Source organism: Chromobacterium subtsugae (assembly GCF_001676875.1).
Lineage (GTDB): Bacteria > Pseudomonadota > Gammaproteobacteria > Burkholderiales > Chromobacteriaceae > Chromobacterium > Chromobacterium subtsugae.
Genome location: NZ_JYKA01000007.1, coordinates 1 through 109,498 on the forward strand (window position 1 = coordinate 1; position 109,498 = coordinate 109,498).

Annotated in this window: 115 protein-coding genes (1 of these 115 cut by a window edge); 65 read left to right on the forward strand and 50 right to left on the reverse strand. The window is 66.6% G+C overall.

Annotated features, from left to right (window positions below):
* The first annotated feature begins 230 nt into the window (after positions 1-230).
* A complete protein-coding gene (locus MY55_RS10980) occupies positions 231-1,547 on the forward strand; it encodes an MFS transporter (RefSeq protein ID WP_157889288.1) in 1,317 nt (438 codons plus the stop codon).
* 84 nt (positions 1,548-1,631) lie between these two features.
* On the opposite strand, the gene hslU is transcribed toward MY55_RS10980, so the two are convergent.
* Together hslU and hslV are read right to left on the reverse strand one after the other, a co-directional pair.
* Entirely contained in the window at positions 1,632-2,978 is a 1,347-nt protein-coding gene (gene hslU, locus MY55_RS10985) for an ATP-dependent protease ATPase subunit HslU (RefSeq protein ID WP_043575148.1), read from the reverse strand.
* A 44-nt stretch (positions 2,979-3,022) separates the two neighbouring features.
* A complete protein-coding gene (gene hslV / locus MY55_RS10990; protein ID WP_011133956.1) occupies positions 3,023-3,574 on the reverse strand; it encodes an ATP-dependent protease subunit HslV in 552 nt (183 codons plus the stop codon).
* 150 nt (positions 3,575-3,724) lie between these two features.
* Between hslV and MY55_RS10995 the strand changes: the two genes are divergently transcribed.
* The 7 genes from MY55_RS10995 (at position 3,725) to MY55_RS11025 (ending at position 10,079) form a co-directional block, all read left to right on the forward strand.
* A complete protein-coding gene (locus MY55_RS10995; protein WP_047248214.1) occupies positions 3,725-4,432 on the forward strand; it encodes an energy transducer TonB in 708 nt (235 codons plus the stop codon).
* Positions 4,429-4,806, forward strand: a complete 378-nt coding sequence (locus MY55_RS11000) for an energy transducer TonB (RefSeq protein WP_052258053.1) — start codon at positions 4,429-4,431, stop codon at positions 4,804-4,806. Before MY55_RS10995 ends, MY55_RS11000 begins: the two co-directional genes overlap by 4 nt.
* Complete coding sequence (locus MY55_RS11005) at positions 4,803-5,480, forward strand: MotA/TolQ/ExbB proton channel family protein (RefSeq protein ID WP_043575144.1); 678 nt, start codon at positions 4,803-4,805, stop codon at positions 5,478-5,480. The genes MY55_RS11000 and MY55_RS11005 overlap by 4 nt, the downstream gene beginning before the upstream one ends.
* Positions 5,467-5,877 carry an ExbD/TolR family protein gene (locus MY55_RS11010; protein WP_043575143.1) on the forward strand — a complete coding sequence of 137 codons (411 nt, stop codon included), beginning with the start codon at positions 5,467-5,469 and terminating at the stop codon, positions 5,875-5,877. Before MY55_RS11005 ends, MY55_RS11010 begins: the two co-directional genes overlap by 14 nt.
* Positions 5,878-6,057: 180 nt before the next feature.
* Entirely contained in the window at positions 6,058-7,905 is a 1,848-nt protein-coding gene (locus MY55_RS11015) for a DUF3857 domain-containing transglutaminase family protein (protein ID WP_065202363.1), read from the forward strand.
* A gap of 195 nt (positions 7,906-8,100) precedes the next feature.
* A complete protein-coding gene (locus MY55_RS11020) occupies positions 8,101-8,661 on the forward strand; it encodes a PAS domain-containing protein (protein WP_043575138.1) in 561 nt (186 codons plus the stop codon).
* Positions 8,658-10,079, forward strand: a complete 1,422-nt coding sequence (locus MY55_RS11025) for a methyl-accepting chemotaxis protein (protein ID WP_043575137.1) — start codon at positions 8,658-8,660, stop codon at positions 10,077-10,079. Before MY55_RS11020 ends, MY55_RS11025 begins: the two co-directional genes overlap by 4 nt.
* Before the next feature lie 66 nt (positions 10,080-10,145).
* On the opposite strand, the gene MY55_RS11030 is transcribed toward MY55_RS11025, so the two are convergent.
* Together MY55_RS11030 and adh are read right to left on the reverse strand one after the other, a co-directional pair.
* Positions 10,146-10,799 carry a methyltransferase domain-containing protein gene (locus tag MY55_RS11030; RefSeq protein WP_052941225.1) on the reverse strand — a complete coding sequence of 218 codons (654 nt, stop codon included), beginning with the start codon at positions 10,797-10,799 and terminating at the stop codon, positions 10,146-10,148.
* A gap of 281 nt (positions 10,800-11,080) precedes the next feature.
* Positions 11,081-12,586: an aldehyde dehydrogenase gene (gene adh / locus MY55_RS11035; RefSeq protein ID WP_043575134.1), complete on the reverse strand. Its 1,506-nt coding sequence runs from the start codon at positions 12,584-12,586 to the stop codon at positions 11,081-11,083.
* A gap of 277 nt (positions 12,587-12,863) precedes the next feature.
* Here adh and MY55_RS11040 point away from each other — a divergent pair, with 277 nt between their 5' ends.
* Positions 12,864-14,726, forward strand: a complete 1,863-nt coding sequence (locus MY55_RS11040; RefSeq protein WP_065202364.1) for a sigma-54-dependent Fis family transcriptional regulator — start codon at positions 12,864-12,866, stop codon at positions 14,724-14,726.
* A gap of 11 nt (positions 14,727-14,737) precedes the next feature.
* On the opposite strand, the gene MY55_RS11045 is transcribed toward MY55_RS11040, so the two are convergent.
* Entirely contained in the window at positions 14,738-15,649 is a 912-nt protein-coding gene (locus MY55_RS11045; protein ID WP_047258276.1) for a LysR family transcriptional regulator, read from the reverse strand.
* A 92-nt stretch (positions 15,650-15,741) separates the two neighbouring features.
* Here MY55_RS11045 and MY55_RS11050 point away from each other — a divergent pair, with 92 nt between their 5' ends.
* The gene (locus tag MY55_RS11050) at positions 15,742-16,548 is read left to right on the forward strand and encodes an NAD(P)H-dependent oxidoreductase (protein ID WP_047238375.1); all 807 of its coding nucleotides are present in this window, start codon (positions 15,742-15,744) and stop codon (positions 16,546-16,548) included.
* A gap of 50 nt (positions 16,549-16,598) precedes the next feature.
* On the opposite strand, the gene MY55_RS11055 is transcribed toward MY55_RS11050, so the two are convergent.
* Positions 16,599-17,303, reverse strand: a complete 705-nt coding sequence (locus MY55_RS11055) for a pseudouridine synthase (protein ID WP_043575125.1) — start codon at positions 17,301-17,303, stop codon at positions 16,599-16,601.
* Positions 17,304-17,403: 100 nt separating this feature from the next.
* Here MY55_RS11055 and MY55_RS11060 point away from each other — a divergent pair, with 100 nt between their 5' ends.
* Entirely contained in the window at positions 17,404-18,387 is a 984-nt protein-coding gene (locus tag MY55_RS11060) for an FUSC family protein (RefSeq protein ID WP_043575122.1), read from the forward strand.
* Here the strand turns inward: MY55_RS11060 and MY55_RS11065 are convergent.
* Positions 18,369-20,273 (reverse strand): GGDEF domain-containing protein, encoded by a 1,905-nt coding sequence (locus tag MY55_RS11065; protein ID WP_080770224.1) that lies wholly within the window; start codon positions 20,271-20,273, stop codon positions 18,369-18,371. The two genes, MY55_RS11060 and MY55_RS11065, sit on opposite strands and share 19 nt — an antisense overlap.
* Before the next feature lie 288 nt (positions 20,274-20,561).
* On the opposite strand from MY55_RS11065, the gene MY55_RS24445 reads away from it, so the two are divergent.
* Entirely contained in the window at positions 20,562-21,125 is a 564-nt protein-coding gene (locus tag MY55_RS24445) for a TetR/AcrR family transcriptional regulator (protein WP_065202365.1), read from the forward strand.
* A 7-nt stretch (positions 21,126-21,132) separates the two neighbouring features.
* On the opposite strand, the gene MY55_RS11075 is transcribed toward MY55_RS24445, so the two are convergent.
* Both MY55_RS11075 and MY55_RS11080 read right to left on the reverse strand, forming a co-directional pair.
* Positions 21,133-21,924 carry a substrate-binding periplasmic protein gene (locus MY55_RS11075; protein ID WP_052878012.1) on the reverse strand — a complete coding sequence of 264 codons (792 nt, stop codon included), beginning with the start codon at positions 21,922-21,924 and terminating at the stop codon, positions 21,133-21,135.
* A gap of 149 nt (positions 21,925-22,073) precedes the next feature.
* Positions 22,074-23,480 carry a DEAD/DEAH box helicase gene (locus tag MY55_RS11080; protein WP_047248209.1) on the reverse strand — a complete coding sequence of 469 codons (1,407 nt, stop codon included), beginning with the start codon at positions 23,478-23,480 and terminating at the stop codon, positions 22,074-22,076.
* Positions 23,481-23,700: 220 nt separating this feature from the next.
* Here MY55_RS11080 and MY55_RS11085 point away from each other — a divergent pair, with 220 nt between their 5' ends.
* The 6 genes from MY55_RS11085 to MY55_RS11110 all read left to right on the forward strand — a co-directional run bounded on the left by MY55_RS11085 (position 23,701) and on the right by MY55_RS11110 (position 27,841).
* Positions 23,701-24,393 carry an MliC family protein gene (locus MY55_RS11085; RefSeq protein ID WP_052258049.1) on the forward strand — a complete coding sequence of 231 codons (693 nt, stop codon included), beginning with the start codon at positions 23,701-23,703 and terminating at the stop codon, positions 24,391-24,393.
* 88 nt (positions 24,394-24,481) lie between these two features.
* Positions 24,482-25,018 (forward strand): YaeQ family protein, encoded by a 537-nt coding sequence (locus MY55_RS11090; protein ID WP_043575115.1) that lies wholly within the window; start codon positions 24,482-24,484, stop codon positions 25,016-25,018.
* A gap of 10 nt (positions 25,019-25,028) precedes the next feature.
* The gene (locus tag MY55_RS11095) at positions 25,029-25,526 is read left to right on the forward strand and encodes a YgjP-like metallopeptidase domain-containing protein (RefSeq protein ID WP_043575114.1); all 498 of its coding nucleotides are present in this window, start codon (positions 25,029-25,031) and stop codon (positions 25,524-25,526) included.
* 110 nt (positions 25,527-25,636) lie between these two features.
* Positions 25,637-26,233: an alpha/beta hydrolase gene (locus MY55_RS11100; RefSeq protein ID WP_043575111.1), complete on the forward strand. Its 597-nt coding sequence runs from the start codon at positions 25,637-25,639 to the stop codon at positions 26,231-26,233.
* Positions 26,234-26,265: 32 nt separating this feature from the next.
* A complete protein-coding gene (locus MY55_RS11105) occupies positions 26,266-27,213 on the forward strand; it encodes a substrate-binding domain-containing protein (protein WP_052941701.1) in 948 nt (315 codons plus the stop codon).
* An 85-nt stretch (positions 27,214-27,298) separates the two neighbouring features.
* Entirely contained in the window at positions 27,299-27,841 is a 543-nt protein-coding gene (locus MY55_RS11110; protein WP_043575109.1) for a DUF2059 domain-containing protein, read from the forward strand.
* A 1-nt stretch (position 27,842) separates the two neighbouring features.
* Here MY55_RS11110 and MY55_RS11115 read toward each other — a convergent pair whose 3' ends face one another.
* Positions 27,843-28,064 (reverse strand): hypothetical protein, encoded by a 222-nt coding sequence (locus tag MY55_RS11115; RefSeq protein ID WP_043575107.1) that lies wholly within the window; start codon positions 28,062-28,064, stop codon positions 27,843-27,845.
* Between the two features lie 44 nt (positions 28,065-28,108).
* Between MY55_RS11115 and MY55_RS11120 the strand changes: the two genes are divergently transcribed.
* The 3 genes from MY55_RS11120 to MY55_RS11130 all read left to right on the forward strand — a co-directional run bounded on the left by MY55_RS11120 (position 28,109) and on the right by MY55_RS11130 (position 30,512).
* A complete protein-coding gene (locus MY55_RS11120; protein WP_152681635.1) occupies positions 28,109-28,993 on the forward strand; it encodes a substrate-binding periplasmic protein in 885 nt (294 codons plus the stop codon).
* Positions 28,994-29,046: 53 nt separating this feature from the next.
* Positions 29,047-29,919, forward strand: coding sequence for an NYN domain-containing protein (locus MY55_RS11125; protein ID WP_047238226.1), 873 nt, complete (start codon positions 29,047-29,049; stop codon positions 29,917-29,919).
* A 65-nt stretch (positions 29,920-29,984) separates the two neighbouring features.
* Complete coding sequence (locus MY55_RS11130) at positions 29,985-30,512, forward strand: GNAT family N-acetyltransferase (RefSeq protein WP_043575218.1); 528 nt, start codon at positions 29,985-29,987, stop codon at positions 30,510-30,512.
* On the opposite strand, the gene MY55_RS11135 is transcribed toward MY55_RS11130, so the two are convergent.
* From MY55_RS11135 to pyrB, 3 genes are all read right to left on the reverse strand, one after another.
* Complete coding sequence (locus MY55_RS11135; RefSeq protein WP_047258277.1) at positions 30,499-31,779, reverse strand: chloride channel protein; 1,281 nt, start codon at positions 31,777-31,779, stop codon at positions 30,499-30,501. The genes MY55_RS11130 and MY55_RS11135 overlap by 14 nt on opposite strands.
* 171 nt (positions 31,780-31,950) lie before the next feature.
* Positions 31,951-32,409 carry an aspartate carbamoyltransferase regulatory subunit gene (pyrI, locus tag MY55_RS11140; protein ID WP_043575102.1) on the reverse strand — a complete coding sequence of 153 codons (459 nt, stop codon included), beginning with the start codon at positions 32,407-32,409 and terminating at the stop codon, positions 31,951-31,953.
* A gap of 22 nt (positions 32,410-32,431) precedes the next feature.
* On the reverse strand, positions 32,432-33,352 hold the full coding sequence (gene pyrB, locus MY55_RS11145) for an aspartate carbamoyltransferase (RefSeq protein ID WP_043575099.1): 921 nt from the start codon (positions 33,350-33,352) through the stop codon (positions 32,432-32,434).
* A 416-nt stretch (positions 33,353-33,768) separates the two neighbouring features.
* On the opposite strand from pyrB, the gene MY55_RS11150 reads away from it, so the two are divergent.
* Positions 33,769-34,983, forward strand: coding sequence for an HD-GYP domain-containing protein (locus MY55_RS11150; RefSeq protein ID WP_043575214.1), 1,215 nt, complete (start codon positions 33,769-33,771; stop codon positions 34,981-34,983).
* 29 nt (positions 34,984-35,012) lie between these two features.
* On the opposite strand, the gene MY55_RS11155 is transcribed toward MY55_RS11150, so the two are convergent.
* Positions 35,013-35,738, reverse strand: coding sequence for a 16S rRNA (uracil(1498)-N(3))-methyltransferase (locus MY55_RS11155; RefSeq protein WP_047238224.1), 726 nt, complete (start codon positions 35,736-35,738; stop codon positions 35,013-35,015).
* A gap of 102 nt (positions 35,739-35,840) precedes the next feature.
* Here MY55_RS11155 and MY55_RS11160 point away from each other — a divergent pair, with 102 nt between their 5' ends.
* Positions 35,841-36,632, forward strand: coding sequence for an inositol monophosphatase family protein (locus MY55_RS11160; RefSeq protein WP_047238223.1), 792 nt, complete (start codon positions 35,841-35,843; stop codon positions 36,630-36,632).
* Positions 36,633-36,773: 141 nt separating this feature from the next.
* Positions 36,774-38,012, forward strand: a complete 1,239-nt coding sequence (locus MY55_RS11165; RefSeq protein WP_065202400.1) for an anion transporter — start codon at positions 36,774-36,776, stop codon at positions 38,010-38,012.
* Positions 38,013-38,131: 119 nt separating this feature from the next.
* Here the strand turns inward: MY55_RS11165 and MY55_RS11170 are convergent, their stop codons facing one another.
* The 3 genes from MY55_RS11170 to MY55_RS11180 form a co-directional block, all read right to left on the reverse strand.
* Entirely contained in the window at positions 38,132-39,466 is a 1,335-nt protein-coding gene (locus MY55_RS11170; RefSeq protein ID WP_230623361.1) for an SGNH/GDSL hydrolase family protein, read from the reverse strand.
* Between the two features lie 242 nt (positions 39,467-39,708).
* Entirely contained in the window at positions 39,709-40,722 is a 1,014-nt protein-coding gene (locus MY55_RS11175; RefSeq protein WP_043575092.1) for a class I SAM-dependent rRNA methyltransferase, read from the reverse strand.
* Between the two features lie 112 nt (positions 40,723-40,834).
* Positions 40,835-42,187 carry an SGNH/GDSL hydrolase family protein gene (locus MY55_RS11180; protein ID WP_230623360.1) on the reverse strand — a complete coding sequence of 451 codons (1,353 nt, stop codon included), beginning with the start codon at positions 42,185-42,187 and terminating at the stop codon, positions 40,835-40,837.
* A gap of 241 nt (positions 42,188-42,428) precedes the next feature.
* Here MY55_RS11180 and MY55_RS11185 point away from each other — a divergent pair, with 241 nt between their 5' ends.
* Complete coding sequence (locus MY55_RS11185; protein WP_043575089.1) at positions 42,429-43,304, forward strand: HD domain-containing phosphohydrolase; 876 nt, start codon at positions 42,429-42,431, stop codon at positions 43,302-43,304.
* A gap of 99 nt (positions 43,305-43,403) precedes the next feature.
* Positions 43,404-44,345, forward strand: coding sequence for an alpha/beta hydrolase (locus MY55_RS11190; protein WP_065202366.1), 942 nt, complete (start codon positions 43,404-43,406; stop codon positions 44,343-44,345).
* Positions 44,346-44,413: 68 nt separating this feature from the next.
* Here the strand turns inward: MY55_RS11190 and gmhA are convergent, their stop codons facing one another.
* Together gmhA and MY55_RS11200 are read right to left on the reverse strand one after the other, a co-directional pair.
* Positions 44,414-44,998 carry a D-sedoheptulose 7-phosphate isomerase gene (gmhA, locus tag MY55_RS11195; RefSeq protein ID WP_043575085.1) on the reverse strand — a complete coding sequence of 195 codons (585 nt, stop codon included), beginning with the start codon at positions 44,996-44,998 and terminating at the stop codon, positions 44,414-44,416.
* A gap of 60 nt (positions 44,999-45,058) precedes the next feature.
* Positions 45,059-45,811: a S24 family peptidase gene (locus tag MY55_RS11200; protein ID WP_065202401.1), complete on the reverse strand. Its 753-nt coding sequence runs from the start codon at positions 45,809-45,811 to the stop codon at positions 45,059-45,061.
* 332 nt (positions 45,812-46,143) lie between these two features.
* Here MY55_RS11200 and MY55_RS11205 point away from each other — a divergent pair, with 332 nt between their 5' ends.
* The 20 genes from MY55_RS11205 (at position 46,144) to MY55_RS23440 (ending at position 62,429) form a co-directional block, all read left to right on the forward strand.
* The gene (locus tag MY55_RS11205) at positions 46,144-46,563 is read left to right on the forward strand and encodes a Mor transcription activator family protein (protein ID WP_043575082.1); all 420 of its coding nucleotides are present in this window, start codon (positions 46,144-46,146) and stop codon (positions 46,561-46,563) included.
* A gap of 26 nt (positions 46,564-46,589) precedes the next feature.
* Positions 46,590-46,994 (forward strand): M15 family metallopeptidase, encoded by a 405-nt coding sequence (locus tag MY55_RS11210; RefSeq protein ID WP_065202367.1) that lies wholly within the window; start codon positions 46,590-46,592, stop codon positions 46,992-46,994.
* Positions 46,995-46,996: 2 nt separating this feature from the next.
* A complete protein-coding gene (locus MY55_RS11215; protein WP_043575077.1) occupies positions 46,997-47,218 on the forward strand; it encodes a hypothetical protein in 222 nt (73 codons plus the stop codon).
* Positions 47,215-47,778: a hypothetical protein gene (locus tag MY55_RS11220; protein ID WP_081284674.1), complete on the forward strand. Its 564-nt coding sequence runs from the start codon at positions 47,215-47,217 to the stop codon at positions 47,776-47,778. The genes MY55_RS11215 and MY55_RS11220 overlap by 4 nt, the downstream gene beginning before the upstream one ends.
* On the forward strand, positions 47,775-47,972 hold the full coding sequence (locus MY55_RS11225; protein WP_043575075.1) for a TraR/DksA family transcriptional regulator: 198 nt from the start codon (positions 47,775-47,777) through the stop codon (positions 47,970-47,972). Before MY55_RS11220 ends, MY55_RS11225 begins: the two co-directional genes overlap by 4 nt.
* 11 nt (positions 47,973-47,983) lie before the next feature.
* On the forward strand, positions 47,984-48,199 hold the full coding sequence (locus MY55_RS11230) for a hypothetical protein (protein ID WP_043575072.1): 216 nt from the start codon (positions 47,984-47,986) through the stop codon (positions 48,197-48,199).
* Positions 48,200-48,274: 75 nt separating this feature from the next.
* Positions 48,275-48,976, forward strand: coding sequence for a DUF1834 family protein (locus tag MY55_RS11235; protein WP_065202368.1), 702 nt, complete (start codon positions 48,275-48,277; stop codon positions 48,974-48,976).
* Positions 48,977-49,051: 75 nt separating this feature from the next.
* Complete coding sequence (locus MY55_RS11240) at positions 49,052-50,497, forward strand: phage tail sheath C-terminal domain-containing protein (protein WP_047248200.1); 1,446 nt, start codon at positions 49,052-49,054, stop codon at positions 50,495-50,497.
* 68 nt (positions 50,498-50,565) lie between these two features.
* Positions 50,566-50,937: a hypothetical protein gene (locus MY55_RS11245; protein ID WP_047248199.1), complete on the forward strand. Its 372-nt coding sequence runs from the start codon at positions 50,566-50,568 to the stop codon at positions 50,935-50,937.
* A 111-nt stretch (positions 50,938-51,048) separates the two neighbouring features.
* Entirely contained in the window at positions 51,049-52,734 is a 1,686-nt protein-coding gene (locus MY55_RS23435; RefSeq protein ID WP_157889289.1) for a hypothetical protein, read from the forward strand.
* Positions 52,734-54,038 carry a DNA circularization protein gene (locus MY55_RS11260; RefSeq protein ID WP_065202370.1) on the forward strand — a complete coding sequence of 435 codons (1,305 nt, stop codon included), beginning with the start codon at positions 52,734-52,736 and terminating at the stop codon, positions 54,036-54,038. Before MY55_RS23435 ends, MY55_RS11260 begins: the two co-directional genes overlap by 1 nt.
* Positions 54,022-55,083, forward strand: coding sequence for a phage baseplate assembly protein (locus MY55_RS11265; RefSeq protein WP_043575058.1), 1,062 nt, complete (start codon positions 54,022-54,024; stop codon positions 55,081-55,083). The genes MY55_RS11260 and MY55_RS11265 overlap by 17 nt, the downstream gene beginning before the upstream one ends.
* A 13-nt stretch (positions 55,084-55,096) precedes the next feature.
* Positions 55,097-55,783 (forward strand): phage baseplate assembly protein V, encoded by a 687-nt coding sequence (locus MY55_RS11270; protein WP_043575056.1) that lies wholly within the window; start codon positions 55,097-55,099, stop codon positions 55,781-55,783.
* A 60-nt stretch (positions 55,784-55,843) separates the two neighbouring features.
* The gene (locus MY55_RS11275) at positions 55,844-56,194 is read left to right on the forward strand and encodes a phage GP46 family protein (RefSeq protein WP_043575054.1); all 351 of its coding nucleotides are present in this window, start codon (positions 55,844-55,846) and stop codon (positions 56,192-56,194) included.
* Complete coding sequence (locus tag MY55_RS11280; RefSeq protein WP_043575051.1) at positions 56,194-57,282, forward strand: baseplate J/gp47 family protein; 1,089 nt, start codon at positions 56,194-56,196, stop codon at positions 57,280-57,282. The genes MY55_RS11275 and MY55_RS11280 overlap by 1 nt, the downstream gene beginning before the upstream one ends.
* The gene (locus tag MY55_RS11285) at positions 57,279-57,857 is read left to right on the forward strand and encodes a YmfQ family protein (RefSeq protein ID WP_043575048.1); all 579 of its coding nucleotides are present in this window, start codon (positions 57,279-57,281) and stop codon (positions 57,855-57,857) included. Before MY55_RS11280 ends, MY55_RS11285 begins: the two co-directional genes overlap by 4 nt.
* A gap of 91 nt (positions 57,858-57,948) precedes the next feature.
* The gene (locus MY55_RS11290; protein ID WP_052258043.1) at positions 57,949-59,115 is read left to right on the forward strand and encodes a tail fiber protein; all 1,167 of its coding nucleotides are present in this window, start codon (positions 57,949-57,951) and stop codon (positions 59,113-59,115) included.
* 11 nt (positions 59,116-59,126) lie between these two features.
* Positions 59,127-59,705, forward strand: coding sequence for a tail fiber assembly protein (locus MY55_RS11295; RefSeq protein WP_047238777.1), 579 nt, complete (start codon positions 59,127-59,129; stop codon positions 59,703-59,705).
* 202 nt (positions 59,706-59,907) lie between these two features.
* Positions 59,908-61,296, forward strand: a complete 1,389-nt coding sequence (locus MY55_RS11300) for a hypothetical protein (RefSeq protein ID WP_065202371.1) — start codon at positions 59,908-59,910, stop codon at positions 61,294-61,296.
* Between the two features lie 128 nt (positions 61,297-61,424).
* Complete coding sequence (locus MY55_RS23440) at positions 61,425-62,429, forward strand: phage tail protein (RefSeq protein WP_052258042.1); 1,005 nt, start codon at positions 61,425-61,427, stop codon at positions 62,427-62,429.
* A 58-nt stretch (positions 62,430-62,487) separates the two neighbouring features.
* Here the strand turns inward: MY55_RS23440 and MY55_RS11310 are convergent, their stop codons facing one another.
* From MY55_RS11310 to MY55_RS11320, 3 genes are read right to left on the reverse strand one after another with little or no spacing between them, the layout of a single operon-like run.
* Positions 62,488-63,375 carry a DMT family transporter gene (locus MY55_RS11310; protein WP_043575189.1) on the reverse strand — a complete coding sequence of 296 codons (888 nt, stop codon included), beginning with the start codon at positions 63,373-63,375 and terminating at the stop codon, positions 62,488-62,490.
* Between the two features lie 2 nt (positions 63,376-63,377).
* Positions 63,378-64,019: an alanyl-tRNA editing protein gene (locus MY55_RS11315; protein WP_043575044.1), complete on the reverse strand. Its 642-nt coding sequence runs from the start codon at positions 64,017-64,019 to the stop codon at positions 63,378-63,380.
* Positions 63,994-64,455 carry a GNAT family N-acetyltransferase gene (locus tag MY55_RS11320; protein ID WP_043575041.1) on the reverse strand — a complete coding sequence of 154 codons (462 nt, stop codon included), beginning with the start codon at positions 64,453-64,455 and terminating at the stop codon, positions 63,994-63,996. The genes MY55_RS11315 and MY55_RS11320 overlap by 26 nt, the downstream gene beginning before the upstream one ends.
* A gap of 196 nt (positions 64,456-64,651) precedes the next feature.
* Here MY55_RS11320 and MY55_RS11325 point away from each other — a divergent pair, with 196 nt between their 5' ends.
* From MY55_RS11325 to MY55_RS24450, 3 genes are all read left to right on the forward strand, one after another.
* A complete protein-coding gene (locus MY55_RS11325; RefSeq protein ID WP_043575039.1) occupies positions 64,652-64,942 on the forward strand; it encodes a superinfection immunity protein in 291 nt (96 codons plus the stop codon).
* Positions 64,943-65,012: 70 nt separating this feature from the next.
* A complete protein-coding gene (locus MY55_RS11330; RefSeq protein WP_043575037.1) occupies positions 65,013-66,206 on the forward strand; it encodes an amino acid aminotransferase in 1,194 nt (397 codons plus the stop codon).
* 174 nt (positions 66,207-66,380) lie between these two features.
* A complete protein-coding gene (locus MY55_RS24450; RefSeq protein WP_269082362.1) occupies positions 66,381-67,049 on the forward strand; it encodes a BPSS1780 family membrane protein in 669 nt (222 codons plus the stop codon).
* A 1,175-nt stretch (positions 67,050-68,224) separates the two neighbouring features.
* On the opposite strand, the gene bla is transcribed toward MY55_RS24450, so the two are convergent.
* Positions 68,225-69,106: a class A beta-lactamase gene (bla, locus tag MY55_RS11345; RefSeq protein ID WP_047243669.1), complete on the reverse strand. Its 882-nt coding sequence runs from the start codon at positions 69,104-69,106 to the stop codon at positions 68,225-68,227.
* Positions 69,107-69,403: 297 nt separating this feature from the next.
* Between bla and MY55_RS11350 the strand changes: the two genes are divergently transcribed.
* On the forward strand, positions 69,404-70,147 hold the full coding sequence (locus tag MY55_RS11350) for a formylglycine-generating enzyme family protein (protein ID WP_065202402.1): 744 nt from the start codon (positions 69,404-69,406) through the stop codon (positions 70,145-70,147).
* A gap of 104 nt (positions 70,148-70,251) precedes the next feature.
* Here the strand turns inward: MY55_RS11350 and hutH are convergent, their stop codons facing one another.
* From hutH to hutC, 5 genes are all read right to left on the reverse strand, one after another.
* Positions 70,252-71,784 (reverse strand): histidine ammonia-lyase, encoded by a 1,533-nt coding sequence (hutH, locus tag MY55_RS11355; protein ID WP_043575027.1) that lies wholly within the window; start codon positions 71,782-71,784, stop codon positions 70,252-70,254.
* 103 nt (positions 71,785-71,887) lie between these two features.
* Entirely contained in the window at positions 71,888-73,558 is a 1,671-nt protein-coding gene (hutU, locus tag MY55_RS11360; protein ID WP_065202373.1) for a urocanate hydratase, read from the reverse strand.
* Between the two features lie 27 nt (positions 73,559-73,585).
* Positions 73,586-74,518, reverse strand: a complete 933-nt coding sequence (hutG, locus tag MY55_RS11365) for a formimidoylglutamase (protein ID WP_043575022.1) — start codon at positions 74,516-74,518, stop codon at positions 73,586-73,588.
* Between the two features lie 13 nt (positions 74,519-74,531).
* The gene (gene hutI / locus MY55_RS11370; RefSeq protein ID WP_043575020.1) at positions 74,532-75,773 is read right to left on the reverse strand and encodes an imidazolonepropionase; all 1,242 of its coding nucleotides are present in this window, start codon (positions 75,771-75,773) and stop codon (positions 74,532-74,534) included.
* Between the two features lie 183 nt (positions 75,774-75,956).
* Positions 75,957-76,673, reverse strand: coding sequence for a histidine utilization repressor (gene hutC, locus MY55_RS11375; protein ID WP_043575018.1), 717 nt, complete (start codon positions 76,671-76,673; stop codon positions 75,957-75,959).
* A 107-nt stretch (positions 76,674-76,780) separates the two neighbouring features.
* Here hutC and MY55_RS11380 point away from each other — a divergent pair, with 107 nt between their 5' ends.
* From MY55_RS11380 to MY55_RS11405, 6 genes are all read left to right on the forward strand, one after another.
* Positions 76,781-77,227 (forward strand): Mpo1 family 2-hydroxy fatty acid dioxygenase, encoded by a 447-nt coding sequence (locus tag MY55_RS11380; RefSeq protein ID WP_043575016.1) that lies wholly within the window; start codon positions 76,781-76,783, stop codon positions 77,225-77,227.
* Positions 77,228-77,294: 67 nt separating this feature from the next.
* Complete coding sequence (locus MY55_RS11385; RefSeq protein WP_081284677.1) at positions 77,295-78,146, forward strand: D-hexose-6-phosphate mutarotase; 852 nt, start codon at positions 77,295-77,297, stop codon at positions 78,144-78,146.
* A gap of 65 nt (positions 78,147-78,211) precedes the next feature.
* Complete coding sequence (locus MY55_RS11390; RefSeq protein ID WP_043575012.1) at positions 78,212-78,757, forward strand: hypothetical protein; 546 nt, start codon at positions 78,212-78,214, stop codon at positions 78,755-78,757.
* A gap of 87 nt (positions 78,758-78,844) precedes the next feature.
* Positions 78,845-79,171: a glutathione binding-like protein gene (locus tag MY55_RS11395; protein ID WP_065202375.1), complete on the forward strand. Its 327-nt coding sequence runs from the start codon at positions 78,845-78,847 to the stop codon at positions 79,169-79,171.
* A 122-nt stretch (positions 79,172-79,293) separates the two neighbouring features.
* A complete protein-coding gene (locus MY55_RS11400; protein ID WP_065202376.1) occupies positions 79,294-79,833 on the forward strand; it encodes a hypothetical protein in 540 nt (179 codons plus the stop codon).
* A gap of 20 nt (positions 79,834-79,853) precedes the next feature.
* Positions 79,854-81,371, forward strand: coding sequence for a DUF2235 domain-containing protein (locus MY55_RS11405; RefSeq protein ID WP_065202377.1), 1,518 nt, complete (start codon positions 79,854-79,856; stop codon positions 81,369-81,371).
* A gap of 68 nt (positions 81,372-81,439) precedes the next feature.
* Here MY55_RS11405 and MY55_RS11410 read toward each other — a convergent pair whose 3' ends face one another.
* From MY55_RS11410 to rarD, 5 genes are all read right to left on the reverse strand, one after another.
* Positions 81,440-83,314 (reverse strand): M3 family metallopeptidase, encoded by a 1,875-nt coding sequence (locus MY55_RS11410; RefSeq protein WP_065202378.1) that lies wholly within the window; start codon positions 83,312-83,314, stop codon positions 81,440-81,442.
* Positions 83,315-83,531: 217 nt separating this feature from the next.
* On the reverse strand, positions 83,532-84,026 hold the full coding sequence (locus MY55_RS11415) for a GNAT family N-acetyltransferase (protein WP_047237415.1): 495 nt from the start codon (positions 84,024-84,026) through the stop codon (positions 83,532-83,534).
* Positions 84,020-84,208, reverse strand: a complete 189-nt coding sequence (locus MY55_RS11420) for a hypothetical protein (RefSeq protein WP_065202379.1) — start codon at positions 84,206-84,208, stop codon at positions 84,020-84,022. Before MY55_RS11420 ends, MY55_RS11415 begins: the two co-directional genes overlap by 7 nt.
* Before the next feature lie 174 nt (positions 84,209-84,382).
* On the reverse strand, positions 84,383-84,679 hold the full coding sequence (locus MY55_RS11425) for a hypothetical protein (RefSeq protein ID WP_047243668.1): 297 nt from the start codon (positions 84,677-84,679) through the stop codon (positions 84,383-84,385).
* Between the two features lie 167 nt (positions 84,680-84,846).
* Entirely contained in the window at positions 84,847-85,758 is a 912-nt protein-coding gene (rarD, locus tag MY55_RS11430) for an EamA family transporter RarD (RefSeq protein ID WP_043574996.1), read from the reverse strand.
* Between the two features lie 369 nt (positions 85,759-86,127).
* Here rarD and MY55_RS11435 point away from each other — a divergent pair, with 369 nt between their 5' ends.
* Together MY55_RS11435 and MY55_RS11440 are read left to right on the forward strand one after the other, a co-directional pair.
* Entirely contained in the window at positions 86,128-89,607 is a 3,480-nt protein-coding gene (locus MY55_RS11435; RefSeq protein ID WP_047243667.1) for an indolepyruvate ferredoxin oxidoreductase family protein, read from the forward strand.
* A gap of 132 nt (positions 89,608-89,739) precedes the next feature.
* A complete protein-coding gene (locus MY55_RS11440; RefSeq protein WP_047237417.1) occupies positions 89,740-90,306 on the forward strand; it encodes a hypothetical protein in 567 nt (188 codons plus the stop codon).
* A 19-nt stretch (positions 90,307-90,325) separates the two neighbouring features.
* On the opposite strand, the gene MY55_RS11445 is transcribed toward MY55_RS11440, so the two are convergent.
* On the reverse strand, positions 90,326-91,240 hold the full coding sequence (locus MY55_RS11445) for a LysR family transcriptional regulator (protein WP_047237418.1): 915 nt from the start codon (positions 91,238-91,240) through the stop codon (positions 90,326-90,328).
* A 94-nt stretch (positions 91,241-91,334) separates the two neighbouring features.
* On the opposite strand from MY55_RS11445, the gene MY55_RS11450 reads away from it, so the two are divergent.
* Complete coding sequence (locus MY55_RS11450) at positions 91,335-91,952, forward strand: short chain dehydrogenase (protein ID WP_047237419.1); 618 nt, start codon at positions 91,335-91,337, stop codon at positions 91,950-91,952.
* A gap of 10 nt (positions 91,953-91,962) precedes the next feature.
* Here MY55_RS11450 and MY55_RS11455 read toward each other — a convergent pair whose 3' ends face one another.
* The 8 genes from MY55_RS11455 to MY55_RS11490 form a co-directional block, all read right to left on the reverse strand.
* Positions 91,963-92,688, reverse strand: a complete 726-nt coding sequence (locus tag MY55_RS11455) for a hypothetical protein (protein ID WP_065202380.1) — start codon at positions 92,686-92,688, stop codon at positions 91,963-91,965.
* A 118-nt stretch (positions 92,689-92,806) separates the two neighbouring features.
* Positions 92,807-93,112, reverse strand: a complete 306-nt coding sequence (locus tag MY55_RS11460; RefSeq protein ID WP_047243662.1) for a mechanosensitive ion channel family protein — start codon at positions 93,110-93,112, stop codon at positions 92,807-92,809.
* Between the two features lie 75 nt (positions 93,113-93,187).
* A complete protein-coding gene (locus MY55_RS11465; protein ID WP_043574980.1) occupies positions 93,188-93,925 on the reverse strand; it encodes an NAD-dependent protein deacylase in 738 nt (245 codons plus the stop codon).
* Between the two features lie 49 nt (positions 93,926-93,974).
* Positions 93,975-94,307 (reverse strand): nucleotide pyrophosphohydrolase, encoded by a 333-nt coding sequence (locus tag MY55_RS11470; RefSeq protein ID WP_043574977.1) that lies wholly within the window; start codon positions 94,305-94,307, stop codon positions 93,975-93,977.
* A 154-nt stretch (positions 94,308-94,461) separates the two neighbouring features.
* The gene (gene gstA, locus MY55_RS11475; RefSeq protein ID WP_047237472.1) at positions 94,462-95,073 is read right to left on the reverse strand and encodes a glutathione transferase GstA; all 612 of its coding nucleotides are present in this window, start codon (positions 95,071-95,073) and stop codon (positions 94,462-94,464) included.
* Positions 95,074-95,176: 103 nt separating this feature from the next.
* Entirely contained in the window at positions 95,177-95,746 is a 570-nt protein-coding gene (locus tag MY55_RS11480) for a DUF4337 domain-containing protein (RefSeq protein ID WP_043574973.1), read from the reverse strand.
* Positions 95,747-95,825: 79 nt separating this feature from the next.
* On the reverse strand, positions 95,826-96,098 hold the full coding sequence (locus tag MY55_RS11485; RefSeq protein WP_043574971.1) for a VF530 family protein: 273 nt from the start codon (positions 96,096-96,098) through the stop codon (positions 95,826-95,828).
* A 60-nt stretch (positions 96,099-96,158) separates the two neighbouring features.
* A complete protein-coding gene (locus MY55_RS11490) occupies positions 96,159-98,429 on the reverse strand; it encodes a TerB family tellurite resistance protein (RefSeq protein ID WP_047243659.1) in 2,271 nt (756 codons plus the stop codon).
* 197 nt (positions 98,430-98,626) lie between these two features.
* Here MY55_RS11490 and MY55_RS11495 point away from each other — a divergent pair, with 197 nt between their 5' ends.
* From MY55_RS11495 to MY55_RS11510, 4 genes are all read left to right on the forward strand, one after another.
* Positions 98,627-99,082 carry a Spy/CpxP family protein refolding chaperone gene (locus MY55_RS11495; RefSeq protein WP_052878006.1) on the forward strand — a complete coding sequence of 152 codons (456 nt, stop codon included), beginning with the start codon at positions 98,627-98,629 and terminating at the stop codon, positions 99,080-99,082.
* Between the two features lie 70 nt (positions 99,083-99,152).
* Positions 99,153-99,575, forward strand: a complete 423-nt coding sequence (locus tag MY55_RS23450; RefSeq protein ID WP_052878005.1) for a hypothetical protein — start codon at positions 99,153-99,155, stop codon at positions 99,573-99,575.
* A 15-nt stretch (positions 99,576-99,590) separates the two neighbouring features.
* On the forward strand, positions 99,591-100,046 hold the full coding sequence (locus MY55_RS24070) for a glycine zipper family protein (protein ID WP_043574969.1): 456 nt from the start codon (positions 99,591-99,593) through the stop codon (positions 100,044-100,046).
* 227 nt (positions 100,047-100,273) lie between these two features.
* A complete protein-coding gene (locus tag MY55_RS11510; RefSeq protein WP_043574967.1) occupies positions 100,274-100,462 on the forward strand; it encodes a hypothetical protein in 189 nt (62 codons plus the stop codon).
* A gap of 168 nt (positions 100,463-100,630) precedes the next feature.
* Here the strand turns inward: MY55_RS11510 and MY55_RS11515 are convergent, their stop codons facing one another.
* The 4 genes from MY55_RS11515 to MY55_RS11530 form a co-directional block, all read right to left on the reverse strand.
* Entirely contained in the window at positions 100,631-101,017 is a 387-nt protein-coding gene (locus tag MY55_RS11515) for a YkgJ family cysteine cluster protein (RefSeq protein WP_043574965.1), read from the reverse strand.
* 107 nt (positions 101,018-101,124) lie between these two features.
* Positions 101,125-101,427 (reverse strand): putative quinol monooxygenase, encoded by a 303-nt coding sequence (locus MY55_RS11520; RefSeq protein ID WP_043574963.1) that lies wholly within the window; start codon positions 101,425-101,427, stop codon positions 101,125-101,127.
* A gap of 102 nt (positions 101,428-101,529) precedes the next feature.
* Positions 101,530-102,549 (reverse strand): hypothetical protein, encoded by a 1,020-nt coding sequence (locus MY55_RS11525; protein WP_047237470.1) that lies wholly within the window; start codon positions 102,547-102,549, stop codon positions 101,530-101,532.
* A gap of 76 nt (positions 102,550-102,625) precedes the next feature.
* On the reverse strand, positions 102,626-103,915 hold the full coding sequence (locus MY55_RS11530; RefSeq protein ID WP_244270677.1) for an alkaline phosphatase family protein: 1,290 nt from the start codon (positions 103,913-103,915) through the stop codon (positions 102,626-102,628).
* An 89-nt stretch (positions 103,916-104,004) separates the two neighbouring features.
* On the opposite strand from MY55_RS11530, the gene MY55_RS11535 reads away from it, so the two are divergent.
* The gene (locus tag MY55_RS11535) at positions 104,005-104,316 is read left to right on the forward strand and encodes a glycine zipper domain-containing protein (RefSeq protein WP_047237469.1); all 312 of its coding nucleotides are present in this window, start codon (positions 104,005-104,007) and stop codon (positions 104,314-104,316) included.
* 29 nt (positions 104,317-104,345) lie between these two features.
* On the opposite strand, the gene MY55_RS11540 is transcribed toward MY55_RS11535, so the two are convergent.
* From MY55_RS11540 to MY55_RS11550, 4 genes are all read right to left on the reverse strand, one after another.
* Positions 104,346-104,744 (reverse strand): MAPEG family protein, encoded by a 399-nt coding sequence (locus MY55_RS11540; RefSeq protein WP_047237468.1) that lies wholly within the window; start codon positions 104,742-104,744, stop codon positions 104,346-104,348.
* A 50-nt stretch (positions 104,745-104,794) separates the two neighbouring features.
* Positions 104,795-105,013, reverse strand: a complete 219-nt coding sequence (locus MY55_RS11545; RefSeq protein ID WP_043574955.1) for a DUF7661 family protein — start codon at positions 105,011-105,013, stop codon at positions 104,795-104,797.
* Between the two features lie 404 nt (positions 105,014-105,417).
* Positions 105,418-106,071: a hypothetical protein gene (locus tag MY55_RS24075; protein WP_208856036.1), complete on the reverse strand. Its 654-nt coding sequence runs from the start codon at positions 106,069-106,071 to the stop codon at positions 105,418-105,420.
* Positions 105,954-107,930 (reverse strand): peptidase U32 family protein, encoded by a 1,977-nt coding sequence (locus tag MY55_RS11550; RefSeq protein WP_047237467.1) that lies wholly within the window; start codon positions 107,928-107,930, stop codon positions 105,954-105,956. The genes MY55_RS24075 and MY55_RS11550 overlap by 118 nt, the downstream gene beginning before the upstream one ends.
* A gap of 209 nt (positions 107,931-108,139) precedes the next feature.
* Here MY55_RS11550 and MY55_RS11555 point away from each other — a divergent pair, with 209 nt between their 5' ends.
* A protein-coding gene (locus MY55_RS11555; RefSeq protein WP_065202381.1) for a methyl-accepting chemotaxis protein crosses the window boundary here: on the forward strand, positions 108,140-109,498 show its 5' portion. 339 nt of this gene lie beyond the right edge of the window; 1,359 of the gene's 1,698 nt are visible here — the first part of the coding sequence; it begins with the start codon at positions 108,140-108,142; its stop codon lies off the right edge, out of view.

Consider the following 109,498-nt stretch of genomic DNA (forward strand, 5'->3'; position numbering starts at 1 on the left):
GCAAGTCATTGATTTTCATTCAAATAGGCAGTTTGCATTTTTATTGAGCCTCCGAAAAATCCGCTGAAAACCCGCCTGCCACCGTGATTGGCTGGATAGATAACTTTGGAAAATCCTCCAAAACCGGCCGAATTTTCATTCTTACCGTCAGAAATCGCGAACGCCTCCTACATTGGCGTGACAATGTCATTTCGTGATAGGATCAAATGCCTTCCCCACCGGAGCGCGCCATGCAGACTTCCCTACGACAACGACTGAATGGCCTGCCTCCCGGTTTCCATCTGCTGATGCTCAGCGACGTCTTGAGCGGGCTGGCGATGGGCGCCGGCTATGTCAGCATCAGCTGGTGGGTGGTATCGATGGGCGGCGCCCGCGACATGGCCTGGTTCAGCACGCTGACCGCGCTGGTGATGCTGGTGGCGCTGCCGCTGACCGCGCCGCTGGGCGACCGCTTCCCGAAAAACCGCGTCATCGCCGGCGGCATCCTGCTGGCCATGCTGTCCGGCCTGGCGCTGGCGGCGATGGCTTGGTTCCACTTCTATAGATTGGCGTGGGTGGTGGCCAGCGAATCGATGGCCATGTTCGCCTGGGCCATCGTAATTCCTTCCATGTTGAGCATCGCCGCCGAGCTGGTGCCGGCAAACCGGCTGTCCGACGCGCTGTCGATGCAGAAAAGCTCGCAATCGGTAGGCAACCTGATCGGCCCGGTCATAGGCGGCAGCCTGATGGCGGTGGCGCCGGCCTGGATGGCGCTGGGCAGCTATACGCTGCTGCTGGCCATCGCCGCCGTCGGCGCCTTGCGCATCCGGTTGCCGGCGCGCAGCTTGGCGGATGTCCGGGCGGAAAGCTTCATCGAACAGATCCGCAGCGGCCTGCGCGTGCGCTGGCGCATTCCGCTGGAGCGCCGCTGGGCGCTGTGGGGCTTGCTGGTGATGACCGCCTACTTCCCGATGGTGGTGACGCTGCTGCCGATCAAGCTGCATCAATTGGGCCTGCCGGCGTTCTGGCTGGGCGCCTGCGAGGCGGCGGTCAGCGGCGGCCTGCTGGTCGGCTCGCTGTGGCTGACGCACCGCCTGCTGCTGCACTGTAGCCGGCCGCGCGCCCGCGCTTTCGCGATGTGGGCGCTCGGCGCGGTATTCCTGGTGGTGGCGTTGACCGATCATCCGCTGGTGATGCTGGCAATGTTCGGCATCGAAGGCGCGCTGCTGTCGATCACCATGCTGATCGGCCAGACCCATCGCACGCTGGCGGTGCCGGAGCCCTATCGCGCGCGGGTGTCGGCGATCAATGTGCTGGTGGCCAAGCTGGGCGGCATGCTGGGGCCGGCGCTGGCCGGCATCCTGCTGGCGCGCTGGTCGCTGGATGAGGTCTATCTGTTCTTCGCCCTGTTCCACCTGCTGACGGTGCCGCCGATGCTGCTGCTGCCCGGCGTCAACCGCTTCCTGAACCTGAGCCATGACGAGGTGAAGGACTGGTACCTGAAACAGCACCCGGAGGCTTTCGAGCCGATGGCGCCGGCGGGCGGCAAGCTGGAACAATCGGCATAAAGCGAAACGGCGGTCCTTTCGGGCCGCCGTTATACCTTATATATAGATTGGCTTCTCTCCACCGGGGAAAGAAGCCAACCCACGTCACAGCACGTAGCGCGCCAGATCTTCGCGCTCGGCCACTTCGCCCAGCTTGCAGTCCACATACGCGCCGTCGATCTTGCGCTCGCCGGACTTGGCGTCGAAAGCCACCTCCTCCAGCAGCTTTTCCATCACCGTGTACAGGCGGCGCGCGCCGATGTTCTCGGTTTTCTCGTTGACCTGCCAGGCGATCTCGGCCAGACGCTGGATGCCGGACTCTTCGAACGCCAGCTCCACGCCCTCGGTAGCCAGCAGCGCCTGGTATTGGCGCGTCAGGCAGGCGTTGGTGCTGGTCAGGATCGCCTTGAAATCGTCCACCGACAGCGACGACAGCTCGACGCGGATCGGCAGCCGGCCCTGCAGCTCCGGAATCAGGTCCGACGGCTTGGACAACTGGAAGGCGCCGGAGGCGATGAACAGGATGTGGTCGGTCTTCACCATTCCGTACTTGGTGGACACGGTGGTGCCCTCCACCAGCGGCAGCAGGTCGCGCTGCACGCCGGCGCGCGACACGTCGGCGCCACCCTGGCCTTCGCCGCGGCTGGTGACCTTGTCGATTTCATCGAGGAACACGATGCCGTTCTGCTCGACGTTCTTCAACGCTTCCGCCTTCAGCTCTTCCTCGTTGACCAGCTTGGCCGCCTCTTCGTCGACCAATTGCTTGAAGGCGTCGGCCACCTTCATCTTGGCGGCCTGCTTCTTGCCCGCGCCCAGGCCCTGGAACATGCCCTGCAGCTGGCTGGCGAAATCCTCCATCCCCGGCGGCGCCATCACGTTCATCTGGGCGATGGGGGCGGCGATTTCCAGTTCGATCTCTTTGTCGTCGAACTTGCCCTCGCGCAGCATCTTGCGGAATTTCTGCCGGGTGGCGCCGTCCTCATGCTTGTCCTCGACCGCCGGTTCGCCGGCGAAGAAGCCGGTTTGCGGCTGATGCACGCGCGGCAGCAGCGCGTCGAGGATACGCTCCTCGGCGGCGTCTTCGGCGCGGACGCGGTTGCGCTTGATGGCGGCGTCGCGGGTTTCCTTGATCGCCACTTCCGCCAGGTCGCGGATGATGGTGTCGACATCGCGGCCGACATAGCCGACCTCGGTGAACTTGGTGGCTTCCACCTTGATGAAGGGCGCGCCGGACAGCTTGGCCAGGCGGCGGGCGATCTCGGTCTTGCCGACGCCGGTGGGGCCTATCATCAGGATGTTCTTCGGGGTGATCTCGCTGCGCAGCGGCTCGGCCACCTGCTGGCGGCGCCAGCGGTTGCGCAAGGCGATGGCCACCGCGCGCTTGGCGGCGTGCTGGCCGATGATGTGCTGGTCCAGCTCGTGGACGATTTCCTGCGGGGTCATTTGCGTCATGACGATCTCCGCCCGGCCGCGCGGGCCGGGCCTTGCATTCGGGGTCAGGCCTCGTCGTCCGGGCCCAGGGTTTCGATCAGGTGGTTGTGGTTGGTGTAGATGCAGATGTCGCCGGCGATCTCCAACGACTTCTTCACCACCACCTCCGGCGCGAGATCGGTATTCTCGAACAGCGCGCGCGCGGCCGACTGCGCGAAGGCGCCGCCGGAACCGATGGCGGCGATGCCCTGCTCCGGCTCCAGCACATCGCCGTTGCCGGTGATGATCAGCGTGTGGTCCTTGTCGGCGACGATCAGCATCGCCTCCAGCCGGCGCAGCATGCGGTCGGTGCGCCAATCCTTGGCCAGTTCCACCGCCGACACCAGCAAGTTGCCCTGATGCTTCTGCAATTTGGCTTCGAAGCGCTCGATCAGGGTGAAGGCGTCGGCGGTGCCGCCGGCGAACCCGGCCAGCACCTTGCCGCCGTGCAGCTTGCGTATCTTGCGCGCCGTCGCCTTGATCACGATGTTGCCCAGGGTCACTTGCCCGTCGCCGCCCAGCGCCACGCGCTCGCCGCGACGGACGGAAACGATGGTGGTTCCGTCAAATTGCTGCATGTTCGGTATTCCAATGGATATCAGGGATGCCGGCATGCGCCGGCTCAGCTCTGAATATGCAGGCGATCGCGGCGATTGCAAGCAGCGTTTGCTCGCGGCGCGGCCGCGCCCTGTTGTATAATGAGAATTATTTGTATTATCATCGATTTCATGAAACCCCTGCCAACCTTGCAACTTTCTGCCATCGGCGCGGTGCTGGGCCTGCATGCGCTGGCGCTGTGCTTGCTCAATGGCCAGCCCGGCCGGGAGCTGCCGGTGACGCCGCCGCGGCTGCTGACATCGATGACGATGCTGGCGCCGGCGGCCGCGCCCAAGGCCGCCGCGCCGTCTCCCGCCGCCCCGCAGAAACCGCAGGTCCAGGCCAAGGCCGCGCCTAGCAAGGCCATCCCGCAGACGCGGCCGCTGCCGGCAGTGAAGCCGCAGAAAACCGACACGCCGCCGCCGGCGCCCGCCAAGGCCATCCAGGTGGCCGCCGCCGCTCCCGCAGCCTCTGCTGCCCCGGCGGCGGAGCCGGCCAAAGCGCCCGGCGGCGGCAAGCCGGACGGCGACAGCCGCCAGCAGCAAATCACCGAGCCGCTGTCCACCGGCGGCTACCTGAACAATCCGCAGCCCGCCTACCCCACCGTCTCCAAAGAAGAAGGCGAGGAAGGCACCGTGCGCCTGCGCGTCCATGTCAGCGTGCAGGGCCTGCCGCAAGAAGTGTCGGTGCAAAGCAGCAGCGGCTTCCCGCGCCTGGACCGCGCCGCGCTGGCCTCGGTCAAGCGCTGGCGCTTCATCCCGGCCAAGCGCGGCGCCGAGCCCATCGCCTACACCTACATCGTGCCGGTCGAGTTTTCCTTGAAGTCCAGCAGGTCATGAGCGCCGCCGCATATCGCCAGGCCGGCGCCGCGCTGGCGGCGGCCATGCTGATGCTGACGAACGCCGCGGCAGAACCTAGTCCCGCCGGCCACGATCAAGCCCGCCGCAAGCAAACCTCCTCCTTGTCCGAGGAAGCGATGGAGGCGATAGCGGCAGGCCAAGCCGGTCTCGCGAAAGTGCGGGTGCTGATCAGCGCCGAAGGCCTGCCGCAGGAGATCGCCCTGATTAGCAGCAGCGGCGTCCCGCAATTGGACGCCGCCGCATTGAAAACCGTCAAAAACTGGCACTTCACCCCAGCCAAACGCGATGGCCAGGCCATTCCTGTCATCGTTATCGTCCCTATCGAATTTTCTTTGAAGCCTGGCAAACCATGAATCTAATGACCGTATTCCACCAAGGCGACGCCGTACTGATTTCGGTGTTCCTGATCCTGATCCTGATGTCGGCGCTCACCTGGTACCTGATCATCGTGCGCGGCGTGCAGACCCTGCAGGCGCGCCGCGCCAACCGCAGCGCCGAGAGCGCGCTGTGGAGCGCGGCCGGCTGGACGCAGGCGGAGCACCAGTTGGCGCACAGCCGCGGACAGGTGGCCAACCTGACCCGCGCCGGCCTCGCCGCGCTCAAGCAGTACCAAAGCCAGGCCGGACGCGCGCTGGGCCAGGCTTGCGGCGTCGACGAATTCCTCACCCGCGCCATCCGCAAGGCGCTGGCGCAGGAAAACGCCCGCCAGGAAGCCGGCCTGACCGTGCTGGCCTCCATCGGCTCCACCGCGCCTTTCATCGGCCTGTTCGGCACCGTCTGGGGCATCTACCACGCGCTGGTCAATATCGGCCAGGCCGGCCAGATGAGCATAGCCGCGGTCGCCGGGCCGATAGGCGAAGCGCTGATCGCCACCGCCGCCGGCCTGGCCGCCGCCATCCCGGCGGTGCTGGCCTACAACGCCCTCACCCGCGCCCAGCGCGTGATGTCGCAGGAACTGGACTATTTCGCCCACGACCTGCACGCCCAGTTGTTGACCCAATCCGGAGAGCAAGATGGCGTTCGGTAGTTTCAACCAGGGCCCGGCCGCGCCGATGGCCGAGCCCAACACCACGCCGCTGGTGGACGTGATGCTGGTGCTGCTGGTGGTGTTCATCATCACCACCCCGCTGCTGACCAACGCGGTCAAGGTGGACCTGCCGCGCGCCCAGGCCGCCCAGCACCAGGACAAGCCGGAACAGATCCGCCTGGCGGTGGACGCCGCCGGCAAGCTGTTCTGGAACGACAAGGCGGTGGCGGAAGCCGACCTGCCGGCCCGCTTCGCCGCCGCCGCCGCCGCCAATCCCGAGGTGGAACTGCACCTGTCGGCCGACAAGGCCGTGCGCTACGAAACCGTGGCCAAGACCCTGGCCGCCGCCCAGAGCAACGGCGTCGGCAAGATAGGCTTCGTCACCGCCGCGCCCTGAGCGCCAGCCCGCTTCCCGCCCCGGGGGGCTGGGCAGCCGCCGCGGAACCCCGCGCCGCCGGCCCACACTAAGCCATATTCCCGCGCCGCTGGCCTGCGCCAGCCGGCCATGGCAAGATTATTGCCTCATCTATCGACCCACCCCGCGCGCCGCGGCGCGCCAGCCAAGAATGGTTTCCCGATGCGTTTTCCCGTTTCCCTGTTGAGCACCACGCTGGTCCTGGCCGGCCCCGCCGCGCTGGCGGCGCGCCAGCCGGCGGAAGAGGCGCCGCTGGCGCTGAAGGCCAGCATCAGCTGCCGCCACAACGCCGACAACAGCCTGGACTGCACCACCCGCAACCAATTCACCATCCTCAAACCCGCCGGCAAGGAGTTTTTGTCGCGGATAGATTTCACCTACCCGGACACCGACAAGCTGGAAGTGCTGGGCGGCGAAGTGCGCCAGCAGGACGGCAAGGTGGTCAAGCTGGAAAAGTCGCAGGTGGAAACCCGCGCCGCGCCCAACCCCTACGCCGGCGTCAGCCGCGACAAGCAAACCTGGCTGGCCTTCCCCGAATTGGCGGTGGGCAGCGTGGTGTCCTACCAGGTCAGGCACCATATCGCCGCGCCGCCGCTCAGCCGCGAGCTGCTGTACCGGCTGGACTTCGATCCCGAGCCGGTGCGCTACGACAGCTATCATTTCGAGCTGGATTCGCCGCGGCCGCTGCTGTGGCGCGCCGAAGCGATGGAAGGCTTTCAGACCGCGGCCAGCGCCGACGGCAAGCGGATCACCGTCGACCAGCGCGGCAGCCGCTACCTGAACCTCACCAATGAATGGAGCAATAGCGCGCTGCGCCGCTGGCCGCGGCTGAGCATCGCCACCAGCGACTCGCCGCAGCAGCATTTCGGCGTCTACGCCGAGCGCTACAACGCCATCCTGGCGGCGCCGTTGCCGCCGGGCGCGGCGGCGGTGGTGTCGCAGCAGCGCGGCAAGCCGGCCGCCCAGCAAGTGGCCGCCTTCATGCAGCACATCAACAGCCATTACCGCTACCTCAACGACCAGCGGCTGGCCGAACGCGGCCTGGTGCCGTTCACGCTGGCCGAAATCGAGCAGCACGGCTACGGCGATTGCAAGGACCTGGCCACCTTGCTGACCGCGATGCTGCGCCGCGCCGGCATCGCCGCCGAACCGGCGCTGGTCTTCCGCGGCAACTTCGCCCAGCAGCCGCTGCTGCCTGGCCTCGGCACCGTCAACCACATGATCGTGCGCGCGCAAGTGGACGGCAAAACCGAGTGGCTGGACGCCACCAACCCCTTCTTCGCCGCCGGCCGCATCATGCCTGACCTGCAGGAGCGCGCGACCTACCTGATGGGCGACGACGGCAAGGTGCGCCAGGACTTCATTCCGCTGCAGGCGGCCACCCTCAGCAGCTCGGTCAAGCGCGTCGAAACCCTGAAACGCGACAGCAGCGCGCGCATCGTCAGCCAAAGCCTGCTGGCCAGCTGGCCCTTGATCGAAATGACGATGCAGGACCGCTACCAGGGCAGCAGCGGCACCGACCAGAACATCTGCCGCGGCCTCGGCAACCAGACGCAGAACTGCAAGGTGGCGCGCGCCGCCACCGGCTTCCTGATTCCGGAGCGTTACCCGATCCAGATAAGCGGCGACGACACCCGCGCGCTGGAGAAGATCTCCGGCCTCTACCTGTACGACCCGCGCCTGGAAAGCCGCTGGAACGACTTCGACAACTACCGCGCCAACGGCAACCAGGCCGACGTCTACCTGGGCGACCCGGAAATCATGGAGCGCTCGCTGGAACTGAAAGGCGCCAAGGCCATCCAGCCGCCGTTCAGCTGCCAGGCGCGCTCGCCCTGGTTCGACCTGGACCTGAAGCAAACCGCCGACGCCAGCGGCGTCCGCTACCAATACCGGCTGAGCAGCAAGGTGCGCTGGCTGAGCCACGACGACATCGTCAGCCCGGAATTCGCCGCGCTCAGCCGCCAGGCCCGCGCCTGCGCCACCCAGGTGCGGCAGATCCTGAAGCTGTAAACCCGGCGCGCGATGTCGGCGCCAAGGGGGATGGTCGCGGCCTCCCCTTTTTTGCCGCCAGCAAGCATTCGATTTAAATAAAATGATTTTAACTTAAACCATTTCGCAATAAATCCTTGCCCTGTCATGCACAGGACATGACAATGCCAATTTGCCGGCAATACTACAAAGAGCATGGTCAAAGAGAAGCAGACAATGGAAAAAACAGCCATCGGCAGAGGCGCCGGCCGGGAAGTGCAGCTCGCGCCGCACGAACTGATCGTCACCAAGACCGACCCCAGCGGCCACATCACCTACGCCAACCGCGTGTTCATGCGGGTGGCCGGCTACGCCGAGCACCAGCTGCTGGGCAAGCCGCACAACCTGATCCGCCATCCCGACATGCCGCGCGGCGCGTACCGGCTGATGTGGCAGACGCTGCAGGCCGGCCACGAATTCTTCGCGCTGGTGAAAAACGCCACCGCGGACGGCAACTACTACTGGGTGCTGGCCAACGTCACGCCCGATTACGACCCGCAAGGCCGCCTGCAGGGCTACTACTCGGTGCGGCGCCCGCCCAGCCGCGCCGCCATCGCCGCCATCGAACCGATCTACGCCGAAATGCGCAAGATAGAAGCCAGCCAGGGCAAGGCCGCCGCGCCAGACGCCTCGCGCGACTGGCTGCTGGCGCTGCTGGCGGAAAAAGGCTGCAGCTACCAGGACTTCATCCTGGGGCTGAACGCCGACGTACTGAAAGCCAAAGGAGTCACCGGATGAGTTCCCCCCGCAAAGCCAGCCCCTTCCTGCGCTCGCATCTGGCCTGGGTGCTGGCGGGCTTCAACGCCCTGGTGGTGCTGTCCATCGTCGACGACTACCTGCTGCCGGCCGGCGCCCAGGCCGCGGTCAGCGTCCTGCTGCTGATCGCCACCATCGCGCTGTCCTGCTGGCTGTGGCAAAAGGGCAGCCGCATCTTCCTCCTGCTCAACGCCCTCACCCGCCAGCTGGGCCTGGCCTGCAGCGGCGAATTGCACCACCGCAGCACCGGCACCCGCGAAATGGGCGAAGTCGGCCAGGTGGCCTGGCAGCTGAATGACTTCCTCGACCTGGTGGAAACCTACTTCAAGGAAATCAACACCTGCTTCCAGGAGATCAGCCAGGGCAACTTCTCGCGCCGGCCGCTCAACCAAGGCCTGCCCGGCATCCTGGCCAGCTCGCTGGAGAACGTGAACAAGACCATCCAGACCATGGCCGACAACGACGGCTTCGTGCGCCGCAACCGGCTGTCGTCGCAACTGGCGGCGCTGAACAACCCCAACCTTCGTCACGACCTGTCCGGCAGCCAGCACGACCTCACCGCCATCAGCCAGGCGATGGACGCGGTGGCCGGCATCACCCGCGACAACGCCGCCGGCGCGCGCGAAAGCCTGGACAGCGCGGCGGAATTGTCCAGCCACCTGGATACCATCGCCGGCAGCGTCAACAGCATGGATCAGGCCAGCCAGCTGCTGGCCCAGGAATGGCAGGGCATAGAAAGCTCGCTGGCCGACATCTCGGCCATCGCCGACCAGACCAATCTGCTGGCGCTGAACGCCGCCATCGAAGCCGCCCGCGCCGGCGAAACCGGCCGCGGCTTCGCGGTGGTGGCCGACGAAGTGCGCAAACTGGCCGAGCGCAGCAAGAGCACCGCCAACCAGGTGCAGAATGTGCTGGAATCGCTGTCCACCCGCATCGCCGACATGCAGGCGCAGGCCAGCGACGCCGGCGGCGTGGCCGGCAATGTGCAGACATCGGTGGAATCGTTCCGCCAGCGCTTTGCCAGCCTGGCCGAGCAATCCGACCGGGTGTTGAAGCAGGTGAGCGAGGTGCAGCAGAAGTCGCAGACCTCGCTGCAGAAAGTGGCGCACGTGATCTACAAGCAAAGCGCTTACCACGCGATCGAGGAAGCCGAGGCCCAAGCCCCGGCGGTGGAGCTGGAGCACTGGATAGACGGCGGCGGCGCCAGCCTGTTCGGCGCCTCCGCCACCCAGGCGCTGCGCCAGCCGCTGGCGCAGCTGCAGCAGCAAGTCGGCGCGGCGCTGGCCGCCGCCAGCCAGAGCGGCCAGCTGGACGAGGCCGGCATCGTCGCGCGGATGCAGGCGATGGAGCAGGCCAGCCAGAAGCTGCAGCAGGGCCTGGACCAGCTGTCCGCGGCCTGAGTCCGTCCCCTCTTCCCCTTGCCAAGCCGGGCCCAGCCCGGCTTTTTCACGTCCGCGCGCGGCGCCTCAATGGCGCTTCGGCAAACGGTATTGCAGCAGCCAGAAATGCTCGCGCCGCAGCAAGGCCATGTCGCTGACGCCATGCCGGCCCAGCAGGATGCGCAATTCGGTTTCGCTGGGAAAGTTCTTCAATAGCCGCAGCTCGCCGCCGTCGGGTCCGGGCCGCATCTGGTAGCCGTTGCCCGCCGCGTCATACTCCACCAGCGGATATTCGCGGCACTGCGCCTCGCTGTCGTCCAACCACAGCACCTCGGCGCCGGCCTGCAAGCCGCCGTGCAGGCCAGCCAGCCAATCGTCGCGGCGCTGCTTGGGCAGCCGCGAAAAACACTGCGCGGCGAAAGCCGCGTCGAAACCGCCGGCGCCGGCCGGCAGCGCGCAGTCCTGCGCCAGGCGAAACTCCACCCGCTCCACGCCCGGCCGTTGGCGCGCCAGCGCCAGCGCGGCAGCGGCCTCGTCCAATGCCAGGTAGCGCCGCGCCCGCGGCGCCAGGTATTGCGTCCAGTAACCGCTGCCGCACGCCCATTCCAGCACCTGGCGGCCGGCGAACTGCTGCGGCAGATAACGCCGCAGCCAGACCAGCTCCAGCGCCCGCTCGGGCTGTTCGTACGCCGCGTCGCCCTCTTCCGCGCCATGGATGCTCATTTCCCGGTCCGACTGCATGCGTGCTCTCCCACGGGCCCAGCCCTTTGCGACCCGAATAGCATACCACCCAGTCCACCCCCTGTATTTGTTATAAATTACGTAAATAAAACATGTATATCATTAAATAAATAATATTTAGCTTATTGCTCTAGGCGAAATCCATAAATCCCGCAATCAAGTCGTCATGGAAAATGCTCCTCTCGGCAGCCTTCATCCCCGCCGCCGCGCTGCCCATGAAAAAACCGCCCGAGATGGGCGGCTTTGCAAAACCGCGGCGCCGGCCCAAGGACCGCGCCGGCTCAGAAAAAGCCCAGCTTGTCCTCGCCGTAGCTGACCAGCAGATTCTTGGTTTGCTGGTAGTGGTCCAGCATCATCTTGTGCGTTTCGCGGCCGATGCCGGACTGCTTGTAGCCGCCGAAGGCCGCATGCGCCGGGTAAGCGTGGTAACAGTTGGTCCAGACGCGGCCAGCCTCGATGTGGCGGCCCATGAAGAAGGCGGTATTGATGTTGCGCGACCAAACGCCGGCGCCCAGTCCGTACAGGGTGTCGTTGGCGATGGCCAGCGCCTCGTCGCGGTCCTTGAAGGTGGTCACCGACACCACCGGGCCGAAGATTTCCTCCTGGAAGATGCGCATCTTGTTGTTGCCGGCGAACACCGTCGGCTGGATGTAGAAGCCGCCGGCCAGCTCGCCGGCCAGTTGCGCGCGCGCGCCGCCGGCCAGCACCTTGGCGCCTTCGTCGCGGCCGATGGCGAGGTAGCTCTGGATCTTGTCCATCTGCTCCTGCGACGCCTGGGCGCCTATCATGGTGGCCGGGTCCAGCGGGTTGCCCTGCTGGATGGCGGCGACGCGTTTCAGCGCCTTTTCCATGAAGCGGTCGTAGATGGATTCATGGATCAGCGCGCGGCTGGGGCAGGTGCACACCTCGCCCTGGTTCAGCGCGAACATCACGAAGCCTTCGATGGCCTTGTCGAAGAAGGCGTCGTCCTGCGCCGCCACGTCGTCGAAGAAAATGTTGGGCGACTTGCCGCCCAGCTCCAGCGTCACCGGAATCAGGTTCTGGCTGGCGTACTGCATGATCAGCCGGCCGGTGCCGGTTTCGCCGGTGAAGGCGATCTTGGCGATGCGCTTGGAGCTGGCCAGCGGCTTGCCGGCTTCCACGCCGAAGCCGTTGACCACATTGAGCACGCCCGGCGGCAGCAGGTCGCCCACCAGTTCCATCAGCACCAGGATGGACAGCGGCGTCTGCTCGGCCGGCTTCAGCACCACGCAGTTGCCGGCCGCCAGCGCCGGCGCCAGCTTCCACGCCGCCATCAGGATGGGGAAGTTCCACGGGATGATCTGGCCCACCACGCCCAGAGGCTCGTGGAAGTGGTAGGACACGGTGTTGGCGTCGATTTCGCCCAGGCTGCCTTCCTGCGCGCGCACGCAGGCGGCGAAGTAGCGGAAATGATCGATGGCCAGAGGAATGTCGGCGGCGCGGGTTTCGCGGATCGGCTTGCCGTTGTCCCAGGTTTCCACCTCGGCCAGCAGGTTCAGATTGGCCTCCATCCGGTCGGCGATCTTGTTCAGGACGATGGCGCGCTCGGTCACCGGCGTATGGCCCCACTTGAAACGGGCGGCGTGGGCGGCATCCAACGCCAGCTCAACGTCTTGCTCGTCCGAGCGCGGAATCTCGCACAAGGTCTTGCCGGTGATCGGGGTGACGTTTTCGAAATAGCGGCCGTTCACCGGCGGCACCCATTGGCCGCCGATGAAATTGGCGTAACGCGTCTTCAATTGAAATCCAGGTTGCAGGCTTGCCATCTTCAGTCTCCTCGTCTGGTGGATGGTGGCTATCCGTTCAGCGGATTGCGCAACAGCGCAAGCGCCGTGCCAGATTTATGATTTCTGCATTGCACCATCGCACCGGCCCTTGCAAGGCGAAGCCGCCGGACTCTCCATTGCGCAACGCAGCAAACCTCTCGCGGAATCAAGGAATTGCCAAGCGCGCGGATGCGGCGATAATCGGCCGTATCGCCAATCAAACTGTCTCGCGCCGCGACACCTGTCGCAGCGTGGCGAGGCAGGCCAGGAGCCGCGCATGAACGCTGTCCGCAGTTTGCCGCTGGACGAGATCCGCCGCCGTTTCTTCACCGGCCAGCCCTTGCCCGGCCAGGCGCTGCCGCCACCCATCCTGCACTCCTGGCAACGCTGCCGCAGCCTGGGTCTGCCGGCCGGCGGCGGCGGCGGCGACAAGCTGAGCCCGATGGAGCTGAACGAAAGGCAGCAGGCGAACCAGGACTGGCTGGCGCCGGCCGCGCCGGCGCTGGCCGGCTTGTACGAACAAGTGGCCAGCCAGCAGCTGGCGCTGGTGGTGGCCGACAGCCACGGCCTGATCCTGGACCAGAGCGGGCATATCGATTTTCTGAACAAGGCCGAGCGGCTGGCGCTGACGCCGGGCATGGACTGGAGCGAGGCCGCGCGCGGCACCAACGCCATCGGCACCGCGCTGGCCGCGATGGACAGCGTGCTGGTGCGCGGCGGCGAGCATTACCTGGAGCGCAACCGGGTGCTGGCCTGCGCCGCCGCGCCCTTGCTCGGCCCGCAGGGACAGTTGCTGGGCGCGCTGGACATCAGCGGCGCCAGCCGCAAGCTGGGGCCGCCGCAAATCCTGGCGCTGCACGCCGCGCGCGGCCAGATCGAGGCGCGCTTGCTGGAGGACGCCGCCCGCCACGGCTGGCTGCTATGCCTGCACGCCGATCCGCGCCTGCTGGACGCGCCCTCCGCCTGCAAGCTGGTTTTCGACGGCGATGGCCGCCTGCTGGCCGCCAACCGCCCGGGTTTGGCGCTGTGCGGTCTGGAAGCCGGCGGCTGGCAGGCGCGCCATTTCGCCGCGCTGTTCGGCCAAAGCCTGGAGCACTGGCTGCAACGCCATGGCCAGGCCATCGGCGCGCTGCGAATCGGCGCGCAACGATTCTCCGCCCGGCTGAAGCCGCCGGCTCCCGCCCAATCGGCCGCGTCTGCCAGCCGTTCGCCTCGGTCCGCGCCGCTGGCGAAAGCAGCGCCCGCCGCCGCCATCGCGCCGCTGGACGGCGCGCCGCCCGAATTGTTCGCCGCCGCGCGCAAGCTGCTGGAGGCCGACATTCCGGTGCTGATCCTGGGAGAAACCGGCACCGGCAAGGACCGGTTGGCGCGCGCGCTGCATGGCGCCGGCAGCCGCCGCGGCCAACCCTTCGTCGCGGTCAACTGCGCCGCCATTCCCGAAGGCCTGATCGAGGCCGAGCTGTTCGGCTATCTGCCCGGCGCCTATACCGGCGCCAACCGCCAGGGCAGCAAGGGCAGGTTGCGCGAGGCCGACGGCGGCGTGCTGTTCCTGGACGAAATCGGCGACATGCCGCTGGCCCTGCAGGCGCGGCTGCTGCGGGTGCTGCAGGAGCGCGAAGTGACGCCGCTGGGCGGCGGGCCGGCGCAACAGCTGGACATCCGGCTGATCTGCGCCACCCACCGCGACCTGCGCGCCAAGGTGGACGAGGGCGCTTTCCGCGCCGACCTGTATTACCGGCTCTGCCACTATCCGCTCAGCCTGCCGCCGCTGCGCGAGCGCGGCGACGTGGCCGCCATCGCGCAGCGCATGCTGGACGAAATGGGCGCGGCGCGGCGCGGCATCGCGCTGGCGCCGGAGTTGGCGCGGGCTTTCCGCGGCTACCGCTGGCCCGGCAATCTGCGCGAATTGGCCAATTTGCTGGCCACCTTGCTGGCGCTGGCCGACGACGGCGCGCAACTGGAAATCCGCCATCTGCCGGCCTTGCTGCGCGCCGATATGGCAAGCCAGGGCCATGCGGTGCCGGACAGCGCCATCGCCGATTTGCTGCGCCGCTGCGGCGGCAACGCCAGCGCGGCGGCGCGCGCGCTGGGCATCAGCCGCGCCACGCTGTACCGCCGCTTGGGCAAAACCGCCAAATAAGCGCGGCTACGCTATGCCGCGGCGGACTCTGCCATCAACTCGGCAAACTGCTGCCGTATCCAGCGCTGGCCCGGATGGCTGTGGTTGCGCGGATGCCAGACCATCGCCACGCCGAAGCCGCTGAGCGGAAACGGACACGCCTCCGTCTGCAGCGGCACCCGGCTGACCGCCACCAGCCGCGCCGGCAGCAAGGCGAGATAATCGGTTTGGAAAACGATTTCCGGCACCAGCAGAAAAGACGCCGCCGACAAAGCCACCCGTCGCGCCAGCGCTTGCTCGGCCAGCGCCGCATCCACCGCGGTGCTGAAATCGCCGCTGCCCAGCGACACCACCACATGCTGATGCTGCAGATAGCTCTCCAAGCTGAGGCCCTGCCGCCAAGCGGGATGCCCCGGCCGGCCGATCAGGACATAGCGGTCTTCAAACAAGGGCTTGGCATGCAAGCCTGGCGGCGCGCCATCCGGGCTGATCAAAGCCAGATCCACCTCGCCGCTCTCGGCCTGGCGCTGCAAGCGGGACGCTTCCAGATGGCGCAGCGCCACCCTGATGCCCGGCGCGCGCAGGCGCAAGCGCTGGATCAGCGGAATCGCCGCCACCGCCTGGGCGTAATCGGTGCAGGCGAGCTGCAAAGTCATGCTGGCGGCGGCTGGATCGAACGCCTGGTGCGCCAGCAGGTTTTCGCGCAGCTGTTGCAGCGAGGCCTGCAAGGGCGCCAGCAACTGCTCCGCCTTGGCGGTGGGACGCATGCCGCGCTGCGTCGGCAGCAACAGCGGATCGCCGAACAGTTCGCGCAAGCGGGCCAGCTGCGCGCTGACGGCTGGTTGGCTCAGATGCAGCCGCGTGGCCGCGCGGGTGACGTTGCGCTCCTCCAGCAGCGCTTCCAGCGTATGCAACAGATTCAAATCCAGGCGCTTGGTATCCATGAAACAGATAGCTCATCAGAAAAGCATCGATTTCACTTATTTATCATGCCGGCACACACTGACGCCATCGAAACCCCATTGAAAGTCCACGCATGCGCCGCACGATATTGCTGGTCTACGCCCAGCCCGAGCCTCGCTCCCTGACCCGCGGCTTCGCCGCCGCCGCCGTGGAAACGCTGACGGCGCAAGGGCATCAAGCGCTGCAGTCCGATCTCTACGCCATGCGCTGGAAAGCGGTGCTGGACGCCGACGATTTTCCGGCGCGGGCCGATCCCGGCCGCCTGTCTTTCATCGACGAATCCGGCCACGCCTACGCCAATGGCGCGCAAACGCCCGATGTCGCCGAAGAGCAGCGCAAACTGCTGGCCGCCGACGCGGTGATCTTCATATTTCCGCTATGGTGGTACGGCGTGCCGGCCATTCTGAAAGGCTGGTTCGAGAGGGTGTACGCCTATGGCTTCGGCTATGGCTACCAGAACCAGGCCAACCGGCTGCGCTACGGCGACGGCGCGCTCAAGGGCAAACGCGCGCTGCTGGCGGCGATGGTAGGCGGCGGCGAACGGGACTACGGTCCGCGCGGCATCAACGGCCCGCTGCAGGAGCTGCTGTTCCCGGTCACCCACGGCTGCCTGTTCTACCCCGGCATGGACGTGCTGCCCACCCACGCGGTCTATGGCGTCAACCATTTGAGCGCAGCAGACCTGCGCCAGCAACTAGACGCGTGGCGCACGCGCTTGGCCGGCTTGTTCGACGAAGCGCCCATCCCGTTCCGCCGCCAGAACGGCGGCGACTATCCGGACGGACACCAGCTGGCCGACCACATCGCGCCGGACAAGGAGGGCATCTGCGCGCACGTGGCCGCGCCGGGGCCGGCGATGACCGGAGCCGCGGCGCAATAAAAAAACGGCGGGGAGACGCGTTCCTCGCCGTTTTTGGCTTTCGGATTCAATCAGAAGCCGAAGGCCGCCAATTCTTCGGCCGTCAGATGCCGCCATTCGCCCGCCGGCAGATCGCCCAAGACAATAGCCCCCAGGCTTTCGCGGTGCAGCGCCTCGACGCGGTTGCTGGCCGCCGCCACCATCCGCTTCACCTGGTGGTACTTGCCTTCGGTGATGGTCAGCAAGATGGTGTGCGCGTCGATCTGGGCTACGCTGTCGGCGGCGAACTCGCGCGCCTCGTCGTTCAGGTACACGCCGCTCTGCAGTTGGGCGATCAGCTCCGGCGTCGCCTCGTGCTTCAGCGTGACGCGGTAAACCTTGGGCACCAGCTTTTTCGGCGAGGAGAGCGCGTGGATGAACTGGCCGTCGTTGGACAGCAGGATCAGGCCGGTGGTGTCCACGTCCAGCCGGCCCACCGCGCTGATGTCCAGATTGGAGAACTGGTCCGGCAGCAGCCGGTAGATGCTGGGGTGGCAGTTGGGCTTGTGCGAGGTTTCGTAATTGGCCGGCTTGTGCAGCAAGAGGTATAGCGGCCCGCGCACCACCGGCCACGGCTCGTCGTCCACCGTCAAGCTGGAAATGTCGGCCAGCTCGAACTGGGCGCGGTAGTTGTCCACCACCTCGCCGTTCACTTCCACCAGGCCGTAGTCGATCAGCTGGCGGCATTCCTTGCGGCCGCCGAAGCCTTGTTGTTGCAACAGTCGATAGAGTTCCATGGCCGGATGGTAGCACGCGCGCCGCGCGCCTGCCCGGCTTGCCTGCGGCGGCGCGCGACGCCATAGTCATCGGGAGCGGATTGAACGAAAGACCCCCGGCATGTCCTACCCGAAATACGCGCTGCACAGCCTGGGATGGGTGCGTTACCAGCGGCGGCGCATCCTGCGCGCGGCGCTGTTCAGCGCGCTGCTGTTCGCGCCGGCGGCGGGGCTGACGCTGGCCGGCCACGGCGGCGGCGTGTTCCTGTTCGCGCTGGCCGCCAACTACAGCGCGCTGTGCATGATGATGGCGCGCCGCTTGCAGCCGCTGTCGCTGCTGGCGATTCCCGGGCTTTACCTCGCCGGCCGGCTATGCGCCGGCCAGCCGGCGGCCATGCTGGCCCTGCTGGCGGCGGGGCTGGCGCTGCAGGCGCTGAGCGCGCGCCGCGGCCTGCACAAGGGCGTGCAGTTCTGGCTGTTCGCGCTGCTGTTGGGAAACATGACGCCGACGGCGGCGCTTCCGCCATGGCAGGAAGCAGCCTGGATGCTGGCCGGCGCCGGCTACGGCGGCGCGCTGGCGCGGCTGGGGCTGCGCGACTGGTTCCGCGTGCTGCCGGCCGCCTCGTCCGCCGACTGTCGCCGCTATGGCTGGCATCTGCTGCCCTGGGGCATTCTCGCCTGGCTGGCCGGCGGCTGGATGCGCAGCGCCCACGCGTGGTGGCTGCCGATCGCCGCCGTCGCCATCCCCGATCCGTCGCCGGACCAGATGCTGTGGCTGGCGCGCGAGCGGGCGATAGGCACGCTTGCCGGCGCGCTGCTCAGCGGCCTGCTGTACTGGTCGCTGCGCGCGCTGGACGCGGCGCCGTTGTGGCACGTGCTGGCGCTGGCGCTGCTGCAGATGGCGATGCTGATCGCGATGCGGCACAGCTTCCGCGTCTTCGTCGCGCTGCTGACCGCGCTGGTGCTGTCGCTGCTGCCGCCGGAACAGCTGGCCAGCGGCGCGCTGGAACGGGTGGAGGACACGCTGCTCGCCGCGCTGCTGTTCGCCGCGCTGGCCTGGTTTCTGCGCCAGCGCCGGCGCGACGCTCAGGACGGCAAGGGCTGAAGCGTCGCCGCGACGCACACCCGGTCGCGCCCCATTTGCTTGGCCTGGTACAAAGCGGCGTCGGCGGCGTGGACCACGCTTTCCGCATCCTCGCCGTGCATCGGGCTGAGCGCCAGGCCGACGGACAAGGTGATGGACAAGACATGTTCCTGCGCCCGGATCGGCATCGCGCGGACCGCGTCGCACAAGCCTTGCGCCTTGGCGTGCGCCGCCTCCAGCGACGCGCCCGGCAGCAAGACGAAGAATTCCTCGCCACCGTAGCGGCAGACGATGTCGCCGCAGCGGAAATGATCGCTGAGATACGCCGCCAGCGCCGTCAGGACCATATCGCCGCAGCGATGGCCGTAGCTGTCGTTGATGCGCTTGAAATGATCGGCATCCACCATCAGCACCGCCACATCGCGGTGCAGCGCCAGCATGTGGGCCAGCACGCGGGGCAGGATTTCGTCCAGATGGCGGCGGTTGAACAGCCCGGTCAACGGATCGCGCAGCGCCTGCTCGCGCAGGCCCTGCTGCAATACCTCGATTTCACCGACATGGCGGCGCAGCGCGGCGTTGGCGTCGTGCAGGCTCTGCTCCAGCCGCTTGCGCTCGCTGATGTCGTTGACGCCATTGATCACGTACCAGATCTTGTCACTCTTCACCGCCGAACAGGAAATCAGCGCCCAGAACTCGCGCCCGTCGGCATCCTTCAGCTTCACCTCGCGGTCCAGCACCTGGCCGGCGGCGCGCAGGTCGCGCGATACCCGCTCCCGCTCCGCCGGGTCGGCGTAGAAATCCTGCACCCGCAGCGAGCGCTCGGGCAGCAGCCGCGCGCCGAACAACTCCTCGGCGCGGGTGTTGGCGTAGATCAGCTGGCCGCCGGACAAGCGGTTCATCGCCAGCGGAAACGGCGCGGCGTCGGCCATCAGCCTGAGCCTGGCCTCGCTTTCCGCCAGCTGGCTGGTCCTCTCCCGCACTTTGGCCTCCAGCGACTGGTTGGCCAGCAGCAAGCGCCGCTCCACCTGCCGCCTCTCCTCCAACAACGCGCCGAACACCAGCAGGGTCGCCGACTGCGCCAGCGCCAGCAAGGCCGCGTTCAGCAGCGGGTAGCCGCCGCCGTCCGACGCCAGCGCGCCATGCCCCAGACGCACGCCAAGCAGCGCGGCCGACGCCACGCCCAGCGCCAGCAGGTGCGCCAGCAGCGGCCGGCCGCGGAAAGCCAGCCACAGCAGCGGCATGATGAACAGGTAAGGCAACATAGCGTAGCGGCCGCCGCCGCCATCCAGCAAGCAGCACACCAGCGCCGCCAAGGCCAGCGTGGCCAGCGCCACCGCCGCGCTCTCGCGCCAGCGCGCCGCGCCGCAAGCCGGTCCCGGCCTGCCCAGCAGCAGCAGGATGGGGGTCAGCGTCAACACCAGCGCCATGTCGCCCAGCCAGATCTGCACGCCCGTGAGCGCCAGCTCCGGCAGGCGCCGGCCATATTCCGGCAGCAACGCGAATACCTGGCCCAGCGCCGCCAGCAGGCAAGCCAGCGCCGCGGCGGCCGGCAACCCGGCCGGCACGTCGGCCAGCTGGAGATGCGGCGGCCGGCGCCGCAGCAGGCCGGCGCCCAGCAAGGCGGCTCCCAGGCCGCTGGCAGCCTGCAACAGGACATCGGCCATCCGCCCGGCTCCATCCCACGCCAGCCACAGACCGGCCAACGCCAGCGCCGGCCAAACCCGGTTTCCCAGACGCGACAACAGCGCCAGCGCCAACGGCAGGCCAGGCTGCAGCCAGGCCGCCGGCGGCCCGGGCGGCAGCAGCCGCGCCAGCGCCAGCGCGAAAACGGCATAGGCCAGCGCGGCGCCGCCTTGGCGCAGCGCCGCGTCCCCCAGATTGCGCATCGAGGCATTGCTTGGCGGCATCTTGGCTCCATCCAGCGCGGATCGTTGAATGTCGTCCGCTTATTATGCATTTCAGATTAGCCGCGCGCCGCGCGCAAATCCATGCGCAAGCCGCGCCATGATGTGAACGTTTTTTGCCGGGACAGGCCGGCGCTCGGGTAAAGGCGCGAGCGGAATGGAATGGGGCAGGATGGATGGGCCGCCTCCGCTGAAAACGGCGGAACCAGGCGGCCGACGCTATCCCGCTGATTCCCTTAGGCAATGTTTATATTATAGTTATCATGCCAAACCGCCCGAGCAGGAGGTCCAATGCGCTATCCCGGCAGCCACAAGCTCCAGACCCGCCGCCGCATCATCGCGATCGCGTCGCTGCGCTTTCGCGCCGAAGGGCTGGCCCATGTCGGCATCGCCAACCTGATGGCCGACCTCGGCCTGACCCATGGCGGCTTCTACGCCCACTTTTCCGGCAAGGACGCGCTGATCGCCGCCGCCTGCTGCGAAGCCCAGGAACAGATGAACCGCCACTGGCGGCAACAACTGGCGGAGGCGGCCGACGGCGCATGCCTGGCGGCGCTGGCGGAACAATACCTGAGCCCGGCCCATCGCGATTTTCCCGACTCCGGCTGCGTGGCGGCGGCGCTGGCCGGCGAGCTGGCGCGCCAGGGGCCGGCGGTGAGGCGGCGCTTCACCGACGGCTTGCTGCCGATGCTGGAAACCCTGGAAGAAGCCCGCCGCCGCGACGGCGCCGGCCCGCCGCCGCTGGCCAGCCTGGCGCTGATGGTGGGCGCGCTGCTGCTGGCGCGCGCGGTCAGCGACGACGAGCTGTCGCAGCGCATGCTGGACGAAGCGCGCGCGGCGCTGGCAGGCGGCTGACGCCGCCTCAGGGCGAGACGGTTCTGGGCAATAGACAGGCTTCGCGCGTTTCCGTCACCAGCCGCTCGAATTCGCCGCTGTCCTGCAGCGCCTTCAGGCCGCGGTTGAAACGCTCCACCAGCTCCTTGCCGCGCGCATGCTTGCGCCAGATCACCACATGCAGCGGCGCCGACCAGAACGATTTGGCCTGCGCCTCCAGCAGGGCGCCCTGCTGCGGCGGAAAATGGTGGGCGATCAGGTATTTGCCCACCTCCAGGTCGATGGGGAACAGGTCGATGCGCCCGGCCAGCAGCTTGCGCAGATTGATCAGGTCGTCCGGCGCGCTGTCCACCGTCAGCAGGCCGCTCTTGGCCTGGGCGTCGAAATCGTCGGAATAGAAATTGCCGACGGTGACGCCCACCCGGACGCCGCGCAAATCGGCCCAGCGGTTCCACTCCAGCCTGCGCTCCTTGCGCTGGAAAAACACCATGCGCGCCGACAGCACCGGCTGCGTGTACAGCAGGTCGCGCTTGCGATCCGGCGTCGGCGCCCAGCCAAAACTGCCGTCCACCTGGCCGTTGCGCGCCGACTGCAGCGTGCGGTTGTTGGGATAATAGCGATAGGTGACATCGACGCCGCCGCGGGCGAAAGCTTCTTTCACCAGCCGCGACAGAATGCCGTCGTACGGCAATTCCTGGCCCATGTACGGCGGCCATTCCTGATTGGACAGGGTGATCTTGAGGCGTGGGGCAGCCTCAACCGGAGCCGCCAGCAGCACGGCCCAGCTCAGGATACCCAGCAGATAGCCGTGGTATCGCATCGTTTTCCCGATTCTTGCAAAGTCAGCAAGCTGCCTTTGTTTTATATGCTGCAGACAGTCTCTTGCTGAGCATAACCGGCAATTCGACGCGCTTCAATGCGAATGGGCCCGGTGCAATTCACACCGGGCCCATCGTCTAAACAGCTTGCTTAGCGGCTCTTCGGCGGGCTGAACAGCGCGGCGCGCGGCGCCGACGACTTAGGCGAGCGGGCGCCGTCCTGGCGCGCCTGGCTTTGGCCCTGACCGCCGCCGCGATGGCCGTGGCCGGCCGGCTTGCTTTCGGTTTGATGGCGCGGCTTGGAAGCCGGGTTGCGCGGCTGCTGGCTGCGTCCCTGGCCGCCTCGGCCCTGGCCTTGACCCTGGCCGCGGCCGCGCGCGCCGCCGCCCATCGGGATCGGCTCCGGCTTGACGTTGAGGTCGGCCTCGAAGCCCGGCACGGTGAAGCGCTCGATCGACATCTTGATCAGCTTCTCGATATCGCGCAGGAAGCTGAACTCGTCGACGCAAACCAGCGACAGCGCTTCGCCCGGCGTGCCGGCGCGGCCGGTGCGGCCGATGCGGTGCACGTAGTCTTCCGGCACGTTGGGCAGCTCGAAGTTGACCACGTGCGGCAACTGATCGATGTCCAGGCCGCGCGCGGCGATATCGGTTGCCACCAGCACCTGCAATTCGCCGCTCTTGAAGTCGGCCAGCGCGCGGGTGCGCGCGTTCTGGCTCTTGTTGCCGTGGATGGCGGCGGCCGTGATGCCGATCTTGTCCAGTTTCTCCGCCAGCCGGTTGGCGCCGTGCTTGGTGCGGGTGAACACCAGCACCTGGAACCAATTGTGCTCGCGGATGAGATGGATCAACAGCTCGGTCTTCTTGTCGCGGTCGACCAGGTGTACCTTCTGGGTCACCAGTTCGTTGGTGGTGTTGCGGCGCGCCACTTCCACCAGCTTGGGATTGTCCAGCAGCTTGTCGGCCAGCGCCTTGATCTCGTCGGAGAAGGTAGCGGAGAACAGCAGGTTCTGCCGCTTGGCCGGCAGCTTGGCCAGCACCTTCTTGATGTCGTGGATGAAGCCCATGTCCAGCATGCGGTCGGCTTCGTCCAGCACCAGGATCTCGACGCCGGACAGGTCGACGGTCTTTTGGCCGACGTGGTCCAGCAGGCGGCCCGGCGTCGCCACCAGGATATCCACCGGCGAGCGCAGCGCCTTGATCTGCGGATTGATGTTGACGCCGCCGAACATCACCAGCGACTTCAACGGCAGGTATTTGCTATAAGTACGCACCGACTCCTCCACCTGCGCGGCCAGTTCGCGGGTGGGCGTCAACACCAGCGCGCGCGGGCGGCCGGCATGGTGGCTGGGCGAACGCATCAGCAGCTGCAGCAGCGGCAGCGTGAAGCCGGCGGTCTTGCCGGTGCCGGTCTGCGCCGCGGCCAGCAGGTCGCCGCCTTGCAGCACTTGCGGAATGGCCTGAGCCTGAATCGGGGTGGGCGTGGTATAACCGGTGTCGGCGACCGCGCGCAGCAAAGGGTCTGCCAGGCCTAGGTCGGCAAAGGTAAGATCGGACATAATATGCTCCTGCGACGGCCTATCGCAGAACTGCGACCAATCCAGGCTGACGGGAAAAGAAGTTGAACTCGGATGAGATAAGGCGCGCGGGACTGGCACACGCGCGAAGCGTCGCAGTGTACAGACATTCGCCGGGGTTGGGAACTGATGGCCTTGGCCCTGCGCACAGGAGCCGGCGCGCCGCCGGCTCGCTCCATGTAGTCGTTTTCGAGGATTGAATATGCCCATAGCCTCGCACAGGCTGATAGGCTTGCTGCTGCTGCTCCCCGCGCTGGCGCTGGCCGGCAAGAACGACCGGCCGCACGCGGCCGGCTCCGGCCACGCCGCCGCGGACGCGGTCAAGCCGGCCGAAGAAAACAGCGACGCGCCGCCGCCGGTCGCCACCGACTTCCACTGCGACAAGCCCGCCAATATGGTGGAAAGCATGGTGTGCCAGGACGACGGCCTGACCCGGCTGGACAACCGCCTGGAAAAGGTCTACGCCCAGGCGATGGGCCAGGCGGAGCAAAGCCGCAACGGCGCGCAGGCCAAGCTGGTCGGCGAACAGAAACGCTGGGTGAAGAGCCTGAAGGACTGCCTGAAGAACGAAGACCCGCACATGTGCCTGGGCGACACCTACATCCTGCGCATCTCGCAGTTGCAGGCGGCCTGGGGCCTGGCGCCGTCGCTGACGCCGCTGCGCTACCTGTGCCGCGGCCAGCCTTCGTCCACCATTCTGGCCACCTTCTACCGCACCCATCCGGCCACCGCCAAGCTGGAGCGCGGCAACACCCTGGTCATCGTGCACCAGGGCTTGAGCGGCAGCGGCGCGCGCTATGTCGGCCAGGGCGTGGAGTTCTGGATCAAGGGCCGCGATGCCAGCGTCAATTGGCGCAGCGAATCGCTGGAGTGCACCAGCCAGCCGACCCCATGAAACATGGCGCCCGGCCCCGGCTGCGGTTAGAATCGACCGCCCGCGCCGCACCCCGCGCCGGGCTTACCGACTTCGCGAAGATTCCGCCATGGCCCTGACCGCCACCATTTACAAAGCTTCCCTGACGCTGTCCGACATGGACCGCGGCTATTACGCCAGCCACCAGCTGACCCTGGCGCAGCATCCCTCGGAAACCCTGGAGCGGATGATGCTGCGCGTCGCCGCCTTCGCGCTCAACGCCAGCGAGACGCTGAGCTTCACCCGCGGCCTCAGCGCCGACGATGAGCCGGAACTGTGGCAGAAGAACTATTCCGACGAAATCGAACTGTGGGTGGAGCTGGGCGAGCCGGACGAAAAACGCCTGAAAAAAGCCTGCAGCCGCGCCGACAAGGTGGTGCTGTACACCTACGGCGGCCGCGCTAGCGAAGTCTGGTGGAGCCAGATCGAAAACAAGCTGTCGCGGCTGGACAAGCTGGAAGTGTTCCGCATCGATTTCGACGCGCTGCAGACGCTGGCCGGCCTCGCCCAGCGCAGCATGCAGCTGAACGTCACCATCCAGGACGGCCAGATGTGGCTGGCCGACGAGCAGCACACCGTGCTGCTGGAACCGCAGCGGCTGAAATAACCGCGCCCCGATGCCAGCGCTCAAATACCTGCTGAACTACCCGCCCGCCCTGGTGCAGCAGGCGCAGGCGCTGCTGGATTCCGGCCAGCTGGGCGCGTGGCTGCAACGCAAATATCCCGACGCCAACGAGGTGCAGACCGACAAGGCGCTGTACCAGTTCGTCGCGGCCATCAAGCAGCGCTACCTGAAAAACGCCCCGCTGCCGGCCAAGGTGCTGTACGACAACCGCCAGCATCCGCTGAAGGGCACGCTGGGCACCAACACCCTGGTGTCGCGGGTGCAGGGCGGCAAACTCAAAAGCAAGAGCGAAATCCGCATCGCCGCGCTGTTCCGCGAGCTGCCGCTGCCTTTCCTGCAGATGATAGCGGTGCACGAGCTGGCCCACCTGAAGGAGCGCGACCACGACCGGGCCTTCTACCAGTTGTGCTGCCACATGCTGCCCGACTACCACCAGCTGGAGTTCGACCTGCGGCTGTGGCTGAACTGGCGCGAGCGCGAAGCGGGATGAGCCGCCGGCCGCTTTTATAATTCAGCAGAATATCAAAACCATTCCATATTATTTTTAATGCAGCCGCGGCCGCGCTACAGTCAGGCCATCCTCTCTAGCGGAAGCCCGCCATGCTCGCCACGCTGCAGCCGTTCGACCTCATCATCCAGCCCGGCTGGAACAACTCCGGCCCGCGCCACTGGCAAAGCCACTGGCAGCGCCGGCTGGGCGCGCGCCGGGTGGACAACGCCGACTGGGCCCAGCCGCAGCTGGAAGACTGGCTGGATGGGCTGGACGCCGCGCTGTCGCGCTGCCGCCGGCCGCCGCTGGTGATCGCCCACAGCCTGGGCTGCGTCACGGTGGCGCACTACGCGCAGCGCCACCCCGGCCGCATCGCCGGCGCGTTGCTGGTGGCGCCGGCCGACGTCGAGCGGCCCTTCGTGCCGGCGGAACTGATGAATTTCGCGCCACTGCCGCGCCGGCCGCTGCCCTTTCCGGCCAGGATAGTCGCCAGCAGCAACGACCCCTTCTGCAAGACCGCGCGCGCCGCCCGGCTGGCCGGCTACTGGCAGGCGCCCATCACCTGGCTGCAGCACGCCGGCCACATCAATGTCGATTCCGGCCACCAGCAATGGGAAGAAGGCTGGCCGCTGCTGCGGCAATTGGCCGAGCGCGCGCTCAGCCGGCTGGAATCGGACACCGCCGCGCCGGAGGCGGCGATGGTCTAGACTGAAGCATTTCCGCCGCCCCTCGCCAAGCCATGCCCGCAGCCCGCTCCACCCTGCTTTGCGGCCTCCTGCTGCTGTGCGGCCCATCTTGCCAGGCCGCCGCGCTCGCCCGGATCGGCATCTCGGTCGGCGCGCTGGACAACCCCTTCTATCAGGCCTTGGCGCGCGGCGCGGTGCAAGCCGCCCACGGCCTGAACGCGGCGGTGCGCGTCACCTCGATGTCTGCGAATTTCACCCTGGAGCAGCAGCAGCGCCAGATGCGGCTGCTGATACAACAGAAAGTCGACCTGATCCTGCTGGGCGCGGTGGACAGCCAGGCGATCGCGCCGCAGGTGCGCCAGGCCCGCGCCGCCGGCATCACGGTGGTGGCGGTGGACGTCGACGCCCCCGGCGTGGACGGCACGGTGAAGTCGGACAACCGCCAGGCCGGCGAGATTACCTGCCGCTATCTGGCGCAGCGGCTGCAGGGCAAGGGCACGCTGTTGATCCAGGGCGGGCCGCCCGTCACTTCGGTCAGCGACCGCATCGCCGGCTGCCACGCGGCGCTGGCCGCCTACCCCGGCATCGCCGTCGACAACGACCGCGCCAACGCCATGGGCTCCAGCCTGGGCGGCCAGCGCGCGATGCAGCGCGATCTGCAGCGGCTGCCGCGCATCGACGCGGTGTTCACCATCAACGACCGCCAGGCGCTGGGCGCCGAGAAGGCGCTGCGCGCCGCCGGCCGCCAGCAGGTGCTGATCGGCTCGGTGGACGGCTCGCCCGACATCGAGCGCGCGCTCCGCCTGCCCGGCCAGATCGTCGCCTCCGCCAGCCAGTCGCCGTATCTGATCGGCCGCGAAGCCGTGCTGCTGGGGCTGCGCCTGCGCCAGGGCGATGCCGGCAAGCGGCTGGTGACAGTGCCGGTCGGCCTGGTCACCCGCGCCAATCTAGCCGGCTATCAGGGCTGGCAAAGCCGCCGCATGCCGCCGGCGCCGCGCTGAGAAACCGGCCAGGCCGCTTTGACCTGAGCGGTGCGGGGTGTCACACTGCCGATCCGACATCTTTCACCAGATCAAAGGATTTGCCATGTTTGCTTCCCGCTCGCTCAAGGCCAGCCTCGCCGCCCTGCTGCTTACCCTGCCGCTGCTGGCGCATGCCGACGCCGCCCAGGATGCCGGAGCCAAGGAACTGGCCGCCACGCTCAACATCAACAACATGCTGCCCGACCTGGCGCAGCGCACCACCGCCAGCGCGCTGCCGCTGCTGCAGGAATACCTGGTCAAGAACAAGATCCAGCTGACCGAAGCCCAGCAGAAAAAGGCGCAGGCCGGCCTGAAGGGCTATGGCGACAACATCCACAAGCTGGCCACCGATTACTTCGGCTCCGCCGCGGTCAAGGCCCAGTTCGAGCAGACCGTGGCGAAGAACTTCAGCGCCCAGTTCAGCGCCGACGAGCTGAAACAGATCAACGCCTTCTACAAGACCCCCGCCGGCCAAAAAATGCTGAAGCAGCAGCCGCAGGTCATCAACAGCATCGCCGGCGACACGCTGAAGAGCGCGGAAAAGGCGCTGCTGCCCAAAATGCAGGCCGCCGCCGAAGCCTACGGCAAGACCCTGACCAAGAAATAAGCTAATCCAGCATCAGGCTGAGCCGGCGCGCGCGCTCCAGCGCGGCGTCGGCGCCCGGCCACTCGTCCTGCCACACCCAGACCTGGCTTTGCCGGTCCAGCATCTCCACCAGCCACAGCCGGCTGCCGCCCTGCAGTTCCACCTGGCGCGCCCGCACCGGCCGGCGGTAATTGAACATCACCATCTCGCCGGTTTTTCCCGACGCCGTCGCTTGCGGTTGCATGATTTTCCCTCGGCCGTCATCCCGTCAGCCAACACGCAAGAGCCGTGCCACCATCCGGCCGCGCCAGCGGCTATAACAGGTGTATCGCCATCCTCGCCCGCCATCACGCCATGCGGCTGCCCCACGCTTGCCACCTCCTGCTCCTGCTGTGTCCGGCCTGGGCGGCGGCTGATGTCCAGACCGTCACCATCCTGACCGACAACGGCTACCCGCCCTATTCCTACGAAGCCGCCGGCCAGGCGCAAGGCATCTACAACGACATTCTGCGCGCCGCCTCCAGCCAGCTGCGCGGCTTCCAGATCGAACTGAAGCCGGTGCCGTGGAAACGCGGACTGGCCGAACTGGAAAACGGCAAGGCGCTGGCGCTGTCGCCGCCCTACTACCGGCCGCGCGAACGGCCGTACATGCAGCCATACTCGGTGCCGATGCTGAGCGAGCAGGTGGTGGCCTATTGCCGGGCGGCGGTCGCGCAGCCGCCGCGCAAACGCTGGCCCGACGACTACCGCGGCCTGCGTTTCGGCAACAACGCCGGCTTCCGCCCCGGCGGCGACGCGTTCTGGGGCATGGTGGGCCAGGGGCAGATCGCGCTGGAGGAGGCGGCCGACGTGCGCACCAATCTGCTCAAGGTCATCCGCGGCCACCTGGATTGCTATCTGAACGACAAGCTGGCGATACAGCTGGAGCTGGCGCGCCTGCAGCAGCAGGGACTCTACGCCCCCGGCGCCTTGCTGCTGACGGCCAATGTGTCCGAAGAGCAAGGCTATGTCGGCTTCACCGACCGCGACCAGGGCCGCTTCCCCTACAAGCAGGAGTTTCTGCGGCAGCTCAACCAGGCGCTCAGCGACATGAAGCGCAGCGGCCAGATCGACCGCATCATCAGCCGCGCGCTGGACGCCGCCCGCGCCCAGAGCGCGCCGCCATCCTTTTGACAGCGCCGGAAAGCCCGGCTTAGCATGTGCTGTCGCCCATCACGAAAGACCCAATGGAAAACCGCAAACTGGCGGTACTGATAGACGCCGACAACGCCCAGTCGGCGCTGATCGCCGAACTGCTGGCCGAAGTGGCCAAGTACGGCACCGCGGTGGTCAAGCGCGCCTACGGCGACTGGACCACCACCCAGCTCAAGGGCTGGAAGGAAGTGCTGCACCAATACGCGATCTCGCCGATCCAGCAGTTCGCCTACACCAAGGGCAAGAACTCCACCGACTCGGCGCTGATCATCGACGCGATGGACCTGCTCTACACCGGCAATTTCGACGGCTTCTGCCTGGTATCCTCCGACAGCGACTTCACCCGCCTGGCCACCCGCCTGCGCGAGGCCGGGCTGATGGTGATCGGCCTGGGCGAGCAATCGAAAACCCCGCGCCCCTTCATCGCCGCCTGCGACAAATTCGTCTTCACCGAAATCCTGCGGCCGCCCGCGCCGGCCAAGGCCAAGCCGGAAGCCCCGGCCGACAAGCCCAAGACCCGCGCCTCGCGTTCGCGCGCCAAGCCAGCCCCTGCGAAAGAGCGCCACCCGCTGCAGGACATGTTCACCTCGGCGATAGAAGCGGTGTCGCGCGACAGCGGCTGGGCCGAACTGTCCGCCGTCGGCTCCTACCTGGCCAAGAACGACCCCTCGTTCGACCCGCGCAACTGGGGCCACAGCCGGCTGTCGCAAATGGTGAAGAAGCTGGACTTCCTGTCGGTGCAGGAGAACCGCAACGGCTCCAAGCTGCACAGCGAGATCCGCCTGCGCCACGACAGCGAGCCCGCGCTGCAGGAAGCGCCGCCCGCCGAGGCCGCCGTGGAAGAATCGGCCGCGCCGGCGCGCAAGAAGCGCAGCCCGCGCAAGAAACCCGCCGTCTCCGGTTGAAAACTGGTAGGTTAATTGCTCAAGCCTTGGATCAAGGCCCCTACGACCTCAAGCAAGGACAGATCATGCAGATTCGTGAAGCCAACCTGGAAGACCTGGCCGCGATACTAGACATTTACAACGAAGTGATCGCCACCACCACCGCCGTCTACAACGACGACCCGCTGACGCCGGGCGAATTCGCGGTGTGGTTCCAGGATCGCGCCGCCGCCGGCTATCCGGTGCTGCTGGCCGAAGACGACGCCGGCCGCGCGCTGGGCTTCTCCAGCTTCGGCGATTTCCGCGCCCGCCCCGGCTACCGCTTCACCGTCGAGCACAGCGTGCACCTGACCGCCGACGCCCGCGGCAAGGGCATCGGCACCGCGCTGGTGCAGGCGCTGCTGCCGCGCGCCCGGGCGCTAGGCAAGCACACCATCCTGGGCGCGGTGGACGCCGACAATGAAGGCTCGATCCGCTTCCACGAGAAACTGGGCTTCGTGCAGGTGGGACGCCTGCCGCAAGTGGGCTTCAAGTTCGGCCGCTGGCTGGACCTGGTCTATCTGCAGCGCTTCATCGACGACGACGCCAGCAGCGGCCCGGCTAGCGGCGCCTGAGCCCGCCCTCGTCCTGGTACAGCGCGCGGCCGCCCAGGCGGCGGCCTAGCCGCGCCGCCACCAGCGCCGCCAGCGTCACCGGCAGCAGCATGTGCCAGGCGGCGGTCAGCTCCATCATCATCAGCACGGCCAATAGCGGCGCCTGCGCGGTGGCCGCCAGGAACGCCGCCATGCCCACCAGCACCGCCCCTCCCGCCGGCAGCCAGCCCGGCAGCACCAGATTCAGCAACTGGCCGGCCAGCGCCCCGCCGGCCGCCCCGGCGAACAGCATGGGCGTGAAAATGCCGCCGACGGCGCCGGAGCCGCTGGTGGCGGCGGTGGCGCACAGCTTGCACAACAGCAGCACCAAAACCAGCTGCCAAGCCGATTCGGCCTGCAGCAGCCAGGACACCGTGCTGTAGCCGTTGCCCCACATCTGCGGCCAAAACCAGGCCAGCGCCCCCACCACCGCGCCGCCCAGCGCCATCCGCAGCGGCAGGCGCAAGGGCAGCCGGGCGAAGGCCGCCCGGCCCAATTCCATCGACTTGAGAAACAGCGGCGAGCCGGCCCCGAGCGGCAGCGCCAGCAGGCAGTAACCGAACAAGGCCAGGTGATCCGGCGCCGGCAGCGGCGCGGTGCGGTACAGCGGCGCGAGGCCGAACAGGTGGTCTACCGTGAGGCTGGCGGTCAATGCCGCCAGCAGCAGCGCCGGCAGCGCGCGCCAATCCAGCCGCCGCCACACCACTTCCGCGACGAAAACCACCGCCGACAACGGCGCGTGGTAGGCGGCCGCCCAACCGGCGGCGATGCCGCACGCCGCCAACAGGCGCCGCGACGGCAAGGTCATCGGCACCAGCCGGCTCAGCAGCGAACCGCCCTGGGCCGACAGCGCCACCATCGCCCCTTCGCGGCCGATGGAACCGCCGGACGCCACCGTGCACAATGAGGACAGGCTGTTCACCAGCGTGCGGCGCAGGCCCAGCCGGCCATCGCCGACCCGCACCGCCTCCAGGTAGTCGCCGCTGGCGGAGCCGCGCAGCAGATGCCTCCCCTGCTCCAGCACCACGCCGGCCAGCAGGCCGCCCAAGACCGGCGCCAGCGCCCGCTGCCATGGCGGCAACTGGCGGGCGATGCCGACCAGGCTGCCGCTCTGGCCGGACAGCAGATTTTCGATGGCGTGCAGAACGCCCTGGAAACACAACACCAGCAGCGCGCCCAGCACGCCGCAACAGGCGGCCAGCAGCAGATTGAGGACGGCGGGATGGCGCTTGAGCAAGGAGGAAGGCATGGTCGGGGGTTTAGCGCGGAGCGGCGGCGGTGCATATCAGCCAAGCCTAGCAGAGGCCGGCTTCGCGGAAAATGAAAAGCGCCGCAGTCTCCTGCGGCGCCTCTCCGTTTTACTGCCACTGTCGAACGCAGTGTTTTTCTTGATTATCTCTATTCTCACCCTTTGTACGACTCAGCGCACCTCTGCAACAATATCCCTACTGAACACCTTTTCGCAATACTTGCACTTCATTTTTGTGTCATGTGCCAGGGTTTTTACGTAGAAAAAGCTCGTCACTGGCTCATTATGCGAAATGCAATTGGAATTAGGGCAGGAGAAAATGCCCTCCACTGCGTCAGGCAGTGTCAATTTATGCTTTTTTACCACTTCGAAGTTGTCGATGACGTTCACTGTCGCCTTTGGTGCGAACAGCGCCAGCTCATTGGCCTGTTCCTCGGTCAGCGCCACGTTCTCCACCTTGATGATGTCCTTGCTGCCCATGTGGCGGCTGACCAGGTTGAGGCCGACGGTGACGCGCTCGCCGGTTTCGGTGAGCTTGAACAGGCGCAGGATCTTCACGCCCTGGCCGGCCGGAATGTGATCGATCACGGTGCCTTGCTTCAACGCTTCTACGGTGCGGGTGTATTGCATGATCTTGTCCTTCCTTGCCTGATTACACGGTTTCGTTCAGTACCAGCGACAACAGGGCCTGGCGCGCGAACACGCCGTTCTTGGCCTGCTCGAAATAGTAGGCGTGCGGCGTGGCGTCCACATCCACTGCGATTTCATCCACCCGCGGCAGCGGGTGCAGCACCTTCATGCCGGGGCGGGCGTTTTTCAGCATGTCGGCGCGCAGCGCGAACTTGCCGCTGATCTTCTTGAATTCGGCTTCGTCGAAGCGCTCGCGCTGCACCCGGGTCATGTACAGGATGTCCACTTCCGGAATCACCGCTTCCAGGCTGTCCACCACCGTGTATTCGATGCCGCGCTCATCCAGCTCCTCGCAGATGTAGTCCGGCATCGCCAGCGCTTCCGGCGCCACGAAATAGAAGCGCGCGCCGAACAGCGACAGCGCCTGCGCCAGCGAGTGCACGGTGCGGCCGTATTTGAGGTCGCCGGCGAAAGCCACCGACAAGCCCTCCAGCCGGCCCTGGGTTTCGCGGATGGTGAACAGGTCGAGCAGCGTCTGCGTCGGGTGCTGGTTGGAGCCGTCGCCGCCGTTGATCACCGGCACCGCCGAGAACTCGCTGGCCAGCCGCGCCGCGCCTTCCTTGGGGTGGCGCATCACCACCGCGTCGGTGTAGGAGCTGATGATCTTGATCGAATCGGCCAGCGTCTCTCCCTTCTTGGCGCTGGTATTGCCGCCATCGGCGAAGCCGATGATATTGCCGCCCAGCCGCTGCACCGCGGTCTCGAACGACAGCCGGGTGCGGGTGGACGGCTCGAAGAAGCAGCTCGCCACCAGCTTGTCCTGCAGCAGGTCGCCGCGCGGGTTCTGTTTGAGGCGAGCGGCGGTATCCACCACCAGCTCCAGTTCTTCGCGGCTGAAGTCGGGGATGGAGATGATGTGTTTCCGGTACAGTGGATTGGCCATGGTCGCTTTCCTCATGTTGGCAGGCTGGTGACGGACGAAAAAAAAGCCCCTGCGTCAGGGGCTTTTTTTCGGGAATACGGGCGTGTCGGGAACGGCTGCTCCGAACGGCAACGCCGCCACGCCACCCCTGCGGGTGCCGCTGCTGCGATCGCGCTGTCGTGCTGCCTGGCTCATTACCGTGTTCCGAACAAAACTGCGGGAATATATCCCGATCCGCCCCTTGTGGGCAAGCCGGCCGCGATGGACGGCGGCGAAATATCCGTTCCGATCGCGGCGCGGCCGATTTGACCCTGCCTGCGATCGGGCCTTGAAAATCCCGCCATCCCGGCTGATGCTTGAAGAACACCGGCGTGGTTCCACCGCTTCCGGCCTTGGGCCCGATCCATCCCGCCCAACCGGCTTTCCCGAAATACGCGATGATCAAGTGCATAGACGTCAACGACCTCAGGGTCGGCATGTACATCCACGACCTCAACTGCGACTGGATGTCCCACCCGTTTCTGGTCAACCGTTTCAAGGTCGCCCACGAGAGCGAGATCCAGAAAATCGCCGAAGCCGGCATCCATGAAGTCTACATCGACACCCGCAAAGGCATAGACCTGCCATCGGCGCCTTCTGCCGTCGAAGTGCGCAAGCAGCTGGAAAGCGAATTGCGCGCCATCGCCTCGCGCGAGAGCACGGTGGTGCGCAAGGTGGAAAGCGGCGAGGAGTTCGGCCGCGCCCAGGTCATCCACCACGAAGCCAACCAGATCGTCCGCGACATCCTGCAAGACGTCCGCCTGGGCAAACAGGTGGAGCTGGAACAGGTGGAGCCGCAGGTGGAGAGGCTGACCGAATCCATCCTGCGCAACAACGGCGCGCTGCTGTCGCTGTGCCGGATCAAGGACAAGGATAACTACACCTTCCAGCACTCGGTCAGCGTCGGCGCGCTGATGGTCAGCTTCTGCAACGCGCTGAACATGGGCAAGGACGTGATACACCACGCCGGCATCGGCGGCATGCTGCACGATATCGGCAAGATGCGGGTGCCGGACGAAATCCTCAACAAGCCAGGCAAACTGACCGAGCAGGAATTCCAGGTGATGAAGTGCCACGTGGTGGAAAGCCAGAAAATCCTGCACGCCACCCAGGGCATTTCCGAAACCGCGGTGCTGGTGGCCGGCCAGCATCACGAGCGCCACGACGGCAGCGGCTACCCGGCCGGGCTGAAGGGCGATGAAATCTCCCAACTGGGCCAGATGGCGGCCATCGTCGACGTCTACGACGCGCTGACCTCCAACCGCTGCTACCACCAGGGCATGCCGCCCACCGACGCGCTGCGCAAGATCTATGAATGGTCGAAGTTCCACTTCAACCCGGAGCTGGTGCAGGCCTTCATGCGGGTGATAGGCATCTACCCGGTCGGCACCCTGGTGCGGCTGGAAAGCGGCCGGCTGGGCGTGGTGGTGGAGCAGAACGACAGCAGCCTGATCTCGCCCAAGGTGAAGGTGTTCTTCAGCATCAAGAGCAATGCCCACATCCCGCCAGAGGTGGTGGACCTGTCGCGCCGGATGGGCCACGGCGGCGGCGACCGCATCGTCAAGCACGAATCGCCGGAGAAATGGAAGATAGACCCGCTGCGCTTCCTGTAGGGTGCGTCACCCCAACGGGGCGACGCGCCCTAGCTGTAATCCCCCCACACCGCCTGCATCGCCGCCACCGCCGCCAGCGCGGCGGTTTCGGTGCGCAGGATGCGCGGCCCCAGCTTCAGCGGCGTCCAGCCGGCGGCCAGCGCCGCGTCCTCCTCCGGCGCGGAAAACCCGCCCTCCGGCCCGACCATCAGCCAGCTGCGCGCCGGCCGGGCCGACAATTCGGCCAAGCTCTTGTCGCCGCGCGGCGACAGGATCAGCCGGATGTCGGCCTCCTGGCGGGCCTGCAGCCATTCGTTCAGCGTCAGGATGGGCAGTACCTGCGGAATCAGGTTGCGCCCGCTCTGCTCGCAGGCGGAGACGACGATTTCCTGCCAGCGCGCCACCCGCTTGTCGGCGCGCTCGCCGGACAGCTTCACCACCGAGCGGCCGGCGGCGATGGGCTGGAACACCGACACCCCCATCTCCACGCCCTTCTGCAGCGTGAACTCCATCTTGTCGCCGCTGGAAATGCCCTGGGCCAGGCCCAGCCACAACGGCGTTTCACGTGAAACCTCGTCGAAGCGCTCCACCACGCACTGGGCGTCGCGTTTCTGCACCGCGCTGAGGCAGGCCTGGTACTCGCCGCCGCGGCCGTTGAACAAGGTGATGGCGTCGCCGGCGTTCAGCCGCAATACTTGTACATGACGCACCACAGCATCGGGCAGGGACAGCTGCTGGCCGACCTGAAGATCGGCATCGAGATAAAACCTTGGCATCGGATATTGAAAGTCGCTGTTGATACCGGTATTTTGCTAGGTTTGCTCCATTCGGCAAACCGCTTTTGCGCCGCGACGACGCAAACCAGCAGGAGAAACAGGATGCAGGTGCTTGAACAGGTAATGCGACTGGTGCGCGAAGTGGCCGCCCGCGAGGTGATGCCGCGCTTTTTGCACGTTGGCAAAAGCCGCAAGGAAGACGGCACCCTGTTCACCGAAGCCGACCTCGCCTGCCAGGCCGCCCTGCAGCGCGGCCTGCCGGAAATCTTGCCGCATCCGGTGCTGGGCGAGGAAATGGACCGCGAAGAGCAGGACGCGCTATGGGACGGCAACCAGGACGGCCTGTGGGTGGTGGACCCGATAGACGGCACCACCAACTTCGTCAACGGCCTGCCCTATTTCGCCATCTCGGTGGGATTGATGGTGAACGGCAAGAGCGAGCTGGGCGTGATCTACAACCCGGTGTCGGACGAGATGTTCTACGCCCGCCGCGGCCAGGGCGCCTGGATGAACGGCCGCAGCCTGCCGCTGAAGACCATCCACAACTGCATCGGCGACGCCATCGCCAGCGTCGAGGTGAAATACCTGCGCTCCGGCAAGCTGGCCGCCCGCCTGGGCAGCCTGGCGCCGTGCGGCAGCCAGCGCAATATGGGATCCAGCACGCTGGACTGGTGTTTCCTCGCCGCCGGCCGCTACGACCTCTACCTGCACGGCGGCCAACGGCTGTGGGACTACGCCGCCGGCGCGGTGATCCTGGAAGAGGCCGGCGGCCGCATCGCCAGCCTGAACAGCGACGACTACTGGAGCGACGTGATCTGGAAGCGCTCGGTGATCGCCGCCATCACCCCGGAGCTGTTCGGCCAGTGGCACCGCTGGGTGCGGGCCAACCAGTAGCCTCCGCCAAGAACGCATGCCGCGCGCGCCGGCAACGCCGTGCCCGCGCAACCGCCTTCCGGCCGCCATGAAACAGCCATCTCCCTCGTCCCCAAGCTCGGCCCTCTCCCAGACTGGCCGATGCGCGCCGGCGCTTACCACATGACCACGACCATCCTCGCCATCTTTCTCACCGTCTATCTCGGCATGATTCTCGGCGGACTGCCGTTCCTGCAGCTTGACCGCACCGGCGTCGCGCTGCTCGGCGCGATCGCGCTGATCGGCGTCAACGCGCTGAGCCTCGAGCAAGCGGTGGCAGCCATGCATCTGCCCACGCTGATATTGCTGTTCGCCTTCATGGTGATATCGGCGCAGATGCGCCTCGGCGGCTTCTACGACTGGGTGACCCGCAAATTGGCGACCCTGTCGCTCGGCCCCGCCGGACTCTTGGCGGCGCTGACCGTCGTCAGCGCGGCGCTGTCGGCGGTGTTCAGCAACGACATCGTCTGCCTGGCCGTCGCCCCGGTGTTGATCGACGCCTGCCGGCGGCGCCGGCTGGACCCGGTGCCGTTTCTGCTGGCGCTGGCCTGCGCATCCAACATCGGCTCGGCCGCGACGCTGATCGGCAATCCGCAAAACATGCTGATCGGCCAGACGCTGCGCCTGGACTTCGGCGGCTATGTCCTGGCCGCCGCCATTCCGGTGGGATTCGGGCTGCTGGCATGTTGGGGGCTGATCATCCGACAGACCGGCGGCCGCTGGCTGGATGCCGGCCCCGCCGAGGCCGCCGCCGAGCCGCCACGCGAAGACACGCCTTTCGATGGCTGGCAAACCGCGAAAGGCCTCGCCATCGCCGCGACGCTGCTGGCGGCCTTCCTGGCGGCGCCGTGGCCCAAGGAGCACATGGCGCTCATCGGCGCGGGCATCCTGCTGATGAGCCGCCAGCTGCATTCCCGCAAGATGCTGGGGCTGGTCGACTGGGAGCTGCTGGTTCTGTTCATGAGCCTGTTCGTCGTCAACCATGCGCTGCAGCGCACCGGGATCCCCGCGGACGCCGTCGCCGGCCTGGCCGCGCTCGGCGTGCGGCTGGAGCAGCCCGGCCCCTTGTTCGCCGCCACCTTCCTGCTGTCCAACATCGTCTCCAACGTCCCGGCGGTGATGCTGCTGTTGCCGGTCGCCCATCACGAGACGAGCGGCCTGCTGTTGGCGCTGGTCAGCACGCTGTCGGGCAATCTGCTGATTGTGGGCAGCATCGCCAACATCATCGTCGTCGATGCCGCCGCCAGGCGCGGCATCGCCATCGACTGGAAACGCCACGCCCGCGTCGGCGTGCCGATCACCCTGGCCAGCCTGGCCGTCTCCGCCGCCTACCTGGCGCTGCGGTTCCAGCTCGGGCTCTGACCCCGGCCGCGCGGCATTCGAATGCAGAGGGAACCCGCCCTCATCCGCGAAACGGCGGCGACAAAAAACCGCATGCCGGCAAGGCATGCGGTTGGCGGGTGTTTCCCAAACTGGGCGGATCAGCGCTTGCGCGCCTGCGCCGACAGGTTCAGATTCTGCTGGCGCAGGAAGTCGGCCACCATCTGGCCCAACAGCACATGGGTGTGCGTGGTCGGGTGCAGATTGTCCCAGAACACGTAGGCGTCGGCATTCGCGCACTCCGGCCGCGGCGTCTGCGACGAAATGTAGGGCAGGCTGGCGTTGGCCGCCACGTTCAGGCAGGGCTGGGTGGTGTTGCTCACCTGGTACTTGGCCGGATTCGTCAGCAGGTCGTTGAACATGCCGTAAGCGTCGAACAGGCTGAGCTTGAGCGCCGTGCCGTGCTTCTGCTTCAGATTGGCCACCAGCGTCGCCAGCTTGGCGTTGTAGTCCTTCACCTGCTGCGCCAGCTGCGCCGCCTTGCCGCCGGCCGAGCCGGACGGCGTGCGCGACAGGTCGGGCAGCGTCAGCACCACGATGTTGCGGCCGCCGGCGGCGATGATCTTGTCCAGCGCCTTGCCCTGGTCGGCGATCACCTGATCGACGGCGCGGCCGTAGTTGAGCAGGTCGTTGCCGCCGATCAGCATGGTGAACAGCGTGTTTTCCGGACGGTAGCCCGGCGCCTTCTGCATGTACTGGGCCCAGGAGTCCACCTGCTGCAACAGGCCCGGCACCACCAGATGGCTGTCGGCGGCGGAACCGCCTATCGCCCAGTTGTAAAACGGCAGCTTCAGCTGGTCGGCCAGATGCTCGACCCACACCCGGCCGTTGCTGAAGCGGCCGACGTACCAGCTGCTGGCCACCGGCAGCCGCCATTGCGAGGCGCCGTACATGTTCTGGGTGTCGGACAGGCTGTCGCCGAACACCACCATGCGGTTGATCGCGTTGCCTTGGCTCGCGCTGTCCAGCGTCCAGATGGTGTGGTTGTACGACATCACGTTGTTGGCGGCGGCGAACAACGCCAGCGGACGGTTGACGCCCTGCTTGGCCAGCGTCTGCTGGCACACCGAACGCAGCGTGTCCTGGCTGGTATCGCTGTAGAACATGTTCTTCAGCGCGACGAAGCTGCCCGACCACCAGTAGCCGTTGACGCGGTAGTAGTCGCCGCTGGACGGATCGGTGGCCCACACGTAGTCGGTCTGCGGCTGGTTGGCCACCGGACTCTTGCGGTAATAGCAGCGCAGATACGTGTAGGTGGCGCTGCCCGGCTGCGGCTTGGCCTGGCCGGCCGCGGCGCGCGCCTCGCTGCCCGACAACGGTTTGCCGGCGGAGACGACGCCGTCCAGCTCGTCGCTGGGCGGCTGCTCCGCCTGCGCCAGCGCCTGGCCGGAAGCCAGCGCGCCCAACAGCAGGGACAAAATGATGCTTGTTTTCATGTATTCACCCGGTACCTTGTTTTTTTATCAACGGGATAGCTCTCTCGCCGCCTGCGCCGACATGCCGTCCGGGCAGGTGCGGGGCCCCGTGTCAAACATCATACCAAGCAAATATATTTAAAATAAAACGTTAATTTTAAACAAATTAACTGATTTAATCGCAAATTGTCCTGGATCAAACCGAGAAAAAGCCGCCCTGGCATAGGGCGGCTTTTTCAGCTCGCAACAAATGAGAATGCGTCTCAAACGTGCAGCAGGACTATCTTCAGCGGGGGTTTGCCGTCGGCGCTGGGAAAGTCGGCGTCGGGAGCGATCCACTCCGCCGCACGCACCTCGCGGCCGGCTTTCGCCGCGCTGCGCTTCAAGGCTTCCAGCCAGGTTTCGCCATTCACTTCTGCAACATTATTGCAACAAATCAGCGCGCCGCCGGCCGCGGTGGCCAGCAAGGCGGGCTTGAACAGCGCCTGATAGTCGTTGACCAGGTCCACCACGCCGAACGGGCTCTTGGAGTAGCGCGGCGGGTCGAGGAACACCAGGTCGAACTGGCGCGCCTCCAGCTTGGGGAAGGGCGGCATCTTCTTGCCGCGCACCCGCTCCGCCTGGCCCAGGCCCGACAGCTGGCGCAGCGCGGCGAACACGTCGCTGTGCAGGCAGCGCGGCCGGGTGGCCAGCAGGTTCAGCTTGGCGTTGGCGCGGCCGACGCTGAGGCTGGATTCGGCGAAATCGACGTTCAGCACGAAGCTGGCGCCGGCCTTGGCCGCCGCCACGCCGACGCCGCAGGTGTAGGAGAACAGGTTGAGCACGCTCTTGCCTTCAGCCAGCTGCATCACGCGGCGGCGCGCGGCGCGCAGGTCGAGGAATAGCCAGGGGTCCTGGCCCTTGTGGCGCGCCTGGTAATGGAAGGCCACGCCGTTCTCGCGGATGGCGACGTCCTGTTCGGCTACCGCCTGTTCGGCCAGCGGCAGCGCGTTGCGGATGCGGGAATGGGATTCGCTGCGGTCGTTGTAGACCAGCGCCAGCTCCGGCAGCGTTTGCCGGTAGTAAGCGCGGATCTCGGCCAGCTCTTCCTCGCTCAGCGGCTGGTGGAAGCTCTGCACCAGGATCTGCTCGCCGTAGCGGTCTACGGTCAGGCCGGACGCGCCTTCCACGCTGCCGTGGAACAGCCGGTAGCAGTTGGTGTCTTCGGCGGCCAGGCGCTCTATCAATTCGGCGCGCGCCGCGGCGGCGCGGCTGAGGAGTTCGGTCAGGGTGGACATGGGGACTTTCGGTTCGGTTCCAGGCCGGGCCGCGGCATGCGCCGCGGCCGGTAAAACCCGGATTGTAAGCCCTGGCGGGCGGCGCACCAAGCGCGCCGCCCGCTTCATGCCCTTAGCGCAGCGTCTTCAGCGCCGGGAAGGCGCTGCCGGACGCGTTCAGGAAGTCGGCCACCGCATTGCCCAGCAGCAGATGGGTATGGGTGGTCGGATGCAGCGTGTCCCAAAACACGAAGGTGTCGGCATTGCCGCAGTTGGCGCGCGGCGACTGGCTTTGCATGTAGTTCAGCGACGAATCGGTGTTGATGTTGAGGCAGGACTGGGTGGTGTTGCTCACCTGGTACTTGGCCGGATTGGTCAGCAGATCGCCGAACAGCGCGTAGCTGTCGAACACCTGGATATTGACGCCGTACTGCTGGCGCAGCGAAACGGCCAGCGCGTCCAGCTTCTGGTTGTAGTCCAGCACCTGCGCCGCCACCGTGGCGCCGCCGCTCTTCAGCTGGAACACCGGCGCGCGCGACACGTCGGGCAGCTTCAGCAGCAGGATGTTGCGGGCGCCGGAGCCGATCAGATTCGTCAGCGCCTGCTGCTGGCCGGCGATCACCTTGTCCGGCGTGCTGCCGTAGTTGACCAGATCGTTGCCGCCTATCCACATGGTGAACAGCGTGGTGGCCGGATTGTAGTTGGGCGCCTGCTGCATGTACTGCTGCCAGGACTGCACCTGCTGCACCACGCCCGGAATCACCAGCTTCTGCGTGGTCACGCCCGCGCCGCCTATCGCCCAGTTGTACAGCGGCAGCTGCAGCCGCGACGCCAGGTACTCCACCCACACCGGGCCGTTGCTGAAGTGGCCGATGAACCAGCTGTTGCGGTTGGGCAGCGTCCACTGCGAGGCGTTATAGACGTTCTGGTTGTCGGACAGGCTATCGCCGAAGGCGATGATCTTGTTGATGCGGCTGCCCTGCCCGGCCTGGTCATTGCTCCACACCGTGTAGTTGAAGGACATGGCGTTGTCGGCGGCGAACACCATCGCCGGCGCCTGGTTGATGCCCTTCTTGGCCAGCGTGCCCTGGCAGACCGAACGCAGCGCGTCCTGCGTCGCGTCGCTGTAGAACATGTTCTTCCAGTCCAGGATGCTGCTGGACCACCAGTGGCCGTTCAGCCGGTAGTAATCGCCGCTGGAGGGATCCAGCGCCCAGACGTAGTCGGTGGTCGGCTGGGTATTGCCGGCGCCGGTGCGGTAGTAGCAGCGCAGATAGGTGTAGGTGGCCGGACCGGGCACCGCGGCGGCGCTGAGGCGAGCGGCCGCCGGCTTGGCCTTGGGCAGGCCTTGCTTGAGCAGCTCGGCGCGGCTGAGCGGGCCGGACGGCGACAGGATGCGGCCGTAGCGGGCATCCGGCTGAACAGGTTCATTGCCGGCGACAGCCAGCGAAGACAGGGTCAAACCCAGCAGCAACCACGATTTCATGCGTTCTCCTCCGTGTAGGTGTAATGGAACGGCCGCGCGTCCGACTAATGACACGCAGCAGCTACATTAAGAAGAGAATATGAATTTTGTATATGGCGAATCATGACGTTGCGGTAAAAATTAGATTAAACGCTCGATTTATTGTCGCCTTATCGCCAGCGCAGCACGCGGATGCCGCCGCCGCGCGTTTTACCCCCGTATGCCATATTGAAACTGCCCGCCACCCGCTAGTGAGGACGCCATGCAAGCCAGCCGCGAACTGCTGAAAACCCTGTATACGATGGCCATGCTGGTCGAAGCCCGCGACGCCTACACCGGCGGCCACCTGTGGCGCGTGTCGCGCTACAGCCATCTGCTGGCCGAAGACCTGCATCTGCCGCAGCCGGAAGTGGAACGCATCGCGCTGGGCGGTTTCCTGCACGACCTGGGCAAGATAGGCGTGCCGGACGCGGTGCTGAACAAGCCGGACCGGCTCAGCGACGAGGAATACGAGGTGATCAAGACCCATCCGCGCGTCGGCGCCGATCTGCTGCGCGACCACCCGTTGGCCGAACTGGTGATGGACGCGGTGCTATGCCACCACGAAACCCCCGACGGCAACGGCTACCCGCAGCGGCTGGCCGGCAAGGCCATCCCGCTGGTGGCGCGCATCGTAGGCATCACCGACGCCTTCGACGCGATGACCAGCACCCGCCCCTACCGCCAGGGCATGCCGCTGCCAAAAGCGCTGGCCATCCTGGAAGAAAACCTGGGCCGCCAGTTCGACCAGGAATTGGGCAGCCGCTTCATCCAGCTGGGGCGCAGCGGCCGGCTGGACGGGGTGCTGGGCCACAGCGAGCCGGGCATTCCGATGCAGAGCTGCCTGGCCTGCGGCCCCATCATCGCGGTGCCCGGCAGCGCGGCCGATGGCGACGAGATCTTCTGTCCCAGCTGCGCCGGCGGCTACCGGCTGCGCCGCGGCAACGGCCAGCTATCGCTCGCCCCGTCGGGCAACCGCGACCCGGTCAAGGCCCGGCAGCCGCGCGCCGACAGCGGCCTGATAGACAGCCTGCTGCAGGGCAGCGGCCCATTGCGCGCCCGCAGCAAGCCCGGCTTGCTGGACTTGTTGTTCGGTTGACCCCGTGACCTGGAAACAGGTCATCAAAATTGCCGTTTAAATGTCAGTGGTATAGATTGAGGATATCTCGCGCCACGCGACCGCGCGCAGGAGCCGACCATGCACCCCCTCCACCCCAATCTGCAGCCCTGGCTGGCCGAATACAACCTCGCCCTCAAGCAGAAGGCGGACGCGGGCTACAAGGCCACCGCCATCGGCGCGCGCGAAGCGCTGGCCGAATTGACCCGCCAGCAAGTCGCCGCCGGCCCCGCCATCGCCTGGGTCAACGACGATCTGGCCCCGGGCGGCGAATACCGCGTGCCGGTGCGCATCTACCACCCGGAACCGCGCCGGCCGCTGCCGGTGCTGGTTTTCCTGCACGGCGGCGGCCACATGGCCGGCAGCGTCAGCGTCTACGATCCGATCTGCCGCCGGCTGGCGGCCGCCAGCCGCCATATCGTGGTGGCGGCCGAATACCGGCTGGCGCCGGAAAACCCCTACCCGGCCGGCCTGAACGACGCCGCCAGCGTGGTGAAGGGCGTGTGGGATGTGCTGGATGAACGCCGGCTGCCCTATCGCAGGCAGCTGGCGCTGGCCGGCGATTCGGCCGGCGGCGCGCTATGCGCCAGCCTGAGCGGCAAGGCTGCGGCTGACGGCGCCGAGCCGGGCATCGCCCGCCAGGTGTTGATCTACCCTTGCGTCGATTACACGCTGGCCCAGCCATCGGTGGCCGAGAACGGCGACGGCTATTTTCTCACCGCCAATCGCACCGAGTGGTATTTCGACCAGTACTTCCAGCATGACGAGGATCGCCGCCAAGCCTCGCCGCTGTATTGGCCAGCCGCGCCGAATCCGCCCGCCACGCTGCTGATCACCGCCGGACGCGACCCGCTGCGCGACCAGGGCCTGCAATACGGCAACCAGCTGAAAGCCGCCGGCGCCCAGGTCGAGCAGCTGCACCTGGACGACCAGATGCACGCCTTTCTCAACATGGAGGCGCTGGTGCCGGAGGTGTGCCAGCTGGTCTACCGCCGCATCGGTGCCTTTCTCAACGCCGAATGACACACCCGCCCCGGCGACGCTGAAGCGGGTCAGCTTCGACGCGCCGCGCGGCGGCGGGCATCATCGCCTCAATAGTTTTCCGGGAAGAAGTGGCGCTCGGTCAGCTCGATCAGGATGTGCAGCACCTTGATGTGCAGTTCCTGCACCCGGTCGGCGTACTGGCCGCCGGGGGTGTTGACGTAAACGTCGGCCAGCGGCTCCAGCTTGGTGCCGGCGCGGCCGGTGAGGATGATCACCTTGACCCCCAATTCGCGCGCGGTTTCGGCGGCGCGGACGATGTTGCGGCTGTTGCCGCTGGTGCTCAGCCCCAGCAGCACGTCGCCGGCGCGGGCGTGGCTTTCCAGGTAGCGGGCGAAGATCTCGTCGTAACCGTAGTCGTTGCCCACGCAGCTGATGTGGCTGGGGTCGCTGATGGCGATGGCGGCCATGCCGCGGCGGTTATTGCGGTAGCGGCCGGTCAGTTCCTCGGCGAAGTGCATCGCGTCGCACATCGAGCCGCCGTTGCCGCAGGAAAACACCCGGCCGCCCGCTTCCAGCGCGGCGATGATGGCCGCGCCCGCGGCCTCGATGCCGGCCAACGCCTCGGCATTGTCCAGCAGGTTGTCGAGCGCCGACTTGGCCTCGCTGAGGCTGGCGTGGATATGTGATTTCATAGCGGTTGCGGTCTCCAGTATCAGCTTGTCAGTTTACTTCATCGCGCCGGGAGGCGGCGCTCAGGCGATCTGCCTGCCGAACCACACCACCCGGCCGATGACCTCGAATTCCCCGGCGGCGCGCGCCAGGTCCACGGTAAAGGTTTCATACAGCGGATTGGCGCTCTTCACCTGCACCGCGCCGCCCGGCAGCCGCTGCAGCTGCTTGACGAAGATGTCCTCGCCGATGCGGATCACGAACAAACCTTCGCCGGGATGGCGTTCCGCGGTGTTGATCAGGATGGTGTCGCGGTCTTCCAGCACGCCGCTCATGCTGTCGCCCTTGACGCTGATCACCGCCAGGTCGCGCGGCGAGGCGTTCAGGTGGTTTTTCACCCAATAGCGGCGAAACGCCATATAGAACAGCGGCTGTTCGTCGCAGGCGGCGGTTCCAAAGCCGGCCGACGCCCTCAGGTTATAACGCGGGATGAAACAGAACTCCTCGCGCACGCCGTCCGGAACGAAATGCTCGTCCTCCGACCCGCGCATCGGTTCCAAACGCGCGGCCTCGACCGCGATCTCTTCCGCCGCCGCGCCGGCAGCGGCATCGGCCTGGGCCGGCTCCTCGCCATGGAGCAGCCACTCCAGCCGGCAGCCGCTGCTGCTGGCGATCTTCTGCGCCGTGGCCAGCCGCGGCACGCCGCCCTTGTACCACATATTGGTGAACGAACCCTTGTTGATGCCCATGCGGGCCGCCCAGGCATAAGGCTTTTCCGCACCGATCAGCAGTTCCAGCCGTTGCCGGAAGTCGGGCTGCTGCAAGGAATTTTCCATATAGAACTCCATCAGAACTCGATCATGGCCAAAGCCATCCGTCAGAGTACTATTTCATGAACACCCCGTCGACTGCGACTGACACCGATAGTGACATTCCATCGCTTGCTCAGTTCTAAAATACAGCTTAAAATGGCAACCATACTGCATAACAAGTTACACAAATTTAATAAAGTCTTTGTTTAGAACCATGATGGACAGGGTGATTACTACGGTTCCAAAACAGATTCTACAACCGGAGGGACGCAGCGCATGCCGGCCTCTGCTCGAATTATAACTCTTTTAGAACTTCATGTCTGCCAAGGCCATTTGGGACCCAAGGAGTATCCGCGATGAACGCTACTGCGCACTTTCCCGCTCTTCCCGCCACCATGCAACTGGTCGCCCAGCTGATAGGCATGCCGCGCACCCTGCAATTGGTGCAGGCGCTGGGCGGCACCACCCTGCCGTTTTCCAAGAACCAGAGCCGCGCCGGCCAGTTGCGCTTCGCCGCGCTGGTGGACGTGATCGGCCAGGACGCCGCGGAACTGCTGACCCGCCACTTCGGCGGCGACATCCTCTACATCCCGCGCTGCAGCCAGGCGCTGCGCCAGGCGCGCAACCAGCAGCTGATCCGCGACTTCGACGCGCTGCTGATCGACGGCCTGGGCGCCAACGAAGCCGTCGGCCTGCTGGCGATGCGCTACCGCCTCAGCGACCGCATGATCTGGCGCGTGCTGAAAACCCCGCCGGCCCCGCACGAGGTGCACTGATTATCCACCGGCAAAGGAGTCCCCGCATGGCCAGCCGCGCCATTTCCGATCTGCACCCGCAACTGCAACCGCTGGCCGAAGCCTTTCTGCGCCGCTGCCGCGACCAGGGAGTCGACCCGCTGCTCACCTGCACCTGGCGCTCCCCGGCCGAACAGGACGCCCTGTACCAGCAAGGCCGCAGCAAGCCCGGCCCCATCGTCACCCGCGCCCGCGCCGGCCAGTCCGCCCACAACGCCATGCTGCACGGCAGCCCGGCCGCCCTCGCCTTCGACGTGGTGCCGCTGCAGGCCGGCAAGCCGGTATGGGACGCCGACCACCCTCACTGGCAAGTCATGGGCCAGATCGGCCTGGCGCTGGGCTTGCGCTGGTACGGCGCCGCCGACGCGCCGTTTCGCGAGTATCCCCATTTCCAACTGACGCAGGAGACATGAGCATGCGCCTTTCCGACCTGGTCCGCGGCCCGCACAGCCGCCGTCTCAGCCATAGCCGGCTTTGGGCCAACGTGGCCTGCGCCGCCGCCACCGCGATGTTCGTCGTCGACGGCTGGCGCGGCACCCTCACGCCCGATCTGTGGCTGATCTATCTGGGCGTGGTGGGCGGCTACTCCGCCTCGCTGCGGCTGATCTCCGCCTATCGCGGCCGGAGCCCGGCATGATGCCCGCCGCCGCCCTGCGGCTGGGCGCCTGTCTGCTCTTGCCGCTGGCCGCCGGCGCCGGCGGCTACGCGCTGGGCAGCCAGCGCAGCGGCCAATATTGGCAGGCCCGGCTGCAAGCCAGCGTTTCCCAACTGCAAGCCGACGACAGCCGCGCCGCCGAACAGCGGCAGCAAGCGGCGCTGATGCAACAGCAGCAATGGCGCCAGCGCATCGATCAGCTGGAAGACAGCCTGCTGCGGCAGCAACAGGCGCGGCAAGCGCAGCAACGCCAACAAGCGCAAAGGATAGACGATGTCACTCGCCACGATGGTTCCGCTTTTACCGGCCTTGGCCCTGACGGCCTGCGCCTCTACCGCCAGCTCCTCGGCTATCCCGCCGAGCTGCCCGGCGCCCAGCCCCTACCTGCTGGAAATGCCGGCCAAGCCGCCGGCGCCGGCGGCGGGCTACCGGCGCCCGACCTCCTCGCCCACGCCGCCGATTACGGCGCCTGGTGCCAACAACTGGAACAGCGCCTTGCCGCCCTGAAACAACTTTACGCCCCACAGGAGCCCACGCCATGACCGACTTCTTCGACCGCGCCAGCGAGCTGGAAACCGAATTCCGCGAACAAGCGCTCGCCCGCCATTTCCAGCAGCTGCAACACGGCGGCTACAGCCACTGCGAGGACTGCGGCGATCCCATTCCGCAGGCCCGCCGCGTCGCGCTGCCCAGCTGCACCCGCTGCGTGATCTGCCAACAGTTGGCGGAACGCTGAGGAGGTTTCACGTGGAACACGACAATCTGCTGGCCCTGGGCCGCATCGAAGGCAAGCTGGACATGATCGTCGCCCACCTCGCCAAACAGGATAAAAAACTGGAAGAACTGGACGGCCGTCTGCGCGACGTGGAAGTCCAGGCCGCCAAAAGCGGCGCGCTGTCCGGCGCCCTGTCGGCGCTGCTGGTCACCCTGGCCGGCGAACTCCTCAAGCGCGCGCTGCACTGACAACGCTCAGCTAAGCCCCGGCGCCGCCCCGCCTCACAATCCCTCTCATCCTCTCCGTCCTTTCAAGGAAGCTCCATGTCCATGCTGATCTCCGTGCAAACCGCCATCGCCGACCGCCTGCGCCAAGGCCTGGGCCGCATGGTGCGCGAAGTGGCGGCCGACCTCGACGAAACCGCGCTGTGCGGCCTGCAGCTGGCCCACGGCGACTACGCCAGCCGCCTCACCCCCGGCCAGGCCAGCCCCGTCATCAACACGCAGGCGCTGGCCAGGCTGCCGGCGCTGTGGACCGTGGCCGGCGGCATCGCCGCCAGCACGCCGCAGGCCAGCCAGCGCCAACGCTACAAAGCCAACGCGCAGTTCACCGTCATCGTCGGCGACCGCCTGCAAGCCGATGCCGGCTACGCCGGCGCCGGCGTCTGGCAACTGGTATACGCGGTGCGCCGCCTGCTGGCCTCGCAGGATTTCGGCCTGGCCATCCAGCCGCTGCAGCCGGAAAAAGTCCGCCCGCTGGGCCAGACCCCGCGCGACGGCCAGCCCTGGAGCTTGGTGGCCTGCGACTTCGCCACCTACTGGCTGGACGAAGCGCTGGACAACGGCCGCTGGCCGGCGCCGCAAGGCGACGCCGACCCGGACGCGCTGTTCCGATCCTTTGGCGGCCGCCTGGAAGACCCGGCCAAGGATTGGCAAAGCACCCAGCTCAACTACAGCCTGGCCGGCAATCCCACCCTCAAGGCCCAGGACACCCTCATCCAGCCCGCTCCCAAGCCGGCTCCGTAAGCACCCAGTTTCCCCGTCGCCGCGCCGTCCGGCGCGGCACTCTCACCCAACCGCAGCATCAGGAGTCCCACTCTCATGGCCAGCCCCAACATCAGCTTCGACCAAATTCCGGCATCCATCCGCAAACCGGGCAAATACTTCGAGTTCAACACCAAGCTGGCGGTACGCACCCTGCCGGGCAATCCGCAGCGCGTGCTGCTGATCGGCCAGCGCCTGGCCGACGATCCGGCCAATCCGGGCAAGAACGCCACCCAGCCGGCGCTGTCGGCGCTGGACGTGTTCAGCGACGAACAAGCCGCCCAGGCCTTCGGCCGCGGTTCTTACGCCCACCTGATGGCCCGCGCCGCGATCAACGCCAATCCCTATCTGCAACTCACCGTGATCGCGGTTGACGACGCCGCCGCCGGCGTGCCGGCAGCCGGCTCCTTCACCTTCAGCGGCCCGGCCGCCGCCGCCGGCGTGATGAGCCTCTATATCGGCGCCGTGCGCGTCGACGTGGCCGTCGCCGCCGGCGACGACGCCACCAAGATCGCCGCCAACGCCCAGGCCGCCATCGCCAAGCTGACCGACCTGCCGGTAAGCGCCGCCGCCGCCAAGGAAGTGCTGACCCTCACCGCCCGCCACAAGGGCGGCATCGGCAACGGCATCGCGCTGAAGGCGCAGGAACAGATCGCCGGCCTGACCGTGGCCATCGCGCCGATGAAGGGCGGCGCCGGCGACCCGGACATCGCCCCGGCGCTGGCCGCGGTGGTCAGCGGCGGCCACCAGATCGTGGTCAATCCGTTCAACACCGACGCCGCCCTGGCCGCGCTGCGCACCCACCTCGACTTCGTTTCCGGCCCGCTGGAACAGCGCGGCGCCATCGGCGTGATCGCCACCGTCGGCGCGCTGGCCGACGCGGCAGCCCTGTCCGCCAAACTGGACAGCGGCCGCATCACCGCCGCCTGGTATCGCGGCTCGGCCAAGCTGCCGGGCGACATCGCCGCCGCTTACGCCGCGGTGCTGGCCAGCGAGGAAGATCCGGCCCGTCCGCTCAACACGCTGGAGCTGAAAGGCCTGGACGTGGTGGACCTGGCGTCCCGCACCAGCCGCACCGAGCAGGAAAGCGCGCTGTACAGCGGCGTCACCCCGCTGGAAGTGGCCGCCGGCAACCGCGTGCAGATCGTCCGCGCCATCAGCACCTACACCAAGGACGCGCAAGGCGTGGACGACGTGTCGCTGCTGGACATCACCACCATCCGCACGCTGGACTACGTCCGCCGCGCCTGCCGCGAGCGCATCGCGCTGCGCTTCCCGCGTGAAAAGCTGTCCGACCGCACGCCGTCCAAGGTGCGCTCCGAACTGCTGGACGTGCTGTACAAGCTGGAAGAGCTGGAAATCATCGAACAGGTTGACGCCAACAAGGACGGCCTGATCGTCGAGCGCGACCTGCAGGACGCCAACCGCCTGGACGCCAAGATCCCGGTTGACGTGGTGAACGGCCTGCACGTGTTCGCCGGCCGCATCGACCTGCTGCTGTAAGCCTCTCCCACCCTCCGCCGGCCGGGCCATCCGGCCGGTTCCCTCCCCGCATCGAAAAGGAATATCCCATGGCTTTGAAAGAATACGCAGGCTCCATCGTCCTGGAAGTGAACGGCCAGGAAATCGACGTCATCGACCTCAACGTCAGCAGCAAGACCGGCCGCAAGCTGGTGAAGACGATGAACTCCAGCGGCCGCGCCAAGGGCTTCTCCCGCGGCGTCACCGAGTACGACCTGTCCATCACCGTGTCCATCCCGCTGACCGGCGATCTGGACTGGGAAGCGATCGAAGGCGCCAAGCTGACCGAATTCCCGCTGGCCGGCGGCAAACGCACCAGCTACCTCGACTGCTTCACGATGGAAGTCGGCGAGAAATACGGCGTGGAAAGCGAAGCGCGCCGCGATATCAAGCTGATGTCGCTGCGGAAGGTGGTCGAATAAGTCGTAGCTGGCCATCGTTTGATGGCCAGCTATTTTTTATCTTTTTTTAATTAATTGCAGAGGAATTGCCCGCTGTGGTTTCTATCAACTTAATCATAAGGAATTTCACATATGCCAATTGAAAAAAAACCACAAAAGGCAAGCATTAAAAATACCTACTCCAGAGGAAAAGACAAGAGATTATCTACCGACAAAACATCCTCTCAAAAAATAGCGGAGACGTTATTCTCACAGGAAAATTCCGATCCATCCCCTCCTGAAACTAAGAGTATTTTTTCTAATCAGCAAGTATCAGATTCCAAATCGATACTGGAGGGATTCCTAGATGCAATTACCAAAGAACATGGGGAGCTATCCGCACCAGGCGCCTTGGCAAAAGCAGGAAAAGACAGACTGAAACTACTTGGGAATATTGATAATGCAACCAAAGTACTCCAGCATGTTATCGCTGGAAACGATGATGAAGCTATAGTCCAACTCTCCAGAATTATTGGCGAATATGCTGGCGATAAGATAGGTGGAGAAATTGGTGGAAAACTAGGAGCAGCAGGCGGATCCTTGATTGGTCCGGAGGGAACGGTTGCAGGAGGAATCGCAGGAGGCACCTATGGGGCCATGTATGGCTCTCAAAAAATGGGTGATATTGCGGAGCGGATCGCCAGGGAACAACTCAACTATGTCGTTTCAAATGATGACGTGCCCCCAACAATAGAAAAAAAAGATGGTGGAAAGTACTTCCTTGCCAAGCATGGTGAAAACTATCAATGGTATGACGCCACCCCTCAAGAGGCTACGCAAAGTCGCAGCGTTGGTTCGCTAGCATCAAGCAATGAGAAAAAATACAAGCCGGTAAAAGATGAAAAACTCACAGACGAGCTAACTCAGGAATATGCTGAGAAAACTGGGTATATCAATAGAAGAATAAAAGAACAGAATAAAAAAAATCAAGAGGACAGAAGGAAAAATATAAAAAGGGGCCTCGCTCCCGATGGAAAAGAATTCAACAAGCAATATACCACTGACGGCAAAGGAGTCCATGCCAGTCAAATATGGGTAGAAGACAAAAAGAAAAACCAATTGATTGGTGTAAATACCGTTGACACTCAAGGAAAATCGATAAGCTCGGCGGATTATTATGACAAAGAAACCGGCCGCCATTTAGGAACAGAGACTGCCATCACCGAAGGAGGGAAAACAACCAAAAGCAGCACATTACCTTCCGATAAAAACTCACCGCCCTCGCCAAAACCCCACAAAATCAGCGCAAAGCCCAAAAATACACCCAATAGCGCGGACAATAAAAAAGAAAAAACAAATTCAGCACCAAACATACAAAAGAGAACACCGCAGAAAAATACAGCTCTAGGCTTGAACGAGCAGCAATCCCCTGTGCAGAAGGGAATTGCCAACTCGATTTCCCCTGCAACCAATTCAGCCACAGAGCCGAATGCCATCGAAAAAGACCCGAACCCAAACGTAGCGGCGGCAACCGAAGAACAGGTAGTCAAAACACATGCCTCAGGGCAGCTCTCAACCGTTGCCGATGAGATGCCCGATAAGACGAAAACACCGGCGCAAGACACCACGCTATCGCCCCACGGCCAGACCGATAAAACACAAATCCCGGCGCCATCAACCGGCGGCAATTCAGACTCTCAGCTTGCCGCTCTAATCGCCCAGCTCAGCTCAGCGCTTGCACAACTCACTCAACCCATACGCGTCGTCGTCGACGTCCAGCACGGCAACATCATCGCCGCCGTCAACGCCGCCAACAGCCAACAACAAAGGAGGAGCTGATGTTCAGCCTCAATCTGTCCGCCGGCACGGCCGCCGGCTCCCTGGTGGACGCCAGCTTCCGCGGCGTGCGCTTCGATTGCCTGAAAAGCCAGGACAGCGCCCAGCGCGACCAGGCGATGCACGAATACCCGTACAAGGACGGGGCCGATGTCGAGGATCTGGGCCGCAAGGCGCGCAAGGTGACGCTCAACGCGATGTTCTGGGGCGAGGGCTATCAGGACCGGCTGCGCGAATTCGTCGCCGCACTGGACGCCGCCGGCCCGGGCGAGCTGGTGCACCCGGTGTTCGGCAGCATGCCGCAGGCCCAGGTGCTGGACTACCAGATCAGCCACGACGCCGACGCGCCCGACTCCTGCGCCGTGGACATCAACTGGGTGGAGGCCACGCCGGGCAATCCCTTCTTCGCGCAGCACAAGCCGCTGCAGCAGAGCGAAGCCATCGACGCCAAGGTGGACGAGCTGCGCGGCATGGCCGGCGAAGCCTACGCCAAAGCCCAGGAACTGGTCGCCACCGCCAAGGGCGCGCTGGCCAGGCTGGGCGCGCTGCGCCAGCAGCTGGTCGCCACGGTGAAGGCGCTGGCCGACATGGCCAACCAGGCGGTGGCCCAGGTCAACGACCTGCTGGCCTATCCGCAAGCCTTCGTCAGCGAGGTGAACGGACTGGTGGACCAGGTGGCCGACTGGAAATTCGACCAGGCGCTGGACCTGGGCCCGCTGCCGGCGTTGAAAACCGCCGCCAGCCTGCCCGCCGCCACCCTGGCCGACTGGAATGCGCTGCGGCGCCGGCTGGACGGCCTGCCGGAGCGGATACGCCAGAACACCACGCCGCTCACCGCCAGCGCCGCCCTCACCGTGTGGAGCAGCGACCAGCAGCGGATAGACGCGCTGCTGCAGCTGAACGTCGCCACCAAGCTGGCCAGCGCCGCCAGCGGCATCTTCGGCAGCGAGGCCGAGCGGCCGACGCTGACGCCGCCGGCGCTGGAGCAGATCGCCGGCGACGTGCGCGGCTCGCTGCAAACCGCCATCGACCAATGGCGCGCCAATATGCCGGCCGACGCCGCCTACCGCGTGGTGGACAGCCTGCGCGAGCTGGGCCTGCAGGTGCAGCAGGGCGCCGCCGGCCTGATCGCCGCCAAGCCGCCGCTGATCGAACGCGCGGTGGAAGCCGAAGCCAACCTGCGCCAGCTGGCCCACCTGTGGTACGGCGACAGCGGCCGCGCCGACGAGCTGCTGCGGCTCAACCCGCAGCTGGCCTATCCCAACCACCTGACTCCGGGGACCGTGATCCATGGCTACGCCCGCTAAACCCGCCGCGGCGGACCACGCCGTCAGCCTGCAGATCGCCGGCCGCCGCCACAGCGACTGGACCCACTATTCGATCGACTCCGACCTCGCCGTGCCCGCCGACGGCTGGCAAGTGGCGCTGGGCCTGCCCGGCGGCGTCTTTCCGCCGGAAGTGGAGCCGGGCGCGATGATCCAGGTGCAGGTGGGCGCGGAAACCGTGCTGATGGGCCGGGTGGACGACATCAGCCACAGCGTCGCCGCCGGCAGCCACCAACTGGCGCTGTCCGGCCGCGACCTCGCCGGCATGCTGCTCGATTGCAGCGCGCCGCTGCTCACCGCCAAGAACATGACGCTGCGCGACGTGCTGGAAAACGTGGTGAAGCCGCTGGGCATCGCCCGGATACGGGTGGACGCCAAAGGCAGCCGGCCGCTGGAAAAAATCAGCGTGGACCCCGGCAACAGCGCCTGGGACGTGCTCACCCGCGCCGCCCAGGCCAACGGCCTGAGCGCCTGGTTCGACCCGGACGGCACCCTGGTGGTGGGCGGCCCGGACTACAGCCAGCCGGCCGGCGCGCGGCTGATCCTGCGCCGCGACGGCCAGGGCAACAATCTGCTCAGCCTGGCCGAAACCCGCTCGCACGCGCAGCGCTACTCCGAATTGACGCTGCTGGGCCAGGGCCACGGCCAGGCGCTGACGCCGGGCCGCCACGCGATGAAGCACCACAGCTTCGATTCCGACGTCTGCTACCACAAGCCGCGCATCCAGGTGGAGCCGGACGCCGCCAGCCCGGCGGAGCTGGCGGCGCGCGCCGACAAGATGCTGGCCGACTCCCGCCTGGCCGGCTACACCCTGTCCGCCACCGTGGCCGGCCACCGCGACAGCCGCGGCATGCTGTGGACGCCGGGGCAGCGCATCGAGGTGGAAAGCGAGCCGCACGGCATCAACGGCGTCTATTTCCTGATGGCGCGCACCTTCGAAGGCGGCCGCGGCCAGGGCAGCGTCACCCGGCTGACGCTGAAAGAAGACAAATGCTGGATTCCGGTGATGCGCGCCGGCAAACAATGACAGGAGACACCCCATGTGGCATGAAGTAGACCACCGCATCCGCCGCGCCTTCAGCAATGTGCGCCAGGGCTTCCGCGCCGCGCTCACCCACGTGGACAGCGCGGGCGCGGTGCAGACCGCCCAGGCCGAAGGCCTGGCCGGCGAACAGCTGCAGGACGCCGAGCTGTTCCAGCACTACGGCTACACCTCCAACCCGCCGCCGGGTAGCATGGCGATGGTGCTGCCGCTGGGTGGCCGCACCAGCCACAGCGTGGTGCTGGCCACCGAGCACGGCAGCTACCGGCTGCAATCGCTGCAGCCGGGAGAAGTGGCGCTGTATAGCGACGAAGGCAGCAAGATCGTGCTCAAACGCGGCAAGATCATCGAGGCCACCTGCGACCACTTCGTGCTGAACTGCCAAACCATGCAGGTCAAGGCCAGCGACAGCATCGCCCTCCAATGCCAAACCATGCAGGTGAACGCCGACCAGCAGGCCGCCTTCGCCACGCCCACGCTGCAAACCAGCCAGCAGCTGGTCGCCCAGGGCCAGATCAGCGGCAACGGCGGCCTGGCGGTGCAGGGCGGCGGCGGCGCCAGCTTCAGCGGCGACATCAAACTGTCCGGCGCGATGAACGCCAGCGGCGACGTGAACGCCGGCGGCAAGAGCCTGGTTTCCCACATCCACGACGCGCCGAACGGCCCCACCAGCCCGCCCAAGTAAACGGCGCCGCGACTGACCGGCGTCCGCTGCCCACCCCTCCCCGTTTCCAGGAAAATAGCCATGGACCCACTGCTGGACCCCGCCACCGGCGACTACGCCGGCACTTCCACCGATACCCTCGCCAACGCCGTCTACCTGCGCCTGATGACCCCTCTGGGCGGCTGGTGGGCCGACCCGACGCTGGGCTCGCGCCTGCATGAGCTGTCCCGCGCCAAGGACAGCGGCCGCGTCGACCTCCTGGCCTGCCAATACGCCGAACAGGCGCTGCAACCCTTGCGCCAGGACGGCCGCGCCAGCCGGATCGAGGTGTCCTCCAGCCGGCAAGGCCCGGGCCGGCTTCTACTCCAGATCCGCGTCGCCGAGGCCGGCGGCCGCACCCGACATTTCCAACATCAAGTGAGGATAGCCTGATGCCCCTGCCCACTCCCGACTTCGCCAGCATCCGCGACACGCTGCTGCGCGACCTGCAAAACCTGCGCGCCGACGCCGACACCGGGCCGGACAGCGATTTCTTCGTCCGCGCCAGCTCGGTGGCCAGCGCGGCCGAAGGCCTGTACCAGCACCAAAGCTGGATCGCTCGCCAGATCTTCCCCGACACCGCCGACAGCGAATACCTCGAGCAGCACGCCCGCCTGCGCGGCATCGTGCGCAAACCAGCCAGCGCGGCCGCCGGCAAGCTGCAGCTGAGCGGCAACCCCAACACCATGGTCAACGGCAGCCTGCAAGTGCGGCTGGGCGACCAGCTGTACGCCACGCCGGCCACCGGCGGCGACGGCGGCCCCTACGCCTTTCAGCTGGACGCCAATGGCCAGGCCACGGTCGACATCCGCGCCAGCCAGCCCGGCCCGGCCGGCAACCAGCCCGCCAATCTGCAGGTGGACCTGATGCAGGCGCCGCCCGGCGTCGCCGGCAAGGCGCTGCTGCTCAGCATGGGCGGCGCGGTGGATGTGGAAAGCGACCAGGCCTTGCTGGAGCGGCTGCTGGAATTGATACGCCGGCCGCCCGCCGGCGGCAACCAGCACGACTACCGGCGCTGGGCGCTGGAAGTGAAGGGCGTCACCGCCGCCTACGTCTACCCGCTGCGGCGCGGCCTGGGCACCGTCGACGTAGTGGTCACCGCCAACAACGACCTGCCGTCGGCCGACACCCTGGCCGCGGTGCAAGCCCATATCGAAGACCTGCGGCCGGTCACCGCCAAGAGCTGCCTGGTGCTGGCGCCGACCCCGCGCGCGGTCGACATCGACCTCGCGCTCAATCTGGGCGGCATCAGCCCGGACGTCTTCACGCCGCAGCTGCAGCAAACGCTGCAAGCCTACTTCGCCGGCCTCGCTCCGGGCGAGCGCCTGGTCAAAAGCCGGATCGAGGCGCTGATCTCCGATCTGCCCGGCGTGCAAGACCGCCAGCTCAACGCCCCCGCCGGCAATGTCGCGCCGGTTTCCGACGCCGGCAAGGTGGAATGGCTGCGGCTGGGCAAATTGACGCTGAGGGCGATGCCATGATGCCGCAGCCCCCCTACCAGGAACTGCTGGCCCGGCTGCTGCCGCCGGCCAGCTACAGCCCCGACGGTCCGCGGCTGCAGGCCGAACTGGCCAGCGAGGGCGCGGCGCTGGACCGGGCGCAGAACAGCGCCCGCCAGCTGGCCGGCGCCGTCACCCCGCTGGCGGCCGAAACGCTGCTGCCGGACTGGGAGCGGGTATGCGGGCTGACGCCGCCCGCCGACGCGCCCTACCAGCAGCGCCAGCAGGCGGTGCTGGCCAAGCTGGCGGAAACCGGCGGCCTGTCCATCTCTTACTTCACCCGGCTGGCCGCCGGCATGGGCTACCGGATTAGGATCGACGAGCCGCAGCCGTTCCGCGCCGGCGTCAACCGCGCCGGCCAGCCCTTGTGGAGCGCCGACATTCCCTGGGTGTGGCAGGTGACCGTGTACGGCAGCAAGGTCCGCCCCTACCAGTTCCGCGCCGGACAATCGCTGGCCGGCGAGCGCCTCACCACTTTCGGCGACCCCAGGCTGGAAGAGCTGTTCAACGACCTCAAGCCCGCCCACACCTTCGTCTACTTCGCCTACCAGCCGTAAACCTCTCCCGACGCTCGTCCCGCGCGCGTTTCCCCCCCCTCGCGCCGCTGCTTCCGGCGGCAGCCCATCTTCCCTCATCCAGGAGCGCTTCATGCAAGATCCGATCAAGCCTGTCCCCTCGCCAGACCAGAAATTCCACGATGGCAATCCCGCCACCGGCGAACTGGGCACCATCGTCTCGGCCGACTGGCTCAACACCCTGCAATCCGCCACCCAATCCACCCAGCAGGAACTGGTGACCGTCATCCAGAACAGCGGCCAGAAAACCGACCCCGCGCGCCAAGACCAGTTGCTGCAAGCGATGCAGAACCTCGCCTGGGGCGGCGCGCAGCGGCCATCCACGCTGGCCGGCTATGGCATCGCCATCGCCAGCCAAGCGGAAGCGGAGGCCGGGAGCGATAACAGCAAGGCGATGACGCCGCTGCTCGTGGGGCAGGCGCTGAACGCCGTCGGCTTGTCCGGCTATGCCAAGCCCCTTGCCGCCGGCTCGCTGCAAACAGTGCGTCCCAATGGGCTCTATCACATCGACAACAACCTGGTCGACGGAACGCCGGTGAAAAGCAACGGCATGTTGCTGGCCAACTTCCTGTCTCCGCTCTGGGGCAGCCAGCTTTACTCGGCCTGGGGCGGCGCCACCTATGAACAAAGACTGGAAAACGGCAATTGGCAGCCCTGGATCCGGCTGCTGAAATCCGGCCAACAGAGCACGATGGCAGATTACGGCATCGTCGATGGCGCGACCTTGGCACAACTGAAGGCGGCAACGGCGTTTGCCGGCGCGGTCCTGCACTTCGCCATGCCCAACGCGCCAGATGGCTGGCTCAAAGCCAATGGCGCAGCAGTCAGCCGCAGCCAATACGCCGCGCTATTCGCGGCCATCGGCTCCACTTACGGCGCCGGCGATGGCTCCACTACCTTCAATCTGCCGGATCTGCGCGGCGAATTCATTCGGGGATGGGACGATATCGGCAAAACAGATCCTGATAGCCCCAAACGCAAAGTCGGCGATCGACAAGCACAACAAACCGCGACTCATAAACACGTGATTCCCTGGGGAGAGAACATTGCCGTCAACGCCACCGCCTTCGGCGGCACCAACAACGTCGGCCGAATGGGCTCTGTTGCAAATGACTACGACAACCGCTGGTATTACTCGAATGACGGCAGCGACTTTGACGGCGTGCTCAACCCCCCAGACACCATCGGCTCGGAAACCCGCCCCCGCAACATCGCTTTGCTCGCCTGCATCAAGTACTGAGGAATCACGCCATGGATAAACAAAAAACCGTCTATAGCTACCATCCAGAGACCTACGAATATCTCGGCCCAAGCCAGGCAGATTTGTCGCCGCTGGACCCGGGAGAAGTCTGGCTGCTCCCTGCCTGCTCCACTGAGGCCGAACCGCCGCCAGCCGACGAGCATCAGGTCCCCGTATTCCGGAACGGCGACTGGACCTTGCAGCCCGACTGGCGCGCCGTCCCGTTGTGGCGCAAGCAAACCGCTCAAGCGATACAGGCGCAGATAGGCGACACCCCGGACAGCCTGCAAGCCACCGCCTTGTCGCCGCCGCCCTTCGCTATCTGGCGTGGCGATGGCTGGAGCGTGGACGAGGCGACTCAATTGGCCACTCAAACCGTCGCTGCGCAACAGCAATTGCAACGGAAGCTGGCCGCGGCCTACCAGAGCCGCCGCCCACTGGAAGACGCCTCCGAGCTAGGTGTGGCCACAACGGATGAGCAAGCCCGTCTGATGGATTGGAAACGCTACTGCGTGGCGCTCTCCCGCCTGCCGCAACACCCCGGCTGGCCCCGGCTGGCCGATGCCGACTGGCCCAATCAACCCGCCTGAGTCCAAACCTCTCCACAAGCAACCGCGCCGATTGGCGCGGTTTTCTTTACCTAGCCACCGCCTGTCAGCACTGACAGGCGTCCGCTAAGCCCCGTCGGTCGGTTGCAGCACAATCTCCTCCGACCCATCGACAGCGACATCTGTCATCGGCCGAGCGCCGATTTTCCTTTGACTGTTCGGAGACACTGACATGCAAGAGCCCATGAAGCTGATCAACAGCGCCGACGGCCTGTTCCACGACGGCAACCCTTACTCCGGCGAACTCGGCACCGTCGTCACGTCCGACTGGCTCAACGGCGCCCAGTCTGCCATTCAGGCTACCCAACAAGAGCTGCTGACCGTCATTAAAAGCAATGGCCAGAAAACCGACCCATCTCGCCAGGACCAGCTGCTGCAAGCGATGCAGAACCTCGCCTGGGGCGGCGCGCAACGGCCCACCACGCTGGCCGGCTACGGCATCGCCGACGCGATGAAAGCCAGTGACTGGGGCGTGCAGGGCTACACCACGCTGCAGGTTGGCCCCGGCAAAGCCTTCGCCGGCATCCAGGACGCCTGGGACAGCCTGATCGGCAAGGTTTTGCAGGCCGATGTGCTGATCCAGATAGCCGACGGCCAGTACGCCACGAGCGGCATCACGCTAACCCACCAACCGTTCGCCAGCCGCATCCGCATCCAGGGCAATGTCGCCAACCCGTCGGCATGCAAGATCATCCTCGTGCCCGACGCCAACAAGCTCAGCCATGGCGTGATCTTTTCCCGCGTACAAGGCGTCAACTTCTCCGGCTTTCATATCGTCGGCGAGGCCGGCGCCAATCACTGGAGTCATCGCTGCCTGCGGGTGGAAGAAGCGTCGGTGGTATACGCCGACGCCGGCTCCATCGTGCTGGAGGGCGCCGGCAACGGGCTGGAACTGGATCAAAATGCGCGCGGCAACTTCGAGCGGCTACGCGTCCTGAACTGCAAGAATTGTGCGGTTCTCGTCGGCGGCGGCGCCCATGCCTGGCTGCCGTCCAGCACGCTGATCGGCCTGGGCAGATATGCCGAAACTGTCGTTCCAGCCTTCGTCAACGTCGATACTCCCAAATTCCGGCCCATGGGCTTGGAATGCCAGGAAGGCTCGAAGGCCTGGGCTAGCGACAGCAGCATTTCCAATGTCGATATCGGCTACATGACAACGCGGAACAGCTATCTGTGGTGCGATGGCACAGCGGTCGATCAAAGCAATATCGGCATGTATGCGCAATATGGCGGGGTTTGCTGGAGCTGCGGCGCGCAAGCCCGGCCATCGCTGCCTCAGGGCAGGCGCTCCAAGGTGACCAACTCGGGAAAAGGCTACTACGCGGAGTTTGGCGGCATCATCAATGCGGACATGGCCGTAGCGGAAAACTGCGAACACGGCTTTTTTGCCACCTGGAATTCGGTCATGACAGTCAGCAATGGCTGGGCGCGCAACTGCACCAAAGGGGGCTACCATGCCGAGATGGCATCAACGATCGCCGCTTACAATACAGATACGACAGGGACTGCCACGGCGTACGATCCCAATCAGAACTTCAGTAATTGGAACGGCATCGTCGTAACAAAAATTTGAGCACCTATCCCACCCTTCCTGACTGACAACCCGTCCACTGCCCGCTGGACGGGGAGTCCCGCACAATCAACGACATCAGTCATCGGCCCCCGCTGCCGACTCTTCTCATCAAACGGAAGGCGCTTTCCATGCAAGATCCATTCAAACCCATCCACAGCGCCGACGGCCTGTTCCACGACGGCAACCCGACCACCGGAGAACTCGGCACTGTGGTCGCCGCTGACTGGCTCAATGGCATGCAGTCCGCCATGCAGGCCACCCAGCAGGAATTGCTGACTGTCATCCAGAGCAATGGCCAGAAGACCGACCCCGCGCGCCAGGACCAGCTGCTGCAAGCGGTACAAAGCATCGCCTGGGGCGGCGCGCAACGGCCCACCACGCTGGCCGGCTACGGCATCGCCGACGGCGCCAGCAAAACCGATCTGAAGTCCGCCATCGACGGCGTGGTGGCCGGCGCGCCCGGCGCGCTCAATACCCTGCAGGAGCTGGCGGCGGCATTGGGCAACGATCAGAACTTCGCCGCCAGCATCGCCAAGCTGCTGGCCGGCAAGGCGGACAAGGCCACCACGCTGGCTGGCTACGGGATTGCTGACGGCGCAACCTCGACTCAGGTCAACGCCGCCGCGCCAGCCGGCATGGTGGCCTATTTCGCGATGAAAGACGCACCCGCCGGCTGGCTGATCGCCGACGGGCGGGCAGTTTCGCGCAAGGACTACCCGGCGCTGTTCGCCGCCATTGGCGGCCTTTATGGAAATGGCGATGGCTCGACGACATTCGCATTGCCCAACCTATGCGGCGAATTCATCCGGGGCTGGGACAATGGCCGTGGGGTAGATACCAATAGAAATTTTGGCACATCACAAACCGAGGGCATTAGAGATCACAAACACGCAGGTCTTATCAATAGTCCATACGGAGATAATTGGAACTATATTTACGGCTACAAAAATAACGGCCCAACCGCACCATCGGGTGGGGTTGGCGCATTTCCTGGTAATCAAACTCTACCTCAAATCACGCCTGTTTCTCATGATGGCAATCCGAATAACGCCATTCAAACTTATATAACTTTGAACGCAGCAAGCGAAACCCGCCCCCGCAACGTCGCCCTACTCGCCTGCATCAAGTGCTGAGGCGGACATCCGCGATGTTCCACGTGAAACCGCGCCTGCCGGCGCGGTTTTTCATCGTTCAACGCAGCACCACCAGCGCGGTGCCGGCGCAGCTGACCGCCGCGCCCAGCCAGGCCAGCGGCGGCGGCGGCCGTTTCAGCGCCACCCACAGCATCGGCAGGATCAACACCGGGCTCAGCGCCGACAAGATCCCCACGGTGGCGACATCGGCGCGCTGCAAGGCCAGCATGATCAGCGTCATGCCCAGGCCCAGCGCCACCAGGCCGTTCAGCGCGGTCTGGCCCAGCATGCGCGGCGTGTACGGCCCGCGGCTCTTCGCCAGTTTCCAGCCGCTGAGCCACAGCAGATAGTGCGCGCCGCAGCTGACGCCCATCCGCAGCGCCGACGCGGTCACCGGCTCCAGGCCGGCCGCCATCGCCGGCTTGGCGAAGAAGGTGCCCAGCGCCTGGCATAGCGCGGCGGCCAGTCCCAAGGCGACGCCGGCGGCCAGCTTGTCGTTGCGCTCCCAGGCATGGGCGTCCACCTCGCGGCGGCCGAAGGCCACCGCCAGCAGCACCCCGCCAAATACCAGCACGCTGCCCAGCAGCGCGCCCGCGCTCAAGCGCTCTGACAGAAACAACACGCCCAGCAACACCGAAAACACCGAATGGGTGGCGAACAACAAGCCGGTGCGGCGCGGGCCCAGGCGGTTCATCGAGGCGAACATCACCGTGTCGCCCAGAAAGATGCCAGTCAACCCGGACAACAGCGCCGGCCACAGGCTGGCGGCGCTGAGCGTGTACCAGCCGCCGGACAGCAGGCTGTAGCCGCCGAGCAAAACCGTCAGCAGCGTCAAGCGCAGCCGGGTGAAGGCGAAGGGGCCGAAATGGCGGGACGGCGTGGCGCCGAGCATGGCGCCCAGCGCCCAGCAGCCGGCGGCGCCGACCGCGGCAAGGTCATACAGCATCATTAGTCCAGTAAATAGATTTCCACCCGCTCCTTGCCCTTGCCGACGTTGCGGCGCTTGAGCGCGATCCGCCCCACCTCGCCGCTGCGTTTGAGGTGGGTGCCGCCGCAAGGCACGCGGGCGAAGCCGGGCAGCTCCCAGTAGCGGCGCCCGGCCGCTTCGTCGGAAAAAGCGCTGTTGATGGGCAAATCGTCGTCGATCAACGCTTGCGCGGCGGCAGCGATGCCCGCCAGCCAAGGCGTGATGGGCTGATCCAGCGCGAAATCTATCCGCGCCTTGTCCGCGGCGATGTGCGCACCTATCTTCGCCACGCCCGCCACCGCGCGGCAAATCACTTCCAATACCAGCTCGGCGGCGAAATGCAGCCGCATCAGCCGGTAGCGGCGCGGCCAGTCTATCGCCACCGCCACCGCGTCGCCGGCTTGCAAACCGTGGCCGGCGTCCAGCGTGTAGGCGATGTCCGCGCCCTGCTTTTCCGCCAGCCGCACCGGATGGCCGCCTATGCTGCCGCTGTCGCTCTCCTGGCCACCGGAGAAAGCGTAGAAAATGGTTTCTTCCAGCCAGACCCGCGCGCCGTCGACGCGGCTGACGCGGGTGGCGAGTTCGGCCTGGTAGGGATCACTCCAGAACTGCTTGCGCGTCACCGCCCGCCGCCTTCCTCAGGTATACGTCCTGGTCCAGCTTCTCCATCAGCCGTTCCGGCCGCGACAACGCGGCAAAGCCGTATTGCGCGTACAGGCCATGCGCGTCGGCGGTGGCCAGCATCATGCGGCGCAGGCCTTGCAGATCGGGATGCGCCAGCGCCGCGCCCACCAGTTGCTTGCCCACGCCCCGGCCCCGCCAGGCGTCCAGCACGAACACATCGGCCAGATAGGCGAAGGTGGCGCGGTCGGTCACCACCCGGGCGAAACCGATCTGCGCGCCGTCGGCGGCGTAAACGCCGAAGCACAGCGAGTGCGCCAGCGAGCGCTCGAGCACCTCGCGCGGCAGGCTTCGCGCCCAATACGACTCCTGCGCCAGATAGCGGTGGATCATGTCGCGATCCAGCCGCTCCGGACAGGTATCCACTTCCCACGCCATCGCGTTGCTCCCGGTCGGAAAAATCACAGCCTAAACAATCGCATGGGCCGAAACAAGCATTTGGCATGCAAACAAGTCACAACTGCCAGACGGCCAATGTTTTATGGCATTTCATTGCCGAATTGTTTGCAACTAGCCGTTGCCAGCCAGAGTAAAAACTCGCAGGATATCGGTTTGCCATTCCGCCGCCGCCGCCATGAAGCCACTGACCCTGCTGAGAAACCTGCTGTTCGCGCTGCTGCTGCTGGCGATCGCGCTGTGGTGCTACGGCAGCTGGCGCCAGCAGCCGCAACTGGTCGACGCCGCCCTGTATCTGGGCGACGCGCTGGTGATGAGCGGCGCCTACCTGTTGCCCGCCATCACCGCCGCGCTGGTGAAAAGCCCGCGCCTGAAGAAGGTGGCGCTGATCAATGTGCTGGGCGGCTGGCTGATTCTGCCATGGATCATCGCGATGGGCCTGGCGCTGAAACGCGACGACCTGGCCTGAGCGCCGCGCCGCATCCGCGGCGACCCGCCACACGATAGCGCGGGCGCCGCCAACCAAGAGGAGAAGACTCGTGTTCCAACATGTAGACGCCTACGCCGGCGACCCCATCCTGTCGCTGGTGGAAGCCTTCGGCAAAGACCCGCGCCAACAGAAGGTCAACCTCAGCATCGGCTTGTATTACGACGAAGCCGGCCGCATCCCGCGCCTGAAGGCGGTGGAACAAGCCGAGGCGCTGTTGGCCAGCCAGCCGCAACCGCCATGCACCTATCTGCCGATGGACGGCCTGGCCCCCTACCGCGCCGCCATCCAGACCCTGCTGTTCGGCGCCGAGCATCCGGCGGTGCAGAGCGGCCGCATCGCCACGCTGCAGACGCTGGGCGGCTCCGGCGCGCTGAAAGTGGGCGCCGACTTCCTCAAGCGCTACTTCCCGGCGTCCCATGTCTGGGTCAGCGACCCGACCTGGGACAACCACGTCGCCATCTTCGAAGGCGCCGGCTTCACGGTGGAACGCTATCCCTACTTCGACCCGGCCACCCGCGGCGTGGACTTCCCGGCCATGCTGGCCAAGCTGCAGACGCTGCCGGCCAAGAGCGTCGTGCTGCTGCACCCGTGTTGCCACAATCCCACCGGCGCCGACCTCAGCGACGCGCAGTGGGACCAGGTGGTGGCCGTGGCCAAGGAACGCCAGTTGATTCCGTTCCTGGACATCGCCTACCAGGGCTTCGGCGCCGATCTGGAGCAAGACGCCTACGCCATCCGCGCGATGGCGGACGCCGGCGTGGCCTGCCTGGTCAGCAACTCCTTCTCCAAGATCTTCTCGCTGTATGGCGAACGCTGCGGCGGCCTGTCGGTGGTGTGCGACGACGCCGCCGAGGCGGCGCTGGTGGCCGGCCAGTTGAAGGCCACCGTGCGCCGCAACTACTCCAGCCCGCCGACGCACGGCGCCAAGGTGATCGCCGCCGTGCTGAATTCGCCGGAACTGAAGGCGCTGTGGGTGGCGGAAGTGAATGAAATGCGCGAACGCATCCAGGCGATGCGCGGCGTATTGGTTCAGGTGCTGAAGGAAGCGCTGCCGCAGCGCGACTTCGAGTACCTGAAGGATCAGCGCGGCATGTTCAGCTACACCGGCTTCAGCCAGGCCCAGGTGGACAAGCTGCGCGAGCAATTCGGCGTCTACCTGGTGGGCAGCGGCCGCATGTGCGTGGCCGGCCTCAACACCGCCAACGCGCCTTACGTGGCCGAATCCTTCGCCAAAGTGCAGTAAAGCCTCGACAACGGGCCGCGGCTTTCGGCGGCGGCCCGCCTCCCCTGCCATCCCCCGCCATGAAATGCCAAAGACATTGACATGGCGCGCGCCTTCTTCGTATAGAATATCCGCGAACCCCGCTGCGCCTGGCTTCCCTTCCCGGCCGGCCGCCCAATTTTCAGGAGTCAAAGTATGGAATCTGCAATACCAATGCGCGAAGTCCCCCCTGGACAGGGCTGGCGCTGGATCGTCGACGGCTACCAATTGTTTCGCCAGCAGAAGCTGGCCTGGGTGCTGATGGGCATCGCCTACCTCGCCATTTCAGTGCTGTGCTCCTTGTTTGCGACGATAGGCCAGGCCCTGCTCACCGTCTCCATGCCGCTGTTCACTTCAGGCTATCTGCTGGCCGCCAGCAAGCAGCACCGCGGTGAAACCGTGAAAGCATCGGACCTGTTTCTGGGCTGGAAACTGCGTCTGCGGGAGATGGCCAGCTACTGCCTGCTCATGCTGCCCATCGTCTGCGCAAGCCAATACATCACCCATCACATGATTGAATCCAGCGGCGCACAGCATCAGCTGCTGATTCTCGGCCAGGTGCTGTTGGTGCTTTTCGGCATCGCCTGCATGTTCGTCGTCAGCCTGATCACTTTCAAGCAGATCAAGCTATGGCCAGCGCTGAAGCTGAGCGTAAGCGCCGTGCAAAAGAACTGGTGCCCGTTGCTGGTCTATTTCCTGGCCATCCTGCTGCTGGCCATGCTCAGCGTCTTCACGCTGGGCCTGGCGCTGCTGGTGCTGTTCCCGGTGATATACCTGTCGCAGTACATGGCCTGGCGCGACATTTTCTCCAGCGACGCGCTGTAAACCGCCGCGTCCCAGCCAAAAACGGCAGCCTCGCGCTGCCGTTTCGCATTTCCGACCCAGGCTACACCGGCGTGGCGGCCCGCCAGCCCAAGCCAGGCCGCGTCGCCTTCCAGCCCCGCCAGGCGCAAGCTGCTGAGCGCCAGCTTGACGCCATGCGGGTCCGACAAGTCCAGCGCCAGGCGGCGGATGGCCGCGGCGTCGCGTCGCGTCGCGTCGCGGCTGCGGCGGCCGCGCCGCCAGCGCCGGGCAGCCGCAATAGACGAATACCCCGATCAGCGCCGCCTGCATCTGCAACGCCGTGCCATCGGCCACCTCGGCCAGCCCCTGCGCGCGCGCCAGGCTCAGCGCCGCCTCCCAGGCGGTGATCAGATGCAGGGCATCCAGATCGCGGGTGGCCAGGAACAGCAGACGGCAATGGCGGCGCTGTTCGCGCGCGCTGCCCAGCAAGCCGGGCGGCAGGCGGGCGGACAGCGCCGGCAGGGCCAGCGCGCGTTCGATGTCGTCAGAAATCAGGCCGCCCTGCGGCGGCAACAGGATGGGCGAAGCGGTCCAATCGGCCAGCAGGTCGGGCAGCGTCTGCATCGCCGGCGACCGTCCCGGCAAATCCAGCAGCCGCCAGTGCGACAGCGCGTATGCCAGCGCGGCGTCGATCTCCTCTTCCACCCCGCTCCGCCACGCGTACGCCAGCCGGATCAGGCCATGGAACGACGCCCCGGCCGGCGCGGCCAGCGCCAGTTGCAGGCGGCCGGCCCAATGCCGCAGCCACTCGCCCTGCCGCCTCTCCCAGGCCAGGCGTCTGCGCCATGCCGCCTCGCTGGCGGGGTCGCTCAGCCAGCCGCGGCTGTCGGCGATATCTCGGCCGTCGTCCCGCAGACGTTCGAGATGGCCATGACGCGCCGCCAGCCGGCGCAGACGCCCCTCGTCCGCGCCCAATTCCGCCAGCGCCTGCAGCTCCATCGGCAAATGGTTGGACAAACCGTCGCGATAGCTGCCGGAATACGCCAGCAGCGGGGACAACAGCTCTTGCATCATCACGCGTCTCCAATCCGTCATCCAGGCACTTCACTTTGCTTTTTCGATGCAGAAAATGCCAATTGGATTTCAGGATCGCGGCGATAGCAGCCGGCAATGCCGATGGAAAAAGCGGGAATTCCCCCTGCCTGCGCCGTTGCCGCTCAGGCCAGCCAGTCGGCCGCGATGCGCGCCGCCGCCGCTACCACCTGATGGCGTTGCTTGGCGTCCTCCAGCGCCTGGGTGGTGAACACCGTCAGCACCGCCGGCGCGCGGCCAGGCGGCCACAGCACCGCGATATCGTTGCTGCTGCCGTAGCGGCCGTTGCCGGTCTTGTCGCCCACCACCCAGCCGGCCGGCACGCCGGCGCGGATCTTTTCGGCGCCGGTGGTGTTGCCGCGCAGCCATTCCACCAACTGCCGCTGCGCATGCGGCGCCAGCGCGTCGCCCAGCGCCAGCCGCCGCAAACTTTGCGCCATCGCCTGCGGCGTGGAGGTGTCGCGCGCCTCGCCGGGAACCGCGCGGTTCAACTCCGGCTCCCAGCGTTCCAGCAAGAAGCTCTCGTCGCCGATCGAGCGCATGTAGGCAGTCAGCGCGGCCGGGCCGCCCAGCAACTTCAGCAGGAAGTTGGCGGCGCTATTGTCGCTGTACTGCACCGCGGCGGCGCACAGCTCCGCCACCGTCATGCCGTCGGCCAGATGCGGCTCGGTGCGCGGCGAGTACTCCACCAAATCACGCCGGGCATAGTGGATGCGCTCAGCAAGCAAACCCGGCTGCTTGGCCGAACGCGCCAGCACCGCGCCAACCAGCATCGCCTTGAAAGTGCTGCAAAACGGAAAGCGCTCGCCGGCGCGGTGGCCCAGCTCGGCCCCGCTGGCGGTATCCAGCGCGCACACGCCCAGACGGCCGCCGAAATCGGCCTCCAGGGCGGCCAGCCGCGCGGCGGCGCTGGCGCGGCGGTCGGCGATGGCGGGAGCGGCCAGGCTGGCGAAAGGCAGCAAGGCGGCGGACAGCAGGAACAGGCGGCGCGGTATCGGATGTGACATGGTATCTGCCAAAAAAGCGGTTAAACGGACAGCGCGGCGCGGCGATGAGCGTCGCCGCGCCCGGCCAAGCGGCATAGACCGCCAGCGCGCGCCGGAAGTTCTGCGGCATGGCCTCGCCATGACGCCGACACACCGCCGCCAGGCCACGCCCAAGATTTCTTCGATCACCACACCGGTTACAATGCGCCGATTCCATACCCGCTGTCAGCCATGAAACCACGCCACCCTGTCCTGTTCGCCGGCCTTCTCGCCCTTTGCGGATTCCATGCCCCGGCCATGGCGGACATTTTGCCCAAAATGATCGACATCCCCGCGGGAGAATGGCGCACCGACGCCTGCCCGGGATGGAAAGAAGGACGCGTCTGCGCCCCGGAAAAATACGCGCGGCAAACCCTGCAGATCGCGTCGTTTCAACTGGCGGCCACCGCCGTCACCTTCGCGCAGTGGGATGCCTGCGTCGAGGACGGCGGCTGCCAGGAGCCTGATACCGGCTGGGCATACCAAACCCGGCCGAATCAGCCGCCCTGCCAAGCCGGCGGCCCGTGCAACTACCCCTACGACGAGGGCTGGGGACGCGGCGATCATCCGGTCATCCACGTCAGCTGGAAAGACGCGCAACGCTACGTCGACTGGCTCAGCCAGAAAACCGGGCAGCGCTATCGCCTGCCGACATCCGAGGAATGGGAATACGCGGCGGCGGCGGGCTCCCGCGCCCGCTTCGCCTGGGGCGCCAAGCTGGGGAAAAACCGCGCCAATTGCGATGGCTGCGGCAGCCGCTGGGATGGCAAAAAGACCGCGCCGGTCGCATCGTTCGCGCCCAACCGCTTCGGCCTGTACGACATGGTGGGCAATGTCAGCGAATGGGTGTCCACCTGCGTGCCGATCCGCTCCAGGCGAGGCGAGGACAACCAAACCTGCATGGCCTACCTGTATCGGGGCGGCGCTTGGTCATATGACGCCAAGGCGGTGGGCGTCGACACCTACAACTGGATAGACGCGGATTTCCGCGTCAATTACATAGGTTTCCGCGTCGCGCGCTGAGGATTCGGCGCGCGCCATCCATGCAAAAGGGCAAGCCTCCCGGCCTGCCCTCGCGATTCGCCATCTGACGGCGCGCAGCCCTTGCGGGTGACGCGCGCTACGCCTCACAAGGACGGCAACGCCGCGCCGTCGATCAGGCCGTTGAAACGGCCGCTGGCCACCAGCGCCGCGGCTTTCTCGATGTCCGGCGCGAAATAACGGTCCTTGTCGTAGAACGGCACCTGCTCGCGCAGCATGCCCTTGGCCGCCTCCAGCTTGGCGCTGGATTTGTTCGGCGCGCGGAAGTCTATGCCCTGGCAGGCGGCCAGCAGCTCGACGCCCAGGATGCCGGCGGTGTTGCCGGCCATGTCCTTCAGGCGGCGCCCGGCGAAGGTAGCCATCGACACGTGGTCTTCCTGGTTGGCGCTGGTGGGCAGGCTGTCCACCGAGGCCGGGTGCGCCAGCGATTTGTTTTCGCTGGCCAGCGCGGCGGAGGTCACCTGGGCGATCATGAAGCCGGAATTGACGCCGCCGTTGTTGACCAGGAAGGGCGGCAGCTTGGACAGATTGCTGTCGATCAGCAGCGCCATCCGGCGTTCCGACAGCGAGCCGATTTCGGCGATGGCCAGCGCCAGATTGTCGGCGGCGAAGGCCACCGGCTCGGCGTGGAAGTTGCCGCCGGACAGGATGTCGTTGTCGTCGGCGAACACCAGCGGATTGTCGGATACCGAGTTGGCTTCCACGCGCAGCACTTCGGCGGCGTTGCGGATTTGGGTCAGGCAGGCGCCCATCACCTGCGGCTGGCAGCGCAGGCTGTACGGGTCCTGCACCTTGCCGCAGTTTTCATGCGATTGCTCGATCTGGCTGTGTTCCAGCAGTTCGCGGTACAGGCGGGCGGCGTCGATCTGGCCCTGGTGGCCGCGCACTTCGTGGATGCGGGCGTCGAACGGGGTGCGGCTGCCCAGTGCCGCTTCCACCGACAGGCTGCCGGCCACGGTGGCGGACACGTACAGGTCCTCGGCGGCGAACAGGCCTTCCAGCGCGAAGGCGGTGGATGCCTGGGTGCCGTTCAGCAGCGCCAGGCCTTCCTTCGGCGCCAGCGTGATAGGCGCGAGGCCGGCGGAGCGCATCGCCACCGAGCCCGGCACCCGCACGCCGTCGACGAAGGCCTCGCCCTCGCCGATCAGCACCGCGCTCATATGCGACAGCGGCGCCAGGTCGCCGGAAGCGCCGACCGAACCCTTCTGCGGGATCACCGGGTAGATCTGGCGGTTGAACAGCGTCACCAGCGCCTCGATCACCTCGCGGCGGATGCCGGAGAAGCCGCGCGCCAGCGAGTTGATCTTCAGCGCCATCACCAGGCGCACGCTGCTGTCCTCCATCGGCGCGCCGATGCCGGCGGCGTGCGACAGCACGATGGAGCGTTGCAGCAGCTCCAGCTCGTCGGTGGCGATCTTGGTGCTGGCCAGCAGGCCGAAGCCGGTGTTGATGCCGTAGACGGTGCGGCCTTCGGACAGCACGCGCGCCACGGTGGCGGCGGAGGCGTCGATGCCGGCGTGGCTGGACGGATCCAGCCGCAGTTGCAAGCCGGTTTCACGTGAAACGCGGCGCAGGTCGGCCAGCGTCAGCCGGCCCGGTACGATGTTGAGGATGCTCATGGCTTCTAATCTCTCTTGCTTCTTTGTTCTATTGCTTGCGTATCTCGTTATTGCGGCAATGCGTACAGGCGGAAGAACCTGTCGGCTCCCCGCCTCATCGCGCTTACTTCAGCATCGGCAGGTCCAGGCCCTGTTCCTTGGCGCAGTCCACCGCGATGTCGTAGCCGGCGTCGGCATGGCGCATCACGCCGGTGCCCGGGTCATTGCGCAGCACGCGGCCCAGCCGTTCGGCCGCGGCGTCGCTGCCGTCGCAGACAATGACCACGCCGGAGTGCTGCGAGAAACCCATGCCCACGCCGCCGCCGTGGTGCAGCGACACCCAGGTGGCGCCGCCGGCGGTGTTGAGCAGCGCGTTCAATAGCGGCCAGTCGGACACGGCGTCGGAGCCGTCCTTCATGGATTCCGTCTCGCGGTTAGGCGAGGCGACCGAGCCGGAATCCAGATGGTCGCGGCCGATGACGATGGGCGCCTTCAATTCGCCGTTCTTCACCATCTCGTTGAAAGCCTGGCCCAGGCGGGCGCGGTCTTTCAGGCCCACCCAGCAGATGCGCGCCGGCAGGCCCTGGAAGGCGATGCGCTCCTTGGCCATGTCCAGCCAGTTGTGCAGGTGCGGATCGTCCGGGATCAGCTCCTTCACTTTCTGGTCGGTCTTGTAGATGTCTTCCGGATCGCCGGACAGCGCCACCCAGCGGAAGGGGCCGATGCCCTCGCAGAACAGCGGGCGCACATAGGCCGGGACGAAGCCGGGGAAGTCGAAGGCGTTGTGCACGCCCTCTTCCAGCGCCATCTGGCGGATGTTGTTGCCGTAGTCCAGCGTGGCCGCGCCGCGCGCTTGCAGCGTCAGCATCGCGCGCACTTGCACCGCCATGGATTTCTTGGCGGCGGCGGTGATTTCGGCGGCGGCGGTCTTCTGCTTGTCGCGCCACTGGGCCACGCTCCAGCCTTGCGGCAGGTAGCCGTGCACCGGGTCGTGGGCGGAAGTCTGGTCGGTGACCACGTCCGGGGTGATGCCGCGCGCCACCAGTTCGGCGAACACGTCGGCGGCGTTGCCGAGCAAGCCCACCGATACGGCTTTGCCGCTTTGCTTGGCGTCCTCGACGATGGCCAGCGCCTCGTCCAAGGTGGTGGCCTTGCGGTCCACGTAACGGGTTTTCAGCCGGAAATCGATGCGGGTTTCGTCGCATTCGACGGCGATCATGCTGAAACCTGCCATGGTGGCGGCCAGCGGCTGCGCGCCGCCCATGCCGCCCAAGCCGCCGGTCAGAATCCAGCGGCCCTGCGGCTTGCCGCCGAAGTGCTGGTTGGCGACGGCGAAGAAGGTTTCGTAGGTTCCTTGCACGATGCCTTGCGAGCCGATGTAGATCCACGAGCCGGCCGTCATCTGGCCGTACATCATCAGGCCCTTCTTATCCAGCTCGTTGAAGTGCTCCCAGTTGGCCCAGTGCGGCACCAGGTTGGAGTTGGCGATCAGCACGCGCGGCGCGTTTTCGTGGGTCTTGAACACCCCCACCGGCTTGCCGGACTGCACCAGCAGCGTTTCGTCGTCTTCCAGCCGCCGCAGCGTCTCCAGGATCTTGTCGTAGCATTCCCAGTTGCGGGCGGCGCGGCCGATGCCGCCGTACACCACCAGGGATTGCGGGTGCTCGGCCACTTCGGCGTCCAGATTGTTCTGGATCATCCGGTAGGCGGCTTCGGTCAGCCAGCTTTTACACGTCAGCTGGTTGCCGCGCGGCGCGCGGATCACGCGCGACGGGTCGTGGCGGGGGTCGGTCATCTCTGTCTCTCCTCAGGTGATGCGCAATCAACGGCGTAAATGACGGGTCAAGCTCCATGCCAGCCGCGCCGCCGCTTTCGCGCCATGGCTGTCGATGTCGTATTCGGGATTGAATTCCACCAGGTCGGCGCCGATCAGCTTGCCGCTCTTGGCCAGCCGGCCGACCAGCGTCTCCACCACCGCGATGTCGACGCCGTAGCCGGCCGGCGCCGACACCGCCGGCATCTGCGCCGCCGGCAGCACGTCCAGGTCTATGGTCAGGTAGACGGCGTCGACGCTGTCGAGGAATTCGGCCAACTGGCCGCGGATGTCGGCCAGCTGCCAGCCGGTCATCTCGGTGTCCAGCCGCCACTCGGCGCCCAGCGCGCGCGCGGTGTCGAACAGCGCCTGGGTGTTGGCGGTTTCGGCCACGCCCAGGCACAGGTAGCGGAAATGCTGGCCGCGGCGCGCGCAGTCGGCGGCGATCTGCGCGAACGGCGTGCCGCTGGTGGCCTCGTCGGCATGGCGCAGGTCGAAGTGGGCGTCGAAATTGACGATGCCGATGCGCTTGCCGGGATGGGCGTCGGCCAGCCCCAGCCAGTGGCCGTAGGCGGTTTCATGGCCGCCGCCCAGCACCAGCGGCAGATGGCCGGCTTCCGCCGCCTGCTGCACCTTCAACGCCAGTTTGCGCTGCGCGGCGTCCAGATTGCCGGCGTCGCACACCACATCGCCGGCGTCGTACAAGGGCAGGGTCGGATGGTAGGCCAGGTTGGCCAGCGCCTTGCGCAGCGCGCGCGGCCCGTTCGCCGCCCCGACGCGGCCCTGGTTGCGGCGCACGCCTTCGTCGCAGGCGAAGCCGATGATGGCGACGCCGGGCGCCGCGCCTTCGGCCAGCGGCTGCACCAGCTGGTGCCAGCGCCGCGCGCCGTCGCCCTCGCCCTTGTCGATGCGGCCGGTCCAGCCGCTCATGTCTATGCTCATGCTCGCTCCCGCTTCATTCGAGGTTTTGCGCCGCGCCGCGGAACACCCGCTGCTTCAGTTGCGGCGCGCCGACGCTGTAGGCCAGCTCGGCCGGATGATCGATATCCCACACCAGCAGGTCCGCCACATAGCCGGCCGCCAGCCGGCCATGGCTGGCGCCGCGTCCCAGCGCCTGCGCCGCGTGGCGGGTGACGCCGGCCAGCGCCTCTTCCGGACTCAGGCCGAACAGCACGCAGGCCTGGTTCATCGCCAGGCGTATCGAGGCGAACGGGCTGGTGCCGGGATTGAGGTCGGTGGACACCGCCATCGGCACGCCGGCCTCGCGCAGCAGCGCCACCGGCGGTTTCTGCGTCTCGCGCAGGAAATAGAAGGCGCCGGGCAGCAGCACCGCCACGGTGCCGGCGCGTTTGAGCGCGTCCACGCCGGCGGCGTCCAAGTATTCGATGTGGTCGGCCGACAGGCCGCCGAATTCGGCCACCAGCTCCGCGCCGTGGAGGTTGGACAGCTGCTCGACATGGCCCTTCACCTTCAAGCCATGCGCGCGCGCCGCCTCGAACACGCGGCGGGTCTGCGCCGGTGTGAAGCCCACGCTCTCGCAGAACACGTCCACCGCCTCGGCCAGGCCGGCCCGCGCCGCCACCGGCAGAATGGATTCGACCACCAGGTCGATGTAGCCGTCGGCGTCGCCGGCGTACTCAGGCGGCAGCGCGTGCGCGGCCAGCAGCGTGGCCGCCACTTCCACCGGCAGCGAATCCTGCAGCCGCCTGGCCGCGGCCAGCTGCTTCAGTTCGTCGGCCTGGGTCAGGCCATAGCCGGACTTGATCTCCACCGTGGTGACGCCCTCGGCCATCAGCGCCTTCAGCCGCGGCAGGCTGGCCAGCGCCAGCTCCTCCTCGTCCAGCCAGCGGGTGGCGCGCACGGTGGAGACGATGCCGCCGCCCTCGGCGGCGATCTGCTGGTAAGGCACGCCGGCCAGCCGCTTTTCCCACTCGGCGGCGCGGCTGCCGCCGTACACCAGGTGGGTGTGGCAATCGATGAAGCCCGGCGTGATCCAGCGGCCCTGCAGATCGTGGACGTCGCCATCGAACGCGGCGGCGTCGACCTCGGCCTGCGGCAGCAGCGCTTCGATGTTGCCGTCGCGCAACAGCAGCGCGTGCTGCTCCAGGCAGCCGTAAGGCGCGGCGCGCGCCGGATCCATGGTGGCCAGCCTGGCGTTCAGCCACAGGCTGGGGCGGGAAGCGGGTGTGGGGCTCATGGCAAACCTGTGCGTCGGTATTTGTATATACAATTATCCAGACAGCACCGGCTGTCAAGCCTGCCGTGTAAACCGCCGCCCAGTCTGCCGTTTACAAGCTTTTGATGTTGCAGGGCAATAAAAAGGGGCCGCCTGGCAGGCAGCCCCTGTTATCCGGGAAGAGCGGCTAATTGTATATACCGTTTACTTCTTCACCCGCGTCTGCGAGCGCAACTTGTAGCGCAGGCCGGGGTGAGTCAGCCGGGCAAAGCTCACCAGCTTCTTGTGCGACCAGGTGCGGCGCAGCACCAGCAGGCACGGCTCGCCGGCGGCGATGCCCAGCAGCGTCTGCTCGGCCACGCCGGGCAGCACCGCTTCCACGCTATGCTCGATATCGGTCAGCGGGCAGCTTTGCATCAGGTAGTCGTTGGGCGTGCGCGCGCGGAAATCCTGCGCCAGGTAGTCCGGCGCGAAAGCCGGATTGATGTAGCGATCTTCCAGCTGGATCGCCACATCGTCCTCGCAATGCACTATCAAGGAATGGAACACCCGCGCGCCCGCCTTCACCCCCAGCCGCAGCGCCACTTCTTCGCTGGCGGGCAAGGCCTCCAGCACGATCACCTGGCCGCTGTGGCGGTGGCCGCGGGCCTCGATCTCGGCGGCGATGTTGTTGATGTCCAAGAGCGGCGATTCGGCCTTGCGCTCGGCGACGTAAGTGCCGTCGCCGGCGAAGCGCAGCAGGATGCCGGCCTCGGCCAGATCGCGCACCGCCTTGTTGACCGTCATCCGCGACACGCCGAACTGGCGCGCCAGCTCCAGCTCCGGCGGAATCTTGCAGCCGGGCAGGAAATGGCGGTCGCGGATGCCGGACAGGATATAGTCTTTGATGCGCTGATAACGCGGTAGCGGGGAGTCTGACACCGTGGTTCCAGAATTGAGCGGGATGGCCGATTGTAACGCGAGCCGCGCCCTCGCCGCCTGATCCAGCGCAGAAAACGCCGCAGCCCACCCCTGCAGGAGACGTCGCCATGATGACATTGCCGCAATGGCTGGCCGAATACGACGCCAGCCACCGCCATCCGTTCAATATCGCCATGCACAAGCTGTGCGTGCCGCTGATCGCGCTGTCGCTGCTCGGCATGCTGATCGCGCTGCCCGGCCCGCTGCCCTGGGCCTGGCTGCTATGGCTGGGCGCCGTCGCCTGGTACTGGCGGCTGTCGCGCCCGGTCGCGCTGGTGATGGCGGTGCTGTGCAGCCTGGCGCTGCTGCTGCTGACCATCGCCCAGAGCCAGGGCCTGCCGCTGGGCTATGTGTCGCTGCCGGTGTTCGCGCTGGCCTGGGCCGGCCAGTTCGCCGGCCATGCCCGCGAAGGCCGCAAGCCGTCGTTCGCGCAGGATCTGCGCTTTTTGCTGATCGGCCCGCTGTGGACGCTGCGCGCGCTGTGGCTAAGGCTGGGCCTGTTGCCGCGCGATTGAGCGGCATCGTCGCCCTGTCATGCCGTCCGCGTTATCATCGGCGCTTCCCCATTCGATGGAGCGCAGCATGATCTATCCGCAAGGGCTGTCCCTGGCCGAACTAGCGCCCCGCGTCGGCCTGATCGAGCTGGCCGGCGCCGGCTTCTCCGCCCGGCTGTCACTGCTGGGCGGCCAGTTGCTGGACTACCGCCGCGACGGCGAGGCGCCGCTGTTCTATCTGTCGCCGCAAGCCGTTTACCAGCCTGGCAAGGCGATACGCGGCGGCGTGCCGGTGTGCTGGCCGTGGTTCGGCCCGCACCCGTCCGATGCCGGCCAGGGCGCGCACGGCGTGGCGCGCCAGCAGCTGTGGACGCTGCGCGAAGCCAGCCGCGACGGCGAAGTGTTCCACGTGAAACTGGACGGCCCGCGCCACGGCGACCTGACGGCCAGCCTGGCCTGCCGCATCGGACCCGACGGCGTCGCCATCGAGCTGGTCAGCCGCAACCACGGCGCGCAGCCGCAAACCGTCAGCGCCGCCCTGCACAGCTATTTCGCGGTGTCCGACATCGACAATATCGCGCTGCGCGGCCTGGAGGGCGCGCCGGCGCACGACAAGGTCAGCGGCGAGCGCGTCGCGCTGCCGCAACAGCCGTTCCGCTTCGCCGGCGAAGTGGACCTGGTGGTCTACTCCGGCCAGGCCGTCACGCTAGACGACAGCGGCTGGCGCCGCCGGCTGCGCATCGACAGCCAGGGCTCGGCCACCTCGGTGCTGTGGAACCCGGCGCCGGCCAAGGCGCGGCAGCTGGCCGACCTGCCCGACGAGGACTGGCGGCGCTTCGTCTGCGTGGAAACCGCCAACGCCGGCGAAGACGCCCGCTCGCTGCTCCCCGGCGCCAGCCACACGCTGGGCTGCCGCCTGCATTTCTCTCGCGCCGACTAGGCGTTATAATCAAGGGCTTGCCGCCGCGCCCAAGCCGGCGGCGCCCATACCCGGACAACGCAGCAATGGCACGACCCGACAAGATCTCCCGCTTCCTCCCGCTCACCTTCGCCAACGGCAACAGCGTGCGCCGTTTCGGCAAGCACTGTCCGCAGTGCCGCGCCATGGTGGGCGCCGAGCACATGGAAGGCATCGCCAGCCTCAAGCAAGGCAAGATCTTTCTGTCCGCCGAAGCCTGCTGCCCGCAGTGCCGCCAGCGCTTCCCGGTAGCCTGCGTCATCACCGACGACAAGCGGGTGCACCGCGTGCTGCTGCCCTTGTGGATGTTCCGCATCTGGCTCAACTCCGCCACCCGCCACGATCCGCAGCCGGAAAACCAGGACAACTGGGAAATCGAGGCCGAAGAGCCCAAAGGGCTGAGCCTGCCGGCCGACGCCGAGGTGGTGCGCTCCGAAGAGGTGCTGGGCCGCTTCCAGGGCGAGCCGATCTGCGCCTGGATCGAGTACCAGGGCCAGCGCTTCGTTTTCGACCGCGCCGCGCCCGGCAACAACCTGACGCTGACGCCCAGCGAATTGTTGTTCGAGGGCCGGCTGATCTACCGCCAGCAGTAAGCGCTCACGCGGCTGGGTCCGCAAGCCAGGCCAGCAGTTCCTGCGGCGACGCCGACCCGCGCGCCGCGGCGGCTACGCCTGCAGGAAATGCTCAACTTCATCAGCGCCGAGCTCCACGCCGGCAGCGCCCCCTTGTTCCAGTCCGACCCGCCGCGCGCGGCGCGCGCGATGCTCCAGGCCAAGTTGAGCCAGCGCCTGGACTGGCTGGACAGCGTATTGCGGCTGCGCGACTACCTGCTGGGCGACGCGTTCTCCGTGGCCGACGCCTATCTGTACACAGTGCTGGACTGGCTGCCGCGCTTTGCCATCGACCTGGCCGGCTGGCCGAACTTGCGCGCTTTCCACGCGCGGGTGGACGGCCGCGACGCGGTGCGCCAGGCGCTGCGGGCGGAGGCGGATTCGACGCCGGCGTGACGGAGCAACCAAACCGAATCGGTCATTTGTGCGCGTGGCGGCGCGCCGCGTATGCTTTTCCCACCGCCCTTGCGGCGACGCCCCAGGCCGGCCCGGCCGAAAACGCACAGCCAAGGAAAAACATGCGCAAGCCCTTGATGACCCTGCTGTTGTCCCTGCCCTGCGCGCTGGCCAGCCTGCCGGCCGGCAGCGCGCCCGCCGCCGGCCTGGCCGGCGACTACGGCGCCAGCATCGGCGCCCCCGGCAACCGCCTGCAGTTGCGGCTCAGCTGCCGCGACGACGCCCACTGCGAGCTCGCCACCGCCTTCGAAGCGGCCGGCGCGCCCAGCCAGCCGGTCCGCCAGCGCCTGGACCAGGTGCTGGCGCTGCAAGACAAGACCGAAGCGGAGAACGCGCTGCGCTTCGCCGTCCAGCACCGCGGCGACCAGCCGCTGCCGCCGGATCTCGCCGAGGCGATGGCCAAGCTCAAACCGGTTCTGTCCGGCCAGCCGGCCATTCGCCAATGCTGGGACCTGAACCTGCCGCAGCCCGGCGAAATGCTGGCCTGCACGCTGTCCGGCGCCCCGGCCGGCAGCGCGCCGTTGTATCTGTTCGGCACCCTGCAGGCCGACGGCCAGGCCGGCTTCCGGCGTTACGTGATCTATCCGCTGTCGCGGCAATGAGCATTTGAACAGGAGACATCATGACCAGAATCGCCGGACAGCTCAGCCCGGAACAGCTGAAGGCGGCGCAGGACCAGGCCGCCGCCATCCCCGCCGCCGCCAAGCCCGCCATCGCCGCCGGGCAATTCGTCTACTTCGCCGCCTTCGACGGCACCAGCAACGACAAGGACAAGCTGTCGCGCGGCATGCAAAGCACCAATGCCGCCCAGCTCTACCAGCAAGTGGCCCAGGCGGCGAAAACCCGCTCCGACATCGGCTTCCATTATTTCTCCGGCCCCGGCACCGCCGGCACCCTGCCCGGTTCGGCCTTCCTGCCGCCGGCGGTGACCGCGGAAGCCGCCCGCACCGCCAATCTCGCTTACGACGACTTTCAGAAACAGGCGTCGACCTGGCTGAAAAGCCATCCCGGCGGCAGCGTCGCGGTGGCCGCGGCCGCCTTCAGCCGCGGCAACGACGCCGCCTCGGTATTCGCCCAGTTGCTGTACGAGCGCGGCCTGACCGATCCCGGCAGCGGCAAGATGCTGGTGCCGCCCGGCCAGCTGGGCCTGGCGGCCGCGGTGCTGTACGACCCGGTGATGACCGGCATGTCCGGCAATATGGCCTTCCCGCCCAATAGCCGCAATCTGCTGATCCTGCGCGCCGAACACGAATACCGCAGCATGTTCCAGGCCGCCGATTTCTCCGCGCAGCGCGGCGCGGTCAACGCCAGCCTGCCCGGCAACCATTGCGACGTCGGCGGCGGCTACGACAACGGCCTGGGCGCGCTGGCGCTGCAAGCCGGCACCGGCTTCCTGCAAAAGGCCGGCCTCGCTATCGCCGACGTGCCGCAGACGCGCCGCTTCGATCCGCGCCAGCCGGCGCTGGTGCACGACGAGGGCGTCAACCAGTACGGCCAGACCATCTGGACCACCTACGGCAGCTACGACCAGGACCGGGTGGCGCGCCGCACCGACCAGGTGGCGCGCCAGGCTGAAGTCAGCACCGCCAACGGCGTCACCACCACCCGCTTCAACGACTTCTCCGGCAAGCGGGTGCAGCTGGAGCAAAGCCAGGGGCCGGCCGGCCCGCAAGGCGTGATGACCATCCAGGACTACTTCAACGGCAGCACCAGCCGGGTGGCCTTCCCGCCCAGCGCGGCCGCCGCGCCCGCCGCCGCCCTCAGCCCGGCCAAGCAGACGCTGCTGCAACAGGCGCGCCAGGCGGTGGAACAGCTATGCCAGCGCGACAAGCTGCCGTTCAACGCCGGCCAGCGCGACAATATCGCCGCGGCGCTGGGCCACGCCGCCTGGCAGCAAGGGCTGGGCAAGGCCGGCTTCGCGCTGCTGCACGACGGCCAAAGCCGGATCAGCCTGCTGCACCCGGACAGCGCTCCCGGCGCGCGCCCGGCCACGCTGGAGCTGGCGGCCGCCGCGCTCAAGCCGGCGGCGCAATCGCTGCTGGCGCTGGCCCAGTCGCCGGACGCGGCGGCGCATGGCGCCGAAGCCAAGCCGCAGATTCTGCCGACGCGCCGTCCCGCGGCCGCCGGCATGACGCTCTGAACGGGGACGCCGCAAATAAAAACGACCGGGATGCCCCGGCCGTTTTTTCCTGTGCGCCGCGCCGGCGCTCAGTGCACGCTGGCGGGGTAGCGTTGCGCCACCCAGGCTTCAAAGCGATGGAACATCGCCTCGTCGCCGTCGCCGTTGTCGGCGATCAGCTCGGCGCCGTGCACCAGGCGGATGCGGGCATCCAGCGCGTCCGGGTACTGCCGCGGGTAGTCGCGCGCGGCGGACGCGGCGATCCGCGTCTCGGCATCGGCCCAGGCCTGCTCGACGCTCTGGGTGCAGGATTCGGCCAGGTAGCGGGCGTTGAACGGCTCGCCGGTCAGGCTGACCAGGGTGGCGTTGTGGTTGATGCTGTTGCCCGGCGCCCAGTAGTGGCGGGCCAGCTGCGGGCCGATGGCCGGGTTGTCGGTCAGGTAGCCGTACTCGCGCAGGAAATGGGCGCGGGTCTGATACACCGCCATATTGGCCAGCAGATAGCCGTGATAGGCGGCGGCCGACTCCTGGTTCAGCAGGTGCGGAATCGCCAGCAGCGGCCGCGGGCTGACCGCGATGCCGAGGATGCGCTGTTCGGACGCGCGCGCCAACTCCAGGATGCGGCCGGCGGTCAGCTCGCTCTCCGGCAGCGCGTAAAGCGCGCGCTCGAAGTAAGCCACCACCGCGATCGAGCGTTCGGCGAAGGCGGCGAACGGCTGCGTCGCCTCGATGCGGGCGCGGATCAGCGCGTCCGGAATGACTTCGCCCCGGCTGTCGCGGGCATAGCGCTTCAGCCAGTCGGCGTCGTCCAGCAGGCTGTCGCAGAACATGCTCTGGGTTTCGGCGTAAGCCATCGACGTCGGCGCGAACTCCTGCGAGAAGCACGGCGAATTTTGCGCGACGTTGGCGAAATGCGCGGCGTGGCCGCCCTCGTGGAACAAGGTGTTGATCGCGCGCGCGCCGCTGCCCACCTGGTCCGGCTTGGCGTCGGCGGTGAAGTTGATCTGGCCGGCCACCCAGGCCGCGCCGTCCTGGAAGGCGGGAATCGGGCCGTGGCAGAAACCGTTCTGGTACTTGCCCTCGCGCTCCACCAGGTCCAGCTGCATGGTGGCGCCGCGGTACTGGATGCCCAGGCGGCGGAAACTCAGCACCCAGCGCTCCACCGCCTTGGCGAACGGCAGGTAGGGGTCGATCTGGCGGGTGACGTCGCCGCTCATGTGGAAGCGCAGATTGTGCGCCTTCAGCGCGTCGTCGCCGTGCTTGGCCTGCAATTGCGCCAGCGCGCGCTGGTTGGCGTCGCGGGTGCGGGCTTCGAAGTCGTCGAGGATGGCGAACAACTCGTCCGGCGTCATCTGCTCGTTCTTTTCCACCTTGTATGCGAAGTAGTCGGCGTAACCGAGGCTGCGCGCCAGCGCGTTGCGCTGCTTGACGATGTCGATGAAGCCGTTGTCCAGCGCCCAACGCTCCAGGCCCAGCAGCGCGTCGTGCGAGCTCTTGCGCGCCGCCTCGTCGCGGTTGGTGCCCATATTGGTCATCAGCATGCTGAGGGTGGCGTTTTCCAGCGCGCCGTTGTCGTTGACATGCTGCATCTTGAATTCGCGCCGCTTGGCGAACAGCGCCGCCTCCAGGTCGATCAGACCGGTCATCAGCCGGCGCGCCTCGTCGCTCTCGATGATATTGCTCTGGAACAGCGCCAGCCAGCCGCGGTAGCCATGCGTCAGCGCCCGCTTCTCCTCGCCGTCCGGCTGGGCCTCCAGCTGCGCCAGCGCCTGCTGCACGGCGGCCAGGCGCGCCGGGCTGGAAATGAAGTCCTTGAACGCGGCTTCGGCGGCGGCGAAGCCGGCGTGGTCGTCGGACACCGCCATATAGGTGTCCCAGAACAAATCTTCCTTGGCTTTGTGTATCGCCAGGTAATCATGGTTGAGCGCGTCGAATTCTTGGCGCAGCGCGGCCAGTGTGGTCATTGCCATTTCTCCAGGGGGTGTCGCCGCTCTGTCGGCGGCATGGTTTCCACCGGCGGACAAGACGCCGGGATGCATGAGCAAGTCTCATTCCACAGATTGGAGACAGTCAAGACATTTCAATATTTTGTCGCGTTTTTCGCCGTCGGGACGCATGAGTAAATCAAAAGCATCATCGGCGCTGGCGATGCGTCTCCCAGCCAGAGCGAAGCCGCACGCCTCAGGCCGCCAGCAGCAAATCCAGGCGGCTGCCGTCGCGCAGCGGTTGCATCTCGAAGCCCAGCCGCATCGCCAGCATCAGCATCGCCACATTGCCGGGCGCGCAGCGCGCGCGGAAACGCGAGCATGCCAGCCGCTGGCGGCCGAAACCCAGCATCAGGCGGGCCGCCTCCTCCGCATAGCCTTGTCCCCAGACGGTTTCCGCCAGCTCGATGCCGAACTCGGCCTCGCCGCCGCATGCCTCGCGCAGCCCGACCGAGCCGATCAGCTGGCCGTCGCCGCGCCGCGCGATGGCCAGCTGCCAGGCGCGCCGCGGCTCGTCCTGCTGCGCGATGAAGCGCCGCAGCAGCATGGCCGAAAACGCCGCAGACACCTCGGCCGGCGCGTAGCAGCGGCCAAAACCGGGGGTGCCGCGCAGCGTCTGGTAGGCAAGCAAGTCTTCGGCATGGAATTCGCGCAGCTCCAGACGCGGCGAGCGTAGCGGCAGGGTCAGCATAGGCCGCCCTTCTCCAGCCGCAGCTGTTGCAGGCGCGAGTCCAGTTGCTGGCGGCGCAGCGCGTCGGCGGCGTCCTGCGCCGGGCAGCGCGGGGAAATGAGAGTGTCGGAAGAAAAATGAACGCGCTCGTCGCCGAGCACATCGCGCAGCAAATGGCGCGACAGGGTAAAGATCGATGCCATGACGGCGGTACCTGTAAAGAGCGATAAAGATCAAGGCCGAGGGTGGCGCCAGGGCGGCGCGCCTCTTCCGGGCATGTTCCCGGCGGCCGGGCAGGGCGCGGCGGGAGCGCGCAGTCTGCTACCGCGGCCGATAACCGTCAAGCATATTTTTTATGCCGGTCGGATGCGTCCGGCTCAGCCGCGGCGGCGGCGCGCCGGTTGCCGCTGCAGCCGCCAGCGCTCCAGACTGGTGCGCAGCGCGGCGTCCATCAGCCCCAGCTGCAGGCCGACCAGCGTCGCGTACAACAGCATGCCCTGCTCCGCCGGCATCAGCGGCACCGCCCAGCCGCTCAGCCGCGGATACAGCAGCCAGGCCAGCAAGAGGCCCGCCAGCAGGGTCAATTCGACCGTGCGCCAGGACTGCGCGCGCAAGGCCAGCCGCGCGCCGATATCGGTGAGGAAAAACACCAGGCTGAGCAGGTACAAGGCCATGGCTGGACTCCAAAAGATCGTCAAGAAAGGAAGCCGGCTCCTTGCCCGCCTGCTCCTAATATCTTTATAGCCAGCCGCCCTGGCCGTTTGGCCAGTTCTGGATGATGATCCCGAAAAAATGACAAAACCCCGCCAGAAGCGGGGTTGCGATCAAGCAAGCATCGGCGTCAGGCGCCGGCCATGCGTCTTTCCCGCCACAAGGCGCGCAGGCCGACGGCCGAGTACAGCAGCAGCGCGGTCCAGATCAGCGCGAAGCCCAGCGCGCGGTCGCTGCCGAACGGCTCGTCGTACAGCATCACGCCCAGCGCCAGCTGGATGCTGGGGCCGACGTACTGGATCAGGCCGACGGTGGCCAGCTTGAGCCGGCGCGCGCCGGCGGCGAACATCAGCAGCGGCACCGCGGTCACCACGCCGGCGCCCATCAGCAGCAGATCGCGCCCCAGGCCCATTTGGCCGAAAGCGCCCTGCCCCTGCCAGCCGAACCACAGCAGCGCCGCCAGCGCCAGCGGCGACATCAGGAAGGTTTCCAGCGCGAGCCCCGGCAGCGACGCCAGCGGCGCCTTCTTGCGCAGCAGGCCGTAGACGCCGAAGGTGGCTGCCAGCGACAGCGCGATCCATGGCAGCGAGCCCGCGCTGACGGTCAGCCAGATCACGCCCAGCGCCGCCAGCGCCACCGCCAGGCTCTGCGGCCGGCTCAGCCGCTCGCCCAGAAACACCCGGCCCAGCAGCACGTTGACCAGCGGATTGATGAAGTAGCCCAGGCTGCCTTCCACCACGTGGCCGGCGTTGACCGCCCAGATGTAGATCAGCCAGTTCAGCGACAGCACCGTCGACGACAGGCCGAAAATGGCCAATTGGCGCGGCTGGCGCAAAGCGGCGCGCAGATCGCCCCATTGCCGCAGGAAAGTCAGCACCACGGCGACGAACAATGCCGACCATACGATGCGGTGGCACAGAATTTGCAAGGCAGGCACCGCGTGCAGCGGTTTCCAGTAGAGCGGGAACAGCCCCCAGCAGATGAAGGCGCCCAGGGTATACAGCACGCCGCGGCTGGCGCCGGCGGAAGAAGATGCGGACATGTGGTACTCGGCAAGACGGAATATTCCAGCACACAGCTTAACCGCTTTGCCCACCGACAATAACCATCTTCTTCTATACAGTCCGTTTACAAAAATTTAACCGAAGCATTTTTTGCTGCACTGGCACATAAACCGCATTGCCGCGACAGATGCCGCAATCCTTTTGACGTTGACGTAAACGTAAACTATAGTCTGGCGACATTAGGGCTAACACTCTAAGCTGCGACAGCCGCACACGCGCCGGACCCTAGGTATAAAAATAAAGTGTCACACACAGATGGCCGCCATCGCAGCAGCCGCCCGACACAGGATGCCCACAAGGCCGCCGTGGGCTGATCGCCACAAGCGAGCACGACAGGAGGAGAAACCATGTCAATCCGCCATGCAGACCTGGAAGAGAAATACACCGCCCCCACCGGCCAGGTACTGATGACTGGCATCCAGGCGCTGGTGCGCCTGCCGATGCTGCAGCAAGAACTGGACCGCGCCGCCGGCCGCCACACCGCCGGCTATGTCACCGGCTACCGCGGATCGCCCCTGGGCAACGTCGACCAGACCATGATCAAGGCCAAGAAACACCTGGACGCCCACAACGTGGTGTTCCATCCCGGCCTCAACGAAGACCTGGCCGCCACCGCGGTCTGGGGCACCCAGCAGGTGAATATTTTCGAAGGCGCCAAATACGACGGCGTCTACGCGATGTGGTACGGCAAGGGCCCGGGCGTCGACCGCTCCGGCGACGTGCTCAAGCACGGCAACGTGGCCGGCACCAGCCCGCACGGCGGGGTGCTCTTGGTGTGCGGCGACGACCACGCCGCCAAATCGTCCACCTTCCCGCACCAGTCCGACCACATCCTGGCCGCCAGCATGATCCCGGTGCTGAGCCCGTCCGGCGTGCAGGAAGTGCTGGACTACGGCCTGCACGGCTGGGCGATGAGCCGCTACTCCGGCTGCTGGGTGTCGATCAAGGCGATCACCGACACCATCGAGAGCTCGGCCATCGTCGACATCTCGCCGGAACGCTTCCAGTTCAAGATTCCCCAGGATTTCCCGATTCCCGAAGGCGGCCTCAACATCCGCTGGCCGGACACCCCGCTGGCGCAGGAAAAGCGCGTGCTGCACCACCGCCTGTACGCGGCGCTGGCCTACGCCCGCGAAAACAAGCTCAACCACATCACGCTGGATTCACCCAAGGCCCGGCTCGGCATCATCACCTGCGGCAAGAGCTACCTGGACGTGATGCAGGCGCTGGACGACCTGGGCATCAGCGAGGCGCAGGCGGCCGACATCGGCCTGCGCATCTTCAAAGTGGGCATGGTGTGGCCGCTGGAGCCGGAAGGCGTGCGCCAGTTCGCCGAAGGCCTGGAAGAGATCCTGGTGGTGGAGGAAAAACGCCAGATCATCGAATACCAATTGAAGGAACAACTGTACAACTGGCGCGACGACGTGCGCCCGCGGGTGGTGGGCAAGTTCGCCGAAAAAGGCGAATGGGCGCTGCCGCACGGCGACTGGCTGCTGCCGGCCGCCGGCGAGCTGACCCCGGCGATGATCGCCCGCGCCATCGCCGGCCGGCTGGCGCTGATCTTCGACAGCCCGGTGATCCACGACCGCCTGAAGTTCTACGACGAAAAAGAGGCGCAGCTGGTGAAGCCGCGCGAATCCATCGCCCGCGTGCCGCACTACTGCTCCGGCTGCCCGCACAACACCAGCACCAAGGTGCCGGAAGGCAGCCGCGCGGTGGCCGGCATCGGCTGCCACTACATGGCGCACTGGATCCAGGCCGACAGCACCAAGACCTTCACCCAGATGGGCGGCGAAGGCATCACCTGGCTGGGCCAGGCGCCGTTCACCTCCACCCGCCACATCTTCACCAACCTGGGCGACGGCACCTACTTCCACTCCGGCATCCTGGCCATCCGCGCCGCGGTGGCAGGCAAGGTGAACATCACCTACAAGATCCTGTACAACGACGCGGTGGCGATGACCGGCGGCCAGCATGTCGACGGCTATCTGGACGTGCCGATGATGACCCGCCAGCTGGCGGCCGAAGGCGTGGCCCGCATCGTGATCACCAGCGACGATCCGGACAAGTACCAGAACGCCCAGGGCCTGGCCGCCGGCATCGACGTGTTCCACCGCCGCGAGCTGGACCGCGTGCAGCGCGAGCTGCGCGATACCGCCGGCGTCACCATCCTGATCCACGACCAGACCTGCGCCGCGGAAAAACGCCGCCGCCGCAAGCGCAACGAGTTTCCCGATCCGGCCAAGCGCGCCTTCATCAACGAACGCGTCTGCGAAGGCTGCGGCGACTGCAGCCAGAAGTCCGGCTGCCTGTCGGTGCTGCCGGTGGAAACCCCGCTGGGCCGCAAGCGCAAGATCGACCAATCCAGCTGCAACAAGGACTACTCCTGTGTCGAGGGCTTCTGCCCCAGCTTCGTCACCGTGGAAGGCGGCAAGCTGAAGAAACCGGCCGGCGCCAGCGCCGATCTCGCCAAAATGCCGGCGCTGCCGGAACCGAAAATCCCGGCGCTGCATGAGCCGTTCGGCATCATGGTCACCGGCGTCGGCGGCACCGGCGTGGTCACCATCGGCCAGGTGCTGGGCATGGCGGCTTATCTCGACAACAAGGGCGTGACCGTGCTGGACATGGCCGGCCTGGCGCAGAAGGGCGGCTCGGTGTGGTCGCACGTGCGCATCGCCGACAGCCAGGAACAACTGCACGCGGTGCGCATCGCCGCCGGCGACGCCAACCTGGTGCTGGGCTGCGACCTGGTGGTGACCGCGGCCGAAGAAGCGCTGGCCAAGATGCGCGAAGGCTTCAGCCACGCCATCGTCAACAGCTACGAATCGCCGACCAGCGCCTTCCTGAAGAACCCGGACGTGCGCTTCCCGGCCAAGGCGATGAAGGACGCCATCGTCGAATCGGTAGGCGCCGGCCGCTTCAATGAAGTCAACGCCACCCGCCTCTCCACCTCGCTGATGGGCGACGCCATCGCCGCCAATATGTTCATGCTCGGCTACGCCTGGCAAAAGGGCCTGGTGCCGGTATCGCTGGAAGCCATCATGGAGGCGGTGCGGCTGAACGGCGCCGCGGTGAAGTTCAATCAGGATGCCTTCAGCTGGGGCCGCCACGCCGCCCACGACCCGGCGCGCGTCGAAGCGCTGGTCAGCCCGACCGCCGTGGTGGCCTTCGTTCCACGTGAAACGCCTGACGCCGTGGTCCACCACCGCGCCACCCTGCTCGCCGCCTATCAGAACGAGTCGCTGGCGGAGCGCTACAAGGCGCTGGTGCAGAAAACCCGGCAGGCCGAAGAGGCGCTGAATCCGGCCAGCGGCGCGCTGACGCTGGCGGTGGCGCGCGCCTATCACCATCTGCTGGCCTACAAGGACGAGTACGAAGTGGCGCGGCTGTACAGCGACGGCGAATTCCAGCGCGAGCTGGCCAGCCAGTTCGACGGCGACTACAAGCTGCGCTTCCATATCGGCGTGGCCTGGCTGACCCGCGGCCAGCCGCGCAAGATCGCCATCGGCCCGTGGCTGATGCCGGCGATGAAACTGCTGGCCAAGCTGCGCTTCCTGCGCGGCAGCGCGCTGGACCCGTTCGCCTGGCAAGAGGACCGCAAGCTGGAGCGCCGGATGATAGGCGAATTCGAACAGCAGCTGGCCGGCATCCTGGCGGCGCTGACGCTGGACACGCTGCCGCAGGCGGTCGAAGCGGTGAAGAGCTGGGAAGGCGTGCGCGGCTTCGGCCACATCAAGCTGAAAAACTACCAGCAGGCCCGCAGCAGGCAGCAGCAGCTGCTAAGCGGCGGCGCGGCGGCTGGCAAGGCGTCGCGCAACGTGGCCTGATCCTGATTGTTTCCGCAGCTTTGGGCGTCGACCTCGGTCGACGCCCTTTTTTCTGGCCGCGCTGAAAATGCCGTATGGATTGACTATCCTGTTATTCATGCCGATGCGTTCACCCCAACTGGAGACTGCCCCATGCCCGCCCTGCTGCGCCGTACCCTGCTCGCCTCGCTCAGCCTGATCCTGGTCGCCTGCGCCACCCAACCCAGCAAGATCGCCCAAACCGCCGGCGGCTGCGTCGGCCAGGTGATGCCGCCGCCGGCCGGCATGAGCGCCGCGCAAAACAGCGCGCTGCTGGCCAAGGCCGTCGCCGCGCCCGGCAACGGCGGCCTGTGCGAAGGCGCGGTCTATCAGCAGGACGCCGCCGCGCCCGGCGTGACGGTTTACCGCGTCTGGGACAGCGCCAAACCCAACTCGCGGCTGGGCCGCTGGTGGTCGTTCAGCCAGCCGCAAGGTCCGGTGGCCAAATACCAGGCCGACAACGCCATCTGTCCGTCCTGGAGCCAGCTCAACAGCGTGGTGCGCTGCCAGCTGAAGGCCGGCGTGCAAGTGGCGGTGGGCACCGGCCAGAGCGCCAATTGCGCGCCCGACCCCGACTTCCCGCCGTCGCCGGTCAACCAGATTTATGTGCCCAACACCAGCCCGGACGACATCCAGGTGGAAAACTGCCAGGACGAAGGAGCCTTCCCGCCGGCGATGTGAGCCGGGCTGGGCCGCGCGCTCAGTTGCCGCCCGGCGGCGCGGCGGCGAACCAGCCGGCGATGAAATCGATCAACGCCCTCACCTTGGCCGGCTGCGGCGTTTTCTTCGGATATGCCAGGTAGACCGGGTGGCTGGGCGTTTCCCAATCGGCCAGCACCCGCTCCAGCCTGCCGCTGGCCAGCGCGGCCGTGGCGGCGAAATCCGGCAGCCGGGCGAAACCGGCGCCGGCCTCGGCCAGCCGCTCGTTCAGGCTGTAGTCGCTGGCCTGCAGCCAGTGCGACACCTCCACCTCCTCCACCCTGCCCTCCCGCTCGAACAGCCAACGCGCGCCTTGCTGGTAGCGCGGGTGCACCACGCAGGGCTGCCGCGCCAGGTCGGCCGGCCGCCGCGGCGCGCCCAGCTCGGCCAGCAGCGCCGGCGCCGCCACCACCCAGTCGCGAGTGAAGAACAGGCAGCGCGCCACCAGCTGCGGCGGCAACGCCGGCGCCGAGCGGATGGCGAGGTCGAAGCCGTCCTCCTCCAGGTCGCGCTCGGCCAGACTGACGTCCAGCTCCACCGTGATCTGCGGATATTGTCGATGGAACGACAACAATAAATCGGCGATGAAAGCGCCGGCGAACATCTGCGGCACCGTCAGCCGCACCCGGCCGCGCGGCGCGTCGCCCAGTTCGCGCACCGCCGCCGCCGATTCGCGCAGCAAATCGCGCAGCCGGCGGCAATAGTCCAGGTAAGCATGGCCGGCCTCGGTCAGCACCAGGCGCCGGGTGCTGCGGAACAGCAGCTGCGCGCCCAGCTGCGCCTCTAGCCGGTTCAACTGCTTGCTGACCTGCGATTTGGAGGTGCTCAGCCGCTCGGCCGCGGCGGTGATGCTGCCGGCTTCCGCCACCGTCAGAAAAGTGAGCGCCAGCGGCGAGGTTGGCTCGATTGTTTCCATATTGATTCCAATATATCCGCGTTTGCCCGGTTTTTCCAAGCGATGGGCGCGCCTAAGCTGAGCCTTCCCCAACACAGAACGCAAGGAGAACGAAATGAAAATCCTGCTGATAGGCGGCAGCGGCAATATCGGCCGCGCCATCCGCGCCGAGCTGTCCGGCCGCCACGAAATCATCGTCGCCGGCCGCAGCCACGGCGACGTGCGGGTGGATATCGAGGACGAGCGCAGCATCGTCGAAATGTACAGCCGGCTGCCGCGGCTGGACGCGGTGGCGGTAGCCACCGGCGGCCGCAACGGCCATGTCGCCCCGCTGGCCGAAATGAGCGCCGAGCGCTACCGCGTCGGCCTGGAGTCCAAGCTGCTTGGCCAGGTCAACACCGTGCTGCACGGCGTCGGCCAGCTGGCCGACGGCGGCTCGTTCACGCTGGTGGGCGGCGCCTGGCAGCCGCAGGCCATCGTGCCCAAGATCAGCAACGTCTACATGGCCAACGCCGCGCTGGAAGCTTTCGTCAACGCCGCCGCGGTGGAGCTGCCGCGCGGGCTGCGCATCAATCTGGTCAGTCCGCTATTGCTGACCGAGTCGGAAGCCGAATACGGCCCGCTGTTCCGCGGCGTGCCGCTGGTGGACGCGCGCAGCGTGGCGCGCGCCTACAGCCTGAGCGTGGAAGGCGCGCAGACCGGCCAGACCTACCGGCTGGGCCGGCTGGACTGAGCCTGCCCGTTCACGGCTGCCCCAGCCATGGCTGTCCCACCGCCTCCAGCCTGGCCTGGAAGGCGGCCGGCGGCTCCCAGCCGTGGCGCTGCGCATGCGGCGCCACCAGCTCTATCGTCAGCTGTTTGGCGTGTTCGCGGAACAGCGCCTGCTGGCCGGGATGGCGCACCCGCTGGCTGAATTGCTTTTGCACCGGACTGAGCAGGCTGGTGACGAAAGGGCTGGCGCCGTCGCCGGCCGGAATGAAGGCGCCGTGGAATTCCCGCCCAGGCAGGCCGGCATCGCGCGCGATCTCGCCCAGCGCGCGCAGGTAGCCTTCCGGCATCACGCCGCCATTGGCGCGGTGGAAGGCGTTTTTCGCCTCGCTGTACATCACCGCGTAAGTCGACTCCAGCGCCTGGCGGCAGAACACCGCGTCGCCGGCCAGCGCCTTGCCCAGCTCGTCGGCCTGCCGGCGCATCACCGCCTTGACGTCGCCGGGGCTAATCGGCGCGCGCGACAGGCCGCCGCGCGTCAATCCGCTCTGCCTGGGCGCGGCGCGCCCGCCTTGAAAACACGCGGCGAAACGTTGCCAACCGCCGCTGCGCGCCGCTGCCGGCCGTTCCGCCGAGAACGGCTTGTCCGCATTGCCCGCGCCGCGCAGCCTGGCGGCCAGACCGCGGCCGGCGGCCGCCGCGCGCTCTCCCGCCCCGGCCAGCCAGCTGCGCGCGGCGGCGCCCAACATGCCTATCTTCATCCTGTTCTCCCCCTGTGCGCGCCGCGCCGGATGCGCGGCGGCCGCAGTCGCCATTGAAAGGCAGGCCGCGGCCGCCGGCTTGTAAAAATGGCTCACGCCTTCGGGAGAAGCCCTGCGCTTACCCCTGCCGCACCACCATCGCCTGCTCCGGCGCCGGGAAGCCGGCCGCCGCCAGCACCGGCCCCAGCGCGCTGAATTCCAACAGGCGGATCGCTTCGGCGTGGCCGGCGCGGCTGGCCAGCTGCGCCTTCAGGTCCACCCGCCGCGCCGGGTTGGCGCTGAAGTTCTGGATAGTGTCGGAGAAGATCTTGTTGTTGCCGGCCAGAGTCTGCGCGCCGTCCGGCGTGTCCAGCGTGGCGGCGACGATGTTGCCGGCGAAATTCGCCGCCAGGTCCAGCCAGTGATTCCAATTGATGTTTTGCATCTGACAGCCCCTTGTCTGAAAAGCCGGATAACGGCTTTCTCAAGATAGGCGGCGGCCATGGCCATGCCAAATGGATCAGCAGCGCAGCTGGCGGCAGGTGTCGCCGATGCCGGCGTGGACGCAGAGGTCGAACAGGGCGTCGAAACGAGTGGGGGTGTAGTTGATCAGCGCGCAGGGAATGCCGGCGCGCGCGGCTTCCACCGGAATCAGATTGACCGGCGACACCTCCAGCGATGAGCCCATCACCAGCAGCAGGTCAGCGTTCAGCGCCGCCTGGAACGCCACGTCGATCAAGGGCACCGCCTCGCCGTACAGCACCACGTCCGGCTTGAGCACCGTGCTGCAGCGGCGGCAGACCGGCACCTCGTGCCGCTGCACATAGTCCAGAGGATGCGGCGTGCGGCAGTCCGGACAGCTGGCGGTAAGCAGGGTGCCGTGCATTTCCAGCACCCGGCTGTTGCCGGCGCGGCCATGCAGGCCGTCTATGTTCTGGGTGAGGATGGTGACTTCCTTGCCCGACGCTTCCAGCGCGGCGAGGAACAGGTGGCCGTCGTTGGGCTGGTAGTCGCCCACCAACTTGATGCGGAAGATGTCGCGGAATGCCTGCCAGAAAGCCGTCGGCGCGCGGCGGAAGTAGTCGACCGACACCGCCTCGGCCAAGCTCATGTCCCGCGACCACACGCCGTTGGCGGAACGGAAATCGGGGATGCCGGATTCGGTGCTCATGCCGGCGCCGGTCAACACCGCGATGCGGCGGGCGTCGTCGAGCAATTGCTGCAGATACGGCAACTGCCGCTGGGGGGAAACGCTCATCAAGACTTCCTTACCGCCGGACTTGCTTCGATCCACTATAGCGCAACGGTCACAGCGGCGGGTATTTGATGGCGTTCTTGGCCATTTTGTCGCGTACCGCCGCGTCCAGATCGACGCCGGTCACCATCGCCAACCGGGTCAGATACAGCAGCACGTCGGCGATTTCCTCCTGCAGATGGGTGAAGCGCGCCGGATCGTCGCGCAGCCGCGCGGCGGCGTCGTCGTCCAGCCACTGGAAGATCTCGGCCAGTTCGCCCACCTCGCCCATCAGCGCCAGCACCAGGCTGCGCGGCGAGTGGAAACGGTTCCAGTCGCGCTCGTCGGAAAAGCGCTGCAGCGCGGCGGCAAGTCGGCTGGCATCCAGCAAGGTGGGCTGCGTCATTCGGGTAATCCTGTTTCACGTGGAACGGCAAAAGCCTGACGGCACGGCATCTTAAGCGTAGCCGGCCCGCGGCGCCAGCGCGGCCGGCCGGCGCGGCGGGAAATGACAATGCCCGGCGGCGCCGGGCATCGGGAGACGGGGCACTGCGGCGGGTTTACTGGCCCAGCCCTTCCGCCTTCAAGGCCTGCTGGGTCGCCGGCAAGGCCGCCACCCGCTTCAGGTAGTCGAGCAGCGCCGGGAAATCGGCCAGCGAGCGCTGCACGTACTGCGCCCAAGACAAGCAGGTGAATAAGTAAGCGTCGGCCACGCTGAACTGGCCGCCTTGCAGATACGGCGTTTTTTCCAGCTGCTGCTGCAGCAGCGCCAGCCGCGGCTGCAGCCGCGCCCAGGCGTCGTCTTTCACTTCTTCGGTCTTGCCGAAGAAGATCGGCGAAAAATTCTTGTGCACTTCGGTGGAGATGAAGTTCAGCCATTCCTGCAGCCGGTAGCGCGCCAGCGTGCCGTTGGCCGGCGCCAGCTGCTTGTCCGGCGCCTGGTCGGCGATGTACTGCAGGATGGCCACGCCTTCGGTCAGCAGTTCGCCGTTGTCCAGCTGCAGCGCCGGCACATAGCCTTTGGGATTGATGGTGGAGAAATCCGCGCCGCCGGCGGTGAGATGCGGCTGCGCGCGCAGATCCACCTTTTCGCTGCCGAAAGCCAGGCCGCTGGCGAACAGGGCGATATGCGAAGCCAGCGAGCAGGCGCCGGGGGAAAAGTACAGTTTCATCACAACTCTCCTGTGCATTAAGGAAGGGACAAACCGCAATCGGCTGTCAGCCTGAGCCAAAATCATGCCAATTGCAACCCCCCGGCCGGCAGGGTCGCGCCGCTCATCCCAGCAGCGAAACCAGCCATTCGATGCGCAGGTTCCAGCCGGCGAAACCGGCCAGCCAGAACAGCACGCCCAGCGCGCCGAACGCCCAGGCGCTGAACAGCGGCAACAGGTTGGCCGACAAGGCCGCCACCGCCGCGCTGGCCACCGCGATCGACAGCGCGGCATCGCTGATGTCGAACAGGTCGTGGCGCTGGTTCAGCGCCTCGAAACCCTTTTCCAGCCCTTCGGCCTTGCGCTGCAGCGCCTCGCCTTCCGCCTTGTAGCGCTGGATCTCGTCCTGCAGCTCGCGCTGCTGCGGCTTGAGCGCCGCCGCGCTGGCGGGATTGGCCAGCTCCAGCATCTTGGCCTGGCGCAGGCTGGCTTCCGTCAGATGCAGCTTGATCTTTTTGGACTGGTATTCCGACCAGCTGTCCAGCGCGTCGGTCTTCAGCAACTGGCGCGCCTGGACGATATTGTCGTCCTTCAGCTTGCCCAGCCCCATCACCACCGACAACAGCACCACGGTAAGCGCCACCAGGCTGTTCAGGCGCTTCTTCTCCGCCTCCACGCTGATTTCCACTTCCATCGACCCTCTCCTTGCGTTCGCTCGGCGCCGGAAATCCGGCACTCACCCAGCATAACGCAGCGGACGGCGAAAGGTGGCCCTAACCGGCCTTCTTGCCGAACAAGCGCGGGCGGCTATCCGCCGGCGCGGCGGAGCGGGTTTTGAACTGGACGTACAGGGCCTCCACCTCGGCGCGCGCCCAGGGCGTGCGCCGCAGGAAGGTGAGGCTGGACTTGATGCTGGGGTCCAGCTGGAAGCAGCGGATATTGACCCTTTGGCCCAGCCCGTCCCAGCCGTAATGGGCCTGCAGCTCGATCAGCATTGTCTCCAGCGTGACGCCATGAGTCGGGTTGTTGGACTGCGCTGCGTTCATCCTATCGGTCCTGCCATGTGAAAGCCGCGAGTGTAAGGCCGCGCCCGCGCGCTGGCAAAGCTAGTTGGCGCCGCCGGCCTTGCGGCGGGCGCGCTTGGCGGGAGCCTTGGCCGGCGCGGCGTCCGGCGCCGGGTACAGCTCGCCGGGGTCTGCCGTCCGGGTGCCGCCGCCGTCCACCCCCATCGCCAGCGCCACCCGGCCCAGCCGCTGCTGCTTTTCCACGCTGATCGGCCCGGCGGCGGCCAGCAGCAGCATCACCAGCTCCAGCGCCATCTGCCGCTGCTGCTCGTCCGGCAGCAGATCGCCTATCGTCTCCAGCGCGCGCTTCTCGTCGTTGCGCACCAGCCAGGTCTGGCGCCGCACCACCTGCTTGAACTCCTCCAGCGTCAGCTCCTCGCCGAGGCCAGTGTCCTGCATCACGCGGCGTATCGCGTTGAACGGCCGCACATCCACCACCCCGGTGCCGATGGCGACATAGATCAGCAGCCGCAGAAAGCCGTCCACCGCGCCGCCCTGCGAGTAGTACTCCTCCAGCTCCCGCCGCTTCAGCCGCAGCATCTCGCCGCGCTCCCAGCCGCCCTGCTGCCGGCGCACGCTGTATTCGCGCTTGGGATGCAGGCCCACCAACGCGGCGGTCAGCGGCGCGTCGTACACCGCGCGGAAAGTCATTTCCTTCAAGGCGTCGCGCTGGTCGCGCCAGCCGTCCAGCGCGCTGGCGGTCCAGCTGGACAGGGTTTCCTGCCATTGCCAGAACGGGTTGTCCTCGCCCAGCGGCCGCCGCGCCGCGCGCACCTTGTCCGCCCAGCCCGGCAGGCTGCCCAACAGCGGATTGCGGCTGGAAAACCAGCGCCGCTCCGCCCGCGACGCGTGCGACTCGCGCAGCCAGTGCGCCGATTGTGGCGAGCCGAAGGCCTGCAGCCACGGCGAGACGAAGCAGTCGTACAGCTGCTGGTTGATCTCCGCCACCCGCTTCACCACCTGGAAGGCGCGCTCGCCGTCGCGGCCATCGCCCAGCGCCAGGATGTCGTCCACCTCGCGCGGTTCGAAACGGATGATGTAGCGGCCTTGCAAGTATTGCAGGCCAGGGGTTTCCGGGTAGGTATCGGTGATCACCGCCTCGTAAAGGCCGGGCGGCAGCACGTCTATCAGGTCCAGCGCGCTGGCCAGCTCGCTGTGCTCCTTGTTGGCGACGCCGGCGGAAACGAAGATGCCCAGGTGGCCCACCTGCTCGTGCAGGCAGTAGACGATGGTCTGCTCGTTGCTGCGGATGTCCTCGACGTTGCGGTAAAGGTCGGCGATCCAGAACAATGCCTGCTGCGGCGGCGTGATGTTGTCGCCCCAGGAGGCGAACACGATGATGGGCGAGCGGATCTGCCTGAGGTCGATGCGCTGCTCGCCGTCTTCCAGATAGATTTCGCCGCGGCTGAGGCGGTTGCCGACGAACAGGTTCTGGCTGATCCACTCCATCTCCTGCTTGTTCAGCAGGTAATGGCCGCCCCACCAGCGTTCGAATTCCAGAAAACGCTCGCGCTCGCCGTCGACATGCGAGTACAAATGGTAGGCTTTTTTCCAGTAGGTGTTGGCCGGGTCCAGCTGCTCGAAATTGCCGACCAATTGCGCGCCGTCGAACTGGCCATGGCCCAGGTCGCCGGCCAGCGAGGCCAGCCAGGTGCCGCCCATCAGTCCGCCTTGGTAACGCATCGGGTTCTTGCCGGCCACGCCGGCCCAGTAGGACAGCGGCGAGCCGGCCAGCAGTATCGGCCCCACCAGCTCCGGCGCCGACGCCGCCAGCATCGCCAGCGCCCAGCCGCCCTGGCAGTTGCCGATGACGAAAGGCTTGCCGGCGCGGCCGCACGGATGCAGCTCGTTCACTTTCTGCAGGAACACCTTTTCCGCCCGCCACACGCATTCTATGGTCTGGTTCGGCACCGGCACCGGGAAAAACATCACGAAATAGCACGGATGGCCCTGCCGCAGCGCGATGCCGATCTCGCTGTCCATCTTGAAGCCGCCTATGCCCGGGCCGTGGCCGGCGCGCGGGTCTATCACCACGAAAGGCCGCTTGCCGGCGTCGGCGGCCGGGCAGCCGTCCGGCGGGCGGATCGCCGCCAGCGCGTAGTTGACCGGCTGCGCCAGCTCGCGGCCGTCGACGATGATGTCGAAATCGAACACCAGCACCGGCGGATGGCCGGAAGCCGCGTGCTCCAGATAGGTATCGCCCCGCTCGCGCAGCACGTCGAAGAACAACACGCCGCGCTGGGCGGCGTCCGTCCAGTAATCCATCCAGTGCTGCCCCAGCGACCACCATCCCGCCTTGTCCGCCTCAGCCATCTGGCTCTCCCCCGCAGTCGTCGCGCTCCAGACTTCACTCTAGCCCAGGCGGAACGGCTTCACTGCGGCCGGGAAAGATATCAACAGGGTATTGCGGGTTAACAGTCTTAAACACAAGCGAATTTTCGCGAAAAACTCGCCAGACAATTGCATCCAATACTGCAAGCACCCAAACCCGACAACGGAAGGAAAACATCATGACCAAGCTGCTCAAGCCCCTGCTGCTCGCCGGATTGCTGATCGCCGGCAGCGGCGCGGCCTACGCCCAGGACGCCGGCGCCGACGGCGCGCCCAAAGGCTGGCACATGGATCCGGCCAAGCGCGAAGCCATGATGGCCAAGCACCTGCAGATGCTGCACGACAAGCTGAAGATCCAGCCGCAGCAGGAAGCCGCCTGGCAGACCTTCACCGCGTCGATGAAACACGAGAAGATGGCCAAGCCGCCTGTCGATGACAACGCCACCGCGCCGGAAAAAATGGAGCGCATGATGCAGCATCGCCAGGCGGAAATGCAGAAGCATCTGGACGCGCTGAAAGCCTTCTACGCCCAATTGACGCCCGAACAGCAAAAAATCATGGACCACTTGCACCGTCCGCACGGCAAGGGTCCCCACCACGGCAAGCGCGCGGCTTCCGCGCCCGCCAACGGCTGATCGACACATCCATCCATGCGGCCGGCCCGCGGACTCGGAACCGGCGCAAGCGGCAGAAAGAGGCAATATCATGAAAGGCTACATCCGCTTGAGCGGCGTCATGCTGGCTGCCACGCTGGCAGTGGCCGCCGTGGCCCCGGCCGAGGCTTATTACCACCATGGCGGCCCGCCGCGCATCAGCATCGACGTCTGGCGCGGCGGCTACTGGAACCATGGCTACTACCACGGCCGCATGGGCTGGTGGTGGGTGGTCGGCGGCGCCTGGTATTTCTACGCCGCGCCGGTCTATCCCTATCCCAGCCTGTACGCGCCGCCGGTGGTGGTGGCACCCATCGCGCCACCCGCGCCCATGGCCCCGCCTGCGCCGCCCATCGCCGCCGCGCCGCCGGAACCGGCGCAGGTCTGGTACTACTGCAAGGCGGTCAAACAGTACTATCCGTATGTCAGCGAATGCCCCGGCGGCTGGAAAACCGTCCCGGCCAAGCCGCAATAGCCCGGGAGACGCGCCATGAAGAAACGCTATTACGCGCTGCTGCTGCCGCCGCTGCTGGCAGCCTGCACCACACTGCCCACCGGCCCCACCGTCGCGGTGATGCCGGCGCCGGGCAAGCCGTTTGAAGTTTTCGCCCAGGAAGAGCAGCAATGCCGCGCCTACGCCGCCTCCAGCAGCGGCGTCAGCAACAACGAGGCCGCCAACACCAGCCTGGCCGCCAATATGGCGCTGGGCACCGTGGTGGGCGCGGCGGCCGGCGCGCTGATAGGCGGCAACCACCAGGGCGCCGGGGTCGGCGCCGGCGTCGGCCTGCTGGCCGGCACCGCGGCGGGCGGCTCCAACGGCGCCTATGCCGGTTACGACGCGCAAACCCGCTACAACATCTCCTACCAGCAGTGCATGTACGCGAAGGGCAACCAATTGCCCGGCCAGCGCATGGCGCCGTCCTACCTGCCACCGCCGCGCATGTGAGCGCGCCATCCCTCCCGGCATTGCCCGCCGCATCCCCAGCGGCGCGGCATGCCGTCGGCGCATCGCGCCATCTTTTCAAATACCATTAACATATTGAAACAAAAAGGGAATTTCAGGCCATATCATTCGTCAAAACACGGACGATACTGCAAGCATGGCCGCATCGCGGCCCACTGTTAAAGTGGCGCGCCAGGCCATCCGTTCCTCCATCAGCAAAGGACTTCGTCATGACCAGACTGTACGCGCCGTTGATGGCCTGCCTGTTCCTCGCCACTGGCATCGCCAGCGCCCAGGACGCCAATTCCCGCCCCTTCGACACCTCCCGGGTGCAACCCAGCGTGCCGCTGTCGCTGCACGACATGACCCTGGTGGACGCGCCGGCCGCGCAAACCCCGCCGCCGACAACCGCCCAGTAACCGCCTCCCGCGCGGCGGCCCGCCGGGCGCGGTCCCGGTCGGCCCTTATGCCAAAACTGGAGAACAAACGCCGCACCCGCGCCATGGTTCCACGTGGAACGCGATGGCGCGGCTTGGAGTTTCCACGCAGGACGCCCGCCGGCTCAAGGGCCGAAACGGCAAGGCTGCTCAGCGCGGCGCGGCGGGATTGCGGGTATAGGCGCAGAAGCCGGGCTTGGGGCCGACCTTGGGATGGTTGCGGCAGGTATTCGGCCGCTTTTCATAGATGGTGCATAGCCGGGTTTTGGCGTCCAGGTACAGGCAATCGCCATTGGCGCGCTGCGCCAGCGTGAACAGGCTGTTCTTGAAATTGAAGTGCTGGATCACCCGCTGCTTTTCCAGCCGCTTGGCGATGTTCTTGATCGGCTCTTCCAGCTCGAACTCGTCCACCACGCCGATGCGGATCAGGTCAGGCAGCCTCACCTCAACCGGCATCGTGCAACAGGACGCCACGCAGTCGCCGCACAGGCCATTCTTGTACTTGATCCAGGTTTCCAGGCGGTTGACGTCGGCCACGGCTCATCCTTAAGGCATTGAATACGCGAAACTTTCCCCAAGCGGGGAGCGCGCATTCTAATGGCGCGGCCGGCGGCAGGCAAGCGCTGGCCGATGGCGATCAACGCTCAATCGCCGTCGCCATCGCCCAGCAACACCGACGGATGCGCCGCCCGGCTGACGCGCGGCAGCACCTCGGGCAGATAGATGCCCTGGATGGCGGACAGCTTGCCGTGCGCCTCCCAGTGCGCCTGGCTCTCCCAATGCTCCACCAACACGAAGCGCAGCGGATGGGCCTGGGAATGGTAGGCCTGCCACAGCAAGCAGCCCGGCTCGGCCAGGCACAGCGGGCGCATGCGCGCCAGCGCGTCGGCCACCAGCGGCACGTCCTCGGGCAGGGTGACTTCAAGCGTGACGATCAATGGAAACATGGCGGTCCTTGCGCGCGGCGGCGATGGCGGGATATCTCGATTGTACTCGCTGGGCGGCGGCCCCGCCGCCCAGCAGCCGCCCCCAGCCCGTTGCGAGCCCCCTTACTTCAACGGCGGCAGCCACGCCCGCAGCTTGGGCGGCAGGCGCCGCAACGCGGCGCTGCGGCACGGTTGCCAGAATGCCGACAGCAGCAACAAGCCCGACGCGATCAACAGCCCGGCCACGCCGAAGCCGGCGCTCTCCAGGCCGGCATGCTGCAACAGCTGGTTGAACGCGTACAGCACATAGGCCAGCGCCGACACCATCAGCGCGCGGCGGTCTATCACCAGCGACACCAGGCCGAACACCGCGTACAACGCGATCACCGCCAGCAGCATCGCCATGCCGGTGTTGCCATTCATGATGCCCAACATGGAAAACAGCGGATGCACCAGCAGCGGCGCGGCCAGCAGGTGCAGCCAGAACGCCACGTCGGACTGGCGCTTCTGCCGCGCCGGGTCCTGCCGGTCCCAGTGGACGCCCAGCAGGAAAGCCAGCGCGCCGCCCGCGGCCAGCAGCGCATTGGACAAGCCCAGCGATTCCGGCAGCAGCGCCGCGACCGCCAGCGCCGTCATCGCCACCAGCGCGCCCACGCCCATCGCCACGGTGATCGGCACCTTGAAGCGCCGCCAGTGCAGCCAGGCCGCCAGCGCCGCGGTCAGGCCTGAAGCCAGCATAGTGATCGGCTTGACCGCCTCCTCGCCGCCCGGCAGCCAATCCAGGCACAGCGCCATCATGCCGCCGCCGCTGCACAGCACGAAGCTGCCCAGCAACAGGATGCCCGGCAAGGCCATGCGCCGGCGCCGGACGAAATACTCGGCCAGCGGCCAGGACACCGCCGCCGCCAGCCATGGCGCCAGCAGCTTGGACAGCGAGCCGGCCACCCAACTCACCGACACCAGCAGCAACACGCTGGCGATCACCACGAAAATGTCGTTGAAGCCCGACAGCAGGCGGAAATGCTCCTCGTCCGCCATCTGGGTATGGCGCCGCTGCGCCGCCAGCGCGCGGAAGTCGTCTATCGCCTGCTGGCTGAAAATCCCGGCCGCCGCCGCGGCGTCCAGGTCGTCATTGTTGTACATGCCTTCTTGCCTTGAAACGATGAAAACCTTGCCAGCATACCATCCGCGGCGCGCCTCCCCGGCTAGACCCCCGGCCTCACGGCCGGAACGCGATCAAGGGAATCGCCATCTCGTCCGGGTGGACGCCGGCATGCACGCCGGCCAGCCGCAGCGGCTTCTCCCACGGCAGCGTGTCGCGAATATTCCAGCCCGGCTTGGCGATCAACACCGCCTCGCCGCAGCGGCGCGCCAGGTCGGGATGCCGCGGGCCGGGGCCGAAAGCCTGCGCGTCGAGCAAAACCTGGCTGGGAACCGCCCAACAGGCATGACCCAGCCTGCGCCGCGCCAGTTCGATGAAGCGCGCGGCGCTGCCGGGCCGCAGGTGGCAATAGGCCAGCCGCGTCTCGCCGGACAAGGGCCGCGCCAGCATGCCGTAGAGTTCGGCGTCGGCGTCCAGGTCCAGCCACTGCCCGGCCGGCGCGTCGACAAAACCGTGGTCGGCGATCGCCACCACCGCGGCGTCGCGCTGGGCGGCTTCGATCAGCAGCCGCTCGAAGCCGGCATCCAGCTCCGCCAGCAGGATCTCCGCCTGCGGCGCGGCCGGGCCATGCTCGTGCATCGCCGTGTCCAGCTGCGGCAGGTAAAGGTAATGGAAGGCGGGCCGGGGCGAGCGCAGCCGCGCGGCCAGTTGGGCAAACCCGTCCGCCGGGCCGCGATACGGCAAGCGCGCGCTGCCGCCGGCATGGAAGCGGCTGCATGGCGAATCGGCGATGAAATCCGGCAGCAGGCAGGCCGCCGGCCGCGCCAGGCGGTCGAATAGCGGCGGCGCGCGATACAGCGCGTCGGCCAGCGCCTGCGGCGCGCTGGCGCTGCCGGCCGGATGGCGCACATACAGGGGCAAGGGCGCGATGATCTCCTCGCCGTGCAGCTGGTGCCAGCCTATCAGCCCGTGTTCAGCCGGCGCGCAGCCGGTCAGCACGGTGGTGACGGCGGCGGCGGTGGTCGGCGGAAACACGCTGTCGATCCGCGCCCGCTGCCGCGCCCGCAGCTGGCTGTCCGGCCCCAACCGCCGCAGCTGGGCGTCTCCCAGCCCGTCTATCAGCAGCAGGCAGACATGGCGGTGGCGGCCGATGCCGTCCAGCGCGTCAACGCGCAGCGGCGCGTGGCCCAGGTCCGGGCCGCCTAGCTCGCTGCTCAGCGTCTGCATCAGGTTGAGCAGGCTGCCGCCTTGATAGTCGGGCCAGGCGGAAGCGGGAAAAAGCGCGGCGAGATCGGGCATGGCGCGGCGGGCGATGAGGGTGATCGGCCATTGTGTCGGCCGCCGTCCCGGCAAGTCAACGGCCAGCGGCGCGGGGAACCACGGCGCCGGATCCGGCTCCAAGATCACGGTTTTTCATTTCATCATCGCAGCCTATCCCCGCCATTGACGACAGCGCCGACGCGCGGGGAGCGGTTTGCCGTCGCAGGAATCCAAGCATGAAACTCGCAAGCCTCACTCTCGCCCTGGCCCTGTCCGGGCTGGCCGCCGCGGCGCAGGCCGATACCTCCACCATAGTCGGCGGCGCCTTGGGCGGCGCGGCCGGCGCGGCGGTCGGAGAAGCGGTCGGCGGCCGCAACGGCGCCATCATCGGCGGCGCGGTGGGCGGCGGCGCCGGCGCGGCCATCGGCCATGATTACGGCCGCAAGGCCGACGCGCCCAAGCGCGACTACCGCAAGCACCGCCACCATCACGCGCGCGGCAAGGGCCGTTCCTGCCCGCCGGGCCAGGCCAAGAAAGGCCGCTGCTAAGCAGCTGCCAGGCGCGGGCGGCGGTCCGCTTACAAAACCAGCGCCAGCCAGGCCCACATCGCCAGCAGCAGGATGTTGGACGCCAGAAAAGCCAGGAAGCGGTGCAGCGGGTGGTTGTGGCCGAGATGGATCGCCGTATGGACCGCGCGCAGCGCGACATAGCCCCAGGCCAGCGCCAAGGGCAGCGGCGAGGCCAGGTTCTTGGCGATGACGATGGCGCCGAACACGTAGAACAGCACCGGGGTTTCGAACAGGTTGGAGAAATTGCGCGCCAGCTTCAATTCGCCGTCTGGCGGCGCGTCGCCCTGCATCAGCCGGTAATAGCTGCCCTTCACCTTGCCCGAGCGGGCATGAGCGAGCCGGGTCGCCCCCAGACGGACGCCGACGAAAAAGGTCAACAGCACTAACGCGAACATCGGGTAGATCATCACTTCCCCCTAAGGCAGCCATTTTGCCGGGCGCCGGCCGCGCCCGCCGTTCACGCCAGCGGCGCCACGCCGCCGTTGCGCGGCGTCGCGTTCTCGTGGAACAGGTCTTCCAGGTATTGCGCCAATCCGTCTTCCGTCACCCAGTCCGGAATGACGAAATCGGCGGGCCGGCGCTTGCCGTCGTTGCCGGGCAGGAAAGCCTGCCAGCCGGCGTCGCGCCGCTCCGCCACCACCATCTGGCCGTAGACCGTGAATCGATAGCTTTGCATGCGTCGGCCTCCGTTTGCGTTCAAAGGCTCATGATTGCAGACCGACCATCGTCAGCGCAACGTCATGCCGATGGAGTTTCTTCACTTTCCCAACATCGCCACAGTCACCGGGAAATAGTACCCATCCGACTGCCCCTCTGCCATTCGAGCAGCCGTCTTCGAAACCTTAAGCCACCTACTGTTTGAGCGGATCGCTGATAACTCCCCCGCGAGTTCGGCGGTACCTTAGTGTGACTTTGGAAGCGAGGTTTCACCGCGCTGTTGGGACGCCTTTTCTTTCGTTCCTTTCTTTTGGCGACGCAAAAGAAAGGAACACGTTCTCGGGTGGAGCCGGCATTAAAAACAAACATCCTCAAAGCGGATCTATATAAAACTGCTACCAACGCACGGTCAAACCAAAGTCATTACCGATTCTGTATCGTGATAATGCCGTTGTCTTTCCGCATTTGCTGTGGAGTGGAATATCGTGAGTCTTTTTGACCCACACAAAGAAACGTTATCTCCGCTTCACCACAACCACCATGAAGTGCGCACTCGTATGAGTTCTCACTTTGCAGCAACAGCTGCTTATCTTGAGAAGTGCAGAACCTATTTGCCTCGTTCAACGCATCACCCTTTGCTCCGGATGGACCAGAAAAAGGAACCCTAACAGAGATACTGTATGTGTCCTTTGCAATTTTCAGCGGCCCTGTATCTGCACATCCCGCCAAGATTATCGATATCAAAACCACGGCAACGAACTTCATAGACAGCCTCCACTGATAAGAAATTTGCCGCATCACTCCAAATAAAAATAGGCTGAAATCCAGCCCACCGCATTTAGCCACGTTCAGGTAGCAATAAAAAAAGCAAGCCATGAACGGCTTGCCTGTTGTCAACTGCTGGCCAATTTGGTGCGTCGCCCCTGCGGGGTGACGCACCCTACGAATGGTGACGCGCCTTACGGCCGCTGCTTGAAGAAGGTAATCGGCGCGGAAGCCGGAATCTCGCTCGGCGGCGGCGTTTTCAGAATGTGCTTCTTCATCTTGCCCATCACGTGCATTTCGCAGGGGCGGCATTCGAACTTCAGCGTGTAGGTTTCGCTGCCGGACTTCAGCACCATCGGGTCGGCGCGCACCTGGCCCATCACCCCCTTCACGCCCTTGGCCTGCTTCGGACACAGGTTGTAGGAGAAGCGCAGGCAGTGCTTGGTGATCATCAGGCTGACTTCGCCCTCTTCCTGGTGCGCTTCGTAGGCCGGCTCTATCACTTCCACGCCGTGCTTCTTGTAGAAGTCCCAGGCCAGCGCGTTGTAGACGTTGGCGAGATAGCTCAGCTCGGTCTGCGGAAAGCGGACCGGCGGCTCCACCGCCGCCTTGCGCGGCTGGCGCGGCCAGGCGGCGACGCGGGCGGCTTCGAGTTTTTCCACCGCCTCGCGGCGCAGGCCGTTGATGACCGAGGCCGGCACGAACCACGGCTGCGACAGGTTCAGCGCCACGTCGTGCGCCTGGAACATGGTGTTGCCGAGCTTGGCGGCGGCGTCGCGCAGGCTTTGCTCGGCGCGGGCGGCGTCCTTGGCCGGCTCAAGCGGCATATCCACGCTAGCGCTGGCGCTGCAGCCGTCGGCGTCGGTATAGCTCAGCTCCAGCCCGCCGCCGGCGGTTTCCCTTAGCGCGGCCCAGACGCCGACGCGGCGCTCGGCCGATTTCTTCAGCAGCGCCAGCTCCCAGGCGTGGTCGCGGTTGCGGCTGATGTCGACGCCGGGCTTCAGCCCTTGCAGCGCCGCCGGGTCGTTCGGCTCGCAGCGCCATACCAGCAGTCCGCCTTCGGCCTTGCCCACCTGCTTGACGGTATTCAGCTGCATGCCCACCACTTCGCGCTTCTTCATGAAGTTGATTCCGTCGCCGTTGGACATCTGCTCGGTGGTGGCGATCTCCAGCCAGCCGTCGCCGACCTTATGCACCGTGCCCAAGCCGACGCCGACGAATTTGGGCGAATCGAAGGCGCCGATGTCCTGCTTGCGGCCGGTGGCGAAATAGTCGGTGGCGCCGCGGTGGAAGGTCTTGTCCGGATCCGGCGTGAAGTAGATTTCGCTGCTGCCGCTGGCCGCCGGCGCCAGCTCCGGCCGGCGCTCGAAGATTTCGTCCAGCAACAGCCGGTAGTGGCTGGTGATGTTCTTGACGTAGGACACGTCCTTGTAGCGGCCCTCGATCTTCAAGGAGCGCACGCCGGCGTCCAGCAGCGCTTCCAGATTGGCGCTCTGGTTGTTGTCCTTCATGGACAGCAGGTGCTTGTCGAAGGCCACCACGCCGCCTTTTTCGTCGGTCAGCGTGTACGGCAGCCTACAGGCCTGCGAGCAGTCGCCGCGGTTGGCGCTGCGGCCGGTGTCGGCGTGGCTGATGAAGCACTGGCCGGAGAAGGCCACGCACAGCGCGCCGTGGATGAAGTATTCGATGGTGGCGGAATCGGCCACCCGGTCGGCGATCTTCTTGATCTGCGGAATGGTCAGCTCGCGCGCCAGCACCACCTGCGAGAAGCCGGCGTCGGACAGGAAGCGCGCCTTGTCGGCGTCGCGGATGTCGCACTGGGTGGACGCGTGCAGTTGGATAGGCGGCAGGTCCATCTGCAGGATGCCCATGTCCTGAACGATCAGCGCGTCCACGCCAGCGTCGTACAGCTGCCAGATCAGCGCGCGCGCGGCATCCAGCTCGGCGTCGTGCAGAATGGTGTTGAGCGTGGTGAAGATGCGCGCGTGGTAGCGGTGGGCGAACCGCACCAGGCCGGCGATGTCCTCGATGCTGTTGCAGGCGTTGTGGCGCGCGCCGAACGACGGCCCGCCGATATACACCGCGTCGGCGCCGTGCAGGATGGCTTCGCGGCCGATTTCGGCGGTTTTGGCGGGTGACAGCAGTTCGACTTGGTGCGGCAACAGGCTCATGGCAATTCCGGGCTGGAGTAAGGGTTATCACCGCCTGGCGCGGCGGGCGCGAAAGTATAACGGAATCATCGGCTTATAGATAGCCGGCGCGGTTGCGTAATAGTCCTAGGTATCACTACCTAAAACCGCCTAATCCAATTGATTAGCTTTATGACGGCTGCTACCCAAAGAATATCGGGGGCTGCGCCCCCTACCCCTGCGAGCCTGTCATGTTCAGCCAACTCACCATCAGCCAGCGCCTGGCCATCATGGTCGTCGCCCTGCTCATCATTCCCATTCTGGTCGGCCTGTACGGCCTGCGCACTCAGGAAGGCATACTCGGCGACTTCGCCACCACCTACAACGACCGCGTGGTGTGCCTGAAGCAACTGAAAGTGGTCGGCGACGGCTACGCGGTGGGCATCGTCGACAACGCGCAGAAGCTGCGCAACCGCAGCCAGACGCCGGCCAGCTTCTTCAACAATCTGCAAAAGGCGCAGGCCGACGTGAAGCGGCAATGGGGCGACTACCGCGCCACCTATCTGACGCCGGAGGAAAAACAGCTGGCCGACCAGGCCGAAACGGCGATGGCCGCCGCCAACCAGAGCGTGGACAAACTTAGCCGGATCGTGCGCGGCGGCGACGCGGCAGCGCTGCAAGCCTATGTGGACCAGGAAATGTATTCGGCGCTCGACCCGGTGGCGCAGCGCATCGCCGCGCTGGTCGACCTGCAGCTGCGGGTGGCGGCGGAAGAGTTCGCCCAATCCCAGCAGCGCGCCGCGTTCAGCCATGCCGCCAATATCGGGCTGATCGTCGCCGGCGTGGCGATAGGCTTCCTGCTGGCCTGGGTGATCGTGCGCGGCCTGTTGGCCGAGCTGGGCGGCGAGCCGCGCGACGTGGTGGCGCTGGCCGAACGCATCGCCGAGGGCGACCTGGGGCAGAAGCTGCAGGTCCGGCCCGGCGACCAGCACAGCATCGTCTCCTCGATGTCGCGGATGCAGAGCGCGCTGATCCAGCTGGTGCGCAATATGCAGTCCATCACCCTTCGGCTGTCCAACAGCGCCACCGAACTGGCGGCGGCGGCGGAGCAGGTGGCCACCAGCGCCGAGGAGCAGACCCGCGCCGCGTCGTCGATGTCCGCCTCGGTGGAGCAGCTGTCGGTCAGCATCTGCTCGGTCAACGACCATACCAGCGACGTCGCCAAGGACTCGGTGTCCAGCGGCCAGCTGGCGCATAGCGGCGAGGCCATCATCGGCGAGACGCTGAGCACCATCAACCACGTGGCGGAGCAGGCGCGCGCCTCGCAGCAGCAGGCCGACCTGATGGGCAGCCGCTCGCAGGAGATCGCCAACGTGATCCAGGTGATACGCGACGTGGCCGAGCAGACCAATCTATTGGCGCTGAACGCGGCGATCGAGGCGGCGCGCGCCGGCGAGCAGGGCCGCGGTTTCGCGGTGGTGGCCGACGAAGTGCGCAAACTGTCGGAACGCACCGCGCAATCCACCACCGAGATCAGCGGCAGCATCCGCGACATGCTGGACTGCAGCCAGCACGTGGTGGAAAACATCCACAACACCGTGGACCAGATG

What these genes read in the sequence shown, in the direction of transcription:
- MY55_RS10980 (WP_157889288.1), top strand. Translation starts at nt 231, where the DNA reads ATGCAGACTTCCCTACGACAACGACTGAATGGCCTGCCTCCCGGTTTC.
- hslU (WP_043575148.1), bottom strand. Translation starts at nt 2,978, where the DNA reads ATGACGCAAATGACCCCGCAGGAAATCGTCCACGAGCTGGACCAGCAC.
- hslV (WP_011133956.1), bottom strand. Translation starts at nt 3,574, where the DNA reads ATGCAGCAATTTGACGGAACCACCATCGTTTCCGTCCGTCGCGGCGAG.
- MY55_RS10995 (WP_047248214.1), top strand. Translation starts at nt 3,725, where the DNA reads ATGAAACCCCTGCCAACCTTGCAACTTTCTGCCATCGGCGCGGTGCTG.
- MY55_RS11000 (WP_052258053.1), top strand. Translation starts at nt 4,429, where the DNA reads ATGAGCGCCGCCGCATATCGCCAGGCCGGCGCCGCGCTGGCGGCGGCC.
- MY55_RS11005 (WP_043575144.1), top strand. Translation starts at nt 4,803, where the DNA reads ATGAATCTAATGACCGTATTCCACCAAGGCGACGCCGTACTGATTTCG.
- MY55_RS11010 (WP_043575143.1), top strand. Translation starts at nt 5,467, where the DNA reads ATGGCGTTCGGTAGTTTCAACCAGGGCCCGGCCGCGCCGATGGCCGAG.
- MY55_RS11015 (WP_065202363.1), top strand. Translation starts at nt 6,058, where the DNA reads ATGCGTTTTCCCGTTTCCCTGTTGAGCACCACGCTGGTCCTGGCCGGC.
- MY55_RS11020 (WP_043575138.1), top strand. Translation starts at nt 8,101, where the DNA reads ATGGAAAAAACAGCCATCGGCAGAGGCGCCGGCCGGGAAGTGCAGCTC.
- MY55_RS11025 (WP_043575137.1), top strand. Translation starts at nt 8,658, where the DNA reads ATGAGTTCCCCCCGCAAAGCCAGCCCCTTCCTGCGCTCGCATCTGGCC.
- MY55_RS11030 (WP_052941225.1), bottom strand. Translation starts at nt 10,799, where the DNA reads ATGCAGTCGGACCGGGAAATGAGCATCCATGGCGCGGAAGAGGGCGAC.
- adh (WP_043575134.1), bottom strand. Translation starts at nt 12,586, where the DNA reads ATGGCAAGCCTGCAACCTGGATTTCAATTGAAGACGCGTTACGCCAAT.
- MY55_RS11040 (WP_065202364.1), top strand. Translation starts at nt 12,864, where the DNA reads ATGAACGCTGTCCGCAGTTTGCCGCTGGACGAGATCCGCCGCCGTTTC.
- MY55_RS11045 (WP_047258276.1), bottom strand. Translation starts at nt 15,649, where the DNA reads ATGGATACCAAGCGCCTGGATTTGAATCTGTTGCATACGCTGGAAGCG.
- MY55_RS11050 (WP_047238375.1), top strand. Translation starts at nt 15,742, where the DNA reads ATGCGCCGCACGATATTGCTGGTCTACGCCCAGCCCGAGCCTCGCTCC.
- MY55_RS11055 (WP_043575125.1), bottom strand. Translation starts at nt 17,303, where the DNA reads ATGGAACTCTATCGACTGTTGCAACAACAAGGCTTCGGCGGCCGCAAG.
- MY55_RS11060 (WP_043575122.1), top strand. Translation starts at nt 17,404, where the DNA reads ATGTCCTACCCGAAATACGCGCTGCACAGCCTGGGATGGGTGCGTTAC.
- MY55_RS11065 (WP_080770224.1), bottom strand. Translation starts at nt 20,273, where the DNA reads ATGCCGCCAAGCAATGCCTCGATGCGCAATCTGGGGGACGCGGCGCTG.
- MY55_RS24445 (WP_065202365.1), top strand. Translation starts at nt 20,562, where the DNA reads ATGCGCTATCCCGGCAGCCACAAGCTCCAGACCCGCCGCCGCATCATC.
- MY55_RS11075 (WP_052878012.1), bottom strand. Translation starts at nt 21,924, where the DNA reads ATGCGATACCACGGCTATCTGCTGGGTATCCTGAGCTGGGCCGTGCTG.
- MY55_RS11080 (WP_047248209.1), bottom strand. Translation starts at nt 23,480, where the DNA reads ATGTCCGATCTTACCTTTGCCGACCTAGGCCTGGCAGACCCTTTGCTG.
- MY55_RS11085 (WP_052258049.1), top strand. Translation starts at nt 23,701, where the DNA reads ATGCCCATAGCCTCGCACAGGCTGATAGGCTTGCTGCTGCTGCTCCCC.
- MY55_RS11090 (WP_043575115.1), top strand. Translation starts at nt 24,482, where the DNA reads ATGGCCCTGACCGCCACCATTTACAAAGCTTCCCTGACGCTGTCCGAC.
- MY55_RS11095 (WP_043575114.1), top strand. Translation starts at nt 25,029, where the DNA reads ATGCCAGCGCTCAAATACCTGCTGAACTACCCGCCCGCCCTGGTGCAG.
- MY55_RS11100 (WP_043575111.1), top strand. Translation starts at nt 25,637, where the DNA reads ATGCTCGCCACGCTGCAGCCGTTCGACCTCATCATCCAGCCCGGCTGG.
- MY55_RS11105 (WP_052941701.1), top strand. Translation starts at nt 26,266, where the DNA reads ATGCCCGCAGCCCGCTCCACCCTGCTTTGCGGCCTCCTGCTGCTGTGC.
- MY55_RS11110 (WP_043575109.1), top strand. Translation starts at nt 27,299, where the DNA reads ATGTTTGCTTCCCGCTCGCTCAAGGCCAGCCTCGCCGCCCTGCTGCTT.
- MY55_RS11115 (WP_043575107.1), bottom strand. Translation starts at nt 28,064, where the DNA reads ATGCAACCGCAAGCGACGGCGTCGGGAAAAACCGGCGAGATGGTGATG.
- MY55_RS11125 (WP_047238226.1), top strand. Translation starts at nt 29,047, where the DNA reads ATGGAAAACCGCAAACTGGCGGTACTGATAGACGCCGACAACGCCCAG.
- MY55_RS11130 (WP_043575218.1), top strand. Translation starts at nt 29,985, where the DNA reads ATGCAGATTCGTGAAGCCAACCTGGAAGACCTGGCCGCGATACTAGAC.
- MY55_RS11135 (WP_047258277.1), bottom strand. Translation starts at nt 31,779, where the DNA reads ATGCCTTCCTCCTTGCTCAAGCGCCATCCCGCCGTCCTCAATCTGCTG.
- pyrI (WP_043575102.1), bottom strand. Translation starts at nt 32,409, where the DNA reads ATGCAATACACCCGCACCGTAGAAGCGTTGAAGCAAGGCACCGTGATC.
- pyrB (WP_043575099.1), bottom strand. Translation starts at nt 33,352, where the DNA reads ATGGCCAATCCACTGTACCGGAAACACATCATCTCCATCCCCGACTTC.
- MY55_RS11150 (WP_043575214.1), top strand. Translation starts at nt 33,769, where the DNA reads ATGATCAAGTGCATAGACGTCAACGACCTCAGGGTCGGCATGTACATC.
- MY55_RS11155 (WP_047238224.1), bottom strand. Translation starts at nt 35,738, where the DNA reads ATGCCAAGGTTTTATCTCGATGCCGATCTTCAGGTCGGCCAGCAGCTG.
- MY55_RS11160 (WP_047238223.1), top strand. Translation starts at nt 35,841, where the DNA reads ATGCAGGTGCTTGAACAGGTAATGCGACTGGTGCGCGAAGTGGCCGCC.
- MY55_RS11165 (WP_065202400.1), top strand. Translation starts at nt 36,774, where the DNA reads ATGACCACGACCATCCTCGCCATCTTTCTCACCGTCTATCTCGGCATG.
- MY55_RS11170 (WP_230623361.1), bottom strand. Translation starts at nt 39,466, where the DNA reads ATGAAAACAAGCATCATTTTGTCCCTGCTGTTGGGCGCGCTGGCTTCC.
- MY55_RS11175 (WP_043575092.1), bottom strand. Translation starts at nt 40,722, where the DNA reads ATGTCCACCCTGACCGAACTCCTCAGCCGCGCCGCCGCGGCGCGCGCC.
- MY55_RS11180 (WP_230623360.1), bottom strand. Translation starts at nt 42,187, where the DNA reads ATGAAATCGTGGTTGCTGCTGGGTTTGACCCTGTCTTCGCTGGCTGTC.
- MY55_RS11185 (WP_043575089.1), top strand. Translation starts at nt 42,429, where the DNA reads ATGCAAGCCAGCCGCGAACTGCTGAAAACCCTGTATACGATGGCCATG.
- MY55_RS11190 (WP_065202366.1), top strand. Translation starts at nt 43,404, where the DNA reads ATGCACCCCCTCCACCCCAATCTGCAGCCCTGGCTGGCCGAATACAAC.
- gmhA (WP_043575085.1), bottom strand. Translation starts at nt 44,998, where the DNA reads ATGAAATCACATATCCACGCCAGCCTCAGCGAGGCCAAGTCGGCGCTC.
- MY55_RS11200 (WP_065202401.1), bottom strand. Translation starts at nt 45,811, where the DNA reads ATGGAAAATTCCTTGCAGCAGCCCGACTTCCGGCAACGGCTGGAACTG.
- MY55_RS11205 (WP_043575082.1), top strand. Translation starts at nt 46,144, where the DNA reads ATGAACGCTACTGCGCACTTTCCCGCTCTTCCCGCCACCATGCAACTG.
- MY55_RS11210 (WP_065202367.1), top strand. Translation starts at nt 46,590, where the DNA reads ATGGCCAGCCGCGCCATTTCCGATCTGCACCCGCAACTGCAACCGCTG.
- MY55_RS11215 (WP_043575077.1), top strand. Translation starts at nt 46,997, where the DNA reads ATGCGCCTTTCCGACCTGGTCCGCGGCCCGCACAGCCGCCGTCTCAGC.
- MY55_RS11220 (WP_081284674.1), top strand. Translation starts at nt 47,215, where the DNA reads ATGATGCCCGCCGCCGCCCTGCGGCTGGGCGCCTGTCTGCTCTTGCCG.
- MY55_RS11225 (WP_043575075.1), top strand. Translation starts at nt 47,775, where the DNA reads ATGACCGACTTCTTCGACCGCGCCAGCGAGCTGGAAACCGAATTCCGC.
- MY55_RS11235 (WP_065202368.1), top strand. Translation starts at nt 48,275, where the DNA reads ATGTCCATGCTGATCTCCGTGCAAACCGCCATCGCCGACCGCCTGCGC.
- MY55_RS11240 (WP_047248200.1), top strand. Translation starts at nt 49,052, where the DNA reads ATGGCCAGCCCCAACATCAGCTTCGACCAAATTCCGGCATCCATCCGC.
- MY55_RS11245 (WP_047248199.1), top strand. Translation starts at nt 50,566, where the DNA reads ATGGCTTTGAAAGAATACGCAGGCTCCATCGTCCTGGAAGTGAACGGC.
- MY55_RS23435 (WP_157889289.1), top strand. Translation starts at nt 51,049, where the DNA reads ATGCCAATTGAAAAAAAACCACAAAAGGCAAGCATTAAAAATACCTAC.
- MY55_RS11260 (WP_065202370.1), top strand. Translation starts at nt 52,734, where the DNA reads ATGTTCAGCCTCAATCTGTCCGCCGGCACGGCCGCCGGCTCCCTGGTG.
- MY55_RS11265 (WP_043575058.1), top strand. Translation starts at nt 54,022, where the DNA reads ATGGCTACGCCCGCTAAACCCGCCGCGGCGGACCACGCCGTCAGCCTG.
- MY55_RS11270 (WP_043575056.1), top strand. Translation starts at nt 55,097, where the DNA reads ATGTGGCATGAAGTAGACCACCGCATCCGCCGCGCCTTCAGCAATGTG.
- MY55_RS11275 (WP_043575054.1), top strand. Translation starts at nt 55,844, where the DNA reads ATGGACCCACTGCTGGACCCCGCCACCGGCGACTACGCCGGCACTTCC.
- MY55_RS11280 (WP_043575051.1), top strand. Translation starts at nt 56,194, where the DNA reads ATGCCCCTGCCCACTCCCGACTTCGCCAGCATCCGCGACACGCTGCTG.
- MY55_RS11285 (WP_043575048.1), top strand. Translation starts at nt 57,279, where the DNA reads ATGATGCCGCAGCCCCCCTACCAGGAACTGCTGGCCCGGCTGCTGCCG.
- MY55_RS11290 (WP_052258043.1), top strand. Translation starts at nt 57,949, where the DNA reads ATGCAAGATCCGATCAAGCCTGTCCCCTCGCCAGACCAGAAATTCCAC.
- MY55_RS11295 (WP_047238777.1), top strand. Translation starts at nt 59,127, where the DNA reads ATGGATAAACAAAAAACCGTCTATAGCTACCATCCAGAGACCTACGAA.
- MY55_RS11300 (WP_065202371.1), top strand. Translation starts at nt 59,908, where the DNA reads ATGAAGCTGATCAACAGCGCCGACGGCCTGTTCCACGACGGCAACCCT.
- MY55_RS23440 (WP_052258042.1), top strand. Translation starts at nt 61,425, where the DNA reads ATGCAAGATCCATTCAAACCCATCCACAGCGCCGACGGCCTGTTCCAC.
- MY55_RS11310 (WP_043575189.1), bottom strand. Translation starts at nt 63,375, where the DNA reads ATGCTGTATGACCTTGCCGCGGTCGGCGCCGCCGGCTGCTGGGCGCTG.
- MY55_RS11320 (WP_043575041.1), bottom strand. Translation starts at nt 64,455, where the DNA reads ATGGCGTGGGAAGTGGATACCTGTCCGGAGCGGCTGGATCGCGACATG.
- MY55_RS11325 (WP_043575039.1), top strand. Translation starts at nt 64,652, where the DNA reads ATGAAGCCACTGACCCTGCTGAGAAACCTGCTGTTCGCGCTGCTGCTG.
- MY55_RS24450 (WP_269082362.1), top strand. Translation starts at nt 66,381, where the DNA reads ATGGAATCTGCAATACCAATGCGCGAAGTCCCCCCTGGACAGGGCTGG.
- bla (WP_047243669.1), bottom strand. Translation starts at nt 69,106, where the DNA reads ATGTCACATCCGATACCGCGCCGCCTGTTCCTGCTGTCCGCCGCCTTG.
- MY55_RS11350 (WP_065202402.1), top strand. Translation starts at nt 69,404, where the DNA reads ATGATCGACATCCCCGCGGGAGAATGGCGCACCGACGCCTGCCCGGGA.
- hutH (WP_043575027.1), bottom strand. Translation starts at nt 71,784, where the DNA reads ATGAGCATCCTCAACATCGTACCGGGCCGGCTGACGCTGGCCGACCTG.
- hutU (WP_065202373.1), bottom strand. Translation starts at nt 73,558, where the DNA reads ATGACCGACCCCCGCCACGACCCGTCGCGCGTGATCCGCGCGCCGCGC.
- hutG (WP_043575022.1), bottom strand. Translation starts at nt 74,518, where the DNA reads ATGAGCATAGACATGAGCGGCTGGACCGGCCGCATCGACAAGGGCGAG.
- hutI (WP_043575020.1), bottom strand. Translation starts at nt 75,773, where the DNA reads ATGAGCCCCACACCCGCTTCCCGCCCCAGCCTGTGGCTGAACGCCAGG.
- MY55_RS11380 (WP_043575016.1), top strand. Translation starts at nt 76,781, where the DNA reads ATGATGACATTGCCGCAATGGCTGGCCGAATACGACGCCAGCCACCGC.
- MY55_RS11385 (WP_081284677.1), top strand. Translation starts at nt 77,295, where the DNA reads ATGATCTATCCGCAAGGGCTGTCCCTGGCCGAACTAGCGCCCCGCGTC.
- MY55_RS11390 (WP_043575012.1), top strand. Translation starts at nt 78,212, where the DNA reads ATGGCACGACCCGACAAGATCTCCCGCTTCCTCCCGCTCACCTTCGCC.
- MY55_RS11395 (WP_065202375.1), top strand. Translation starts at nt 78,845, where the DNA reads ATGCTCAACTTCATCAGCGCCGAGCTCCACGCCGGCAGCGCCCCCTTG.
- MY55_RS11400 (WP_065202376.1), top strand. Translation starts at nt 79,294, where the DNA reads ATGCGCAAGCCCTTGATGACCCTGCTGTTGTCCCTGCCCTGCGCGCTG.
- MY55_RS11405 (WP_065202377.1), top strand. Translation starts at nt 79,854, where the DNA reads ATGACCAGAATCGCCGGACAGCTCAGCCCGGAACAGCTGAAGGCGGCG.
- MY55_RS11410 (WP_065202378.1), bottom strand. Translation starts at nt 83,314, where the DNA reads ATGACCACACTGGCCGCGCTGCGCCAAGAATTCGACGCGCTCAACCAT.
- MY55_RS11415 (WP_047237415.1), bottom strand. Translation starts at nt 84,026, where the DNA reads ATGCTGACCCTGCCGCTACGCTCGCCGCGTCTGGAGCTGCGCGAATTC.
- MY55_RS11420 (WP_065202379.1), bottom strand. Translation starts at nt 84,208, where the DNA reads ATGGCATCGATCTTTACCCTGTCGCGCCATTTGCTGCGCGATGTGCTC.
- MY55_RS11425 (WP_047243668.1), bottom strand. Translation starts at nt 84,679, where the DNA reads ATGGCCTTGTACCTGCTCAGCCTGGTGTTTTTCCTCACCGATATCGGC.
- rarD (WP_043574996.1), bottom strand. Translation starts at nt 85,758, where the DNA reads ATGTCCGCATCTTCTTCCGCCGGCGCCAGCCGCGGCGTGCTGTATACC.
- MY55_RS11435 (WP_047243667.1), top strand. Translation starts at nt 86,128, where the DNA reads ATGTCAATCCGCCATGCAGACCTGGAAGAGAAATACACCGCCCCCACC.
- MY55_RS11440 (WP_047237417.1), top strand. Translation starts at nt 89,740, where the DNA reads ATGCCCGCCCTGCTGCGCCGTACCCTGCTCGCCTCGCTCAGCCTGATC.
- MY55_RS11445 (WP_047237418.1), bottom strand. Translation starts at nt 91,240, where the DNA reads ATGGAAACAATCGAGCCAACCTCGCCGCTGGCGCTCACTTTTCTGACG.
- MY55_RS11450 (WP_047237419.1), top strand. Translation starts at nt 91,335, where the DNA reads ATGAAAATCCTGCTGATAGGCGGCAGCGGCAATATCGGCCGCGCCATC.
- MY55_RS11455 (WP_065202380.1), bottom strand. Translation starts at nt 92,688, where the DNA reads ATGAAGATAGGCATGTTGGGCGCCGCCGCGCGCAGCTGGCTGGCCGGG.
- MY55_RS11460 (WP_047243662.1), bottom strand. Translation starts at nt 93,112, where the DNA reads ATGCAAAACATCAATTGGAATCACTGGCTGGACCTGGCGGCGAATTTC.
- MY55_RS11465 (WP_043574980.1), bottom strand. Translation starts at nt 93,925, where the DNA reads ATGAGCGTTTCCCCCCAGCGGCAGTTGCCGTATCTGCAGCAATTGCTC.
- MY55_RS11470 (WP_043574977.1), bottom strand. Translation starts at nt 94,307, where the DNA reads ATGACGCAGCCCACCTTGCTGGATGCCAGCCGACTTGCCGCCGCGCTG.
- gstA (WP_047237472.1), bottom strand. Translation starts at nt 95,073, where the DNA reads ATGAAACTGTACTTTTCCCCCGGCGCCTGCTCGCTGGCTTCGCATATC.
- MY55_RS11480 (WP_043574973.1), bottom strand. Translation starts at nt 95,746, where the DNA reads ATGGAAGTGGAAATCAGCGTGGAGGCGGAGAAGAAGCGCCTGAACAGC.
- MY55_RS11485 (WP_043574971.1), bottom strand. Translation starts at nt 96,098, where the DNA reads ATGAACGCAGCGCAGTCCAACAACCCGACTCATGGCGTCACGCTGGAG.
- MY55_RS11490 (WP_047243659.1), bottom strand. Translation starts at nt 98,429, where the DNA reads ATGGCTGAGGCGGACAAGGCGGGATGGTGGTCGCTGGGGCAGCACTGG.
- MY55_RS11495 (WP_052878006.1), top strand. Translation starts at nt 98,627, where the DNA reads ATGACCAAGCTGCTCAAGCCCCTGCTGCTCGCCGGATTGCTGATCGCC.
- MY55_RS23450 (WP_052878005.1), top strand. Translation starts at nt 99,153, where the DNA reads ATGAAAGGCTACATCCGCTTGAGCGGCGTCATGCTGGCTGCCACGCTG.
- MY55_RS24070 (WP_043574969.1), top strand. Translation starts at nt 99,591, where the DNA reads ATGAAGAAACGCTATTACGCGCTGCTGCTGCCGCCGCTGCTGGCAGCC.
- MY55_RS11510 (WP_043574967.1), top strand. Translation starts at nt 100,274, where the DNA reads ATGACCAGACTGTACGCGCCGTTGATGGCCTGCCTGTTCCTCGCCACT.
- MY55_RS11520 (WP_043574963.1), bottom strand. Translation starts at nt 101,427, where the DNA reads ATGTTTCCATTGATCGTCACGCTTGAAGTCACCCTGCCCGAGGACGTG.
- MY55_RS11525 (WP_047237470.1), bottom strand. Translation starts at nt 102,549, where the DNA reads ATGTACAACAATGACGACCTGGACGCCGCGGCGGCGGCCGGGATTTTC.
- MY55_RS11535 (WP_047237469.1), top strand. Translation starts at nt 104,005, where the DNA reads ATGAAACTCGCAAGCCTCACTCTCGCCCTGGCCCTGTCCGGGCTGGCC.
- MY55_RS11540 (WP_047237468.1), bottom strand. Translation starts at nt 104,744, where the DNA reads ATGATCTACCCGATGTTCGCGTTAGTGCTGTTGACCTTTTTCGTCGGC.
- MY55_RS11545 (WP_043574955.1), bottom strand. Translation starts at nt 105,013, where the DNA reads ATGCAAAGCTATCGATTCACGGTCTACGGCCAGATGGTGGTGGCGGAG.
- MY55_RS24075 (WP_208856036.1), bottom strand. Translation starts at nt 106,071, where the DNA reads ATGCCGCCCCTGCGAAATGCACGTGATGGGCAAGATGAAGAAGCACAT.
- MY55_RS11550 (WP_047237467.1), bottom strand. Translation starts at nt 107,930, where the DNA reads ATGAGCCTGTTGCCGCACCAAGTCGAACTGCTGTCACCCGCCAAAACC.